At 59.3% G+C, this 113,292-nt stretch carries 109 protein-coding genes and 1 pseudogene (2 of these 110 running past the window's edge); 68 read left to right on the top strand and 42 right to left on the bottom strand.

Going from position 1 to position 113,292, the window contains the following annotated elements; translation table 11 throughout:
- The 3 genes from coaBC to GZH91_RS17445 form a co-directional block, all read left to right on the top strand.
- Positions 1-1,099, top strand: partial view of a bifunctional phosphopantothenoylcysteine decarboxylase/phosphopantothenate--cysteine ligase CoaBC gene (coaBC, locus tag GZH91_RS17455; RefSeq protein WP_147074773.1) — the 3' portion only. The gene continues 119 nt to the left of window position 1, outside the view; only the last 1,099 of its 1,218 coding nucleotides appear in the window; its start codon lies off the left edge, out of view; its stop codon occupies positions 1,097-1,099.
- The gene (dut, locus tag GZH91_RS17450) at positions 1,083-1,535 is read left to right on the top strand and encodes a dUTP diphosphatase (RefSeq protein ID WP_147074774.1); all 453 of its coding nucleotides are present in this window, start codon (positions 1,083-1,085) and stop codon (positions 1,533-1,535) included. The genes coaBC and dut overlap by 17 nt, the downstream gene beginning before the upstream one ends.
- 170 nt (positions 1,536-1,705) lie before the next feature.
- On the top strand, positions 1,706-3,145 hold the full coding sequence (locus GZH91_RS17445) for a GGDEF domain-containing protein (protein ID WP_232522196.1): 1,440 nt from the start codon (positions 1,706-1,708) through the stop codon (positions 3,143-3,145).
- Positions 3,146-3,147: 2 nt separating this feature from the next.
- On the opposite strand, the gene lnt is transcribed toward GZH91_RS17445, so the two are convergent.
- From lnt to GZH91_RS17430, 3 genes are read right to left on the bottom strand one after another with little or no spacing between them, the layout of a single operon-like run.
- Entirely contained in the window at positions 3,148-4,617 is a 1,470-nt protein-coding gene (gene lnt, locus GZH91_RS17440; RefSeq protein WP_147074790.1) for an apolipoprotein N-acyltransferase, read from the bottom strand.
- 19 nt (positions 4,618-4,636) lie between these two features.
- Positions 4,637-5,710, bottom strand: a complete 1,074-nt coding sequence (nadA, locus tag GZH91_RS17435) for a quinolinate synthase NadA (protein ID WP_147074776.1) — start codon at positions 5,708-5,710, stop codon at positions 4,637-4,639.
- An 8-nt stretch (positions 5,711-5,718) separates the two neighbouring features.
- Positions 5,719-6,390, bottom strand: a complete 672-nt coding sequence (locus tag GZH91_RS17430) for an NUDIX hydrolase (protein ID WP_147074777.1) — start codon at positions 6,388-6,390, stop codon at positions 5,719-5,721.
- A gap of 117 nt (positions 6,391-6,507) precedes the next feature.
- Between GZH91_RS17430 and hda the strand changes: the two genes are divergently transcribed.
- Complete coding sequence (gene hda / locus GZH91_RS17425) at positions 6,508-7,176, top strand: DnaA regulatory inactivator Hda (protein WP_147074778.1); 669 nt, start codon at positions 6,508-6,510, stop codon at positions 7,174-7,176.
- 33 nt (positions 7,177-7,209) lie between these two features.
- On the opposite strand, the gene GZH91_RS17420 is transcribed toward hda, so the two are convergent.
- On the bottom strand, positions 7,210-7,641 hold the full coding sequence (locus GZH91_RS17420) for an Hsp20/alpha crystallin family protein (protein ID WP_147074779.1): 432 nt from the start codon (positions 7,639-7,641) through the stop codon (positions 7,210-7,212).
- Positions 7,642-7,760: 119 nt separating this feature from the next.
- On the bottom strand, positions 7,761-8,651 hold the full coding sequence (ylqF, locus tag GZH91_RS17415; protein ID WP_147074780.1) for a ribosome biogenesis GTPase YlqF: 891 nt from the start codon (positions 8,649-8,651) through the stop codon (positions 7,761-7,763).
- 109 nt (positions 8,652-8,760) lie between these two features.
- On the opposite strand from ylqF, the gene GZH91_RS17410 reads away from it, so the two are divergent.
- Both GZH91_RS17410 and GZH91_RS17405 read left to right on the top strand, forming a co-directional pair.
- Positions 8,761-10,362, top strand: coding sequence for an NAD(P)/FAD-dependent oxidoreductase (locus GZH91_RS17410; protein WP_147074781.1), 1,602 nt, complete (start codon positions 8,761-8,763; stop codon positions 10,360-10,362).
- A 64-nt stretch (positions 10,363-10,426) separates the two neighbouring features.
- A complete protein-coding gene (locus GZH91_RS17405) occupies positions 10,427-11,269 on the top strand; it encodes a ferritin-like domain-containing protein (RefSeq protein ID WP_147074782.1) in 843 nt (280 codons plus the stop codon).
- Positions 11,270-11,310: 41 nt separating this feature from the next.
- On the opposite strand, the gene GZH91_RS17400 is transcribed toward GZH91_RS17405, so the two are convergent.
- The 16 genes from GZH91_RS17400 to GZH91_RS17325 all read right to left on the bottom strand — a co-directional run bounded on the left by GZH91_RS17400 (position 11,311) and on the right by GZH91_RS17325 (position 30,831).
- The gene (locus GZH91_RS17400) at positions 11,311-12,102 is read right to left on the bottom strand and encodes an ABC transporter ATP-binding protein (RefSeq protein ID WP_147074783.1); all 792 of its coding nucleotides are present in this window, start codon (positions 12,100-12,102) and stop codon (positions 11,311-11,313) included.
- 75 nt (positions 12,103-12,177) lie between these two features.
- Entirely contained in the window at positions 12,178-13,440 is a 1,263-nt protein-coding gene (locus GZH91_RS17395; RefSeq protein WP_147074784.1) for an alginate export family protein, read from the bottom strand.
- Positions 13,441-13,578: 138 nt separating this feature from the next.
- On the bottom strand, positions 13,579-14,478 hold the full coding sequence (gene ntrB / locus GZH91_RS17390) for a nitrate ABC transporter permease (protein WP_170227461.1): 900 nt from the start codon (positions 14,476-14,478) through the stop codon (positions 13,579-13,581).
- Positions 14,479-14,553: 75 nt separating this feature from the next.
- Entirely contained in the window at positions 14,554-14,967 is a 414-nt protein-coding gene (locus GZH91_RS17385; protein WP_147074785.1) for a globin family protein, read from the bottom strand.
- Positions 14,968-14,995: 28 nt separating this feature from the next.
- Entirely contained in the window at positions 14,996-16,285 is a 1,290-nt protein-coding gene (locus GZH91_RS17380; RefSeq protein ID WP_147074786.1) for a CmpA/NrtA family ABC transporter substrate-binding protein, read from the bottom strand.
- Positions 16,286-16,545: 260 nt separating this feature from the next.
- Positions 16,546-17,121, bottom strand: a complete 576-nt coding sequence (locus GZH91_RS17375) for an ANTAR domain-containing response regulator (RefSeq protein ID WP_147074787.1) — start codon at positions 17,119-17,121, stop codon at positions 16,546-16,548.
- A 45-nt stretch (positions 17,122-17,166) separates the two neighbouring features.
- Positions 17,167-18,855: a bifunctional protein-serine/threonine kinase/phosphatase gene (locus tag GZH91_RS17370; RefSeq protein ID WP_147074788.1), complete on the bottom strand. Its 1,689-nt coding sequence runs from the start codon at positions 18,853-18,855 to the stop codon at positions 17,167-17,169.
- Positions 18,856-19,120: 265 nt separating this feature from the next.
- Complete coding sequence (locus GZH91_RS17365) at positions 19,121-20,080, bottom strand: IS5 family transposase (protein WP_161984272.1); 960 nt, start codon at positions 20,078-20,080, stop codon at positions 19,121-19,123.
- A gap of 90 nt (positions 20,081-20,170) precedes the next feature.
- Positions 20,171-21,382 carry a nitrate/nitrite transporter gene (locus GZH91_RS17360; RefSeq protein ID WP_147073908.1) on the bottom strand — a complete coding sequence of 404 codons (1,212 nt, stop codon included), beginning with the start codon at positions 21,380-21,382 and terminating at the stop codon, positions 20,171-20,173.
- 516 nt (positions 21,383-21,898) lie between these two features.
- Positions 21,899-22,267 (bottom strand): sirohydrochlorin chelatase, encoded by a 369-nt coding sequence (locus GZH91_RS17355; RefSeq protein ID WP_147073906.1) that lies wholly within the window; start codon positions 22,265-22,267, stop codon positions 21,899-21,901.
- Positions 22,264-23,214 carry a PDC sensor domain-containing protein gene (locus GZH91_RS17350; RefSeq protein WP_147073904.1) on the bottom strand — a complete coding sequence of 317 codons (951 nt, stop codon included), beginning with the start codon at positions 23,212-23,214 and terminating at the stop codon, positions 22,264-22,266. Before GZH91_RS17350 ends, GZH91_RS17355 begins: the two co-directional genes overlap by 4 nt.
- A gap of 10 nt (positions 23,215-23,224) precedes the next feature.
- Positions 23,225-23,563 carry a nitrite reductase small subunit NirD gene (gene nirD / locus GZH91_RS17345; RefSeq protein WP_147073903.1) on the bottom strand — a complete coding sequence of 113 codons (339 nt, stop codon included), beginning with the start codon at positions 23,561-23,563 and terminating at the stop codon, positions 23,225-23,227.
- 96 nt (positions 23,564-23,659) lie between these two features.
- The gene (gene nirB, locus GZH91_RS17340) at positions 23,660-26,089 is read right to left on the bottom strand and encodes a nitrite reductase large subunit NirB (RefSeq protein ID WP_147073901.1); all 2,430 of its coding nucleotides are present in this window, start codon (positions 26,087-26,089) and stop codon (positions 23,660-23,662) included.
- A gap of 28 nt (positions 26,090-26,117) precedes the next feature.
- Positions 26,118-26,873, bottom strand: a complete 756-nt coding sequence (cobA, locus tag GZH91_RS17335) for a uroporphyrinogen-III C-methyltransferase (protein WP_147073899.1) — start codon at positions 26,871-26,873, stop codon at positions 26,118-26,120.
- Positions 26,874-27,127: 254 nt separating this feature from the next.
- A complete protein-coding gene (gene ybiB, locus GZH91_RS17330; protein ID WP_147073897.1) occupies positions 27,128-28,111 on the bottom strand; it encodes a DNA-binding protein YbiB in 984 nt (327 codons plus the stop codon).
- A complete protein-coding gene (locus GZH91_RS17325; RefSeq protein ID WP_147073895.1) occupies positions 28,108-30,831 on the bottom strand; it encodes a nitrate reductase in 2,724 nt (907 codons plus the stop codon). The genes ybiB and GZH91_RS17325 overlap by 4 nt, the downstream gene beginning before the upstream one ends.
- 330 nt (positions 30,832-31,161) lie before the next feature.
- Between GZH91_RS17325 and GZH91_RS17320 the strand changes: the two genes are divergently transcribed.
- Positions 31,162-31,713: a glycine zipper 2TM domain-containing protein gene (locus GZH91_RS17320; protein WP_147073892.1), complete on the top strand. Its 552-nt coding sequence runs from the start codon at positions 31,162-31,164 to the stop codon at positions 31,711-31,713.
- Here the strand turns inward: GZH91_RS17320 and GZH91_RS17315 are convergent.
- Entirely contained in the window at positions 31,694-33,406 is a 1,713-nt protein-coding gene (locus tag GZH91_RS17315; protein WP_147073890.1) for a SagB/ThcOx family dehydrogenase, read from the bottom strand. The two genes, GZH91_RS17320 and GZH91_RS17315, sit on opposite strands and share 20 nt — an antisense overlap.
- A gap of 159 nt (positions 33,407-33,565) precedes the next feature.
- On the opposite strand from GZH91_RS17315, the gene GZH91_RS17310 reads away from it, so the two are divergent.
- Positions 33,566-34,093, top strand: coding sequence for a DUF3617 domain-containing protein (locus tag GZH91_RS17310; protein WP_147073888.1), 528 nt, complete (start codon positions 33,566-33,568; stop codon positions 34,091-34,093).
- Positions 34,094-34,098: 5 nt separating this feature from the next.
- On the opposite strand, the gene GZH91_RS17305 is transcribed toward GZH91_RS17310, so the two are convergent.
- The gene (locus GZH91_RS17305; protein WP_147073886.1) at positions 34,099-34,311 is read right to left on the bottom strand and encodes a DUF3820 family protein; all 213 of its coding nucleotides are present in this window, start codon (positions 34,309-34,311) and stop codon (positions 34,099-34,101) included.
- 255 nt (positions 34,312-34,566) lie between these two features.
- A pseudogene (locus GZH91_RS18490) lies at positions 34,567-34,719 on the bottom strand (PEP-CTERM sorting domain-containing protein); the annotation flags it as partial.
- A gap of 165 nt (positions 34,720-34,884) precedes the next feature.
- On the opposite strand from GZH91_RS18490, the gene GZH91_RS17295 reads away from it, so the two are divergent.
- The 4 genes from GZH91_RS17295 to ftsH are packed head-to-tail and all read left to right on the top strand — an operon-like array spanning position 34,885 to position 38,099.
- Entirely contained in the window at positions 34,885-35,271 is a 387-nt protein-coding gene (locus GZH91_RS17295) for a hypothetical protein (RefSeq protein WP_223264582.1), read from the top strand.
- A complete protein-coding gene (locus GZH91_RS18530) occupies positions 35,268-35,795 on the top strand; it encodes a M48 family metalloprotease (protein ID WP_443098194.1) in 528 nt (175 codons plus the stop codon). The genes GZH91_RS17295 and GZH91_RS18530 overlap by 4 nt, the downstream gene beginning before the upstream one ends.
- On the top strand, positions 35,795-36,211 hold the full coding sequence (locus tag GZH91_RS18525) for a M48 family metalloprotease (protein WP_443098193.1): 417 nt from the start codon (positions 35,795-35,797) through the stop codon (positions 36,209-36,211). Before GZH91_RS18530 ends, GZH91_RS18525 begins: the two co-directional genes overlap by 1 nt.
- A gap of 43 nt (positions 36,212-36,254) precedes the next feature.
- A complete protein-coding gene (gene ftsH / locus GZH91_RS17285) occupies positions 36,255-38,099 on the top strand; it encodes an ATP-dependent zinc metalloprotease FtsH (protein ID WP_147073884.1) in 1,845 nt (614 codons plus the stop codon).
- A gap of 133 nt (positions 38,100-38,232) precedes the next feature.
- Here the strand turns inward: ftsH and GZH91_RS17280 are convergent, their stop codons facing one another.
- Genes GZH91_RS17280 through fdxA form a run of 4 tightly spaced genes read right to left on the bottom strand, consistent with a single transcriptional unit; the run spans position 38,233 to position 44,881 of the window.
- Positions 38,233-38,487 (bottom strand): hypothetical protein, encoded by a 255-nt coding sequence (locus GZH91_RS17280; protein ID WP_147073882.1) that lies wholly within the window; start codon positions 38,485-38,487, stop codon positions 38,233-38,235.
- Between the two features lie 60 nt (positions 38,488-38,547).
- Entirely contained in the window at positions 38,548-41,832 is a 3,285-nt protein-coding gene (locus tag GZH91_RS17275) for a UvrD-helicase domain-containing protein (RefSeq protein WP_161984319.1), read from the bottom strand.
- Entirely contained in the window at positions 41,829-44,528 is a 2,700-nt protein-coding gene (locus GZH91_RS17270) for a PD-(D/E)XK nuclease family protein (RefSeq protein WP_147073878.1), read from the bottom strand. The genes GZH91_RS17275 and GZH91_RS17270 overlap by 4 nt, the downstream gene beginning before the upstream one ends.
- Before the next feature lie 29 nt (positions 44,529-44,557).
- Complete coding sequence (fdxA, locus tag GZH91_RS17265) at positions 44,558-44,881, bottom strand: ferredoxin FdxA (protein ID WP_147073876.1); 324 nt, start codon at positions 44,879-44,881, stop codon at positions 44,558-44,560.
- 176 nt (positions 44,882-45,057) lie between these two features.
- On the opposite strand from fdxA, the gene trxA (GZH91_RS17260) reads away from it, so the two are divergent.
- From trxA (GZH91_RS17260) to mobA, 5 genes are all read left to right on the top strand, one after another.
- Positions 45,058-45,384 carry a thioredoxin TrxA gene (gene trxA, locus GZH91_RS17260; RefSeq protein ID WP_147073874.1) on the top strand — a complete coding sequence of 109 codons (327 nt, stop codon included), beginning with the start codon at positions 45,058-45,060 and terminating at the stop codon, positions 45,382-45,384.
- A gap of 119 nt (positions 45,385-45,503) precedes the next feature.
- Complete coding sequence (gene rho / locus GZH91_RS17255) at positions 45,504-46,766, top strand: transcription termination factor Rho (protein WP_147073872.1); 1,263 nt, start codon at positions 45,504-45,506, stop codon at positions 46,764-46,766.
- A gap of 75 nt (positions 46,767-46,841) precedes the next feature.
- Positions 46,842-47,045 (top strand): 50S ribosomal protein L31, encoded by a 204-nt coding sequence (gene rpmE, locus GZH91_RS17250; protein WP_147073871.1) that lies wholly within the window; start codon positions 46,842-46,844, stop codon positions 47,043-47,045.
- 130 nt (positions 47,046-47,175) lie between these two features.
- A complete protein-coding gene (locus GZH91_RS17245; RefSeq protein ID WP_147073869.1) occupies positions 47,176-48,810 on the top strand; it encodes an ArnT family glycosyltransferase in 1,635 nt (544 codons plus the stop codon).
- Positions 48,811-49,389, top strand: a complete 579-nt coding sequence (mobA, locus tag GZH91_RS17240) for a molybdenum cofactor guanylyltransferase MobA (protein ID WP_147073867.1) — start codon at positions 48,811-48,813, stop codon at positions 49,387-49,389. It abuts the gene before it with no gap.
- 48 nt (positions 49,390-49,437) lie between these two features.
- On the opposite strand, the gene GZH91_RS17235 is transcribed toward mobA, so the two are convergent.
- On the bottom strand, positions 49,438-49,851 hold the full coding sequence (locus GZH91_RS17235) for a hypothetical protein (RefSeq protein WP_147073865.1): 414 nt from the start codon (positions 49,849-49,851) through the stop codon (positions 49,438-49,440).
- A gap of 225 nt (positions 49,852-50,076) precedes the next feature.
- Here GZH91_RS17235 and GZH91_RS17230 point away from each other — a divergent pair, with 225 nt between their 5' ends.
- From GZH91_RS17230 to GZH91_RS17160, 15 genes are all read left to right on the top strand, one after another.
- Positions 50,077-50,316: a hypothetical protein gene (locus GZH91_RS17230; protein ID WP_147073863.1), complete on the top strand. Its 240-nt coding sequence runs from the start codon at positions 50,077-50,079 to the stop codon at positions 50,314-50,316.
- A 61-nt stretch (positions 50,317-50,377) separates the two neighbouring features.
- Positions 50,378-51,604 (top strand): bifunctional glutamate N-acetyltransferase/amino-acid acetyltransferase ArgJ, encoded by a 1,227-nt coding sequence (gene argJ, locus GZH91_RS17225; protein WP_147073861.1) that lies wholly within the window; start codon positions 50,378-50,380, stop codon positions 51,602-51,604.
- Positions 51,585-52,472, top strand: coding sequence for an ATP-binding protein (locus tag GZH91_RS17220; protein WP_147073859.1), 888 nt, complete (start codon positions 51,585-51,587; stop codon positions 52,470-52,472). The genes argJ and GZH91_RS17220 overlap by 20 nt, the downstream gene beginning before the upstream one ends.
- A 176-nt stretch (positions 52,473-52,648) precedes the next feature.
- Complete coding sequence (locus GZH91_RS17215) at positions 52,649-53,413, top strand: COG4705 family protein (protein ID WP_147073857.1); 765 nt, start codon at positions 52,649-52,651, stop codon at positions 53,411-53,413.
- 60 nt (positions 53,414-53,473) lie between these two features.
- On the top strand, positions 53,474-54,064 hold the full coding sequence (locus GZH91_RS17210) for an undecaprenyl-diphosphatase (protein WP_147073855.1): 591 nt from the start codon (positions 53,474-53,476) through the stop codon (positions 54,062-54,064).
- Positions 54,065-54,081: 17 nt separating this feature from the next.
- Positions 54,082-55,446, top strand: coding sequence for a TolC family protein (locus GZH91_RS17205; protein WP_147073852.1), 1,365 nt, complete (start codon positions 54,082-54,084; stop codon positions 55,444-55,446).
- Positions 55,446-56,462: an efflux RND transporter periplasmic adaptor subunit gene (locus GZH91_RS17200; protein WP_147073851.1), complete on the top strand. Its 1,017-nt coding sequence runs from the start codon at positions 55,446-55,448 to the stop codon at positions 56,460-56,462. Before GZH91_RS17205 ends, GZH91_RS17200 begins: the two co-directional genes overlap by 1 nt.
- On the top strand, positions 56,459-59,512 hold the full coding sequence (locus tag GZH91_RS17195) for an efflux RND transporter permease subunit (RefSeq protein ID WP_147073849.1): 3,054 nt from the start codon (positions 56,459-56,461) through the stop codon (positions 59,510-59,512). Before GZH91_RS17200 ends, GZH91_RS17195 begins: the two co-directional genes overlap by 4 nt.
- A 110-nt stretch (positions 59,513-59,622) precedes the next feature.
- Positions 59,623-60,225 (top strand): glycine zipper 2TM domain-containing protein, encoded by a 603-nt coding sequence (locus GZH91_RS17190; protein ID WP_147073847.1) that lies wholly within the window; start codon positions 59,623-59,625, stop codon positions 60,223-60,225.
- A 115-nt stretch (positions 60,226-60,340) separates the two neighbouring features.
- Complete coding sequence (locus GZH91_RS17185) at positions 60,341-60,673, top strand: PepSY domain-containing protein (RefSeq protein WP_198415345.1); 333 nt, start codon at positions 60,341-60,343, stop codon at positions 60,671-60,673.
- Positions 60,674-60,749: 76 nt separating this feature from the next.
- Positions 60,750-61,667, top strand: coding sequence for an ABC transporter ATP-binding protein (locus tag GZH91_RS17180; RefSeq protein WP_147073845.1), 918 nt, complete (start codon positions 60,750-60,752; stop codon positions 61,665-61,667).
- Complete coding sequence (locus tag GZH91_RS17175) at positions 61,664-62,416, top strand: ABC transporter permease subunit (RefSeq protein ID WP_147073844.1); 753 nt, start codon at positions 61,664-61,666, stop codon at positions 62,414-62,416. The genes GZH91_RS17180 and GZH91_RS17175 overlap by 4 nt, the downstream gene beginning before the upstream one ends.
- Before the next feature lie 9 nt (positions 62,417-62,425).
- Positions 62,426-62,944 carry a hypothetical protein gene (locus GZH91_RS17170; protein ID WP_147073842.1) on the top strand — a complete coding sequence of 173 codons (519 nt, stop codon included), beginning with the start codon at positions 62,426-62,428 and terminating at the stop codon, positions 62,942-62,944.
- A gap of 47 nt (positions 62,945-62,991) precedes the next feature.
- The gene (locus tag GZH91_RS17165; RefSeq protein ID WP_147073841.1) at positions 62,992-63,654 is read left to right on the top strand and encodes a response regulator; all 663 of its coding nucleotides are present in this window, start codon (positions 62,992-62,994) and stop codon (positions 63,652-63,654) included.
- Positions 63,651-64,958, top strand: a complete 1,308-nt coding sequence (locus GZH91_RS17160) for an ATP-binding protein (RefSeq protein WP_147073839.1) — start codon at positions 63,651-63,653, stop codon at positions 64,956-64,958. Before GZH91_RS17165 ends, GZH91_RS17160 begins: the two co-directional genes overlap by 4 nt.
- Before the next feature lie 54 nt (positions 64,959-65,012).
- Here GZH91_RS17160 and GZH91_RS17155 read toward each other — a convergent pair whose 3' ends face one another.
- Positions 65,013-66,479, bottom strand: coding sequence for a catalase (locus GZH91_RS17155; RefSeq protein WP_147073837.1), 1,467 nt, complete (start codon positions 66,477-66,479; stop codon positions 65,013-65,015).
- A 45-nt stretch (positions 66,480-66,524) separates the two neighbouring features.
- Here GZH91_RS17155 and GZH91_RS17150 point away from each other — a divergent pair, with 45 nt between their 5' ends.
- On the top strand, positions 66,525-66,821 hold the full coding sequence (locus GZH91_RS17150) for a hypothetical protein (protein ID WP_147073835.1): 297 nt from the start codon (positions 66,525-66,527) through the stop codon (positions 66,819-66,821).
- A gap of 168 nt (positions 66,822-66,989) precedes the next feature.
- On the opposite strand, the gene GZH91_RS17145 is transcribed toward GZH91_RS17150, so the two are convergent.
- Positions 66,990-67,673 carry an OmpA family protein gene (locus GZH91_RS17145; RefSeq protein WP_147073833.1) on the bottom strand — a complete coding sequence of 228 codons (684 nt, stop codon included), beginning with the start codon at positions 67,671-67,673 and terminating at the stop codon, positions 66,990-66,992.
- A gap of 684 nt (positions 67,674-68,357) precedes the next feature.
- Between GZH91_RS17145 and GZH91_RS17140 the strand changes: the two genes are divergently transcribed.
- From GZH91_RS17140 to GZH91_RS17110, 7 genes are all read left to right on the top strand, one after another.
- The gene (locus GZH91_RS17140; RefSeq protein ID WP_161984318.1) at positions 68,358-69,371 is read left to right on the top strand and encodes an IS30 family transposase; all 1,014 of its coding nucleotides are present in this window, start codon (positions 68,358-68,360) and stop codon (positions 69,369-69,371) included.
- 187 nt (positions 69,372-69,558) lie between these two features.
- A complete protein-coding gene (locus GZH91_RS17135; protein ID WP_147073829.1) occupies positions 69,559-70,503 on the top strand; it encodes a hydrogen peroxide-inducible genes activator in 945 nt (314 codons plus the stop codon).
- A 134-nt stretch (positions 70,504-70,637) separates the two neighbouring features.
- The gene (locus GZH91_RS17130; RefSeq protein ID WP_147073827.1) at positions 70,638-71,111 is read left to right on the top strand and encodes a rubrerythrin family protein; all 474 of its coding nucleotides are present in this window, start codon (positions 70,638-70,640) and stop codon (positions 71,109-71,111) included.
- 40 nt (positions 71,112-71,151) lie between these two features.
- Complete coding sequence (locus tag GZH91_RS17125; protein ID WP_147073825.1) at positions 71,152-71,316, top strand: rubredoxin; 165 nt, start codon at positions 71,152-71,154, stop codon at positions 71,314-71,316.
- A 179-nt stretch (positions 71,317-71,495) separates the two neighbouring features.
- Positions 71,496-72,641: an FAD-dependent oxidoreductase gene (locus tag GZH91_RS17120; RefSeq protein ID WP_147073823.1), complete on the top strand. Its 1,146-nt coding sequence runs from the start codon at positions 71,496-71,498 to the stop codon at positions 72,639-72,641.
- Between the two features lie 107 nt (positions 72,642-72,748).
- Positions 72,749-73,150, top strand: coding sequence for an HPF/RaiA family ribosome-associated protein (locus tag GZH91_RS17115; protein WP_147073821.1), 402 nt, complete (start codon positions 72,749-72,751; stop codon positions 73,148-73,150).
- 313 nt (positions 73,151-73,463) lie between these two features.
- Positions 73,464-75,125, top strand: coding sequence for a bifunctional aminoglycoside phosphotransferase/ATP-binding protein (locus tag GZH91_RS17110; protein ID WP_232522195.1), 1,662 nt, complete (start codon positions 73,464-73,466; stop codon positions 75,123-75,125).
- Between the two features lie 130 nt (positions 75,126-75,255).
- On the opposite strand, the gene trxA (GZH91_RS17105) is transcribed toward GZH91_RS17110, so the two are convergent.
- Both trxA (GZH91_RS17105) and GZH91_RS17100 read right to left on the bottom strand, forming a co-directional pair.
- Positions 75,256-75,627 carry a thioredoxin gene (trxA, locus tag GZH91_RS17105; protein ID WP_147073817.1) on the bottom strand — a complete coding sequence of 124 codons (372 nt, stop codon included), beginning with the start codon at positions 75,625-75,627 and terminating at the stop codon, positions 75,256-75,258.
- Between the two features lie 110 nt (positions 75,628-75,737).
- Positions 75,738-76,001 (bottom strand): hypothetical protein, encoded by a 264-nt coding sequence (locus GZH91_RS17100; protein WP_147073815.1) that lies wholly within the window; start codon positions 75,999-76,001, stop codon positions 75,738-75,740.
- Positions 76,002-76,377: 376 nt separating this feature from the next.
- Between GZH91_RS17100 and GZH91_RS17090 the strand changes: the two genes are divergently transcribed.
- The 4 genes from GZH91_RS17090 to GZH91_RS17075 all read left to right on the top strand — a co-directional run bounded on the left by GZH91_RS17090 (position 76,378) and on the right by GZH91_RS17075 (position 79,413).
- The gene (locus GZH91_RS17090; protein ID WP_198415344.1) at positions 76,378-76,764 is read left to right on the top strand and encodes an EAL domain-containing protein; all 387 of its coding nucleotides are present in this window, start codon (positions 76,378-76,380) and stop codon (positions 76,762-76,764) included.
- A gap of 161 nt (positions 76,765-76,925) precedes the next feature.
- A complete protein-coding gene (msrP, locus tag GZH91_RS17085) occupies positions 76,926-77,858 on the top strand; it encodes a protein-methionine-sulfoxide reductase catalytic subunit MsrP (RefSeq protein WP_147073813.1) in 933 nt (310 codons plus the stop codon).
- Positions 77,859-77,871: 13 nt separating this feature from the next.
- Positions 77,872-78,522 carry a protein-methionine-sulfoxide reductase heme-binding subunit MsrQ gene (locus GZH91_RS17080; protein ID WP_147073811.1) on the top strand — a complete coding sequence of 217 codons (651 nt, stop codon included), beginning with the start codon at positions 77,872-77,874 and terminating at the stop codon, positions 78,520-78,522.
- Positions 78,523-78,600: 78 nt separating this feature from the next.
- The gene (locus GZH91_RS17075; protein ID WP_161984316.1) at positions 78,601-79,413 is read left to right on the top strand and encodes a hypothetical protein; all 813 of its coding nucleotides are present in this window, start codon (positions 78,601-78,603) and stop codon (positions 79,411-79,413) included.
- On the opposite strand, the gene lysA is transcribed toward GZH91_RS17075, so the two are convergent.
- The gene (gene lysA / locus GZH91_RS17070) at positions 79,328-80,578 is read right to left on the bottom strand and encodes a diaminopimelate decarboxylase (protein WP_147073809.1); all 1,251 of its coding nucleotides are present in this window, start codon (positions 80,576-80,578) and stop codon (positions 79,328-79,330) included. The two genes, GZH91_RS17075 and lysA, sit on opposite strands and share 86 nt — an antisense overlap.
- Positions 80,575-80,700: an LPS translocon maturation chaperone LptM gene (gene lptM, locus GZH91_RS18485; RefSeq protein WP_147073807.1), complete on the bottom strand. Its 126-nt coding sequence runs from the start codon at positions 80,698-80,700 to the stop codon at positions 80,575-80,577. Before lptM ends, lysA begins: the two co-directional genes overlap by 4 nt.
- Before the next feature lie 58 nt (positions 80,701-80,758).
- Here lptM and cyaY point away from each other — a divergent pair, with 58 nt between their 5' ends.
- Both cyaY and GZH91_RS17055 read left to right on the top strand, forming a co-directional pair.
- The gene (gene cyaY / locus GZH91_RS17060; protein ID WP_147073805.1) at positions 80,759-81,076 is read left to right on the top strand and encodes an iron donor protein CyaY; all 318 of its coding nucleotides are present in this window, start codon (positions 80,759-80,761) and stop codon (positions 81,074-81,076) included.
- 36 nt (positions 81,077-81,112) lie between these two features.
- The gene (locus GZH91_RS17055) at positions 81,113-81,697 is read left to right on the top strand and encodes a MarR family winged helix-turn-helix transcriptional regulator (RefSeq protein WP_147073803.1); all 585 of its coding nucleotides are present in this window, start codon (positions 81,113-81,115) and stop codon (positions 81,695-81,697) included.
- 213 nt (positions 81,698-81,910) lie between these two features.
- Here the strand turns inward: GZH91_RS17055 and GZH91_RS17050 are convergent, their stop codons facing one another.
- Together GZH91_RS17050 and GZH91_RS17045 are read right to left on the bottom strand one after the other, a co-directional pair.
- Positions 81,911-82,198, bottom strand: coding sequence for a cytochrome c (locus tag GZH91_RS17050; RefSeq protein ID WP_147073801.1), 288 nt, complete (start codon positions 82,196-82,198; stop codon positions 81,911-81,913).
- Between the two features lie 10 nt (positions 82,199-82,208).
- A complete protein-coding gene (locus tag GZH91_RS17045) occupies positions 82,209-83,453 on the bottom strand; it encodes a molybdopterin-dependent oxidoreductase (protein WP_147073799.1) in 1,245 nt (414 codons plus the stop codon).
- 585 nt (positions 83,454-84,038) lie between these two features.
- On the opposite strand from GZH91_RS17045, the gene GZH91_RS17040 reads away from it, so the two are divergent.
- Both GZH91_RS17040 and GZH91_RS17035 read left to right on the top strand, forming a co-directional pair.
- On the top strand, positions 84,039-85,442 hold the full coding sequence (locus tag GZH91_RS17040; RefSeq protein ID WP_147073797.1) for a diguanylate cyclase domain-containing protein: 1,404 nt from the start codon (positions 84,039-84,041) through the stop codon (positions 85,440-85,442).
- A 173-nt stretch (positions 85,443-85,615) separates the two neighbouring features.
- Positions 85,616-86,368: a Crp/Fnr family transcriptional regulator gene (locus GZH91_RS17035; protein ID WP_223264581.1), complete on the top strand. Its 753-nt coding sequence runs from the start codon at positions 85,616-85,618 to the stop codon at positions 86,366-86,368.
- 212 nt (positions 86,369-86,580) lie between these two features.
- On the opposite strand, the gene argH is transcribed toward GZH91_RS17035, so the two are convergent.
- Positions 86,581-87,981 carry an argininosuccinate lyase gene (gene argH, locus GZH91_RS17030; RefSeq protein WP_147073795.1) on the bottom strand — a complete coding sequence of 467 codons (1,401 nt, stop codon included), beginning with the start codon at positions 87,979-87,981 and terminating at the stop codon, positions 86,581-86,583.
- Positions 87,982-88,078: 97 nt separating this feature from the next.
- Between argH and GZH91_RS17025 the strand changes: the two genes are divergently transcribed.
- Positions 88,079-89,098, top strand: a complete 1,020-nt coding sequence (locus tag GZH91_RS17025; RefSeq protein WP_147073793.1) for a sensor histidine kinase — start codon at positions 88,079-88,081, stop codon at positions 89,096-89,098.
- A gap of 8 nt (positions 89,099-89,106) precedes the next feature.
- Positions 89,107-89,859, top strand: coding sequence for a LytR/AlgR family response regulator transcription factor (locus tag GZH91_RS17020; protein WP_307723882.1), 753 nt, complete (start codon positions 89,107-89,109; stop codon positions 89,857-89,859).
- On the opposite strand, the gene GZH91_RS17015 is transcribed toward GZH91_RS17020, so the two are convergent.
- Positions 89,844-90,344 carry a thioredoxin family protein gene (locus tag GZH91_RS17015; protein ID WP_147073789.1) on the bottom strand — a complete coding sequence of 167 codons (501 nt, stop codon included), beginning with the start codon at positions 90,342-90,344 and terminating at the stop codon, positions 89,844-89,846. The genes GZH91_RS17020 and GZH91_RS17015 overlap by 16 nt on opposite strands.
- Positions 90,345-90,407: 63 nt before the next feature.
- Between GZH91_RS17015 and hemC the strand changes: the two genes are divergently transcribed.
- The 4 genes from hemC to GZH91_RS16995 are packed head-to-tail and all read left to right on the top strand — an operon-like array spanning position 90,408 to position 94,400.
- Positions 90,408-91,361: a hydroxymethylbilane synthase gene (hemC, locus tag GZH91_RS17010; RefSeq protein WP_223264580.1), complete on the top strand. Its 954-nt coding sequence runs from the start codon at positions 90,408-90,410 to the stop codon at positions 91,359-91,361.
- Complete coding sequence (locus tag GZH91_RS17005) at positions 91,358-92,131, top strand: uroporphyrinogen-III synthase (protein ID WP_147073787.1); 774 nt, start codon at positions 91,358-91,360, stop codon at positions 92,129-92,131. Before hemC ends, GZH91_RS17005 begins: the two co-directional genes overlap by 4 nt.
- Positions 92,128-93,153 (top strand): uroporphyrinogen-III C-methyltransferase, encoded by a 1,026-nt coding sequence (locus GZH91_RS17000; RefSeq protein ID WP_161984315.1) that lies wholly within the window; start codon positions 92,128-92,130, stop codon positions 93,151-93,153. Before GZH91_RS17005 ends, GZH91_RS17000 begins: the two co-directional genes overlap by 4 nt.
- Positions 93,153-94,400 carry a heme biosynthesis HemY N-terminal domain-containing protein gene (locus tag GZH91_RS16995; RefSeq protein WP_147073783.1) on the top strand — a complete coding sequence of 416 codons (1,248 nt, stop codon included), beginning with the start codon at positions 93,153-93,155 and terminating at the stop codon, positions 94,398-94,400. The genes GZH91_RS17000 and GZH91_RS16995 overlap by 1 nt, the downstream gene beginning before the upstream one ends.
- Here GZH91_RS16995 and GZH91_RS16990 read toward each other — a convergent pair.
- Positions 94,354-95,259 carry a LysR family transcriptional regulator gene (locus GZH91_RS16990; RefSeq protein ID WP_147073782.1) on the bottom strand — a complete coding sequence of 302 codons (906 nt, stop codon included), beginning with the start codon at positions 95,257-95,259 and terminating at the stop codon, positions 94,354-94,356. The genes GZH91_RS16995 and GZH91_RS16990 overlap by 47 nt on opposite strands.
- A gap of 159 nt (positions 95,260-95,418) precedes the next feature.
- Here GZH91_RS16990 and GZH91_RS16985 point away from each other — a divergent pair, with 159 nt between their 5' ends.
- From GZH91_RS16985 to GZH91_RS16970, 4 genes are all read left to right on the top strand, one after another.
- Positions 95,419-96,840 (top strand): form I ribulose bisphosphate carboxylase large subunit, encoded by a 1,422-nt coding sequence (locus GZH91_RS16985; protein ID WP_161984314.1) that lies wholly within the window; start codon positions 95,419-95,421, stop codon positions 96,838-96,840.
- Positions 96,841-96,925: 85 nt separating this feature from the next.
- On the top strand, positions 96,926-97,282 hold the full coding sequence (locus GZH91_RS16980; RefSeq protein ID WP_147075190.1) for a ribulose bisphosphate carboxylase small subunit: 357 nt from the start codon (positions 96,926-96,928) through the stop codon (positions 97,280-97,282).
- A gap of 164 nt (positions 97,283-97,446) precedes the next feature.
- Positions 97,447-98,250 carry a CbbQ/NirQ/NorQ/GpvN family protein gene (locus GZH91_RS16975; RefSeq protein ID WP_147075189.1) on the top strand — a complete coding sequence of 268 codons (804 nt, stop codon included), beginning with the start codon at positions 97,447-97,449 and terminating at the stop codon, positions 98,248-98,250.
- 149 nt (positions 98,251-98,399) lie between these two features.
- The gene (locus GZH91_RS16970; protein ID WP_147075027.1) at positions 98,400-100,757 is read left to right on the top strand and encodes a nitric oxide reductase activation protein NorD; all 2,358 of its coding nucleotides are present in this window, start codon (positions 98,400-98,402) and stop codon (positions 100,755-100,757) included.
- 36 nt (positions 100,758-100,793) lie between these two features.
- Here GZH91_RS16970 and nhaR read toward each other — a convergent pair whose 3' ends face one another.
- The gene (gene nhaR, locus GZH91_RS16965; protein ID WP_147075028.1) at positions 100,794-101,732 is read right to left on the bottom strand and encodes a transcriptional activator NhaR; all 939 of its coding nucleotides are present in this window, start codon (positions 101,730-101,732) and stop codon (positions 100,794-100,796) included.
- 270 nt (positions 101,733-102,002) lie between these two features.
- On the opposite strand from nhaR, the gene GZH91_RS16960 reads away from it, so the two are divergent.
- From GZH91_RS16960 to GZH91_RS16915, 10 genes are all read left to right on the top strand, one after another.
- Positions 102,003-102,692 carry a Bax inhibitor-1/YccA family protein gene (locus GZH91_RS16960; protein ID WP_147075029.1) on the top strand — a complete coding sequence of 230 codons (690 nt, stop codon included), beginning with the start codon at positions 102,003-102,005 and terminating at the stop codon, positions 102,690-102,692.
- A gap of 86 nt (positions 102,693-102,778) precedes the next feature.
- Positions 102,779-103,294, top strand: a complete 516-nt coding sequence (locus GZH91_RS16955; protein WP_147075030.1) for a TIGR00645 family protein — start codon at positions 102,779-102,781, stop codon at positions 103,292-103,294.
- A gap of 40 nt (positions 103,295-103,334) precedes the next feature.
- Positions 103,335-104,213: a protease HtpX gene (htpX, locus tag GZH91_RS16950; RefSeq protein WP_147075031.1), complete on the top strand. Its 879-nt coding sequence runs from the start codon at positions 103,335-103,337 to the stop codon at positions 104,211-104,213.
- A gap of 17 nt (positions 104,214-104,230) precedes the next feature.
- The gene (locus GZH91_RS16945; RefSeq protein ID WP_147075032.1) at positions 104,231-105,196 is read left to right on the top strand and encodes a TerC family protein; all 966 of its coding nucleotides are present in this window, start codon (positions 104,231-104,233) and stop codon (positions 105,194-105,196) included.
- The gene (locus GZH91_RS16940; protein WP_147075033.1) at positions 105,196-105,492 is read left to right on the top strand and encodes a hypothetical protein; all 297 of its coding nucleotides are present in this window, start codon (positions 105,196-105,198) and stop codon (positions 105,490-105,492) included. Before GZH91_RS16945 ends, GZH91_RS16940 begins: the two co-directional genes overlap by 1 nt.
- Entirely contained in the window at positions 105,485-106,555 is a 1,071-nt protein-coding gene (locus GZH91_RS16935) for an AI-2E family transporter (protein WP_147075034.1), read from the top strand. Before GZH91_RS16940 ends, GZH91_RS16935 begins: the two co-directional genes overlap by 8 nt.
- 371 nt (positions 106,556-106,926) lie before the next feature.
- Positions 106,927-108,609: an NADH-quinone oxidoreductase subunit 5 family protein gene (locus tag GZH91_RS16930; protein WP_223264651.1), complete on the top strand. Its 1,683-nt coding sequence runs from the start codon at positions 106,927-106,929 to the stop codon at positions 108,607-108,609.
- A gap of 1 nt (position 108,610) precedes the next feature.
- Positions 108,611-109,375, top strand: coding sequence for a hypothetical protein (locus tag GZH91_RS16925; protein WP_147075035.1), 765 nt, complete (start codon positions 108,611-108,613; stop codon positions 109,373-109,375).
- The gene (locus GZH91_RS16920) at positions 109,376-112,492 is read left to right on the top strand and encodes a DUF2309 domain-containing protein (RefSeq protein ID WP_147075036.1); all 3,117 of its coding nucleotides are present in this window, start codon (positions 109,376-109,378) and stop codon (positions 112,490-112,492) included.
- 3 nt (positions 112,493-112,495) lie between these two features.
- On the top strand, positions 112,496-112,822 hold the full coding sequence (locus GZH91_RS16915) for a P-II family nitrogen regulator (protein ID WP_147075037.1): 327 nt from the start codon (positions 112,496-112,498) through the stop codon (positions 112,820-112,822).
- A 29-nt stretch (positions 112,823-112,851) separates the two neighbouring features.
- Here GZH91_RS16915 and GZH91_RS16910 read toward each other — a convergent pair whose 3' ends face one another.
- On the bottom strand, positions 112,852-113,292 hold the final stretch of the coding sequence (locus GZH91_RS16910) for a LysR family transcriptional regulator (RefSeq protein WP_147075038.1). The gene runs 483 nt beyond the window's last position; 441 of the gene's 924 nt are visible here — the last part of the coding sequence; its start codon lies beyond the right edge, outside the window; its stop codon occupies positions 112,852-112,854.

The raw sequence follows: 113,292 nt of genomic DNA, 5'->3' as shown, positions 1-113,292 counted from the left end.
GAGTGCGGCAGCCACGCAGTTTGTTACCCCGCTAACCTTCCAGGCGCTGTCCGGCAAGCCGGTGCTCACCCAGTTGTGGGATACCGATGTGGATAACGGCATGGCGCACATCGAATTCACGCGTGGTGCAGACGCGGTGCTGATTGCCCCGGCCAGTGCCGATTTTATTGCCAGGCTGGTGCATGGCCTGGCAGATGACCTGCTGTCCACCCTGTGCCTGGCACGCGCTTGCCCGCTGCTGGTAGCGCCCGCGATGAACCGGCAGATGTGGGAAAACCCGGCAACTCAGCGGAATATTCATCAATTGCGTGTCGACGGAGTAGCGCTGCTGGGGCCCTCCGCTGGAGAACAGGCATGTGGAGAAACCGGTCTGGGGCGGATGCTGGAGCCGGCTCAATTGCTGGCAGGGCTCAGCGCGCATTTTCAGCCCAAACTGCTGGCTGGGCTGCGTGTGCTGGTGAGTGCAGGACCCACGCTGGAAATGATAGATCCAGTGCGCGCGCTCACTAATATCAGCTCCGGCAAAATGGGCTACGCGGTCGCACGCGCAGCCCATGAGGCGGGCGCAGCGGTGACGCTGGTAAGCGGCGCTACTTGCCTGGATGCGCCGCTGGGCGTCACCCGGCTGTCGGTAACCAGCGCTGAAGACATGGCGCAGGCGGTGGAGAGCGTGGTGGGTGATGTGGATATTTTCATCAGTGTGGCGGCGGTGGCGGATTATCGCCCGGCCACCCGCGCGACCCAAAAAATCAAAAAAAGCGAACACACACTTACGCTTGATCTAATTCCCAATAAAGATATTCTCCAGAAAATCGCGGACCGTGCAGACGCGCCATTCTGTGTCGGCTTTGCAGCGGAAACCGATAATCTGCTCGAGCATGGCGAGGCCAAACGTCAACGCAAACACCTGCCCCTGCTGGTTGTCAACCGCGCCCAGGACGCACTCGGCAGCGACGACAACGAATTGTTGCTACTCGATGACGCGGGCAACCACTGGTTGCCGCGTGCCGGCAAACTGGTGCTGGCGCGCCAACTCATCGCCCATATTGCACGCCTGTATTTACAAAAAACCAGGGGAAACCATGCTGCGCCAAATTGATGTCAAAATTCTCGACGCCAGACTAAACAACGACTTGCCCAGCTATGCGACTCCGGGTGCCGCAGGCATAGACCTGCGTGCCTGTATCGATGCGCCACTGGGACTTGCTCCCGGCCAGACCGAGCTGGTTCCGACTGGTATGGCGATTCACATTGCTCAGTCCGATCTGGCCGCGTTGATCCTGCCGCGCTCCGGGCTTGGCCACAAACACGGGATCGTGCTGGGCAACCTGGTAGGACTGATTGATTCGGATTACCAGGGGCAACTGTTTGTTTCGATGTGGAATCGCGGCAACCAGACATTTGTTGTCAAACCGCTGGAGCGTATCGCTCAACTGGTCATGGTGCCTGTGGTGCAAGTGGCGTTTAATGTGGTGGAAGAATTTGCTGCATCCGAACGCGGCGCGGGCGGCTTTGGCAGTACCGGCCGGCACTGAGCAATGGTCGAACTTCATCGCTGAGAGGTGCGCGCGAAGGGCAGTCACCCGCAACCAAAATCCAGGCATGGTAATTGCTGCTGTTTTGCTAGACAAAACTTACCGCTGACAGATATTTCAGGCCAATATCGAGTCAGCAATAACCCTGGATGGATGGTAGGCTCACAATCATGAAACCCTCTTTGGCGCGATTTAGCATGGCGCTTTTTGCTGCGCTGGAGATAACCCTGGTGCTGACGATGTTGGCTGTGTACTGGGTTTCCAGTCCGGCACGCCACGCTGCATCTGCGCCGGGAGAAGGCTTGGTGATTGCCCAGCAGATCGAGGGCCTGGCACACGACGTACACCAGACAGCGAAACTGATTGCCAGGCATCCGCAGACCATAGCCTGTTTAAAAAGCGGCGCTGAAGACCTGTGTCGCAATCAGGCTGCCAATATTTATGCCCTCAATGAAGGTGTGCAAATTTTTTTGGTACCGGAGCAACGAGTGAACAGCCAGGCGGGCGATGCGTCCGTGCTGCCGGAGGCCTATACGCGTTTTGTGGTGGGCCCGGATGCGCATCCCACTGCCGCCGCCAGCATGAGCTTGACCGTTTCTGAACCTGTGGTAGAGGGCACGACCCAGTTGGGTCACGTCATTCTTACCCAGGCCGTGCCGCATCTGCAGGATCTGTTTGATACCCTGCCGTTGCCCGGCGGCTATCTGGAGCTGCGTCAGTACACCGGTCCAGGCACATACACCGTTGTGCGCCGGCGCGGTGACGAGAGTCTCAAGACCGGTTCTGCGGCGCAAGAGATTGCGCTGGCCGGAACGCCCTGGAAGCTGGCGCTATGGAAAGACAGCCCCCGGCCCGCGATCGCACTACTGACTTATTTCACGGTATGGCTGGTATTGTCGGTGCTGCTGACAGCGATGGTGTGGCTGCTTTACCTGCGGTTACGCACCTGGATCAATGAAGATCTCAACGCTATTGTCAATCTGGTGACGGATATCCGCAGACAACGGGTGCGTTCTTCATACCACGTCAATCTGGCGGAATTCGAGAAACCGCTGGCTATGCTGGTAAAACTGGCACAGCTCACCGTGGGTAAACAAAAGGAAGTCGAGTCGCAAGCCAGTCTCGATCATCTGTCGCAGGTATACAACCGGCGCAGTTTTGATGTCCGTCAGGGCGAGCTGTTCAAAACACTACAGCAAGGTCAGGTGCACAGCCTGTTGATTATTGACATCGACAATTTCAAATATGTAAACGACACTTACGGCCACGATGCGGGCGATCAGCTCATTGCCCAGTTCGGTCAGGCGCTCAAGGTGCACCTGCGCGCCAGTGATTTCGTGGCGCGCCTGGGCGGTGATGAGTTCTGCGTGATTTTTCCGAATACGCCGCTGCCCCGGGCAGTAGAGCTGGCTGAGCGCCTGCGCGCCAATCTGCCCGCCGTGCTGGAACTGACCCCCGGTGTGTTGCACCGTCTCAACTGGAGTGGCGGTCTGAGCGAATACAGTCCAAAAGACTCTGCAGAAAACATGGCGCTTATCCGCGCGGACGGGGCACTCCTGGAAGCCAAGCGTGGAGGACGCAATATGACGCGGATCAAGGCCGCCGCGTAGCATCATCTTTGCGCGTCCTTGCACCGTACCACAGCCCAGGCGGCTACCAGCATCAAACCACACAGCAGCAGTACGGCATGATTGCCCCAGTTCACAAACGGCGTCGCGCCCTGATAGCCTTGTGCTGTGCCATTGAGCGTGGCGCGGGTGAACAGGGGCAGCTGTTGCAGCACTCGCCCCTGTGTATCAATGATGGCCGTGGCACCGGTATTGGTGGCACGCAGCATGTAGCGCCCGGCTTCCAGCGCACGCATCTGGGAAATCTGCAAATGCTGCCAGGGCGCTACCGAATCGCCAAACCACGCATCATTGCTCACGTTTACCAGTAGCGTGGCGCGCGGCAATTGATGGATGATTTCTTCGCCAAACACGTCTTCATAGCAGATATTCATTGCGACATGCTGGCCCGCCACCGGCATCGGCAGCTGATAGGCATCGCCGCGTGCGAAATCAGAGAGCGGGATGTGCAGCACATTGATAATCCATCCGAACAACCATTTCGCCGGGATGTATTCGCCGAATGGCACCAGGTGAAATTTACGGTAGGTTTGCGTGGGTGCGGTACCAAAGCTCAACACGCTGTTGAAATAGCGCCCATCCGGGAATTGTTCCGGCATCCCTACCAGCACGTCGCCACCATGGGCGCGCGCAGTCTGCGCCAAATCATTCAGGTAGCTGGCCGGTACCTGGTCGTAAAATACCGGAATGGCGGTTTCCGGCAGGATGATAAGCCGGCCCGGACTGGCAGCCACCATGGCGCGGTAATCGCGCAGGGTACTGACCAGCTTTTCCGGTTGCCATTTCATGTCCTGCGCAATGTTGCCCTGCAACAGGCTGACCGCGACGGGCGCACCAATGGGTTGAGTCCAATGAATCTGGCTCAAACCCCAACCCATCAGCCATAGCACTGCGGCCATCAGCACATACCGCAATCGTCCCAGCGCCAATACCGCCGCGCTTAGCGCCAGCATCAGCGATACCCCATACACACCGAATAGCGGCGCAAAACCCGCCAGGGGGCTGTCTGGTACTTGCGCATAGCCGATTGCCAGCCAGGGAAAGCCGGTAAAAATCCAGCCGCGCACCCATTCCCCCAGCACCCACAGCGCGGGTATTGCCAGTAGCCAACGCCATACCCCGGCGTTGCGCAAGCCGTGCTGGCAGCCCCCCACTGCGGCCGGAAACAAGGCGAGGAACGCACAGAACAGGCCCGTCGCCAGCAGCGCCAGCGGCAACGGCATGGCGCCGTAGGTATGCAGGCTGATGTATACCCAGGACACGCCGCTGCCGAAATAGCCCAGGCCGAATAAAAATCCGCTGAGCATTGCCTGGCGTGCGCTATGTTGATGACGCCACAGCCAGATCAATCCGGCAAGGCTGAACAGGGGAATGACAAACGCGTAAAACGGCGCAAAACCAAATACGCTGACAGCGCCCAGCAACAACGCGGCAATGGGATGCCAGCGCGGCACCCGGATGGGATGTGCCAAATTAGGCCGCTCCGCGCATCTGTGATGCAATCTGCTGCTGCGCGGCAAAGTCCAGCATACGCTGGATAGAACGCACGGCACGGCAGCGAATCGGCTCGGCAATATGGATTTCGTTATCTCCGGTTTCCAGTACCTGCGCCAGTTTTTGCAGTCCATTCATCGCCATCCACGGGCAATGCGCGCAACTGGTACACGTCGCACCCACCCCGGCAGTAGGGGCCTCGAGGAAAATCTTGCCGGGTGCGACCGCTTGCATTTTATGGAAAATGCCATTATCGGTTGCAACGATAAAGGTCTGGTTGGGCAGGTTCTGCGCGGCGCGGATCAGCTGCGTGGTGGAGCCCACCACATCGGCCAGTGCAATCACTCCAGCGGGCGACTCGGGATGCACCAGCACCGCAGCGTCCGGGTGTGCAGCCTTCATTTTTTGTAGCGCTTCCGCCTTGAATGCCTCGTGCACCACACATGAACCCTGCCATAGCAGCATGTCGGCACCGGTAATTCTTTGCACATAATCACCGAGATATTTGTCCGGCGCCCACAGAATTTTTTTGCCCTGCTGGTGCAGGTGCTCGACGATTTTTACCGCGGTGCCCGAGGTCACCACCCAGTCTGCGCGTGCTTTCACCGCTGCCGAAGTATTGGCGTAGACCACCACTACGCGTTCCGGATGCTGGTCGCAAAATGCGGAAAACGTATCTGCCGGACAGGCCAGATCGAGCGAGCAGTTGGCTTGCAGGTCCGGCATCAACACACGCTTTTCCGGGTTAAGGATTTTCGCGGTTTCGCCCATGAATTTGACTCCGGCCACAATCAGTGTACGTGCCTCATGGGCATGACCAAAACGCGCCATTTCCAGCGAATCGGAGACGCAGCCGCCGGTGTCTTCGGCCAGGTCCTGTATATCTGCAGAAGTATAGTAGTGCGCCACCAGCACCGCGTTGTGTTGCAGCATCAGCATCCTGATGCGGGCAATGAGTGTTGCGCGCGCGCTATCGGTGAGTTGCGCTTCCACCAGCGGCGGCGCAATGATGTGAGGCACTTTGGGCATCTGGATCAGGGGCAGGGCGTTCATGGTCGGCCTCACTTGAGGTAGAGCACCGCGCCGGGGTGTTGCACGCGGTAGAGTTTTGCCGGGCGGTGGCTACCCACACGGCGGCTGGTGCCGGTTTCGCTGATGAGATCAAGCGCCAGGATGTGCTTGCGGAAATTGCGCTTGTCCAGCGCCTCGCCGCGTATGGTTTCGTAGACTTTCTGCAATTCGCCCAGGGTGAATTCCTTTTGCATGAATCCGAATGCCACGGTGGAATAATCCAGCTTGGCGCGCAGCCTTTGCTGGGCCAGCGCAATAACCTCGCGATGGTCGAAAGCCAGCTCCGGCAACGCATCCATTGGGAACCATGCGACTTCCGCCGCATCCGACCCCGCCACCGGCGAGAGGATTTCGCTTGGCGCCAGCGCGTAATAGGTCACGCTGATGATGCGTTCGCGCGGGTCGCGATCGGGCTTGCCGAAGGTATAGAGCTGCTCCAGGTACACGCCCGTCACCCCGGTTTCCTCGGCCAGCTCACGCAGCGCGCAGTCTTCCAGGCATTCGTCCGTGTCGACGAAGCCGCCCGGCAGCGCCCAGCAGCCCTGAAACGGTGCGCTGCGGCGCCGGATCAGCAACACCGCCAAGCGCTCTTCACGAATAGTGAACAGCGCGATGTCGGTTGTGACCGCCGGGTGTGGATGGTTGTAGCAAAACGATTTCATTGAGGATTTGCCATGGTGTAAAAAATACACCACAAAGATAGTGTTGTTAAGACACTATGTCAAGCAGATTGTGAGACGTTTGCCGGCGCATCTTGCGATGCCTGTTAAAATGGCCACATGAAACAACTTGTGCTTGATATCGTTGCCCCCCCCGCCCCCCGCCTCGCCAATTTTGTCATCGGCCGCAATGCGGAATTGCTGCACGTCTTGCGTGAGTTGGCTGAGGGTAAGGGTAACGAGCGTCAGCTGTATGTATGGGGAGCGCCCGGCAGCGGCAAGACGCATTTGTTGCAGGCTGCGGTGGCCACGGCGGTTGAACGTGGATGGGCAGCACGCTGCGTCGACGCTGCAGAATTTATGGATGCTATGGACCGGGCGGTAGATTTCCTGGCAATAGATGCCGCACACAGGCTCGACGCCGCCGCCCAGATTGCCCTGTTCAACCGCATCAACGCGCTGCGTGAAGGCCATGGGCGGCTCTTGGTCGCGGGCAATGCCGCGCCAGCGCAGCTTGAGCTGCGCGTTGACCTCACCACACGTCTGGGTTGGGGTTTGGTGTATCAGGTACAGGCGCTCACCGACGCGGAAAAAAACCAGGTACTGACCACCTACGCTGCGGGTCGTGGCTTTAGCCTGCAACCGGGCGTGGCCGAGTATCTTTTGCGACATTGGCGCCGCGATCTGCCGTCATTGCTCGCGGCGCTGGATACCCTCGACCATTACTCGCTGGAAACCCAGCGACCCGTCACCGTGCCGCTGTTGCGTGAAGTTTTGCACGCTGAATGAATAAAAAGGCGGCTTGCGCCGCCTTGTGAACATTTAATGGATTTCCAGCCGCCTGGCTGAAGTAGCGGCTTTTTTGGGTAAGCGCAACTCCAGTACACCATCGTTGTACTTGGCCTCTGCGGCGGCATCGTCAATGTCGCTGCCCAAGGTAAAGCTGCGATATGCCTTGCCGTAGTAGCGCTCCGAGCGCAGCAGTTTTTCACCGTCCTTGTCCTCGGTTTGGCGTTTGGCTTCAGCGGTGAGCGAGACCTGGTTCCCGTCTATGGTGACGTGGATATCTTCTTTTTTCACACCGGGTACTTCGGCTTGCACGGTGTAGGCCTGGTCATCCTCTTTCACATCCATCTTGATTTGTACGGCAGCCTCACTATTAGCGGCGCGCACCGGACGGAAAAAGCCGCGGAACAGATCATCAAACGGTTCGACGGTAAAATCAAAAGGGTCGTAACGGGAAATATTTGCCATTTCAAAACTCCTTTTTCTCAGGTTGATAATCAGGCACCCACGCTGTATGGATACCTGCCTGAATCAAATATATTTCCTGTCAAGGGAATTTCAAGGGCCATTGCATTTTACTTGCACTGTTAACCCGGATACTCACTATCCTGGGCGATAGAACAGGCGCTTAACATGATGCGGCGCTGCTCAGGAGTTTCCAGGCTGACGCGCCCCAAGGTGCCGTCACGGTAATCCTGCAGGAGGGTCAACGCCGCTTTTTCCAGGTCGGCTTCACCCCCCTTCAGGCGATAACCACGACGTTTGGCGATGGCTTCGATGACACCGACCCCGTCCAGCCCATCCAGTGCAAAACCATAACGCGCCTGCAACAGGGCGGGGTAATTTGCCACCACGCTATTTGCAAGGAAAGTGGCCACTTCTTCGTCAATCACCGCGTTGCGCCCTACCGCGTGGCTGGCTGCCAGCATCAGGCCATCGCTTTCATGCTGAATTTTCGGCCATAACATGCCCGGGGTGTCCACCAGCGTCATGCTGTCATTGAGTTCCAGCCGCTGTTGGCTTTTGGTCACCGCGGGTTCGTCACCCACCTTGGCCACACGGCGTTTGAGCAGTGCGTTCATCAGGGTGGATTTGCCGACGTTGGGAATGCCCATGATCATCATGCGCAGCGGCTTGATCGGTGTGCCGCGATGTGGCGCGAGTGCCAGGCAAAGTGCGGGAATCCTGGCGACATCGCCGGTTTTTTTGCACGATAGCGCCACCGCCTTGACGTCCTTTTGCGCGTTATAGAATTTGAGCCAGGCTTGTGTTGCGGCCGGGTCGGCCAGATCGGCCTTGTTGAGGATTTTCAGGCACGGGCGCTGGCGTGCGAGGCGCAGCTCGGCAATCATCGGGTTGCTGCTGGCCTCGGGCAGGCGCGCGTCGACCACCTCGATCACCATGTCGGTCTGTGCCATGGTTTCGGCGGCCTTTTTGCGCGCCGCGGTCATGTGTCCGGGGTACCATTGAATTGCCATGCGTAATCTACAATCTAATCAAAAGCTTATTTTACCCTTAGGCAAGGCATGCGTGTTGTCTGCCGTAGCACGGTAAAATGTTCCATTGGCACCGGATTGAAGGCAATACATGCTGCGCATTACCGAACTCAAACTCCCGCTCGACCATCCCGAAGCCGCGCTCAGGGCGGAAATCCTGCGCCGTCTGGGTATCGCCGGCGATGAACTTCTGGGCTACACGATTTTTCGGCGCGCGCATGATGCGCGCAAGCGCCCGCTGATTACCTTTACCTACACCCTTGATGTCGACGTCCAGGATGAGGAGGCGGTGCTGCGCCGGCTGAAAAATGATCGTCATGTCGCGCCTGCGCCAGACACCGGCTACCATTTTGTCGCCCACGCCTCGACCAGCTTGACCGAGCGACCGGTGGTCATCGGCACCGGGCCATGCGGTATGTTTGCCGGGCTGATCCTGGCTCAGATGGGGTTTCGCCCTGTCATCCTGGAGCGTGGCAAGGCGGTGCGCGAGCGCACCAAAGACACCTGGGGCTTGTGGCGCAATGGGATACTGAATCCGGAGTCCAATGTACAGTTCGGTGAGGGTGGCGCAGGCACGTTTTCTGACGGCAAGCTTTACAGCCAGATCAAGGATCCCAGGCACTTGGGGCGCAAGGTGATTGCCGAGTTCATCCAGGCTGGCGCACCGCCGGAGATCGCCTTTGTCAGCAAGCCGCACATTGGCACCTTCCGGCTGGTCGGCATGGTGGAAAAAATTCGCGCCACGATTGAATCCCTGGGGGGCGAAATACGCTTTCAGAGCCGGGTAGATAATCTGGATATCGAAGACGGCCAGGTGCGCGGCGTGACGCTGGCCAGCGGCGAGCACATCGTTGCACGCCATGTGGTCCTGGCGGTGGGGCACAGCGCACGCGATACCTTTGAAATGCTCTACCAGCGCGGCGTGCATCTCGAGGCCAAGCCGTTTTCGGTGGGGTTTCGCATCGAGCATCCGCAGTCGCTGATTGACCACTGCCGCTTGGGTGAGCGCGCCGGCCATCCTGAGTTAGGGGCAGCAGACTACAAGCTGGTTCATCACGCGCAAAATGGTCGTGCGGTGTACAGCTTTTGCATGTGTCCGGGCGGCACGGTGGTGGCGGCGGCGTCCGAGCCGGGACGCGTAGTTACTAACGGCATGAGCCAGTATTCGCGTAACGAGCGCAACGCCAATGCGGGTATCGTGGTGGGCATCACCCCTGACGACTACCCCGGTCATCCGTTGGCGGGGATCGCTTTTCAGCGCCACTGGGAAGCGCGCGCGTTTGAGCTGGGTGGGCGCGATTACCGTGCACCGGGGCAATTGGTGGGCGACTTTATTGCCGGGCGCGCGTCTACCGGATTCAGCACGGTATTGCCGTCTTACACGCCGGGGGTGAAGCTGGGCGCGCTCGATAGCAGCTTGCCCGATTATGTCATCGCCGCAATGCGCGAGGCACTGCCGGCGTTTGACAAACAAATCCGCGGTTTTGCCATGCATGATGCCGTGCTCACCGGCGTGGAAACGCGCACCTCGTCACCCATCCGTATCACCCGTAACGCAGCGTATCAGAGCCTCAATACCCGCGGCCTGTATCCGGCGGGAGAGGGTGCGGGCTATGCGGGCGGGATTTTGTCCGCCGCAGTGGATGGCATCAAGGTGGCCGAGGCGGTGGCGCTGGCGCTGTTGCACGCATAGGCGCTAAATAGAACCGCAGGCACTCGTTTTAGTCTGACCAAGAACACAAGCAGGTGACCTTAATATGCCAGACCCAGATACACACCTACCCATTGTCGCGCCGCATCCATGGTTGATTGACCAGATTGCGTTTGACTGCATAGCGCATGAGCGCATTGTCAGCGAAGATACCTGGTTTTATGTGCTAGCTGCCGCATCGTTTGTGGAGAGTTTGTCTGATTTGTACACACACAATCTGCTGGGCCACATGGAGGACGATCCCGAAGCCAGCCAATGGCTGCGCGAGCGCTGGGAACCGGAGGAACTGCAGCACGGACGCGCGCTGCGTCGCTATGTGGAGACGGTGTGGCCCGCATTTGATTGGCAGACGGCGTTTGACGGATTCTGCGCAGACTATCGCCCGTATTGCAAACCCGAACTGCTGGAGCCTACGCGCGCGCTGGAGATGGTTGCACGCTGTGTCGTGGAAACCGGTACCTCGGGCCTGTACGGTCTGCTGCAGCAGATCAGTCCGGAGCCGGTGCTCACCACGCTGGTGGGGCATATCCGCAGCGACGAAGTGGGACACTACAAATACTTCTATCATTTTTTCCTGCGTTATCGCGAGATAGAGCGTCCGTCACGCTGGCAAGTGGCGCACGTGCTGCGGCAGCGACTAGGGGTGATCGGTCAGGAGGATGCCTATCTGGCAGTAAAAAATGCATTTGAGGTGCGCAACCCGGGACGGAAATTCAGCCCCGAGGATTTTCAGCGTTTTCAACATACTGCAGGGCACTGGGCCCGTACCGATTACCCCTATGAAATGACCGTGAAAATGCTGCTCAGGCCGTTGCGGTTGCCGGGCTTCATCAACCGCATGGCCTTGCCGCTGCTGATGCGCCAGGCACGACGCGTAGTCGCGCCATAGCGTGCACAGGCTCGGCGTTTTGATACGACCATTCGGCTAGTTCAGGCAGCAGGCCGCATCTGGCGTTGATACAAAAACTCCAGCACACGTGCGCGCAAGTGATGGTAACGCGCGTCGTTAGCCAGCGCCAGGCGGTCGCGCGGACGCGCCAGGTCCACCGTAAGAATTTCGCCGATGGTGGCGGCCGGGCCGTTGGTCATCATCACGATGTGGTCGGACAACAGCACCGCCTCATCCACATCATGGGTCACCATAATGACCGTGCTTTTGGTCTCGGCGACAATTTTCATTAGCTCGTCCTGCAGGTGCGCACGGGTCAGTGCATCAAGTGCGCCGAACGGCTCGTCCAACAGCAACACCTTGGGTTCCATCGCTAACGCGCGGGCAATGCCGACGCGCTGCTTCATGCCACCGGAGATTTCATGCGGGCGTTTGTGTTCTGCGTGAGCCAGCCCGACCAGTGCCAGTGCATCGATGGTACGTTGCTTGAGCTTGGCTTTGTTCTCCTGCCGACCAAACACGCGCTCCACCGCGAGGTAGATATTTTCGTGACAGGTGAGCCAGGGTAACAAGGAATGGTTCTGGAACACTACGCCACGTTCCGGTCCTGGCCCCTTGATCTCGCGCCCGGCACATAGCGCCATGCCACTGCTGGCGTCCTGCAGGCCGGCCACGACGTTGAGCAGGGTTGATTTGCCACAGCCGGAGTGTCCGATCAGGGTGAAGAATTGCCCTTGGTCGATGTTCAGATTGATATTGTGCAGCGCGTGAAATGTCCCTTTTTTGGTGGGGAACGTTACATCCACTTTTTCCAGGTATACGAATTTTTCCATTTTGATCTCCTTCCGAGAGCCAGTAACACTAGCGGGTAGCGACTAGCCGGTTAAGCGGCTGGCTATCGCGCACAGTCAGAATTGCACTTCGGCCTGTAACCAGAACTTGTCTATGTCCTGGGCGAGAACAGGATTCCGCGTCCGGTTCAAGGCATTGGTATCACCGCGATAAGTCGCGTATTTAGCCAATAAGGTAAGGTATTTGCCTAATTTTTTCGAAGCTTGTGCATCCCACTCCTTGCCGTATTGATAGCCAAGGTGATCGGATGAAAAATCATGGTAGGCGGCAAGCAGGCTGACGCCTCCCAATGCACCTCCTGCGCTGATGAAGGCGTCTTTGATACCATCTTTCGGGGTAGTGAGAAATTTATCGGCCCAGCCGTTAAATGCATGCAGTGTGGCAAGCGGCGTAGCGAAGCCGTATATCCCGTCTCCGCCCAACAGTTCATAGTTGAACTTGATCTGCATCCCTTGCAAACCGAGGCCCAGCATGGCGTAGCCATAGTCGGCGTCAATCGTCGATGCACCGTTGCTGTAATTGCTTTGCTTGGCGTATTCGGCGGTATAAAGCAGTTTCGTTTTGTCGATTGCATAAGCGCCATCGAAACGCAGGCCCAGTGTTTTGTTGGAAGCAGTGACCGGAATAGATTGTCCAGGTTTATAGTCCAGAAAGTAGCCGTAGCCGACAAGCGTCCCTGCTTTGAGGCCTTTATAGCCAATATTGAGAAGGTCGCCATCCATCCGAAGGTTGCCCAAAGTGGGATTTTTGTCGCTAAAAATCCGGTTGACGTTGGTAATGTGTGCGTAGGAGGCGGCGGTTGCAGGCAGCGTGGTATTGACCAGCGTTAAGGCGTCGAAGGTTTGCTCATTCTGGCGCCATCCAACATTGCCGATAAAGCGTTGATTGTCATAAACGATCACTTGGCGGCCATACTTGAGCGCGGTCTTGGGGATGCCCTTGAAGCCTAGATAGGCCTGATTGATTTCGGTATCTGCTGGATCCGCCACCACCGGATATTGGCTGAGGTGGTTGACCGTACTGTTATAGCGTTCGCTACCGATCGCACGCACATCCTCAAACTGCACGAAGGCGTCGAAGTTCTTGTAATCGCCTGTGGCATATCCAAGTTGTGTGCGCAACGTGGAGGCCTGGGCTTTTTTGGCGATGCCTTCCTGGTCGACCCATTCGTAACGATAACGCAGGTCGCCAGAAATTTTACCTCCGGTCAGTGCTTCCACGAGCGTCTCGGCGCTTTGCGCCATAGGGGCAAAAGCGACAAGGCAAACGCCCATACACGCAGAATAGGTGAGGCTGTGACGTACCTTTTTCTTGTTCATTAAATACTCCGCAAGCGTTCATGGCTGGTTATAAAAAGGAATTTTTTCATCCACATCGATTAGCCCTATCAGCCTGTTGGCCGCCCTGTCAACCTGGGCGCAGGAGCGCAGATCAGGCGAACAAGCTTTATTGCTGCCTCACTCATAATCAAACCGTTTCGCTATCAGTACCAGCAGCTGTTCCAGCAACAGGCCAACGATGCCCACCACAAAGATGGCAATGATGATGTGTGCGACGTTGAGGTTGTTCCACTCGTCCCAGATCCAGAAGCCAATTCCCACGCCGCCGGTGAGCATTTCGGCGGCGACGATTACCAGCCAGGCCACGCCGATGGACAGGCGTATCCCGGTGAGTACGTGTGGCACGACGGCAGGGAACAAGATACGGCTGAATACTTTCCATTCGGACAGATTGAGCACGCGGGCGACATTGAGATAATCCTGTGGCACCTGGCGCACGCCAACGGCGGTGTTGAGTACCATCGGCCAGATGCTGGAGATGAAAATCACCCAGATCGAGGCGGGCTCGGCGCGGTGGAACACCAGCAGGCCAATCGGCAGCCAGGCCAGTGGCGACACGGGCCGCAGCAGGCTGATGATGGGCGCGGTCATCTCCGCGAGGAACCTGAAGCGGCCTATCATGAAGCCCAGAGGAATGCCGACCAGGGCGGCCATGCCAAAGCCGAGACCCACTCGATACAGCGAATACAGGATGTTCCAGCCTATGCCCTGGTCGTTGGGGCCATTGTTGTAAAACGGATCGGCGAATAACGCCTGCGCTGAAACCCAGGTTTTGTAAGGGCCGGGCAGGTTGCTCGTTTCCTGGGCGATCAATGCCCAGATACCGATAAAGGCGGCTATGCCCAACAGGGGTGGAGTCAGGACGCGCAACACGGTGCCGAGCTTTTCTTTAAGGTTGAGTCTGAGCCGGGGTTCGGCTGGTTTGACTACCGGCTCGGCGACTTCCACCATGGTATTTGTCGTGCTGGCGTCATTTGCGGGCGGAATGGGTTGCAGGGTTCGGTAAACGGCACTCATGGTGAATCTCCTTGATTTCTGTTTGCCTGCGCATGTGACGGCCGTCAACGTGATCAGCCGGCAATAGCTGTGGTGTCATGCCGTGGCGCACGCAGCCGGCTTCATGGCGGTGGCCAGTGTGGTGTAGGCGCTGATCCAGGCCAGCTTTACGGCCGGCGTGAAGCCCTCGCCCAAGCCTTGGCCGAGCGTCCAGATCAGTGCCTCTCCCACGGTGTCGTAGTGGCGGTCTTTCACCCCGTACCCGGCATGGCGCCGCCCCAGGTCTTCAACGGCACCCAGAATCGGCCCCAGCTGGTCGAGGCTGTTGACTACCGTGTTGATCATGGCCATCAGCTTGCGCCCCTGCCCGGCCATGTCGCCTTTGAACATGCCGCGCAGGGAGGGATCCAGTTCAAACAGCCTGGTGTAAAACAGGCCTGCGGCAGTGTCCTTGATGGGCAGAACCTGTTGCCAGCTGGACTTGACCAGGGTGATTTGCTCGGGCGTCATGATCGTTTCCTTGTGAGTTTCAGATGGGCTAGGCTTTGATCTTGAAGCCGTTGGCGTATTTCTTCGGATCCTTGCCGTCCCACACCACCCCGTCGATCAGCCTGGCAGAGCGCATCGGGCTCTTCGGTACGGCGATCTTGAGCTGGGTGGCGGCCTCGGTGTAGAGCTTGATCTGGTTGACCTTTTGCGCCTCGGCCAGATAGTCGGGATCAGATTTGAGCAGACCCCAGCGTTTGTGCTGGGTAAGGAACCACATGCCGTCGGAAAGATAGGGGAAGTTCACCTTGCCGTCGTTGAAGAATTTCATGTAGTTCGGATCCTGCCATTTCTTGCCCAGGCCGTTGTTGTACTGGCCATGCATGCGGCCTTCAATGGAGTCGACGTCGGTGTTCACGTAGGACTTCTCGGCGATGATCTTGGCGACTTGGGTACGGTTGCTCATGGTGTCGATGTAACGCGAGGCATCCAGCACCGCCATGATCAGCGCACGCGCGGTATTGGGGTGTTTGGCGACCCAGTCGGCGCTGGTGCCGAGGATTTTCTCCGGGTGGTCTTTCCAGATTTCCTGGGTGGTGACGGCGGTGAAACCGACATTGTCGCGGATGGCGCGCGCATTCCACGGTTCGCCCACGCAAAAGCCGTCCATGTTGTCGACGCGCATGTTGGCAATCATTTGCGGCGGCGGCACGGTAATCACCTTGGCCTCGGTGAACGGGTTGACGCCGTAGGTCGCCAGCCAGTAATACAACCACATGGCATGGGTGCCGGTGGGAAAGGTCTGGGCAAAGGTGTATTCGCGCGGCTCGGCCTTGATGAGCCTGGCCAGGCTTACGCCATCCACCGCGCCTTTGGCCTTGAGCTGATCGGATAGCGTAATCGCCTGGCCGTTGTTGTTGATGGTCATCAGATTGGCCATGTCTTTCTTCGGCCCGCCGATACCCATTTGCACGCCGTAAATCAGGCCATACAGCACGTGCGCCCCATCCAGCTCGCCGTTCACCAGCTTGTCGCGCACGGCGGCCCAAGAGGCTTCCTTGCTCGGCATGATTTTAATGCCGTATTTTTTGTCGAAGCCCAGCACGCTGGCGATGACCACCGAGGCGCAATCGGTGAGTGGAATGAAGCCGATTTTGATCTCGGTTTTTTCTGGTGCATCAGAGCCTGCTGCCCAGGCACCACTGCGCACGCCGGGGGCAACCATGCTCATTAAGGCGGCGCCGCCCAGAATGCCGGTGGATTTTTTGAGGAAATCACGACGCGTGTTTTCCGGGGTGGAGGAAGTGACGTCAATGTGGCTGTCGTTTGGCTGGTTGCTCATTGTGGCTGCTCCGTATGGGCGTGCAGATTGCCGTCGCCGGGTTTCTGCAGAATCAAGATAAATGCGCTTGCGGAGTGCCGCCCGCCGTTGGACAGGACTCGGAGCCTATATAGCAAGGCTCGTGCCTGTTTGAAATAAATTAATCAAGCAGATGATTTATATGGATTAAATTTCCTGTTCAGAGAAACCGGGACGAGACGGGCAATGCTGAATGCGCACGACGACAGTGCGCGCAATACGCGCTTTGGCACAACGATGGTTCAGCCGTGTTGGTCAAGCTGTTGCAGAATGGACTCGGCGATTTCCACCAGGCGGCGGTTTTCGGACATGGCGGCGCGGCGCATGGCGTGGTAAGCAGCGTCTTCAGGCAAGCCCCGATGTGCCATGAGTTTGCGTTTCGCGGCGTCAATCACATTGCGCTCGTGCGTCTTGCGCGCCGCCTCAGCGGCGGTCCGCAACAGTATCTGGTGTTCTTCAAAACGTACCCGCGCCACTTCCAGGATCGGACGGATGCGCTCGGCGTCCAGCCCATCCACCACATAGGCGGATACCCCGGCCTTGAGCGCCGCACGGATGGATTCGCTGGCGTCATCCTGGGTGAACATGACCACCGGACGCGGGCAGTCGCGGGTGGCGATGCAGAGGTGTTCAAGGGTATCGCGGTCAGGTGAATCGGTACCCATGATAATGATGTCGGGCGCATGTGCCGCCACTGCGGCGGCCAGTTCAAAAGCCGAGTTCACCACGTCGGCTACCGCATAGCCCTGGTCGCGAAACGCCTGTTCCAGCCGGGTGGCGCGGGTGGCGTCATGATCGGCAATCAGTACGGTCAACATGGGTGCTTCCTTCAAATACACGCTACAGACCAAGCAAGCATCATGCTAAGCCACGATCAGCAGGTAAACCAGCAACAAGTTGAGCACAATGGAAAATACCGCCAGTGCCTGCCAAACCCGTGCCGGGTCGCGCGTCAGCAGTGGCGTGCGGCGCGGTGCACCGAGCGGGTGGCGCTCGCCTTGCTCCAGCGCCAGCAACATTTCTTCGGCGGTCTCAAAACGGTTTTTGGGCTCAAACGCGACCGCCTTCAACAGCAGGTTTTCCAGCCATTGCGGGATTTCCGGGCGGTAGCGTGTGGGGGGGGGCGGATCGCCAAATCTGGGGTGCTGAAACGGCTCGATTTCACCATAAGGATATTTGCGCGTGAGCAGGTAATACAGCGTGACCCCGGCGGCATACAGCTCGCTCTGCACCGTGGCGGCGGCGCCTGCGATCAGCTCGGGTGCCATGAAACTGGGCGTGCCCGCACCGCCGCCGGTGTCGTGCAGGCCACTGCTGGCCGCGACGCCAAAATCCAGGATGCGCAGCTTGCCGTCCTCGCCCAGGTGCAGGTTGGCTGGCTTGATGTCGCGGTGCAGGATGTTGAGCCGGTGCAGCGCTGCCAGCCCCTTGATCAGGCGAATGCCGGTTTGCGTGGCTTCAGCGATGGAAAAATGCCGGCCGGCGTCGAGGTGCTGTTGCAGCGTGGCGCCCGCGTGCCAGCTCATCACGTAGTACAGTGCCGAGCGCTCGTCCGCTGCCAGCGGCAATACCTGCGGGAAGTAATGGGCGATGACCTTTTTCGCCAGCCACTCCTCCTGGATCAGCGCAGCGGCAAATTCGGGCTGATTGGCCGCCCGCGGCGGCAGGGTTTTCAATACCCACAGGCGCCCGTCGCTGCGCTTGCGTACCTTGTAGAGCAGGGACATGCGCGATTCGTGCAGCACCTCGACCACTTCGAAATCATCCAGCCGGGTACCAGGTTTGAGGCGGGGGGGTACGGGCAGGCGACGTTCGGCGGCGAGGTGGTCGCGCAGGTTGTCCTCTGCCACTGCGTCCACGCGCACCACCACGGCGCTGGCGTTGTCCTGGCCACCCTGTTTGTGCGCCAGCCTGACCAGTTCGCCGGCGGCCAGCGCCGGGTTGCGGTGCAGGTTGAGCGCGCTGTGCATGCCCAGCTCGCCAAGCGGTTCCCATACCCCGTCCGATACCAGCACAAACACGTCTCCCGCCTGCAACTCGCCTTCGGCAAAATCCGCCATCAGGTGGCTGTCCAGCCCTACCGCGCGTTTGAGCACATGGCGCATGTCGGGACGATCCCATACGTGATCGGTGGTAAGTTGGGTGAAGACATCGCCGCGCAACCGGTAGATGCGTGAATCGCCCACGTGCGCCAGATGGTAGCGCTGACCACGCAGCACCAGCGCGGACAGCGTGCATGACATGCCTGCCAGGTCACGGCGGGTGGTGGCCTGGGAAATCAGCCAGCGGTTGATGGCGCCGAGCACCTTGTCCAGCGCGTGCTGCACCTCCCAAGTGTCGGGCGTGGCGTAGTAGTCAGCGAGCAGCCCACGCACGGTGTATTCCGCTGCCTCGCGTCCGCCCGTACCGCCAGAAACGCCATCCGCCAGCGCCGCCAGCGCACCCTTGTTGGCGAGCTGCGCGCCTTCCGGGGTGACGAAACCGCAGAAATCCTCGTTGCGCTCACGCGGTCCGGTGGTGGAAGTATGAGCTATGGTGAGTTGCAGGGGCATGGGGAAATCAGCGACTGGATTAACAGGATTATTTGCTGGATTTACAAGATAGATAAAAGATAACGCTCATTGCTCAGGGGTATCGCGTTCATCCTGAGAAATCCTGTTAAGGATGCTCTGAACAACCCCATCCACCGCGCAGCGGCAGGCGGCGCTGCTTTAAATTTCAAATCAGCCACGCGAAATGCTTAATAAGCGCCTATTCCCGCGCTGTTTTTAGAGTTTTTAGCCCCGTTCAGGCCGCTTTCCTGATTTCCAGGCGCACTCATCCCGGTAGTGCCATCAGTTTGTGCCGCGCCATCCACAGATTGGATAGCGCAAACAGGGTGATGAGCTGGGCCGTATTCTTCTTCAATCCTTTGTAGCGCACCTTGGCGAATCCGAACTGGCGCTTGATCACCCGGAACGGGTGCTCTACCTTGGCGCGGATACCCGCCTTGAGTTTCTCCAACTGGTCGATCAATGCATCAATGGGTTTGTCCTTGTCCAGCGCCCGGCGCTTGCCCGGGCGCATGGCGATGTGCCAGTTGATACTCGCTTTGGCGTCCGGGCGTTTGGCGGCACCCTGGTAACCGGCATCGCCATACACTTCTGTTTCCTCGCCATGCAACAGCCCATTGGCTTCGATCACGTCATGCACATGGCCAGCCGTGCCGCGCACGGTATGCACCAGTCCGGAATCGGCATCCGCACCAATGTGGGCTTTCATGCCGAAGTACCATTGATTGCCTTTTTTGCTGGAATGCATTTCGGGGTCGCGGGTCTTGTCTTTGTTCTTGGTCGAGGTGGGCGCCGGGATCAGGGTGGCGTCCACCACGCTGCCGACTTTGAGCAGCAGGCCTTGCTGGATCAGCAGCTGATTGACGGTGGCGAGAATCTGTTCGGCCAGCTGGTGGTGCTCGAGCCGGTGGCGAAAGCGCAGGATGGTGCTCTCGTCAGGCAGGCGGGCATAGTCTTCGAGTTGGGCAAATTCGCGGTACAGCGGGATGTCGAAGAAGGCTTCTTCCATGCCCGGATCGGACAGGCTGAACCATTGCTGCATGAAGTGGATGCGCAGCATGGTTTCGAGCGGGAACGGCGGACGCCCGTTGTTGCCTTGGGGGTAGTGCGGGGCAATCAGCTTGACCAGCGCTGCCCACGGTACGACGTGTTCCATCTGCTCGAGAAATTCACGCTTGCGCGTGCGCTTGAGACTGAGGTCTAGATTCAGGGTGGTTTGTTTCATGGGCTTAATATTGCCACAATGGACTCGGGTGCGGGGCGCAGAAGTGGGGGTTTTGCAGAGTTTCCTTAATCCTGCGCCTGATTTTAATGCTTAAATACGCGCCCCTGCCACGCCTGGCGCCCCCCAGGTGGTGCGCCAGCGGGTTTTGACCTTGACGAGCCCGACCAGGGCCACCAGTGCCAGACACGCAAAAATGATGAAGCCAGTCTGATAGCTGCCGGTGAGCTGGCGTGAATAGCCCAGACTGGAAGCAAGATAGAACCCACCCACGCCGCCTGCCATGCCGACCAGGCCGGTCATTACGCCGATTTCGCGGCGGAAGCGTTGCGGTACCAGCTGGAACACTGCGCCGTTGCCCATGCCCAGTGCCAGCATTGCCGGCACGATTACCGCCAGCGCCAGAATCGGCGTGGGCATGCCCACACTTACCGCCAGCAGGAACAGCGCCGCCAGGGTATACATGATGAGCAGACTGCGGATGCCGCCGATGCGATCCGCCAATATGCCGCCGATGGGGCGTACCAGTGAGCCGGCGAACACGCAGGCAGCGGTGAAATAGCCCGCCGTGACCGGTGACAGACCGTACTGCGTGTTGAAATAGATGGTGAGGCTGGACGCCAGCCCGACAAAACCGCCGAAGGTGACGCTATAGAAGAACATGAACCACCATGCGTCTTTGTCACGCAACACGTGCAGATATTCCGCCATGGATTTGGCGGGGGGGCATTCCGGACTGTCCTTGGCAAACAGCAGATACACTGCCAGCGCCACGCCCAGCGGAATCAGCGCCAGGCCGAACACGCTGTTCCAGCCGAACGCCACCGCCAGGCCCGGTGCGAACAGAGCCGCCAGTACGGTGCCGGAGTTGCCCGCCCCGGCAATGCCCAGCGCGGTACCCTGATGCTGCGGCGGATACCAGCGCGAAGCCAGTGGCAATGCCACCGCAAACGACGCCCCGGCAAAGCCCAGCAACATACCCAGAATCAACACCTGCTGGAAGCTATGGATACCGCCCAGCCATGCCCAGCCCAATGCGCCAACCACGATAAGCTGACCGATCAAGCCGGCCTTTTTGGGCTTGAGGTGATCCACCAGCACTCCCATGACAATGCGCAACAGCGCGCCGGCCAGGATCGGCGTGGCCACCATGATGCCTTTTTGCGCGGCGTCCAGCCCCATGTCATTAGCGATCTGCACGCCAAGCGGGCCCAGCATCACCCACACCATGAATGACAGGTCAAAATACAAAAATGCGGCAAGCAGCGTGGGCGGATGCCCGGCTTTCCAGAATGATTTATCCATTTTCAGCTTCCTGCGGTAACGGTCATTTTAAATCCGGCGTCCCACGGGCCGCCGGTCAGCAGACATCTGATGCAATGCGCGTGCCAGGTATTTAAAAGATATGCATGACACTGTTTATAAAAGGATATTTATGGGTCTTTGAGAGTCCGTCCAGGCAAAACGGGCAATCGCGCCTCTGCTTGGTGCGTAAGCGAGTAGCGGTGCACCGAACCGGTGAGGCGCCACACAATTTGAAATGACGTTATTTCTGGTAGGGTTTGGAATTCATCGTTGCACCGGTTTTTCCTGGCAGAGACGGGGTTTTGTGATCCGGCAGGTATCCGGGAATCCCATCAGCCGTACGCATGCGCGGGGTAAACCGGGTCAAAACACCTTGTTCGTCAACTCTTTGCCCCAGAAGGAAAAATTGACGAAGCGCATTGCAGGGATGGACGACGCTTCGCCCAACTCGTCAAAACAACGTATGGATAGCTTTTCCAGATCACCCGAGGAGAAAAACAATATTTCTCAACCGCGTCAACCCGGCAGCGACGCCACCAGCCAGGCAGCAATGGCGGCCAGCAGCGTTTCGCTCTCTCCAAGTGCCGGCAGGGTGTCAAAGCCAACACTGGGATAACGTGCGCGCAGTTTGTCCATCAGGACTGGGAAATCGCGGCACAGGTGGCCGCCGGGACCAAGAAACAGCGGCGCTACGGTGACATGGCTGGCACCCGCTTCGACTTGCGCAGCAACGGCCTCTGCCAGGCTGGGGGTCATCAGTTCCAGGTAGGCCACGCTTACCTGCCAGCCCGGACGCTGGATGGTGGCCAGTTCGGCAAGGCGCTGGAACGGTGCCGCCCATTGCGGATCGCGCGCGCCATGCGCGAACAGCACCAGACCGTTCATCGTTTGGGCACCTGCGTGAGCAAGGCTTCGGCGTGTGCCCCCAGGTAGACATACAGGCCCAGTCCTACCAGCAGGCCGACGGCGGCAAACATCATCCACACTGCTTCGCCCATTTCATGCGTTACGCCAAGGGCGGATTTGAACATCAGCAGCAGCGCTTCGATGGACACGGCAATCAATATCGCGGCGATGAAGCGGGTGATGGTGCGACGCGTGGAACTGTGGCGGAAAATATCCTTGTGCATCAGGACTTCCTCTTCGAGGATGGTTTTGCCCAGGTCGAAAATGGCCAGCGCCAGGGTCAGGAAAATAATCACGCTGAACGGTTTCAGATGCAGCGCGGCGGGGTCGTTACTCATCGCGGGCAAGGCCAGCAATTCCGCAAAGGCAGCGTAGAGCAATACCCCGGCTACGGCAACCAGGCCCAGCACAATGACGCTGTATATGGTTTTGAAGGCGGGCTGGAAACGGCGCCGGGCGTGGTCACCCATCATGAATTCAATCGCGCTGCTCAGATCGATATCCAGCACCACAATCATGCGCGCGCCGCTGGTCGGGTCGGTAAGCGGCAGTGCGGCCGACACGCACAGCAAATTACTGGCGCTGGACAGATACGGTGGTGTAATCACTACGCCGCTGCTGGTCCGGGCGAGCTGATAATAGGGACGCATACTGCGGTCGCGTCCCATGCCGCTGCTGTCGCTGCCTGCCGCATTGCCCGCCGCAATATTGGTGGTGGCCTGGCGGCCGGCACTGTCCAGCAAATAGAGCAGTTCGACAAACGGATAATGCCTGACCACGCAATTCAGTGCCTTGACGCGCGCTGCGTCGTCCACCAGCAACTGCACATCTCCCATGCCGGTGAGGATGGAGGAGAGCAATTCACTCAACGCATCGCGATACTGATGGTAACGCTCGATGACGGCGAGATAGCTCATGCCGCTCATGGAGTGCTACTCATGCAATACACGGGGTGGCGACGGGCTTCAGGTCCAGCCACACCTCACCCCTCTCGTCCACCTTCACATGCAGACAAGGCGCATGCCCTTCGTCTGGCGCCTCGGCCGCGCCGCTGTCCAGGCCGATTTTCCAGCCGTGCAGCGGGCAGGTCACGGTTTTTCCGGCGACGATGCCTTGTGACAGCGGGCCGCCCTTGTGCGGGCAGTGATCATGCAGGGCGAACACTTCATCACGGGCGGTACGGAAGATGGCGATGTCGCCCTGCGCCGATTTCACCACACGTGCGCCGAGGCTGGGAATTTCGCCCAGCGTGCAGATTTTTTTCCATTCGCTCATGTTGTTTCCTTCACTTCATGTATTGCCACAGAGCACACAGAGGCCACAGAGAGGACGCTCACCCGGTTTCCTCTGTGCTTCTCTGTGGCTAAAGGTTTAAACCGTCAGCATTTCGAATTCGTGTTTCAGAACGCCTTCCCTGGCGCGTTCTACCCACGGGTCTTTTTCCACCTGCAGCGCAAATATCATACGTGCATGCAGCGCTTTACGCCCGGCGCTGTCTTCGAGCACACGCTGCCTGATGTAATCCATGCCGACGCGATTGAAGTAATGCACGGTGCGTTCCAGGTAGAAGCCCTCCTCGCGGTAGAGCTGGAGGAAGGCGGTGGTATATTCCATCACCTCTTCGGGGGTCTTCACCTTGACGAAGAAATGCGCGACTTCGGTCTTGATGCCGCCGTTGCCGGCGATGTAGATTTCCCAGCCGGAATCCACACCGATAATGCCGACGTCCTTGATGCCTGATTCGGCACAGTTGCGCGGGCAGCCGGATACCGCCAGCTTGACCTTGTGCGGCGCCCACATTTTCCACAGCGCTTTTTCCAGATCCACGCCGAGCTGGGTGGAATCCTGCACGCCGAAGCGGCACCATTCGCTGCCGACACAGGTCTTCACTGTGCGCAGCGCCTTGCCATAGGCATGCCCGCAGGGCATGTCCAGGTCGGCCCACACGCCCGGCAGGTCTTCCTTTTTCACCCCAAGCAGGTCAATGCGCTGGCCGCCGGTGACTTTCATCGTGGGGATGGCGTACTTGTCGGCGACGTCAGCAATGCGGCGCAACTCGCTGGAATTGGTCTGGCCGCCCCACATGCGCGGGATCACCGAGTAAGTGCCGTCCTTCTGGATGTTGGCGTGGGCGCGTTCATTGATGAAGCGCGACTGCGGGTCGTCCGCTGCCTCGCCGGGCCAGGTGGAGATCAGGTAGTAGTTCAATGCCGGACGGCAGGTGGAGCAGCCGTTGGGCGTGCGCCAGTCCATAAAATCCATGACTTCCGGAATGGACAGCAATTTGTTGTCGCGGATGACTGCGCGCGCCTCGGCATGGGTGTGGTCGGTGCAGCCGCAGATGGATTTGGTTTTGGGTGCTTCCGAATAGTCGCCGCCCAGCACCGAGGCCAGCAATTGCTCCACCAGCCCGGTGCAGGAGCCGCACGAAGAAGAGGCCTTGGTGTGCTTGCGTACGTCCTCCAGCGTGAACAGGCCTTTTTCCTTGATCGCCTTGACGATGCTGCCCTTGCACACGCCATTGCAGCCGCAGATTTCCATTTCGTCGGTCATCGCGGCGGCGCGGTTGTGGCCGGTGTGGCCGAGGTCGCCGACGTGGCTCTGGCCGAACATGAGATGGTCGCGGATGTCGGAAATGTTGCGGCCTTCGCGCAGCAACTGGAAATACCAGGCGCCGTCCACGGTGTCGCCGTACATCACCGCACCGGCCAGCTTGTTGTCCCGGATCACCAGCTTTTTGTATACGCCGCCTACCGGGTCGGATAGCAGGATTTCCTCGCAATCCTCACCGCCGGTGAAATTGCCGGCAGAAAACAGATCAATACCGGTGACCTTGAGCTTGGTCGAGGTCACCGAACCGGTGTAGCGTCCGATGCCGAACTCGGCCAGGTGATTGGCGGCAACTTTGGCCATCTCAAACAATGGCGCTACCAGCCCGTAGGCGGTGCCGCGGTGGTTGACGCACTCGCCGACGGCATAGATGCGCGGATCGTAGGTTTGCATGGTGTCGTTCACCACGATGCCGCGATTGCAGTAAATGCCTGCGGATTCCGCAAGCGCGGTGTTGGGGCGGATGCCCACCGCCATCACGACCAGGTCGGCGGGCACGGTTTCGCCATCCTTGAATTTTACTGCTGCCACGCGCCCGGATTCGCCGCGCACCAGCTCTGCGGTGTGTTTTTGCAGCAGAAACTTCAGTCCCCTGTCTTCCAGGTTTTTTTGCAGCAGTTTGGCTGAGGCCTTGTCCAGCTGGCGTTCCATCAGCCATTCATTGATATGCACGACCGACACGTCCATGCCGCGCAGCTTCAGACCGTTGGCCGCCTCCAGGCCGAGCAGGCCGCCACCGATCACGACCGCGTGCTTATGCATCTGGGCGGCTGCGATCATGGCATCGGTGTCGGCAATGTCGCGGTAGCCGATCACCCCCGGTAAATCATTGCCAGGTATGGGCAGGATGAAAGGATTGGAGCCGGTGGCGAGGATAAGCCGGTCATATTCCGCTGTGGTGCCGTCGTCCGCCATGATCACGCGCTTTTTGCGATCAATGTGGGTAATCCTCTTGTTGAGATGAAGGGTGATGCCATTGTCGCGGTACCAGTCCACATCGTTCAGCATGATGTCCTGAATGGTCTGCTCGCCTGCCAGCACCGGCGACAGCAGAATGCGATTATAGTTGGCATGCGGCTCGGCGCCGAACACAGTGATGTCGTACAGATCCGGCGCCAGTTTCAGCAATTCTTCCAGGGTACGCACACCCGCCATGCCGTTGCCTACCATGACCAGTTTCATTTTCTGCATTGCAATACACTCCAAGGGTTAAGCTGAATCACGCTGCCTTGACGGCAGTCTCTGCACAGGTTTCAAGGTGAGCCAGGCTGGCGACTTCACCAATCACCATGATGGCCGGGCTGCCGATGCCAGCCTGCTGCGTTGCGGCTGGCAAATTGCTTAAATTGCTCTTGATTTGGCGCTGCCGGGCAAGTGTGCCATTTTGTATGACAGCTGCGGGCGTGGTGGAGGGCAGTCCCGCTGCCAGCAGTTGCGCCACGATATCCGGCAGGTTTTTGATGCCCATGTAAATCACCAGTGTGGTGCGTGCTGCTGCCAGCGCTGCCCAGTTCACACTGTTGCCGTCGCGCGTGTGGCCGGTGACAAAGGTCACGCCGGGCGCCCAGTCACGATGGGTGACCGGGATGCCCAGCGCGGCCGGGGCGGCGATGCCCGAGGTCACGCCGCTGATCACTTCTATAGGGATACCCGCTGCGCGCAAGGCTTCAATTTCCTCGCCGCCGCGACCAAACATGAATGGGTCGCCGCCCTTGAGCCGCGCGACCACCTTGCCGGCGCGTGCCTCGCTAATCATCTGGCGATGGATAAAGGCCTGCGGCGTGGACTGGCAGCCGCCACGCTTGCCGACTTCGATGATGCGCGCGCCACCGTGTGCGTGGTCGAGCACCGCGCGGTTCACCAGATCGTCCACCAGCACCACGTCTGCTGTGCTCAGCAAGCGTACCGCTTTTAACGTCAGCAACTCCGGGTCGCCAGGGCCTGCGCCGATTAAATAAACTTTGCCTGTTTGCATGGGGTTGCCTTGTTTCAAATGGGTCAGACATAACAAAGCAATACTTGTGCCTAATCATATATTATGAAATAAATAACTGTATTTAATAAACAATTCTGATATTATCAGGGCGCGCACAAAGCGATGTCTGCACCCAGGCAGTGCAAGATAAAACTGCATGCACCATGATGGGTTTGGATTCAAAAACCGATATCCGTTGGAGTAGAGTTAGCCACCGCCGGCTGGGTGGAACAAATGCGGTACAAAGACTAAAATCAGGCAGCAGCAAGGCTGGCGGTCTCCATGGCAACAATGGCCTTGGCCTGGTTCATGTCGCTGGTGTAGCCCGCGCCATACAGGCAGCAGGCGAGCTGGTTGACCATGGGCAGCGGTACGGGATGCTGACCTGACATCGCTTCGCGTATCCAGGTGGCGGTAGCGGGTGCGTCGATGGTGTCGGGCAGGCTGGGCAGGGTTTTGAGCGGGCCGATTTCGGCCTCAAACAATATTTGCTGCGCACCGTCTTCAAAATATTCCAGGTCGGGACGGCGTTTCGGATTGGCGAAGGCTTCGCCTTCGGTGCCCCGCAGCAGTAGCGCACGTCCGCCGGTGGCCTGAAAAAAACCGCGCATTTTCTCCAGGTAATCGGGGTGCGATACACTTACCAGACGCAAGCTGTCGCCGCCGAACGGGTCAATCATCTTGGCCAGTGAATGGCCGGAATTACGCACGCCGAGGCGGTTGCGCAATGCCAGCAGATTGGCCAGTCCAGGCGACAGCGCGGCAGTGGGGACGAAGGCGATGCGCTCACGCGCCAACGCCTCGTTGGCCTGGCGCACATTGGCGCAGGGCAGGATGCCCAGTTCGCGCAGGATGTACGCGGTGGCGACCCGACCACCTCCTTCCAGCGTGCCGTGCAGCAGCACTGGCACACCGAACTTGACCAGCAGCAACGCCAGTAACGGCGTCAGATTGGCCTGGTGGCGCGCGCCGTTGTAAGTGGGCAGCACCACCGGGCGTACCCCGCCGCCCGGCGCATCCAGCTGATACACACGGCGCTCCAGCGCCTGATAAAAGCCGAGCAGCTCGTTCGCCGACTCGCCTTTCATGCGCATGGCAATGAGGATCGCGCCCAGTTCCAGTTCCGGTACGCCACCGTCGAGCATGGCGCCGTACAATTGTTCGGCCTCCTCCTGCGCCAGTTCGCGTGCACCGTGTACACCCCGGGCGATTTCCTTGAGTATGGCGGAATAACTCACGCAGCCTCCTGTTTATGCGCCAACACCATGCGCCTGAGTTCGGGCACGCAGGAGCCGCATTCCGTGCCGCATTTGAGGCGGGCTTGCAGCACAGGTAAGTCAGCGCCTTGTGCCACGGCTTCCAGTATCTGGGTTGCCGGGATATTGAGACAATTGCAGACAATGTACCCACGGCTGCTGCTGCCGACTGGCGGCGTTGCCAGCGGTGCCAGTACCCAGGCGCGCAGCGGGGCGATTTCTGCCCCTTCGGCCATCATTTCTTTCAGCCAGTCGCGCGCCGCGGTCTCCCCGGTCAGGCGCACGCCGACCACACGCCCGTCTTCCACCATGACGCGCTTGGAAATGCCGCGCCGGGGATCGTCGTAGCGCATGATGCTGGCCTCGTCCTGCATGTCGAGGAGCGTGTCGATTTCCGCCAGCATCTCGGCCGAGAGCGGCGTGCCGTGCGCCACGCGCAGCACCAGCAGCGGGTTGTTGTCGCGGCCATACAGGCCGCAGCTGGCGTAATCGAAGCGCGCCAACAGCGGCTGGATACGCAACATGCGCGCCACCGCGTGATCGCGCCGCATCACTGCCATGTGCCAGGGTAACGGCGCTTTTTCCACCTGCACGACGGCGTGCTTGAGTTCCGGTTGGCGCGACACCGGGTCGCGCTGGTCGGCGGTGACGGTGTTGACGCCGAAGCCGCTCATATAGCGCCCACCCCAGTGCATGGGCATGAATACCTGTCCCACGCGCATGTCTTCGCTGGCTTCCACCGGCACCAGCAGTTCGCCGCGCCGGTTTTTCACGCGCACCAGGTCGCCGTTCTTGAGGCTGCGGCGCGCCATGTCGTCAGCGTGCATGGATAAGACCGGTGTTTCCACATGACTGAACAGCCGTGCCACCATGCCGGTGCGACTCATGCCGTGCCACTGGTCGCGCAGGCGGCCGGTGTTGAAGTGCAGCGGATAGCGCGCGTCAATCACTTCGGCGGTGGGCAGGTAGCGGGGGCTGGCAAAGCGCGCGCGGCCATCGGCGGTGGGGTACACGCCGTCGGCGTAAAGCCGCACCTTGCCGGTAGTCGCGCCTTCCGGGAACGGCCATTGCTGCGGGCCCTGTTCATCCAGCAGGGCGTAGGACAGGCCGGTGATATCAAGATCGCGACCGCGTGTGGATGCACGGTGCTCGTTGAACACGGCTTCCGCGTTGACATAGGGAAACAGGGTTGTACCTGGTTTGCCCAACTGCGCGCCCAGCCGACGCGCGAAGTCTGCGGCGATTTCCCAATCCGGGCGCGCTTCACCCGGGGCAGCAATGGCGGCCTTCAAATGGGTGATGCGGCGCTCGGAGTTGGTGACTGTGCCTTCCTTCTCGCCCCAGGCGGCGGCGGGCAGCAGCAGGTCGGCGTAGTCGGCGGTTTCGGTAAAGGCATTCACCTCCTGCACTACCACGAATTCGGCCGCTTCCAGCGCGGCGCGCACCAGTGCCTGATTGGGCAGCGACTGCGCCGGGTTGGTGCAGGCGATCCACAGCGCCTTGATCTCGCCGCGCGCGACTGCTTCAAACATTTCCAGCGCGGTCTTGCCGGGGATTTCCGGTACTGAGTCCACGCCCCACAAGGCCGCCACTTCGGCGCGGTGCGCCGGGTTGGCCAGATCGCGATGCGCGGACAGCAAATTCGCCATGCCGCCCACTTCGCGCCCGCCCATGGCATTGGGCTGGCCGGTGAGGGAAAACGGCCCGGTACCGGGGCGGCCGATCTGGCCGGTGGCGAGGTGCAGGTTGATCAGCGCAGCGTTCTTGTCGGTGCCGTGGCTGGACTGGTTCAAGCCCTGGCAATACAGTGACAGCGTGGCGGGGGACTGCCCGAACCAGCGCGCGGCAGTGATGATGTCCGTCGCCGGCACGCCACACAGGCCGGCCACTGATTCCGGCGTGTACTCGCGCACCGTGGCGCGTAGCGCATCGAAGCCGCTGGTATGCGCGGCGATATAGGCCGCGTCGGTCATGTTTTCCCACAGCATCACGTGGAGCATGGCGTTGAACAGCGCCACGTCGGTGCCGGGCAGGATGGGCAGGTGCAGGTCGGCCTCGCGCGCCGTATCGGTGCGGCGCGGATCCACCACGATGACCTTCAGATCAGGGTTGGACTTGCGTGCATCCTCGATGCGGCGATACACGATGGGGTGGGCGTAGGCCGTATTCGACCCGGCAATGAACAGGCAATCCGTCGCGGCGATATCCTCATAACAGGCAGGCGGCGCATCCGCGCCCAGCGTGGCCTTGTAGCCGCTCACCGCGCTGGACATGCACAGACGCGAATTGGTATCCACGTTGTTGGTGCCGACCAGCCCCTTGGCCAGCTTGTTGAAGACGTAGTAATCCTCGGTCAGCAGCTGGCCGGAGATGTAAAAGCCCACTGCGTCCGCGCCGTGGTTGCGGATGATCTCGGCAAAGCGGCCGGCGGCATGGTCAAGCGCGCTGTCCCAGGACACCCGCTCACGCGGTGTGCCGCGTTCGCTACGCAACGCAGGATAGAGCGCACGTGCGTCGAGCTGCGCGGCAGCCAGATGCAGGCTTGCGCCCTTGGTGCACAGGCGGCCGAAATTGGCAGGATGGTCAGGATCGCCGCGCACGCCGGTGATGCGCGCGCCGTCGGTTTCGATCAGCACGCCGCAACCGACACCGCAATAAGCACAAGCAGATTGAATGGGAGGGGGTGAATGCAGGGAAGTCATGCACTGCAATTTAGCAATCGCCGTGCCAGATGTTTTTTACTTACAGATCAATGGGTTTTTTTCATCACCCATCTCCATGTCAGGCAATGCGCCAAATTTAGGTGCGCTTTCAGTTCGCCCCGCACCACTTGGGTGCGCTGCAATTTGTGCGTGGAAATTGCATGTTTTACTGGAAAACCAGGCGGAATTTTTTAGGTCAAATAAGTATGTTCAAAGCACTGTCACAATCTGATTGTAAATGTTTTATTTTGAAACGATTTGAAACAGGCCTGCATGGTTATGCTGATACTATAAGTATTCATTTCAGTGTGTTATGAGGAGGGCGATATAATGGATAAGTCAATGTTGATTGGTGTGGTAGCCGGAGCAGTGGCGGTTACCGCTATTGGTGGTGTTGCCGGGTATAAGGTGCTGCATCCCGAACCCACCTATGCCGACGTCGTCAATGTGCAACCGGTGACCAAGGACATTCGCACAGCGCACAAGGTTTGCAAGGAAGTGCCCGTCACCCGCCAGGCGCCGGTACGGGATCAGGACCGCATTGCCGGAACTGCCATCGGCGCGGTGCTGGGCGGGGTTCTGGGCAACCAGATCGGCGGTGGCAACGGCAAGACCGTGGCAACCGTAGCCGGTGCAGCCGCCGGGGGCTATGCGGGTAACCGCGTGCAGAAAAGCATGCAGGAATCCGACCGGCAGACGGTCATGGATACACGCTGCAGAACCGAGTACAGCAACCAAAAGAAAATACTGGGCTACAACGTGACCTACCATCTGGGCGAGAAACAGGGCGTGGTGCGCATGGACTACGATCCGGGTCAGCACATACCTGTCAGGGACGGCCAACTGGTTCTCACCCCGCCGGTTAACGAGAATCCGTCCTGATAATGAACGGCGTGATGCTGCGGATCGTTCCGTCAGCGTCGCGCTCACTTAGCCGCATATCCCGCTCCAGATGCGCATAAGCAGGCAGCGTCTGCAGGCGGGTATCCTCAAGCGCAGCCCCGGCGGTAAAGTGGTACATGCTCTGGATGAAAGTATCCTTGATGCCCAGCAAGTCATGTACCGCATCGTCAAAGTAACAGCCGATTCCGGTGCCGCGCACACCCGCCGCTTCGGCCTCGAGGTAGAGCACCTGTCCCAGCATGCCGGCTTCCCAGAATAGCTGGCGGTAGGCCCATGGCCCCAGTGCCAGGCTGGTGTCATATTCGGCCAGCATGGCGAGGCTGAATGCGCCGTCGGCGGCGATATCCTGATGGCAGGACAAGGTGCGTGCCGCATTCCTGGCATCAGCCGCAACCAGCCGGAACAGTGAAAAATGCGCCGGGCAGCCTTGTGTTCGCACCCACTCGAAATCGGGGTTCAATCCCGCGCGCAATTTCGCTTCAATACCCGCGTTGCGCAGAAAAAGATAAAGCCCGGACGCGACATCGTCGACGCGATGGACGAACAGCAGCAAATGCACGCGCGGCGCCCACGCGATTGCGTCCCAGGGCGGCACGGCGCGGCGCGGCAAGCTCATGTCCAGCATGCGGTAGAAGGTATCGGCAGGCAGCGGCGGGGCGATAGCGTCGAAGGCTTGTGCGCTGCGTCGCTGGCGGATGATTTCGACGGCCGTGTGAGCACCCGCGTTGCCGGCCGGCTCGGGCAGCGCGGGTGGCCGCCAGCTGGTCTCCTGCGTCGCGGATTTCGCGCAGGCATGCGCCACTTCATCAATCACCGGCCATCGGTGCGAATGATGTGCAGCCAGTACATTCGCGTGCCCCAGCCATTGGCCGCGTCGTGCAGCGTTCATCAGCGCGGCGCGGCTGGGTGCGTCGGCGGCGCAACCCGGCGCTGACGCTGTCACCAGCAAAATCGTATCCGACCATTCACGTTCGGCCGCGCCAAAATCCGGGTCGCGGTCAACGCCAAGGATCGCGCCGATCTCCGCGTCGCCCCATGTACTCAGCACACCTGCCTGCCAACCCAGCGTGGCGGCTGCATAGCGCACGGCGGCAATCGCATGGCCAACGTCATGCTGGCAATACCGAAATGCGCGTTCGCCGTATTTCCAGGCTTCGCGCCAATGGATCGAAGTTAGTCCCACCAGAAATGAACCGGGCGGCAGGATGCGCTCGCTCCCATCGGTTGCCGTGTCGAAGCGGCAGCGCTGCTCGAGCAGGTGATCGCGGCTCACATAGTGGTGCACGCCATCCTCGAGACCATTGCAGCCTGCGCTCACCAGGTAAGCTTCGGTCGGGTGAAGATTGCCGCTGGACGGGTTGCAGCGCAGCGCCCAGCGTGCGCTATCGTATTGTTTCCATGCAGAGAGACCGAAGGAGAGCTCGAGCAGGGCAGCGATGCTGTTCAGCGTCAGCGCCTGCGGCGCGATCTTCCCCGGCGTGTATAGGTCGGCATAGGGCGGGTGCGGCGCAGCGGCCAGCAAAGGCAGTTCCAGCTGCGGGCTGCCAACAAAACTGCGGAAAGGATCGGGCTGATTTTTCCAGTCCAGCTCGCCCGGCCCGGCAGCATAGCCTTGCAAATGATGCTTGGTGCGCTGGTGGTACGCCAGCACGGTATCGAGCGCATTTTTCATGGTTTTTTAACTTGGAGAAATAATTTAAGCCACACAGAAAAGAGAACATGGAGTTGGCGCGGTAATAACAAACTTTATGTTGAATCGGCAATATTCTGAACTTGCCAGGTGATACGCTCTCTGCAAGTTGTGTAACATCAATTGCCTTCAGGAGATTCAATGCGCAAAACCCTTCTTGCCCTTGTTTTCGTATCCTCATTGCCGGTATCTACTGCCTGCTCGGCAGAAAACGACATGCGTCCCGGATTATGGGAAATCACCACGACGTCAGACCTGTTGCGCCTAGTGTCACAGATTCCACCAGATCAAATGCAAAGTTTAATGAACCTGGCCAAGCAGCACGGAGTGGATATGCCCCAAATTCAAAATGGCGCAGCAATGTCCAGTGTTTGCGTAACCCAGAAAATGGCCGACCAAAAAATCCCGCCCGGTTTTTATCAAAATAAATCCGGATGTATTGCCCAAAACGCCACTCATGCCGGCAACACATACACCTGGGACTTCGTTTGTGCCAACCCCAAGCTGAAGGGGAATGGAACGGCGCAAGCGGTGTTTGCCAACCCGGAGAACTTCACCGGACGAACTGAATTCGACGGCGTTGCACAAGGCGCCCCCGTCAAGGAGCACGCTGATATCAGCGGTCGATGGATGAGTGCAAGTTGCGGAGCGGTGAAGCCGCCGCAGTGATCTCCTTATCGCTTTCGTAAAGGATCAAGCAGCGAGGAAAGACCGTTGTGATCCAGCTCCTGCATCAACGCCAATAGACGACCGATTTCGCCGGGTGGAAAGCCTGTGCGAGCAAACCAGTTAAGATACTGTCCGGGCAGATCGGCAATCAGGCGGCCTTTGTACTTGCCGTAAGGCATGACGCGGGTAACCAGGCGTTGTAAATCTTCGGGATTCATCGCTATCGGGATTACTGGTACGATTTAACGCGATCGAAGTGTGCTGGAATGGGTGCGGCCCATATTGTGCATCGATCTGTGATGCGCTACAAATGGACACTACTGACCCGTAACTGGCATTGAGCGATGACCACCAAAGGAGTGCTGTCGACAAGCTCCGGTAGTTCGACATACCCGGGAAACAAGATTTGCAGTTTTTTATTGTATCTTGGGGGACAGGTGCAATATGCGCTTGCTGACAGGTTGTAATCGACCTTATGATCGTCCGGGAGGTGGCAGGTAAGCAAACCGTTGCTGAAACGGGGCCACATGCCTGTTGCCGCTATGAATCCACACTTGTTTACGCTTGCGTGTTACGGCAACACCAAACCGGCCAAGGCCAAAAAGGGCGAGGCTGGCCGGTTCTGGCGCAGCGCTGGGATGTAACCTGAAGCTTCATGCGACCATTTTTTGCCTTTCGCACAACGCGTTGGGCTGGCGTTAGAGCAGGATGTGCCCAGTGTGCTGCCATGGGATGACGGGTATTTGGCAACCGGCGAACAGGCTTGATTTGATACGGGATACAGATGGCGTATGGTGGTCCACGCCAGCACCAATCTGGTCCTGCGGGATTTGCAGCTGCGTTTCTTCGGCGGGATGAATCGGCGTGGCGCGGGAACCCGCTTTCGATCCGCGGGCGAGAAACTGAAGATGCAAGACAAGGACATCCTGATTGGACCGCTGATGGAAGAAACATGGCTCACCCTGAAGCAGGTGGCTGCCGCCTGCTATATGGAACCGCAGAGGTTGCTTGCCCACATCAAGCAGGGCCTGTTCTCCCACGCGGAAGGGGTGGCCGGGGTGTGGCGCTTCTCCGCCGTCGTCTCCCTGCTGCGCGCCCGGCGCATGCGTGGGATCGAGCAGGGCTGTGATGCCGTGCTGGTGGAAATGGACGCTCTGCGCCTTGCCGGCGGGGAATGAGCGTGCGTGCCTGGCATCGCCACGTTGTCGCCAACCGGCTGCAGAGCCTGCTGCTGGTGGCAGTCCTGCTGGGCATCAGTACTTTGGTGGGCAGCCTTCTGTCCGGTGCGACCGGGTTGTGGCTCGCCCTGGGTGCCAGCCTCGTCGTCCTTCTGATCGAGCCGGTTGCAGTCTCCCGGTTGACGCTCGCTCTGTATCGCGCCCGACCCCTCACCCGGCAGGAGGCGCCCGAGGTCTGGCGCATGATCGAGACCCTGGCCGAACGCGCCGGCCTGCCCGCCGTGCCCGTGCCGCACTACGTGCCCAGCCCAATGGTCAACGCGTTCGCGCTTGGCAGCCGCCACGATTCGGCCATCGCCCTCACGGACGGCCTGCTGCGCAACCTGACGGCGCGCGAACTGGCGGGCGTGCTGGCCCATGAGATGGCCCACATCGTCCACGACGACCTGCGGGTGATGGGGCTGGCCGACTATGTGAGCCGGATGACCTCGCTGTTTGCCCTGACCGGGCAGATTTCCTCCTGATGGCCTTGCCCTGGTGGCTGGCAGAGGCGGTGCAAATCAACTGGCCGGGCCTGCTGCTGCTTGTCTTCTCGCCGCAGCTGGCGCTGCTGGCCCAGTTGGGATTGTCGCGGCTGCGCGAGTTGGACGCCGACCTCGCCGCCGCCCGCCTGACAGGCGACCCCGAAGGTCTGGCCCACGCGCTCGCGAAGATCGAACAGGTCTCGCGCGCCTGGCGCGCCTGGCTGCTGCCCGGCTGGGGCAACCCGGAACCCTCATGGCTGCGCACCCATCCGTCCACCGAAGAGCGCATCCAGCGCTTGCGCGCCCTGTCCGGCTCGATCCCGAAACAAATCTGGCAGGAGGCGGCCGTGTCCGGCGCCGGTCCTTCCCCCATCCGCCGCCCGCCCCGCTGGTATCCCGGTGGGGTCTGGCGCTGACTGAGCGGCCGTGGCCGTCCCTTGACGTTGAAGAGGAGCAAGCATGGAACAAAAAACCCAATGGAACCTCATGTACTGGGTCGTCGCCGCGCTGCTGCTGCTCATGCTGCAGGACTGGTGGCAGGCCGCGCGCACGGTGGAACCGGTGCCCTACAGCGAGTTCGAGCAGGCTCTGGCGCAAGGCCGGGTGGCGGAGGTGCTGATCACTGACAAGACCATCACCGGCAAGCTGAAGGTTCCGGATGCCAAGGGCAAAACCGTGATCGTCGCCACCCGCGTGGAGCCCGATCTGGCCGCGCGACTGTCCCAGTACCACGTGTCGTATGCCCGGGTGGTGGAAAGCACCTTCCTGCGCGATATCCTGTCCTGGATTCTGCCAACGGTGGCATTCTTCGCCGTATGGTTTTTCCTGTTCCGCCGCTTCGCCGAGAAGCAGGGCATGGGCGGCTTCATGACCATCGGCAAGAGCCGCGCCAAGGTCTATGTGGAACAGGACACGGGCGTCACCTTCGACGATGTGGCGGGGGTGGACGAGGCCAAGGCGGACCTGCAGGAAGTGGTGGATTTCCTGAAAACCCCCCAGGAATATGGCCGGCTCGGCGCACGCATTCCCAAGGGGGTGCTGCTGGTGGGGCCGCCCGGCACCGGCAAGACCCTGCTGGCCAAGGCGGTGGCGGGCCAGGCGCGGGTGCCGTTCTTTTCCATCTCCGGCTCCGAGTTCGTGGAAATGTTCGTGGGCGTGGGCGCGGCGCGGGTGCGCGACCTGTTCGAGCAGGCGCGGGAGAAAGCGCCGGCCATCATTTTCATCGACGAGCTGGACGCCCTGGGCCGCGCCCGCGGCGCCGGTCCCATCGGCGGCCACGACGAGCGGGAGCAGACGCTCAACCAGCTGCTGGTGGAGATGGATGGCTTCGACGCCTCCGTGGGCCTTATCATCCTTGCCGCCACCAACCGGCCGGAAATCCTCGATCCGGCGTTGCTGCGCGCCGGGCGCTTCGACCGCCAGGTGCTGGTGGACCGGCCGGACAAGAAGGGCCGCGTGGACATCCTCAAGGTGCACGTGAAGAAAATCAAACTCGCGCCGGACGTGGATCTGGAACAGGTGGCCGCGCTCACCACCGGCTTTTCCGGGGCGGATCTGGCCAATCTGGTGAACGAGGCGGCGCTGATGGCCACCCGCCGCCGCGCTGAGGGCGTAACCCTGGACGACTTCACCCGCGCGGTAGAACGCATTATCGCTGGCCTGGAGAAGAAGAACCGGGTGCTGAACGACAAGGAACGGCGCACGGTTGCTTACCACGAGATGGGCCATGCCCTGGTGGCGCTGGCCCTGCCGGGCACCGACCCGGTGCACAAGGTGTCCATCATCCCGCGCGGCATCGGTGCCCTGGGCTATACCATCCAGCGCCCCACCGAGGACCGCTATCTCATGACCCGCGAGGAACTGGAAAACAAAATCGCTGTGCTGCTGGGTGGACGCGCTGCCGAGAAGCTGGTGTTCGGCAGGCTTTCCACCGGTGCCGCCGACGACTTGGCCAAGGCCACCGACATTGCCCGCGACATGGTCGGCCGCTACGGTATGGACGAGGATCTGGGCTACATCGCATACGAAGCCCAGCGGCCACGCTTCCTGGACGTGCCGGAGATGACGAGCGGCGGCTGCCGCGTGGCCGAATCCACCCAGACACGCATCGACGAGGCCATCCGCGCCATCATCAAAACCGTGTTCGCTCGCGCCTTTGGCATCCTGGAGGCGAACCAGCCGGTGCTGGAACGCTGTGCGGCGGAGCTGCTGGCGAAGGAGACCCTGGACGAGACGGCCATCCGCGAGCTGACCAAGAATCTGGTGGCCCCACCCCTTGGCGGAACCGGAAATTCCCCCAATTAGTCATGCAGTGCCTCTTTTGGAAAAGCTCGAATGGCCAATTCCTTGCACAACTGGCGCGACGTCCAAGGCAAGAGTCGCGCCAGCGGCTTGCCATGCCCAACAAATACCGCCAGCATGATGGCCCTGGCCGCGCTCATTCGGCGTGTTTGTTCACCGCCGCCGGGTTGCCCCAGCATGCAATATCATCCACTTCCACGCCCACCCACCATAATTTGCCGACGCTGTCGGCATCCATTCCGCCGACGATACGCTGGCCGTCCCCCAGTCTGATGCTCTCTGCGTATTCCTCAGCTTCGCTGATGGTGCGGAACACATGCCAGGATACAACCCTGTTGCTGGCGTCACTGACGGGCAGGCTGCGATATTCGTTGAGAAAGCTGGTTAACATGGCAGTTCCTTGTAAAGGTGGTTTGCGTATATGCATCATCAGTATAGAGAACAGCAGTCCCTATTCAATCTCGATCATCCGTCCATCTGCGGCAATCACCGCGCAGCGCACGGGCTGGCCGGGGTGAAGATGGCGGATCGCGGTACGGTAATCCTCCAGCTGGGCACGGTGACGGGTGGCGAGTTGTGCAGCGCTGGCGTCGCTGCCGGATTTGTAATCGAGCACCCAGACTGCGTCTGCCAAGCCCACCACACGGTCGATACGCCGCGACTCGCCATGGGCGTCGAGATACGTCAGTTCATTATGTGCAAAGCAGTATTGGCCGGGGTCGAAAAAGCGCGCCAGCAGCGGCGTGCCAAGCAGCCGCTGGGCGTGTTGCCAGGCACTGTCGAATTCTGCCGGGTTGCCCAGTTCGGTTTTCAGGGCCATAGCAGCGGGTGCGCGGGCGGGAGGGGTGATGCGTTCCAGAATGGCGTGCAGCACGATGCCGTAGCTGATCTCACTGCTGCCCACCGGCGCGATGCGGCGCCCGGTGGGCTGTGGCTGATTGAGGCCGGCGGACAAGGCGGCAAGCGTGGCGGGCGCCGGCACGACTGGCGTTGACGCAGGCATCGGAGCGTCGAGATCGGCGCCGAACGTGACGCTTGCGGCGTCGGCATCGGTGCGCAGCGCAGCCAGAATCTGGCCATGCCAGTTGTCGTTTTGTGACTTGCTGGACGCGCCGCTGACGATGAGCGCCTGGCGCGCGCGGGTCATCGCGACATACAGCAGATTGAAATTTTCGCGCTGGGCGTGGCGCGCTTCGGCGTCGAAAAAATCGGCCTGGAACGAGGCGCGCAGGGTTTTATCACCATACACCGAAAAATGTGCAGGCCGCGCCGCGCCCGGTGGCCAGTCGGTGAGCACGGTATAGGCATCGGTTCTGGCTTTGCGCGCACCGGCGTCGAGCAGCCAGACGATTGGCGCTTCCAGCCCTTTGGCGCCGTGGATGGTGTGCAGGGTGACGGCATTGTCCAGCTGCGCGGTTTTGCCTTCGTCCGGACTGGCATCGTTGCCGGTTTGCTGCAGCAGATCAATCTCGTGCAAAAAGCGCGGCAGGCTTGGGTAACGCCCCCCTTCGATAGTCAGCGCCAGTTCCATCAGCGCGTCCAGATTGGCATGGATGCCGGGGATCAGCGCGGTTGGCGCGGCGGCGGCATAGCGTGCCTGCACCTCGCCGGTAAAGTAAATATTGTCGAGCAAATCGTGCACCGGCAGGCGCCCGGCCCGGGTGTGCCAATCGGTCAACAGTGTGGCGGCACGCTGCAATGCCGGGCTGGCGTGCCCGTTGTGTACCAGGGTGCGCAGGCGCTGCCGCCAGGTGTCGCCCTCAGCGCCTGCCAGCATCAGCAAGTCGGTATCAGCGCAATCGAACAGCGGTGCGCGCAGCACGCGCGCCAGGTGCAGGTCGGCGTCAGGGGTGGTCAAGAACGCCAGCAGGCTCAATAAATCGCCCACTTCCAGCGCATCCAGCAGCCCGCCGCGGCGCGTGGTGGCGAACGGAATGCGTGCCGCCTTGAGCGCGCGCTCATACACCGGCAGATGGGTGCGGCTGCGCACCAGGATCATGACATCGCGGTATTCGGCACGGCGCGCGCCGGTTGTTTCGTCGTCAATCAGCCAATGGCCGATGATCTGGTTCAGGCGTCGCGCCAGTTGCTGCGCTTCCAGTTCACGCACCCCGGTGTCGGCATCGCTGTATGGCGTGGTGAGCGGATTGCGGTAGCCATGCTCGATAACGGCCTGCTCCGGCGCCTGCGCCAGCGCCAACACTTCGACCCGGCCGGCGCGCTGCGCATCGTGCGCAGCGTGAGGTCTGAACAGGGCGTATTCATTTTTCACCGCGGCAAAAGTCTGGTTCACCGCCTGCACTACTGGCGGCGCACTGCGGCGCGTGGTGTGCTGGGTGAGGTAGGCCGCGCCGCGCCCGGTCAAGTAATTGCCGGCCAGGTCAAACAGCTGCGCCTCGGCGCCGCGAAAACGGTAAATCGACTGCTTGGGGTCGCCCACCAGGAATACGGTGGGCATCCGCCCGGCCTGTTCTGCGGTATCAAACCAGCTCTGCAGCACGCGCCATTGCAGCGGATTGGTGTCCTGGAACTCGTCCAGCAAAATGTGCCGGTAACGCGCGTCGAGCTTGTATTGCAGGTATTCGGCCTGGTCCGAATCGCTCAATAGTCGGGCGACTTGCCATTCCACATCGGCAAAATCCAGTACCCGGCGCGCGTGCTTCAGTGCCTGGTAATGTTCCAGCAGCGCGTCACCGAGGCGCAATGCCTGGCGGTTGAACTGGTACACGCGTTGCGTCTGACGCGCGGCCTGGGCAGCCATCAGGCGTGCGCCGACGGTTTGGTGCAGTTCCAGCAGCCGTAATAATGCGCACTCACCCATTTTTTTAGCGTGCGTGACGCTATAGCTGAGCGTTTTTCTAATCTCGCCATGTTGCGTCAGTATCGCTGCACACAATGTATCAAAACAGTCGTCGGCGCTGGCGTTGGCTGACAAAGCGAGCTCGCAGGTTTGCGCCATTTTGATGCTGGTTGGGGTGTGTTGGCCGAGTAATTTGAGATATTCCCACATCAACGCTACCCAAGCCGCGTCACCCAGCAGCGCGCCCGCCACATCGGCGTCGGGCGCCACCGGCAGGGCCGCCTCCAGCTGCGCGACGGCGTAGGCCGCGCGGTCTGGCTGCCCTTCCGTAAACGCCCACCACTCGCCGCGCCGGGCCAGGAACGCCGACAATAGTGCGCGGGTGTTGTACAGGCCGATATCGGCCAGCAGGCCTTGCATGGCCAGCGCCAGCGGTGCGGTCGGCGCGCGCGCCAGATCATCGGCCAGCGCATCCCAGGCCGCGGCTTCCAGCGCATGCGTCTGCTCGGCCAGGGAGAAGCCTGCCAGCCCGGCCTCCAGCGGGGCACGCTCGATCACCGTCAGGAACCAGGCGTGGAAAGTGCTGATGGTGATGCCCGGCTGTGCGTTGAGGACTGCTTCGAACAGGCCGCGCGCACGTGGCAGCAAGGCTTCAATTGTCTCCGGCGGCAGCGCACGCTCGGCCAGAAAAGCGCGCACCGCGTCGTCTTCAGCCGTCGCCATGAAACGCAGCCAGTCATCCAGGCGCGCACGCATCTCGCGTGCCGCCTTGCGTGTAAAGGTAATCGCCAGAATTTCCGACGGCGCTACCTCGTCCAGCAACAGCCGCACCATGCGCGACACCAGCAGCCAGGTCTTGCCACTGCCGGCGCACGCTTCGACGACGACGGCCTGTCTCGGGTTGAGCGCAGTCCGATTGAATTCGCCAGGCGTCACGCGTCCACCTCCGGCCAATAATCCTTGCGGCACAGGCCGCGCATTTCGCACCACTGGCACGCGCTGTCGGCACCCTGGGCGGGTAACGCTGCGCTGGCGTGTAACTGCTCGAACATGCGCACCAGGCGTTCGCGCGTGGCAATGGCTGCTGCATCCGGTTCGGCATCCAGCGGCAGCGTTTCGATTTTTTGTTTGCCGTCGAGTGCCACAAACGCCGCCTGGCCGACGTCGTTGCCCAAGAGCAGCGCATAGGCGGGAAGCTGGGTGTCTTCGCCCGGGGTTTTGGCCTTTTCCTTGAGTCCGGCTGTATTCCCCGTCTTGTAGTCGAGTACGGCACGGCTCGCCTGCAGGCTGTCCACGCGGTCCAGCCGTCCGTACAGGGTGATTTGCTGGCCGTTGTCGAGATCGAAGGTTGTTGTTGCATCGATCTCGCCCGCTTGCCAGCGCCAGCCCTCCTGCTCGCGCGCCAGTTGCCACGCCACGTAATGCGGAATCTGTGCCGTCCATCGGTACTGCCAGGCGTGGGCGAAGTAGTCGTCCGCCAGCACCGGGGCGAAAGCATCCCCGGTGAGCTGGAGCAGGTCGGCTGCAAGCACCTCGGGCGGGATGCCGGTGGTTACGGGGTGCGTCTGGTGGAAGCGATGCAGGATGGCATGAACCAGCTGGCCGTAGTCGGCTTTTGCCAGGTCGCTGCGGATTTCGTCGAGCGCATTCAGGCGCAATACCTGGCGCGCGAAATACTGATACGGGCAAGCCAGCAGGCTGTTGTAGGCACTGACGCTGATTCTGGCTGGCACCTGCGCGCTGTTGAGGACCGGGCGCGGCACCCGGGTGAGTGCTGGCAGCGGCGCGGGTGCGGGCGCGGTGACCTGGGCATGAGGCAGCAGCGCGGCGAGGCGGGTGTCGGCCAGATCGTCATTCCAGGCTAATTGGTGCAAAGTTTGCAGCCGCTCGAACCACGGGCTCACCGGGTTGTGCTCGCCATCCTGCCAGGCGCGCCAGAGCACGCGGATGTGCGCCACATTGGCGATGAGCTGGACCAGATCGTACTGGGCCTGCTTCAGGCTGTCCTCCTGGGTGGGCAGGCCCAGCTCACGGCGCACGCGCTGGTTGAAAAACACCGAGACGCCGGCATTGCCGGGCAGGTGGGCGGCGTCGGCGCCGAGGATCAGCGCGGCGTCGAAATCGCGCAGGCGCGTGGCCGCCAGATGGGTGAACACCACCGGACTGTCGATGCCGGTGTCGACAAATACCGCGCGTTCCAGTTCGCCGCCCAGCCAGCGCCGGAATTCGGCGAGTTGAAAGCGCCCGCTATCGGGCAGCAACTCGTGTTCGCGGCGGGCCAGCAGCGCTAGCACCTGCTGGCCCGCCGCATCGTGCACCAGGCGCTCGTGCGCGCCCAGCGCGTTCAGGCTGTTGGCGAGCCGTGCCAGCCAGTCGGCCAGTGTGAGCTCGGTGCGCGCCGGCAATACCGCGGCTGCCTGCTGCAGGCGTTCCAGCGCGCCGAGCGCGGCGCCGTGTTCAGCGAGATTGCCGAGGCGCGTTTTGAGCCCGTTCAAGCCGGCTGCCGGGCCGTGGCGGCGCAGCGCGGATTCCAGTTGCCAGGCGGCCTGGCTGCGCGTGGCGGCATCCCGGTCGGCCAGCAGGTAAGGCGATTTCAGCAGGTCGAGCACGTCCTCGAAGCGAAAGCCGCCGGTGAGCGCTTCCAGCCAGCGCATCAGCACCGTGCTGGCGGCGGTGGTGGCGAGGGTCCAGCCGGTTTCGTCGGCCACCAGAATTTGCGCACGTTCCAGCAGGGCGCGGGCACGGCGCGCGCTGAGCCGGTCCTGCACGATGACCGCAATGCGCTGTTTGCCCTCGGCCAGCCACAGCTGCACCTGGGTAGCGCAGGCTTGCGCTTCCTGTTCCAGACTGGCGGCGCCGAAGCAGGCGAGGCGCCCGGCCAGCGGGCTGGCAGACTGGGCGTTGCGCATGGCGTGCGCGCGCTGTTTGATGGGTGGGGCGTGAGCGTCGGCGGGCCACGCGGCGGCCAGCACGTCGAGGACAGCGCTGGCGGTGTCGGGGGCAATGACGACGAGCGGCTGGCGCTCGGCATAACGGGTGAGGCAGGCCTGTTCCAGCGGCGAACAGCCCGGCAGCCCCACGACGAACAACGGCGCCGCCGCGGTTTCGGCCAGGGCCGCCAGCTGCAAGGTGTAACGCGCCGTGGCGTCCTGCGCGCCGTGGGCATCGGCGGCCAGTGCGTACCACAGTTCGTGGATCAGGCGCGCTTCAAAATCCAGTCCGCGTCCGCTCTTGGCCTGGTAGGCGGCGCGCAACTGTTCGGTAAATGCGGCCAGGCTGTGGGGCAGATGCACTGCATGCAGGGTGAGTTCGTCGAACAGGCGCAACAGTTCGTCGCACACGCCCCATAAATCAGCGGCGTCGAACCGGGCGCCTGCCCTGAGTGCCTGATACAGCAGCGCGGCGCGGCGACTGTCCGGCAGGAGCGGGGCGCTGCTCGGCACAGTCGCGGCCCAGGCCGGGAAGGTGGTGATGCGTGGCGGGATGAGAAACGGCAGGCCGCAATGCGCGGCGAGAGCCTGCTCGAGCCGCCGCGCGGCATGAAAATTGGGGACGAGGACGCAGGCGCGCGACAGATCAGGCAAATCATCTGCCAGCTGCGCCAGGATGCGCTGGGCGGCGCATTTAATCATTTAATCAGGTCGGGCACCCGCGTGTGGATCTAGCGTTCCAGCAGTGGCAGCTTGCCGGGTTTGCCGTTCCACTCGTCCGCATCGGCGGGCGGGTCTTTGCGTTCAATGATAGGCTTCCAGAGCGCGGCCAGCTCGGCGTTGAGCGCGGTGCAGTGCTGCTGGTCTGCGGGTACGTCATCCTCGGCGAAGATGGCTTCCGCCGGGCACTCAGCCACACACAGGGTGCAGTCAATGCACTCGTCGGGATCGATCACCAGAAAATTGGGGCCTTCGCGGAAACAATCCACTGGGCAGACATCCACACAGTCGGTATATTTACATTTGATGCAGTTTTCAGTGACGACGTAAGTCATAGCGGCGTTCCTAGCAAGATCAAATACAGGGTGCGGACATTTTACCAGCAAGCGCGAATTGACGTCGGCTTCACATCCCGCGCTTTTTTCGCTAGCATGTGGAAATCAACCCATAAACAACCCATAAAATTGCGCTGACCTGCAATTCATCCCTTACATCAAGAAGCGAGGATTCCATGATCGAGCATATTCACTACGTCACCGACGACTCCTTTGAGGAAGAGGTATTGCAATCCACCTTGCCAGTGCTGGTGGACTACTGGGCAGACTGGTGCGGGCCGTGCAAAATGATTGCGCCGATTCTCGACGAAGTGGCTAAAGAATACTCAGGCCGTCTTAAAATCGCCAAACTCAACATTGACGAAAACCAGGCCACCCCACCCAAATTCGGCATTCGCGGTATCCCCACCCTGATGATTTTCAAGAACGGCAACGTCGAAGCCACCAAAGTCGGCGCACTGTCAAAATCACAATTGACGGCTTTTGTTGACAGCAATATCTAGTTCCGTTATGGTGCGCCTGAGCCTGTCCATTTATTAAAACTTCACCCCGGACATCAGGCGCACTTTCCCCTTCATCGTTGTTCCCCGCCTTCCCTGCAAGGCACACGAGTCTTCACTACATGCACTTATCTGACCTGAAACAGTTACACGTCACCCAACTGCTGGAAATGGCCGTCGAGAATTCTATCGAGGGCGCCAACCGCTTGCGCAAACAAGAGCTGATCTTCGCCCTGCTCAAAAATCAGGCCAAAAAAGGCGTGAGCATTTTCGGCGAAGGCACCCTGGAAGTGCTGCCGGACGGCTTCGGCTTCCTGCGTTCGCCGGATACCTCATATCTTGCCAGCCCGGACGATATCTACATCTCGCCGTCGCAGATCCGCCGTTTTAACCTGCACACCGGCGACAGCATCGAGGGCGAGATCCGTATCCCCAAGGATGGCGAACGCTACTTTGCCCTGGTCAAGGTGGACAAGGTCAATGGCGAGTCGCCGGAAAACTCCAAGAACAAAATCCTGTTCGAAAACCTCACCCCGCTGTTCCCGACCCAGCCGTTGCTGCTGGAGCGCGACATCAAGGCCGAGGAAAATATCACCGGTCGCATAGTCGACATGATTGCGCCCATCGGCAAGGGCCAGCGCGGCCTGCTGGTGGCCAGCCCGAAATCCGGCAAGACGGTGATGCTGCAGCATATTGCCCACTCCATCGCCGCCAATCACCCGGATGTGGTGATGATCGTGCTGCTGATTGACGAGCGCCCGGAGGAAGTGACCGAAATGACGCGCTCGGTGCGTGGTGAGGTGGTTGCCTCGACCTTTGACGAGCCCGCCACGCGCCATGTGCAGGTGGCGGAAATGGTTATCGAAAAAGCCAAGCGTCTGGTCGAACACAAAAAAGACGTGGTGATCCTGCTCGACTCCATCACGCGTCTGGCACGCGCCTACAATACCGTCATCCCATCCTCCGGCAAGGTGCTCACCGGCGGTGTGGATGCCAATGCCCTGCAGCGCCCCAAGCGCTTTTTCGGTGCGGCACGCAATATCGAAGAAGGCGGCTCGCTCACCATCATTGCCACTGCCCTGATTGACACCGGCAGCCGCATGGATGACGTGATCTACGAGGAGTTCAAGGGCACCGGCAACATGGAAATCCACCTCGACCGGCGCATGGCAGAAAAACGCCTGTACCCGGCGATCAATGTCAACCGTTCCGGCACGCGCCGTGAGGAGTTGCTGATCAAGGCAGACGTGCTGCAAAAAATCTGGGTGCTGCGGAAATTGCTCTACCCGATGGACGATCTGGAAGCGATGGAATTCCTGCTCGACAAGGTCAAGGCCACCAAAAACAACGCTGATTTCTTTGATTCAATGCGCAGCGGACGCTAAGCCCTTGCGACAGCAAGGATTTTGCTGGATAATGCCGCCTTTCCGCGTACCCGCCGCGGCAACTGAGGACAGACCATGAAAGCCGATATTCACCCCAACTACCCAGAAATCACTGTCGTATGCAGCTGCGGCAACAAGTTCACCACGCGTTCCACCATGTCTAAAGACCTGCATGTTGAAGTGTGCTCGGAATGTCATCCGTTCTACACCGGCAAGCAGAAGATCGTCGACACCGCGGGCCGCGTCGAGAAATTCCGCCAGAAATACGGTATTAAATAATCGCGCCGGGTATCGTCTGCATAAGCGCAATTCAAACAAGGCAGCCTCGGCTGCCTTGTTTGTTTTTTGCGGTAGAATCTGCGCATGAAATTCGTCATCTGCCCAGGCCGCGCCCGCGGCTCACACCACATTGCAGAACAAACGCTGGCATAGCGCCATTCCTTCGTTACTCACCCTGCTGCTGGTACTGGCCTGGCTGCTGCCGGGGCTGGTCGGACATGACCCATGGAAGGGTAATGAGTCGCGCAGCATCGGCTTCGTACATAGCCTGCTGTCTGGCGCACCGGCCGCGATTCCTACCCTGGCGGGTGAACCCTTGCCAGTGCATCCGCCGCTGTTTACCTGGGTCGCGGCCAACGCTGCCCAGAGCTTGTCCGACTGGTTACCGGTACACGATGCGACGCGCCTTACCGGCGGCATGTTTGTATTGCTGGCGCTGATTTTCAGCGGATTCACCGGGCGCCTGCTGTACGGCAGTGAACACGGGCGTTTGGCAGTGCTGGTATTGATCGGCAGTGTGGGGCTGCTGGTGCGCGCGCATGAAGCAATTCCGCAAAGCGCACTGCTGGCGGCCTACGCGCTGGCGGGTTTCGGGTTTGCCCTGAGCCTGCGGCGCCCGCTGATCGGCGGCGCACTGGCGGGCACCGGCATTGGCATGGCGTTTATGAGCATTGGTGCGGTGGAGGCGCTGGCACTGTTGCTGGCTGCAATGCTATTGCCTGTCATGGCGCCAGCCTGGCGCACCCGTGCCAGCCTGGCGGCAGCACTCGCCATGGTGGTGAGCGCTTTGCCCTGGCTGTTGATCTGGCCGTTGATGCTGTATCAGCAGGCACCCGGCGTGCTTGCCGAATGGTGGCACGTTGACACCCTGGGGCGGTTCGCACTGCTGCCTGCGCACGGTGGTATGGGTACGCTGTATTACCTGACTTTTCTGCCCTGGTTTGCGTGGCCAGCGTGGCCGCTGGCGCTATGGGCGCTATGGAAGGCGCGCCGTCATGGCCTGACCGCGCCGGGTATCGCACTGCCGCTGCTGATGTTTTTGAGTCTGCTCGGAGTACTCTCCCTCACCAATGATCCACGTGAGATCCACGGCCTGCCTTTGCTGCTGCCGCTGGCATGGCTGGCTGCGGGTAGCACTTACACCCTGCGCAGGGGCGCGGCCAATGCCTTGTACTGGTTTGCGATGATGACTTTCCTGGTGGTGATTGCCGCTGCCTGGGTGTACTGGAGCGCTTTTGATCTGGGCGTGCCCGCGCGTCTGTCTGCGCATGTGCATAAAATCCAGCCGGGTTATACGGGTGAATTCAGGCCGCTCATGGTGGCGCTGGCGCTGGGTTACTGTTTTGCCTGGCTGGTGCTGCTGGTGCTGCTCAAGCGCACGCCACAGCGCCCGCTCATTGCCTGGGCAGCGGGGATTACGCTGGCCTGGGGGCTGGCGGCGAGTCTGTTCATGTATCCGGTCAATGCACGGATGAGTTATCGCAGCATGATCAGCAGCATGGAACCGGCTTTACCCAGCCATGGTTGTGTCGCCAGCCAGGATTTGAACGAGGCGATGCGCGCCATGCTCGACTACTGGATCGACTTGCGCACGCTGCCGGTGAAATCGCTCGCACAGAGTCATTGCCCGGCATTGCTGGTGCAATATGACGAAAATTTCCCGCCCGAGCTGACTGCAGACTGGCGCGAAGTGTGGCAGGGTAACCGGCCTGGCAACCGCTCCGAGCGTTTTGCGCTGTATCGGCGCGTGCAGGCACGGCACTGAATGGCGCAGTCGCCGATCAGTGCGATTATTCTCGCTGGCGGCGCCGGGCGACGCATGGGCGGGCAGGATAAAGGTCTGGTTAAATTGCACGACCTGCCGCTGGTGGTGCATGTGCTCGCGCGCATCCTGCCGCAAGTGGATGAAATCCTGATTAGTGCCAACCGCAATCTGGACGATTACCGGGCGCTGGGCTACCCGGTGGTGATGGATGTCACGGATGGATTTCAGGGACCGCTGGCAGGAGTGCTGGCGGGTTTGCATGCGGCCCGCCATGAGTGGGTGCTCACGGTGCCCTGCGACACCCCGCTGCTGCCTGCCGATCTGGTGCAGCAGCTTGTCGCGCCGCTGCTGGCCGGGCACGCAGAGATCGCCGTTGCCAGCGCGGGCGGACGCGCCCATCCGGCCATCATGGTCTGCGCGCGACGTCTTGTCGATGATCTCGACCAGTATCTCGCCGGGGGCGGCCGTGCCGTGCATGGCTGGCAGGCGCGGCACCGTACTTCCGGCGTTGAATTCGCCGACGCGGCGGCGTTTGTCAATGTGAACCAGCCAGAGGATTTGTTGCGCCGCGTGGATTAAGCTAAAAACGGCACTCACCGTGGCTGCTTTTCCAGAATTAAACGCGGTTCAATGCAGCCTTGGCAAGCTCACAATGTAGGCCGTAGGCACATGCCAGGCACGCGCGATTTCCTGCGCGCGCGCCTGATCCTCGGGATGGACGAATACCATCACCTGCGCATCATGCTGCTGTGCCCAGGCTTCCAGCGCCTGCCAGCGCCGCCCACAGGATTCCTCACCGAGATCGCTGCTGACTTCCACCAGTGCCAGCGTCTCGCCGCCGGTACCCGGCTGTTTGGCCCGGATGTCCGGTTGCATGTGGATGTTGAGTATGGGAATGGCAAGCTCATCGGGCTCGCGAAACCCGGCCAGATCATGCACCGCAAATTCCGCATTGCCCATGGTTTTGAGGGTTTCGACGCCGGATTGCAGCATGTTCTCGCGCTCCCGCTGAATCGCGTCCGGTAACATGGATAGAGACATGGCGTGCTCCTGTGACTGTAGATAGTACACCTGAATATAGACCAAATCGCCGATCTGTCAGCCGCCAAAAAATGTCGGACATTTTTACATGCGCCGCGCAATATGAAGGGTGGGCTGCCGTAACAGATTGATTTCATTTGGTGTGAGTTTCATGGCATGGAGTTTGCTCGAGCGCTCTTGGCAAACGGGCTTCATCATTGCGATTCGATTACGGGGCGGCGCACCATGTACCTTGTTCTGAGCATTATTTTCAGTTGCCTGGCGGTGTTTTTTTATGTGCCAAATTTTCTGGATATCCCGTTCGGCGTGATGACTGCGCGTGTGCTGTTTGAGCAACTGGTCTTTGTCTTTGCGGTGCTGGTCGTGCTGGCTACCTTCGCCCGGTCGGTCGAAAAAGAGGGTGTGTGGCCGTGGAACAGGCGCCGCATGCCGATGCGCGGACCGCGTCCGGCGGATCGCGACTGACGCACGTCCATCGACTTCCGGGGTAAAATGGCCGCTTTGTAACCCCGCTTCCTCCGCTGCCATGCCCGTCAACCTGTCTCCTCCCCAGTCTGAACAACTTTTGCCGGTTGCCGGCGTCACCATCGGCGTTGCCAGTGCAGGCATCAAGCAACCGGGCCGGCGTGATGTGACCGTCATGCAACTCGCCCCCGGCAGCCGTGTGGCCGGCGTGTTCACGCAAAACCGCTTCTGCGCCGCGCCGGTGGCGGTTGCAAGACGCCACCTGCAAAAAGCCGCGCCGCGCATGCTGGTCATCAACACCGGCAACGCCAACGCAGGTACCGGTGAGGCCGGAATGCAAGCGGCCAAAATGGTATGCGAGGCGCTGGCCGGTCTGGCAGGCTGTGCCGAGCGCGAAGTGCTGCCGTTCTCCACCGGAGTGATCATGGAGCCGTTGCGCGCCGACAAGATCATCGCTGCACTCCCTGCCGCACTGGCCGACTGTCGCGCCGATAACTGGTTCGCCGCCGCCCACGCCATCATGACCACCGATATCGTCGCCAAGGCGCTGTCCAGGCAAGTGCAGATCGGCGGCAAGACGGTGACCATCACCGGCATCGCCAAGGGCTCCGGCATGATCCACCCCAACATGGCGACCATGCTCGGCTACGTGGCGACCGACGCCGCCGTGAGCCAGGCCGCGCTGGAGGCAATGGTCAAACACGTCGCCGACCATTCCTTCAACTGCATCACCGTAGACGGCGACACGTCCACCAACGACTCGTTCATGCTGATTGCCAGCGGTCAGGCAGCCAACGCCGAGATTGTCAACACGGCCAGCGCCGATTACGCTGCGCTGGCCGCTGCGGTGACGGAAGTGGCAACACGGCTCGCCCAGGCCATTGTGCGCGATGGCGAAGGCGCGACCAAATTTATGACCATCCGCGTTGAAGGCGGCAGCAGCCGTGAAGAATGCCGCCAGATTGGCTACGCCATTGCCCATTCGCCGCTGGTGAAAACCGCCTTTTTCGCCTCCGACCCCAACCTCGGGCGCATCCTGGCCGCCATCGGCTACGCGGGCGTGGATGACCTCGATGTGAACACGCTGCGGCTCTACCTCGACGACGTACTGGTGGCGGAAAACGGTGGCCGCGCAGCAAGCTACCGGGAAGCCGACGGCCAGCGTATCATGAAGCAGGCGGAAATCAGCGTGCGCGTGGTGCTCAACCGGGGTGAAGCTGCCGCCACGCTGTGGACCTGCGATTTCTCCTACGACTACGTGAAAATCAATGCCGAATACCGCAGCTGACCTGGCGCAGCTACTGGCGCGCGCCGAGCGCGTGCTGGCGCGGCTGGAAGCCTGGCTGCCGGCGGTGCCGCCGGTGACCGACTGGGACGCGGCGCTTGCTTTCAGATGGCGCAAGCGCGGCGACACCGGCTGGATCGAAGCCGTGCCGCACCCGCACAAAATCGAGCTGGCACTCCTCACCGGCATCGACGAACAAAAACAGCGCATCGAGCAGAACACGCGCCAGTTCCTGGCAGGCCGCCCGGCCAACAACGTGCTGCTGACCGGCGCGCGCGGCACCGGCAAATCCTCGCTGGTGAAAGCGCTGCTGAGCCGGTTTGCACACCAGGGCCTGCGCCTGGTCGAAGTGGACAAGGCCCACCTGGTGGATCTGGCGGATATCGCAGAACAGCTGGTCGGACGGCGCGAGCGCTTTATCGTGTTTTGCGATGACCTCTCGTTCGAGACCGGTGAGCCGGGCTACAAGGCGCTCAAGGCCGTGCTCGACGGCGCCATCGCCGCGCCGCCGGACAATGTGCTGGTCTACGCCACTTCCAACCGCCGCCACCTGATGCCCGAATACATGGCAGAAAACGAGCTCACCCGCCACGTCGGCAACGAGGTGCATCCATTCGAGGCAGTGGAAGAAAAAATCTCGCTGTCGGAGCGCTTCGGTCTGTGGCTGTCGTTTTACCCGTTCGACCAGGATGTGTATCTGGCCATCGTGCAAACCTGGCTGCAGGCCCTGGGCGTGGTGATCAAAGACCCCGACGCCATGCGCCGCGCTGCGCTGCAATGGTCGCTCACCCGCGGCGCGCGTTCCGGGCGCGTAGCATGGCAGTTTGCGCGCGATTATGCGGGGCGGCAGCGAGGCGGCAAGCGCAAATAACGACGACCTGCGACAAGGCCGATCACGACCAAGCCTATACCCATAGCCCGGATGACCAAATCATCCGGGCTTTTTTGCCTGCGGTGTGCGCTTTAAGTTTGTGTTAATAATTCCCCGCGTATTCTCCCCGTCATGCTTACGTAAACCGTGTGGGCAGAGCATAGAAGGGGAAAATCATGAATAAGCTATTGAACAGAGTGCCGGAAGTGACGTTATTTTTCTGGCTGATCAAGATCATGGCCACCACGGTGGGTGAAACGGCGGCTGATTTTCTGTCGGCCACACTGAATCTCGGTTTGGGCATGACCTCCTACATTATGGGTGGCCTGTTAGTTGTCGCCCTGTTGATCCAGTTCAAGCTGAAACGTTATGTCCCCTCCAGTTACTGGCTGGTGGTTGTTCTGGTCAGTATCGTCGGCACGCTGATTACCGATAGGCTGGTCGATGAAGCAGGTGTGAGCCTGGTGACCACCAGTATTATTTTCGGCGCCGCATTAATAGCGACATTTGCGCTCTGGTACGCCAGCGAAAAAACCCTGTCCATACACTCTATTTACACTGCTAAAAGAGAGCTGTTCTATTGGGCCGCTATCCTGTTTACCTTTGCCCTGGGCACCGCGGCGGGCGACCTGTTTGCCGAAGGTATGCATCTGGGTTACGCGCCTTCCGCATTAATCTTTGGCGGGGCCATCGCGGCGATTACCTTCGCGCGCTATGTCTTCAAGTTGAACGCGGTGCTGGCATTCTGGCTGGCTTACATCCTCACGCGGCCGCTGGGTGCATCCATGGGTGATTTGCTGTCCCAGCCGGTGACCAATAGTGGCATCGGTCTGGGCACAGTCGGTACCAGCGCGATTTTTATGGCGGTGATCATGAGTCTGGTGAGTTACATCAGTTTGCAGCGGAAGCGGCAGCTGCTTCCCGCATCCACTACGAAATAAGCGTTTGCCCAAGTCCTATCATCATCGGCCAGGGCGGCGACAAGTCGCCCTGCATTGACTATGCTGGAACACTTCAATACGCAACTGTTTTTACTGCTCAACGCGTCCGCAGGCTTGCACGGCATTTCATTATGGACGGTCACTGCCATTGCCGAGTGGTTGATCTGGCTGGTACCGGCTGGTTTAACCGTATTGTGGCTGTTCGGCAAGGTTGAGAATCAGCGTGCCGCCGTCAAAGCGCTCGTTGCCGGGCTGATCGCGCTGGGCGTGAATCAGCTGATTGCCATGCTGTGGTTCCATCCGCGGCCATTCATCGCAGGTATCGGTCATACCTATCTGCCTCATGTTGCGGATAGCTCATTTCCCAGCGATCACGTGACGTTGTTGCTCTCAGTAGGCTTGGCGTTATGGACAACCGACTCGATCCTGGCGCGCCGTCTCGCAGGTGTGTTACTAGCTATTAGTCCGCTAGTGGCATGGGCGCGGATTTATCTTGGGGTTCATTTTCCGCTCGATATGGTTGGAGCGTTTGGAGTTGCGACCGGCGTGCTACTGTTGGTCAACACCATAAAAGGACAAAACGCTTGTTATAAACTGGCTGAAATGATTGAAGGCATGTTTGCCATGGCGTTTGGTCGAAAACGTTCTTGATACAAAAAAGGAAATCCATGCAGTTTAAAATTTCCGCGCTGGTTTTGCTGCTGGGCGCGTTGTCGGGCTGCGCCACTTATGCGCCCAAGCCGCTGCCCAAGCGGGCGAATTTGCCGCAGTCGGCGGCTTTGATCACGCTCGACCCGGCACGCCTGCCGTTCCGCAATCTGTCCAGTCACATTTTCAACCCCGCCGACGGGCTGGACATGGATGAAGTGGCGATGCTGGCCGTTGCCAACAACCCGCAGCTCAGGCAGGCAAGAGATGCGCTCGGCATCGCCCGCGCCCAGTCCTTCGCCGCCGGGCTGTTGCCTGATCCCCAGCTGGGTTTCACTTCCGACCACCCCACCAATGGCGCGCTGGGCAATACCAATTCCTTCAATTTCAATCTGAACTACGACGTCAACGCGCTGTTGCTGCGTTCCTCGCGCAAGGGTGCGGCGCAGGCTCAGGCGCAGCGGGTGAACCTGGATCTGCTGTGGCAGGAATGGCAGGTAGTGAGCCAGGCGCGTCTGCTGTTCACCCGCCTCACCGCCCAGCAGGCGTTGATGGCGCAGTTGCAGACTGCACGCAGTTTGCTGGCGGATCGCTACCAGCGCAGCCAGCAGGCACTGGCGGCGGGCAATATCACCCTCGATCTTGCCAGCGCCGATCTGGTTGCCTTGCAAAATATAGAGCGCCGGATCAACGAGCTGGAACGCAGCCGTTTGCAGAATCGCGCCAGTTTGAATGGCTTGTTGGGGCTGTTGTCCACCACGCCCTTGGCGCTGGTGGGCCAACCCCGCGCGGCGTTGATGGACGCCGCAGCGGTGCAAAGCGGGCTGGTCGAGCGGCTCAATCAGCGCCCGGATTTGCAGGCGCTGCAGGCGGGCTATCGCTCCCAGGAAGAAAAGTTTCGCGGTGCGGTACTGGCGCAGTTTCCGGCGCTCACCGTCGGGCTGACCCGGGCGCGCGACACCAGCGGCTTGTATACCATGGGCTTTGGCTTGACCATGAGCCTGCCGATTTTCAACCGCAACCGCGGCAATATCGCGATTGAAAATGCCACCCGCACAAAATTGTTCGATGCATACCAGGGGCGCCTCAACAGTGCCTACAGCGAAGTCGCCACCGCGCTGGAAAATCAGCCCCTGCTGCAAACCCAGCTGCAGCGCACACGCCAGGGTGTGAAACAACTGCAAACCGTTGCCCGGCGCGCCGAGGCGGCGTTCCACGCGGGCAATCTGGCGGCTGCGGATTATGTGCGGCTGCAAATCGCGTTGCTGGATAAACAAACCGAAGTCATCAATTTGCAGGAAGCGTTGATGGAACAACAGATCGCGCTGGAAACCCTGCTGGGCCCAGATCTTCCCGAACAAGCCAGCAACAGGAGAGCCCGATAATGCGCCGTGGAATTTTTTTGTTGGGCTGGCTGCTTGCAGCCAGCCCGGCGTGGGCAGCCGATGCCGCCAGCGTGGCGGTGCAAACCGTGGCGCTGAAACAGCAGATGATGACCGAGACGATATCCGGCTACGGAGTGGTGTCGCCGGATACGCGCAGCCTGCAAAACATCAATCTGCCGCGCGCCGGACAGGTGGTCAGCCTGCTGGTGAATGCCGGGCAAGTGGTGAAAAAAGGCACACCGCTGCTGGAATTTGGTACCGGCCCGGATGCTGCGTTGAGCTACCGGCAGGCCAGTGTGGCGGTGCGCTTTGCCGCGAGCGAAGTGACGCGTATCGAGCAACTGGTGGGCCAGCAATTGGCCACGCAATCGCAACTTGCAGCGGCGCAAAAGACCTGGGCAAATGCCCAGGCTGCGTTGCAGGCACAGCAAAAAATGGGCAACGGGCGCAGTCAGGAACGCGTAGCTGCGCCGTTTGACGGCGTGGTGGTGAGCATTTCGGCCGCGCAGGGCGACCGCCTGGCTGCCGGCGCGCCGGTGCTGCAGCTGGCGCGTGCCGGCGGTCAGCGCGTGGTGCTGGGGGTGGAGCCGGAAGACGTGATGCGGGTGCGTCCGGGCATGGCAGTGAGTGTGGCGTCGGTGTTTAATGAGGCGCGCAGGGTAATGGGACGGGTGGCACAGGTGTTTGGCATGATCAATCCGCAAACCCAGTTCGTGGACGTGCTGGTGGAAGTGCCCAATGGCGGGTTGATTGCCGGCACGCGCGTGCGCGCCAAAATCCAGCTCGGCCAGCAGCCTGCCTGGGTGGTGCCGCGCTCCGCGGTGCTGCGCGATGCGCAGGGGGCTTATCTGTTTCAGGTGCAAGCAGGCAAGGCACACCGCGTTAAGGTGCACACCGGGCTGGAGCAGGGCGGAATGGTGGCAGTGAGCGGCGCTTTTAATCCCGGCCAGCCGGTGGTCAGTCTGGGCAATTATGAATTGCAGGACGGCATGGCGGTACGCGGGAGCGGGCGATGAACTTCACCCAGTGGATGCAAGGACATCGGCGTTCGATTCTTTTTCTGCTGGTGTTGCTGGCAGTCGCGGGCGTGCTGGCCGCGTTCAAACTGCCGGTGACCCTGTTCCCCAACGTGGATTTTCCGCGCGTGCTGGTATCGCTGGACGCGGGTGACCGCCCGGCGGATCTGATGATGCTGGTAGTGACCCAGCCGGTGGAGGAGGCGGTGCGACGCGTGCCCGGCGTGCGCGGTGTGCGTTCCACCACCAGCCGGGGTACGGCGGAGGTGTCGGTGAGCTTCGACTGGGGCATCGACATGGGGCTGGCGACCTCGCAGGTCAATCAGGCGATTACCCGAATCCTGCCGAATCTGCCGCCGGGTACCCAGCTGGCGACCAAGCGCATGGACCCGACGATATTTCCGATTCTGGCGTACAGCCTGACCTCGACCACGCAATCGCAAACCGCGCTCTACGATCTGGCGCGTTATCAGCTGCGCCCGCTGCTGTCCAGCGTCAACGGCGTGGCGCGCATCCAGGTGATGGGCGGTGCGCAGGAGGAGTACCAGGTCACCGTGGACCCGGCACAGCTGCTGGCGTACGGGCTGACACTGACGGACGTGGCGCAGGCTTTGAGCGCGGCCAATGTGGTCACCGCGGTGGGGCGGCTGGAAGACCACTACAAGCTGTATCTGGCGATTGCCGACGCGCGCCTGAAAAATGTGCGCCAGATCGGCAACACGGTCATCCGCAGCGGAACCAGCGGCATTGTGCGCCTGGACGATGTGGCGCAGGTGAGCGATGGCGTCGTGCCGCAGTGGATCAAGGTGAATGCCGATGGCCGCCCGGCGGTGCTGTTCAACATCTACCAGCAGCCCGGCAGTAACAGCGTGCAGATTGCCCGCGATGTGCATGCCAAGCTCGCCGCGTATCAGTCGCAACTGCCGCCGGGGGTGAAGCTCGCCAACTGGTACGACCAGAGCGTGCTGGTACTGGACTCTGCCGCCAGCGTGCGCGATGCGATCATGATCGGTACCGGGCTGGCGGTGCTGGTGCTGTTCGCCTTTCTGCGCAACATCAAAATCACCCTGATCGCCGCGATTGTCGTGCCCACCGTGCTGGCGGCGACGGTGGTGTTGCTGTATGCCCTGGGCATGAGCTTCAACATCATGACCCTGGGCGGCATGGCGGCGGCAGTGGGGCTGATTATCGACGATGCGATTGTGATGATCGAGCACATCGTGCGGCGGCTGCGCGGTGCCACCGGAGAACGTCATCATGGCCGGGTGATGGCGGCGGCGATGGAATTCATGCGCCCGCTGGCGGGCTCGTCGGCTTCCACCATCATCATCTTTTTGCCGCTGGCGTTTTTGACCGGCGTGACCGGCGCGTTTTTCAAGGCGCTGTCGCTGACCATGGCGTCGGGACTCATTATTTCCTTCTTCGTCACCTGGCTGGCGGTGCCGCTGCTGGCGGATCATTTTCTCACCGAAAAAGACGCCAACCAGAAAGAAGGCGGGCGCCTGACTGAATGGATGCATCGCCGCTACGCCGCGTTGATGCAACGCGTGCTGGCGCGGCCGGTGTTGATTCTGCTGCTGGTCGTGCCTTTGCTCGGCGTGGGTTTTGTTGCGTTCAACAAGGTCGGCTCCGGTTTCATGCCGGCGATGGATGAGGGCGGCTTCATTCTCGACTACCGCGCCGCACCCGGTACCTCGCTCACCGAGACCGACCGCCTGTTGCAGCAGGTAGAGGCCATCATCAAGGCCAACCCCTATGTGGATACCTATTCACGCCGTACCGGCACGCAACTCGGCGGAGGCATCACCGAGGCCAATCAGGGCGATTTCTTTGTGCGCCTGAAAGCGGGCAAGCGCCCGCCGATCGATACGGTGATGGGCGACATCCGCAGCCAGGTCGAGCACAACGTGCCGGGGCTCAAAATCGAAATGGCACAATTGATGGAAGACGTCATCGGCGACCTCACCTCGGTGCCGCAGCCGATCGAGATCAAGCTGTTTTCGGATAATCCGGATGAGTTGCAAAGCGCTGCAACAAAAGTGGTGGCGGCGATCAACCAGGTACCTGGCGTGGTGGATACGCGCGACGGCATCAACCCCGCCGGCGACGCGCTGGAGATCCGCGTGGATCGCGTCAAGGCAGCGCTGGAAGGGATGAACCCGGACAGCATCACACAGACGCTGAGCGGCTATCTGTCCGGCGTGGTCACCACGCAAATGCAGAAAGGACCGAAACTGGTCGGCGTGCGCGTATGGATTCCGCAGGATCAGCGTGCCATCACACCGGACGTGGGCAAGCTGTTGATTCGCGCGCCCGATGGACATGTGTTCCCGCTCAGGCGTGTGGCGCAGATTGTGCCGATCAGCGGTCAGCCGCAAATCCGGCGCGAGAACCTCAAGCGCATGGTGGCCGTTACCGGGCGCATCAGCGGGCGCTCGATGGGATCGGTCATTGCCGACATCCAGAAAGCGATGGCCACACCCAAGCTGTTGCCGAAGGGGATGTACTTCGAATTGGGCGGCCTCTATAAACAGCAGCAAATCGCCTTTAAGGGCTTGATGGCGGTATTCGTCGCTGCGATCGGGCTGGTGTTTCTACTGCTGTTGTTTCTGTATGAAAGCTTCCGCATGGCGCTGGCGATTCTGGCGATTCCGCTGCTGGCGGTATCGGCGGTCTTTATCGGGCTGTGGGTGGCAGGCATTGAACTCAACATCTCCGCCATGATGGGCATGACCATGATTATCGGCATCGTTACCGAAGTCGCGATTTTCTACTTTTCCGAGTACCGTGATCTGATCCGTGAAATGCCGTTCCCGCAAGCGCTGATCGAGGCCGGCAAAAACCGCATGCGTCCCATTGCCATGACCACCTTCGCCGCCATCCTCACCCTGCTGCCACTGGCCTTCGCCATCGGCCAGGGCTCCGCCATGCAGCAGCCCCTGGCCGTGGCCATTATCGCCGGACTGGCGGTGCAGCTGCCGCTGGTGTTGCTGGTGATGCCGGTGCTGTATTGGCTGCTGGCAGGCAAAGCAGACGTCTCAGCGGGGTAACACACTGTTACAGTTACGATGCAGTCGGAAATGGCGCAGAAACGCTTGTCGGCCATGATGCAAGCGTGGATTCGAAAACGGATTGCCACATCACGACAAGGAGATCAATCATGCGTACAACCCAACTGACCGCCGGCGCAATTGCCATGATGGCGCTTAGCACTGCTGCACTTGCTGACCGCCCCGAGTATTTCAGCGACCGTGCGCAGGTGCTGTCTTCCACGCCGATTTACCAGCAGGTGAACGAGCCGCGCCGCGAGTGCTGGACCGAAACGGTGGGCAGCGAATATCGTAATGAGCCACGCTCCTACGGCGGCGCCCTCATCGGCGGCGTGGTCGGCGGCCTGCTCGGCAATACCGTGGGGCAGGGTAATGGCCGTACTGCCGCCGCCGCGGTGGGTGCGGTGACCGGTGCGCTGGTGGGCGATAACATCAGCAACAACGGCCGCAGCTATGGTTACTCGCAGCCGCGCCAGGTGGAACGTTGTCAGACCCGCGACAACTATCGCCAGGTAGTCAGCGGCTACCATGTGGTCTACCGTTATCAGGGGCGCAACATGAGTACCACGCTGCCCTACAACCCCGGTCGCTTCATTGACGTAAATGTGGCGGTGGCGAATAACAATGGCGACTATGGCCGTGACAACTGGCGCGGTCAGCGCGGCTACAAACCGGTGCACCACCGTGACTGGAATGACGATAATGACGACTGATGTTTTTGTGCGCTGTGATGCAGGCGTTTAAGTTTGCCTTAAGTTGCCCGGTCTAGGATGAAATCCCGGTAAGGTAATTTTGCCTGTCCGCATTGATTTAATCAGGAGCAACATTATGAGTAACCGTGCATTAAAAACTGTTCGTAACCCACGCTTTATTACCTTGGTAATGGCCGCCGCGCTGTTCGGTGGCGCAGTAGCCGCCCATGCCTACACCGGCGAGAAATTTGCCCGCGATGCCAAAGTAGGCATGACGGAAGCGCGCACCATTGCACTCAAGGCGCACCCCGGCAAGATTACTGACGAGGAGCTGGAAAAGGAAAATGGCGGCAGCGGTTTGCGTTATTCGTTCGATATTCGTCAGGGTAAGGTCACCCACGAGGTCGGCGTGGACGCGCAAACCGGCAAGGTGCTGGAAAACAAGGCGGAAGGGCCTAACCCCGACTAAATAAACGTGACCTGCCCTGCCCCGCCCCTTGGCGGGGTTTTTACATCGGCCTGTTTTCAAGTTTCAGGAGGGGAAAATGCTGATCGAAGTCGCGGATTTGAAATTATCGATACACGCCAATCCAGTTCTTAGCGACGTACGTTTAACCATGCAGGAGGGTGAAATTTACGGTCTGCTTGGCCCTAACGGGGCAGGCAAGAGCACGACGCTTTCAGTATTGACCGGTCTGCGTGCGGCGGATTCTGGCAAGGTCAATGTGATGGGCCTGGCCCCGCTGCGGCAAAAGCGGGAATTGCACGGAAAGATCGGTGTGCTGGCTGAGGATTCCGGGTTCTATGGCTGGATGAGCGCACACGGCTACCTGCACTGGATGGCCCGGCTATATGGCCGCGAATTGAGCGCGGATGAAATGGTGCGGCGCATGGAGCAGGTCGGTCTGAGCGCGGCAAACCGGCAGGCGATAAAAACTTATTCGTGTGGCATGAAACAGCGCCTGGGGTTGGCGCGGGCGCTGCTCAATGATCCACCATTATTGATTCTGGACGAGCCCACCAACGGACTCGATCCGCGCGGCCGGCGCGAGATCCACGACGTGTTGCTGGCATTGAGCCGCGAGCACGGCGTGGGCATTCTGCTGTGCACGCATCTTCTGGACGACGTGGACCGCCTGTGCAGCCGCATTGGCATTATCCACCAGGGCAAAACCCTGCTCGAAGGGGTGCTGACCGAGTTGCTGGCGGAAAAGACCGGCGCCAGCCGTTACCGGCTGCGGGTGGCTTCGCCCGGCACCGCATCAGGCGCGCTACCGCAGGGGGTGAATCTGCTGGCGCAGGAGGGCGGATGGCTGCACCTGGATATCGCGCCGGGCATTCATCCCGACGCAGCGTGGCGGGCGCTGTTCGCGCTGGGCTGGCGCATTATCGAGATCCGCAGCGAGGACGGCGGGCTGGAAGCGCTTTATCTGGGCATTACGGAAACGGAGGTGGCGGCATGAATCCGATTATCTTGATCGCCAGCAAGGAAAGCGGTGAACTGCTGGGCAGCGGGCGCGGATTGGGTTGGCTGCTGGCACTCTCCGTCATTCTCTCGGTGCTCGCATTATTGCTGGTGAGCAACACCGAATTGAGCCTGCTGGATAATGCGCAAGTGGTGTACATGGTGATGGGCACGATCACCGCGCTGGGCGGATTGCTGGCGCTGGTGCTCGGCAGCGACGCCATTGCCGGCGAAAAGGAGCGCGGCACGCTGATTCCGCTGCTGCTTACCCCGCTCACCACGACGCAAATGGTGCTGGGCAAAATGGGCGGACAGGTGGCCGCGTGGGTATTGATGTACGCGCTGAGCCTGCCTTACCTGTGGGCGGTGGGCAGCAGCGGCCAGAACCTGGTGCAGGCGATCGCTTATCTGGCGTTGTTCGGTACCCCGGTGGCACTGGGGTTCGGCTTTTACGCGATTGGCCTGTCGGCGCGTTTCGGCAATGTGCGTACGGCGCTTCTGGCCGCACTCATCACGCTGATGTTGCTGGCAAGCCCGCTGCTGATCGGGCCAAGCTTGCGGCAAAGCACGCTGGGCAAGCTGTTCGACATGGTTAATCCGTTCTCCGCCGCGCTCAATACCTTCGACAGTGTGGTGATCGACTCGCAGCCGTTCAGCATGCAACTGGGCCGCTTGTCGGTAACGCTCATCTGGCTTGCGCTGGCATGGTGGTTCGCCCGGCGCAGCGCCCGGACCATGGAAATCTAGGAGACTGCCATGAAACGCATGATGTCATTATTTGCGCTGCTGGGGGTGTTGTTGGGAGCCGGTTCGGCCTGGGCCGATGCGCCGGTGCAAATCACCCTGGTGCCCGATCCCCAGAACCCGGCGCAGCCGAAAATGGGTGACTGGTTGAAGTTCCACAGCGTGATCAAGAACACCGGCCGCCAGCCTGTTTCAGGGCTGGTGGCATGGATCAGCCTGGTGCAGGTTGATCCGGGCAAGGAGCAGCCGGTGGATCTGGAAGACTGGAGCGCGCACAAAGCCGTGCTGCGGCCCAGCCTCGCACCGGGACAAAGCTTCAGCGTCGACTGGCCGATACGCTTGATCCAGGCGGGTAATTACCGCGTGGTGATCAGCGCTGCGGAACGCACCGCCAGCACACTGTTGGCCAGCCCATTCGCCGACTTTCATGTCGAGCGCAAACCCACTATCGAATCCGGGCGTATCCTGCCGGTGGCGCTGGGCATGCCGTTGCTGATCGCAGCCTTCGCCGGTTGGCGTTTGCGGCGATAATCTCCCAGGTAGGATGTGATGGTTCTGGCATTGGGAAAGGAAAATCAATGAGAATACTGCTGGTAGAAGACGATGCGATGATCGGTGAGAGCGTCGAAGAAGGGCTGCACGGCGAAAACTACGCCGTGGACTGGGTGCGCGACGGACGCGGCGCAGAGCTGGCGCTGGGCAATCAGGTGTACGATCTGGTGCTGCTGGACTTGGGTTTGCCGAAAAAACAGGGTCTGGAGGTGCTGGCGGATTACCGCAAGCGCGGCGGCGCAGCGCCGGTGCTGATTCTCACCGCGCGCGATGCGACGCCGGATCGGGTGAAAGGGCTGGACGCGGGGGCGGACGATTACCTGGTCAAGCCGTTTGATCTGGACGAGTTGTTCGCGCGCGTGCGTGCCTTGTTGCGCCGCCATGCCGGGCGTGCCCAGCCGGGTATCAGCCATGCCGGACTCACGCTCGACCCGGCCAGCCACGAGGCCAGCTTTCAGGGTCAGCGGCTGACCCTGTCGGCGCGCGAATTTGCCCTGTTGCAGGCGTTGCTCGACCCGCCTGGTCGGGTGTTGTCGCTGGCGCAGCTGGAAGAAAAACTCTATGGATGGAATGAGGAAATCGAGAGCAACGCGGTCGAGGTGTATATCCATCGGCTGCGTAAAAAACTCGGCGCGGACTTCATCCGCAATGTGCGCGGCGTCGGCTACAAGGTGGCCAGCGCAACATGAGGCCATTGCGTCAGCAGTTGCTGATCTGGTTGCTGGGCGGGATGCTGGTGAGCACGCTGCTGGCCGGGGTGGTGCTGTATATGCAGGTGCAGGAGGAAGCCAACGAGCTGTTTGATTACCAGCTCAAGCAGATAGCCGTTTCACTGCCCGCACAACTGGCGTTGTCCACGCCGCCGTTATGGGCCCCCGACCCGGAGGAGGATCAGGACATCGTGGTGCAGGTGTGGAGCCGTAGTGGCGCGGCGCTGTATGCGTCCAATCCTGGCCACGCGCTGCCGCGCTACCAGGCCAGCGGGTTTCATGCCGTGACGGTGCGTCACGAGCGCTGGCGCGTGTATGGCATGGCACGGCACGACCGTTTCATCCAGGTCGCCCAGCCCACCTCGGTGCGGCAGGAACTGGCGGCGGGGCTGGCACTGCGTTCGCTGCTGCCGTTCCTGGTGTTGATCCCGGCGCTGGCGCTACTCATCTGGGTGGCGGTGGGACGGAGTCTGGCACCCTTGCAGCGCGTCGCCGACGCGCTGCGGCGGCGTTCTCCCGATGCCATGCAGGCGTTGCCCAACGAAAATCTCCCACCGGAAATACGCCCCCTGGTGGATGCCTTGAATAACCTGCTGGACCGCCTCGATCAGGCACTCGCCACGCAGCGCGCCTTCGTCGCCGACGCCGCGCACGAGCTGCGTACGCCACTGACTGCGCTCAAGCTGCAATTGCAGCTGGCCGAACGCGCCGGCACCACTGCACAGCGCAGCGCCGCCTTCACCAAGCTGGACGAACGCCTGGATCGCGCCACCCATCTGGTGCAACAGCTACTCACCCTGGCGCGCCACGAGCCGCGTCTGCAAGCGCGCAAGTTCGACGCGGTAAACTTGCATAAACTCGCCCAGCAAGTGGTGGCCGAGCAAAATCCGCTGGCCGAGAGTCGTCATATTGATCTGGGTGTGGCCGCGGATGCCGGGGATGTGGTGGTGCAAGGCCACGCCGATAGCCTGCGCATCCTGCTCGGCAATCTGGTCGACAATGCCATCCGTTACACCCCGCCGGGCGGGCGTGTAGACGTCAACGTGCAGAGTGTGAACGGCCAGCCCATACTCAGTGTGCAGGATAGCGGCACCGGCATTCCGGTTGCCGAACGCGAGCGCGTATTTGACCGCTTCTATCGGCGCGAAGGCAGCGGCGTCACAGGTAGCGGGCTGGGGCTGGCAATCGTCCGCAACATCGCCGAGCATCATGCCGCCACGGTGCGTCTGGCAGATAACCCGGCGGGAGCCGGGCTGCTGGTCAGCGTAGCGTTCCGGAAGTAGTCGGGCAACACCGCGCCCTGGCTTGCAACGCGACGCTAGCCCATCTGGCGTCAATTACGCCACCTTGCCGATGATCTCGTCGATCTTGATGCCCAGGCCATCTGCCACGCGGCTGCCATATTCCGGATCAGCCTTGTAGAAATGCCCGATCTGGCGTGCCTGGATAAAGCGCGGCACCGGTTTTAACGCGCCCACCAGGTTGCCGATGAGCTGGGTTTTCTGGCCGGCGTTCATCAGCCGGTACAGGTCGCCCGCCTGGCTGTAGTCCTCGTTGCCGTCACGGTGGTTGTAGCGGTCGGCGTCACCGCTGATCTTCAATGGCGGTTCTTTCATACGCGGATATTCCACCGGCCCGTCGAAGCTGTTGGGCTGGTAATTGACCGCGCCACCGTTGTTGCCGTCAAAGCGCGTCTGCCCGTCGCGGTGGTAAGTCTGCACCGGACATTGCGGCTTGTTCACATCCAGCGCGGCATAATTGATGCCGATACGGTAGCGGTGCGCGTCCGGGTAGGACAACAGCCGTGCCTGCAGCACTTTGTCCGGCGAAGCACCTATGCCGGGGGGCATATTGCCGGGCTCGAACGCAGCCTGTTCCACTTCCGCAAAGTAGTTCTGCGGGTTGCGGTTCAGCTCCATGATGCCGACATCAATCGGCGGGTAATCCTTGTGCGGCCAGACTTTGGTGAGGTCGAACGGGTGGATGGGGTAAGTCTCGGCCTCTTTCTCAGGCATGATCTGCACCTGTACTTTCCATTTCGGAAATTCGCCGCGTTCAATCGCGGCGTGCAAGTCGCGCCGATGGTAGTCCAGATCGCTGCCCGCAATTTCGCTGGCTTGTTCATTGGTCAAGGTCTTGATGCCCTGCAGGGTTTTGAAGTGCCATTTCACCCAGTAGCGTTCGCCCTGGTCGTTCCACAGACTATAGGTATGGCTGGAGTAGCCGTTCATGTTGCGATAGGTAGCGGGAATGCCGCGGTCGGAAAACAGCGTGGTGACTTGATGCAGCGATTCCGGCGACAGGCTCCAGAAATCCCACTGCATGGTGTTGTCACGCAGGCCGGTAGCGGGGTCACGTTTTTGCGAATGAATGAAATCGGAAAACTTCAGTGGATCACGTATGAAGAACACCGGCGTATTGTTGCCCACCATGTCCCAGTTGCCTTCCTCGGTGTAAAACTTGAGGGCAAAGCCACGCGGGTCGCGCGCCGTATCGGCCGAGCCCAGTTCCCCCGCCACAGTGGAGAAACGCGCGAACATCTCGCAACTGTTGCCTACCCTGGAAAACAGCTTGGCGCGGGTGTATTTTGAAATGTCACCGGTGACGGTGAATTTGCCGTAAGCACCTGCGCCCTTGGCGTGCACCACCCGTTCCGGCACGCGCTCGCGGTTGAAGTGCGCCATTTTTTCCATCAATTGGTAGTCTTGCATCAGCACCGGACCGCGCGGACCGGCGGTCTCGGAGTTCTGGTTGTCCGCTACTGGCGTACCGGCGGCAGTGGTCATATAAGGGCATTCGCTCATCTTCATCTCCTTTGATGTACAAGATGTACAAAATGAATACATTCCATGCAAACACTAAGGGCGTTTGCACAGCTTCCATTTAAGCTCACGCTACATCATTTAACCAATTGTTTATTTCAAATGCTGCAATCGAAATTAACTATTGCTGCGCACGAGCGCATCACCTTGCCCGCTACTGGCGGAAAGATGGCGGCGTGTTTGCTTTTACAGGAAATTTCGGGTGAAAATGAAGGTGGCCGGCGGGTGAGGGGGAAGCAATCCTGGACAACGACTCCAGCCTTGTGCGTAGAAAACGAAAACCGCGCAACCTTTGCCGGAACAGCGGTGTTCCTTGTGATTTAAAGCAAGTCTGGAATAGGCCACGCAGTTGTCTTAAGGCGCTTTGTCTTTATCGCCGTGATAAAACGGCAAATAGAAAATTTTGAATTGTCTGTTGGCTAAACAATTCAAATGCAAACCGCGGATGACCTGCTGCAAAAGGCGCGCCAAGCAGCAGGTATCCTTATACTATTAATTTGCTGGTGCCGGCTCTTTGGTAGCAGTCACTTCCACTTCCACGCGGCGGTCCGGCTGCAGGCAGGCGATGACTTTCGGGCTCTTCCGTCCGGCGCATTCCCCTGGCTTGGTAACTGGATTGGCCTTGCCTACGCCCTTCGCATTAATAAGGTTGGCCGGTATACCCTTGCTTACCAGATAGTCCTTCACTGAATCCGCGCGGCGTTCCGAAAGTTTCAGGTTGTATGCGTCACTGCCGATGCGGTCGGTATGGCCGGTAACCTGAATTTCATCGTACTTCGCGGCATTGAGATCACGCACCAAATCGTCCAGCGTTGTCTTGCCCGCTGGTTTCAGCGTCGACTTGTCAAAGTCGAACAGCGCATCAGCAGACAAAGTGACCTTCTGCGGCATAACTGCTGCCGGTGCAGGTTGAGGTTGTGGTGCAGGCTGCGCTGCCGGGGCTGCCATCACAGGTTCAGGCGTTTCCTCTTTCTTGACCAGTTTAGGGTCGCATTCAGACGTCGCCATCGCAGGCGTCCAGTAGCCGGTATGCCAGCACTCGCCGTAGTTGTTTTTGACGACCTTCCCATTCGAATCGACCAGATAGCCGTAGTTAGTGGAATTTTCCGCCATCGCCATGCTCGGCAATAATGCAGCAGCTATGCTGGCGATAATCAGTTTTTTTGTTGCAGTCATGATTGTTTCTCCCGCGTATTTTGAATGATATGGGCATAAGCCATTTTAGAAAATCTGCGCCGCCCGCCGTTGCCTACGATCATGCATCGTGAATTCAATCAATATTAAACCAAACTCCTTCGAAATCGTGACCGTTGCATCATTATCCTCTTTCTTCTCCAAAATGCTCTGTGCGTTATCGTACATATAGAAATACCGCAGTAGACCCCAGGCATTGTGTGACCTCACCCGGGTTCCATCTTGGCATTCGGTCAGCTGTGCTCTGTCCAGCCGTGGATTCAATCTCGAAGTGTTACATGCGTTACAGAAATGCCGATGATTCACCTGTGCTTTGACAATTTCGCAGCAGCGTTGAACGTTAATTGACCAGCAAGTATTCACAGCGACCTGAGTCATGAGTAAAGCCCTCATCACCTCACAATAGCTGAGCTTTTACCAAGCGTCGAGTATTGCGTCAAGAAGAAAACGCGCCCTTGAGTCGGCGCGGCGCTGTCATCGAGCCCCCTATCCAAAGGGCGGCAAACGCGAACCTTCCCCGATCGGCGTTGAACGCATGCACCACGACTAAATTATACGTGTACCTACACGGACTGAATATCCCTCGTCTCAGATACGGAAGCCCTAAATCATATCCTGCGCTATCACGGTTTCCGCTTCCGTTGCAGCATGTGCGATGAGTACGGTATGCCCGCTATTCACCGCATCCTTTACAATATCTGCAAACCGCCCTTCTTTAACACCAGCTCCAGCAGATGCTCCGCGAGTTCAAATCCGACCGGACATGACCGAAGCGACATTGCCCAAGTAATGAACCGTCACAAATCAACCATAGGCCGGGAGATGTTGCGTAATCGTGGAGAGCGTGGCTACAGGCCCAAGCAGGCACATGCGCTCTATCAGGCCCGGCTGCTGGCGTGTGAGAACGGCCCTCGCATTTGCGCCGATACATGGTCCTTGGTCGAGACCAGGCTTACCGAGACCTGGAGTCCAGAGCAGATCTCTGGCTACTTCAAGGCCAACGGGCAACCCACCGTCAGCCACGAAGCCATCTACCAACGTATCTACGCGGACAAACGCGCCGGTGGTACCCTGCACCGTGCCCTGCGCTGCCAGAAGCTCCGCAAGAAGCGCTATGGAGGTCGTGATCGACGTGGCACGATTCCCCACCAGGTCTCGATCGACAAACGTCCTGCTATCGTCGCCAGCCGCAAGCGTTTCGGTGACTGGGAGGCGGACTTGGTCATTGGCGCCGGACAGAAGCAGGCCCTCGTCACAATGAACGAGCGTACGTCTCGCTACGCTTTGTTCGCCCACGTCCCGTTCAAGACCGCGCAGGCCGTCTCGGACACCCTGATTTCCCTGCTGACGCCTTTTGCGGCCTGCGTCCATACGCTGACGACAGACAACTGCAGAGAGTTCGCCCAGCACGAGCGAATCGCCAAGGAACTTGATGCTGACTTGTTCTTCGCTCACCCCTATTCCTCCTGGGAACGGGGCGCCAACGAGAACATGAACGGCCTCATCCGCGAATTCTTCCCAAAGAAAATGCGCTTCGATTCCATTACCAAAAAGGACATCTCTATCGCCATGCATTACCTCAACCATCGACCCAGAAAGTGCCTCGGCTTCAAAACACCTCACGAGGTTTTTTGGAAGAAGCTACACTCGCGTCATAACGCGATTGCACTTCAGGCTTGAATCCGCCCATGAATAGATACGATATGCCGAGTGCCTGCCAAGCTCTGTACGAGATCGCACATAGTGAGACAAACCGATTTGGGTTTGCCGCCAGTTCGGGTGGCCTGACGAGAACCGGATCGTGTGGGAAGGGTGGGGCTGGCGATGCCACTTCGATGCCGGATCGGCTTGGGTTACACTCCTCCGCATGACTCTCACTGAATTGCGTTACATCGTCGCAGTCGACCGCGCGCGCCATTTTGGCCGCGCGGCGGAGGCTTGTTTTGTGTCCCAGCCCACGCTTAGCGTCGGCATCAAGAAGCTGGAAGACGAGCTGGGTGTGGCACTGTTCGAACGCGGCAACAGCGAGGTGACGGTGACGCCGGTTGGTGCACGGATTGTCGAACAGGCGGCGCATATTCTGGAACTGGCCGGTGATCTCAAGGCGCTGGCGCAGCAGAGCAAGGACCCGCTGGTGGGGCCGTTGCGGCTGGGCGCGATTTATACCATTGCGCCGTACCTGTTGCCGCAGTTGATCCCGCAGCTGCACGCGCTGGCACCGCACATGCCGCTACTGCTGGAAGAGAACTTTACCGCCAGGCTGGCGGAGAAGCTCAGGCGGGGCGAGCTGGATGCGATCATTATTTCGCTGCCGTTCGACGAGCCGGGTATTGATACCCTGATGCTCTACACGGAACCGTTTCAGGTGGCGCTGCCGGCGGGGCATGCATGGTGCGCGAAGTCCACCATAAATGCTAACGAGCTGATCCAGGAGAGCCTGCTGCTGCTGGGCTCGGGGCACTGCTTCCGCGATCAGGTGCTGAAGGTATGCCCGGCACTCAATCGCACTGCGGCTACACCGGGCAGCATGCAGAAGACTCTGGAATCGAGCAGTCTGGAAACCATACGCCATATGGTGGCTTCCGGGGCGGGGATTACCGTGATGCCGTGCACGGCGGTACCGACTGGGGCAACTGAGCAGGGGCTGCTGGTGTTCCGGCCGTTTTCCGACCCCGCGCCGGACCGGCCGGTAGCACTGGCCTGGCGCAAAAGCTTTACCCGCCCGGAGGCGCTGGAGGTGGTGCGCCAGGCGGTGCTGTTAAGCGATTTGCCCTGCATAAAGGAATATAAGTCTTCGACCATCATCCGATAGAATTTTAATATCTATTAAATTACAATAATCAATTAGATAAATCTATCGTATCTCCGTAACATGCGATGCGTGGGGGGAGTGCCCGCCCAGCCCCGATGAAACATCTGGGCTGGCAACCAAAAAGGAGATGCAAAATGGAATACCCTGAGTCTGTCACAGTCAAAAACATCGAGTCTGCCTTTGCAGGCGAATCGATGGCTTATATCAAGTACATGTACTTCGCTAAAATATGCCGCGCTGCGGGAGACGAGGCCTCTGCCCGGGTGTTCGAGGAAACCGCCATGCAGGAAGTGCAGCATGCCTTCGGCCACCTCGATCTGCTCTATCCCAAGACCGAGATGACCGCGGCGCGCTGCCTGGAAATGGCGATCGAGGGCGAGACCTACGAATACACTGAGATGTATCCCGGCTTCCGCCATGCGGCAGTCGAAGAAGGCAACCACGCTGCGATAGTGGAAATCGACGAGCAGATCGCGGAATCAAGGGAACACGCAGCGCGCTTCCAGGCGATTCTGGAAAAAGCGGCAAAACGTTTCGCGGCGCTCGCCAAAGTGGAAGAAAAGCATGCGAATCACTACCGTGCCACGCTCGCGCAAGTGACGGCGTAAGGTGCTCAGCCAGGCAATTTTTGAATTCAGGAGCAAGATAATGAAAGTATGGACATGTGTAGTGTGCGGTTTTATCTATGACGAAGCGGCTGGCTTGCCGGAAGAAGGGATCGCTCCCGGCACGCGCTGGCAGGACATACCCGAGGGCTGGGCTTGCCCCGACTGCGGCGTAGCCAAGGCCGATTTTGAAATGGTGGCAGTGTAGGGCGCCACCCGGTCACGATTAACCTGGAAACAGCGCTTAGCCACAGGGAGCACGGGAGAAAGCCAAGGATTCGGGAACGCGGATTTTGCGCGGTGGGTGATAGGGGCAGACTGTGCAACGCATTGATCCCAATTATGTTTCCATGGTTAAAAGCCGTTTTTGAGATACAAGGAAAACAAATGGAACACATCGTCATCATTGGCAGCGGCCTCGCGGGGTACACGCTGGCACGCGAGTTGCGCAAACTGGACAAGGCCGTGCCGCTTATCATCATCACCGCGGATGATGGCCGCTATTACAGCAAACCGCTGCTGTCCAATGCATTGGCGCAAGGTAAAACCGCCGACCAGCTGGCAGGCGCCTTTGCCCCGGTCATGGCAGAGCAGCTCAACGCCGAAGTGCTGGCCTTTAGCCGGGTTGAGGAAATTGATCCGGTGGCTCGTAGCGTGCGCGTCGCCCAACGCGTCATCGCATACAGCAAGCTGGTGCTGGCGCTGGGCGCCGATCCGGTGCGACCGCAACTGGCGGGGAATGCAGCGGACAGCGTGTTGTCAGTCAATGATTTGATGGACTATGCGCGTTTTCGTGAGCGTATGGCTGGCGCCAGACGCGTGACGATTCTGGGCGGCGGACTGATCGGCTGTGAATTTGCCAATGACTTGTCGCACGCAGGCCACCAGGTGGATATCGTGCACCCGGCCCTGCACCCGCTGGATCGGCTGCTCCCCGAGGCCGCCGCGCAGGATTTGCAGCGTGGGTTGGCCGGGGTGGGGGTGACCTGGCATCTTGGGCATACCGCCACGGCAGTCAATCATGCGGCGGCGGGTTATGCGGTAACCCTGGATGATGGTGTGATAATCGCCGCCGACGCTGTGCTTGCCGCAATCGGCCTGCGCCCACGCGTGACGCTGGCGCAAGCGGCCGGCATCCGCGCGGCACGCGGAATTCAGGTCAACCGCTTACTCGAGACCAGCGCCGCTGGTGTGTATGCACTGGGTGATTGTGCCGAGGTGGCGGGCCACGTGTTACCTTATGTCATGCCGCTCATGGCGCAGGCGCGAGCGTTGGCTGCCACGCTCGCAGGCACGCCGACAGAGGTGGTGTATCCCGCCATGCCGGTGATGGTGAAAACGCCGGCATGCCCGGTGGCGGTTGCCACTGTTGCGGAAGGCCTGGCAGGAAGCTGGCAGGTGGCTTGTGGGGAAGAAGGAGTGTGCGCCCTGTATCAGGATGATCAACAAGGCTTGCTTGGCTTCGCATTGACCGGAAAACAGGCCGGCCAGCGTCAGGCGTTGGCCAAACGGCTGCCAGCACTGATGCCCTGAGCGGGTTGCCGCCAGACTGATTTTTATGACTGTCAGGGTGGCTACTCCACGTCTATGATGAATAGCGTGACGCGCACGCACGTTCAGCCAGCCAACAAGGACCAGTCATGCAAATACCCCTGCAAATTACTGTACGCGACATGCCGGCTTCCGAGGCTTTGGACAGCCACATCCGTGAAAAGGCCGCCAAACTCGAACGGTTTTACCCGCCCCTGATGGGCTGCCGCGTGGTGGTGGAGATGCCCCACAAACATAAGCACAAGGGCAAGCAATTCAACGTGCGCATTGATCTCACAGTGCCAGGTAGCGAGATCGTTATTAACCATGATCAAAGCGAAGATGTTTACGTTGCCCTGCGCGATGCCTTTGAGGCGGCCAAACGCAAGCTGGAGGATTATGGCCGACGCCAGCGCGGCGATGTGAAGACCCACGAAAAGCGGCCCGGCGAAACCGAGCCGCCCAGTGCAGAGGACGCCCCGCAAGGTACCGAGATCCCGGCTGCCCGATAGCGCGTGCACGATACGAATTGCTGCTAATTCCGTCTCCCGGGAGGATGCTGGGCCGCTCGCCACGAACCCATGTATTGAACCTAAAAACCGTAGTTGATCGCTCATTTCCCTCATGAGAGCCGCATGAATACTGAGTGTTCTGCCTTCGTTCGCATTCACCTTCTGGGTGACATTGCTACGCACCCGCCGGTACGTCCGGTCGCGCGCCTGCCTTTGTCGCGCCTCGTTGCAGGCCGCGGCCTGCTGCCTCGTTGCTTCGCGGCAGCCACACGCCCAGACGCACCATCAGGCGCGTCCAGCTACGGTTTCTAGGTTGAATCCATCGCCGATGCCCGCACCAGCCGCGCCCCATCTTCCCGAACTGACGCCCGCAGCGCAGACGCGATTGGTGGCGTCATTGCGAGAACCCGCGTGTTATTCGCATTCCGCTGTCAATATGCAGGCGCTGGAAACCCACATCTCTCACGTGCTGCTGGTAGGCGACTATGCCTACAAAATCAAGAAACCCCTGGATCTGGGCTTTCTCGATTTCTCCACCCTGAACCGGCGTCGTTTCTGCTGCGCCGAAGAGTTGCGCCTCAACCGCCGGTTGGCGCCGGACATCTATCTCGACGTGGTCCCCATCGGCGGCAGCGTTGACGCCCCGCATATGGGCATTGAGCCGGCTATCGAATACGCGGTGAGAATGCGCCGCTTTGGCCAGGAGGGGCTGTTCGACGGGATGTTGGCGCGCGGTGAACTGACCGCGGCGCATATGGATGGCCTGGCGGCGCTGATTGCGGATTTCCACACCCGCCTGCCGGCGGCGAGCCAGGGCAGCCAGTATGGATCGCCGGAAAATATCATGACCCCGGTACGCCAGAACTTTGACCAGCTGCGCCCGCTACTCATGCGCCCCGATCTGCAGGCGCAGCTGGAGGCGGTTCGGGCTGCTGCCGAATCCGCCTATGCACAGCTCCAGCAAACCTTTGCCGTGCGTCGGCGGACGGGATGGGTGCGCGAGTGCCACGGTGACCTGCATCTGGGAAACATTGCGCTGGTGGATGGGCGCATCATTGTGTTCGACTGCATCGAGTTCAACCCCAACCTGCGCTGGATTGACGTGATGAGCGAGCTTGCGTTTCTGGTCATGGACCTTGTCGTCCGCAACCACACGCCGTTGGCATTCCGCTTTCTCAATGCGTATCTCGCCCGCAGCGGTGACTACGCCGGGCTGGCGGTACTGCGGTTTTATCTCGCTTACCGTGCTATGGTGCGCGCCAAGGTGAACGGCATGCGTGCGCGCCAGCCGGACGTGGGCAAAGCCGAAAAAGCCCGTGCGCTACGCGACTGCCTGCGTCATTTGAAGCTGGCACTGGCGTTTTTCAAACCGGATCAGCCAGCGCTCATCATCAATCATGGCCTGTCCGGCAGCGGCAAGACCGTGTTCTCCCAGTCCATGCTGGAAACCCTGGGCGCCGTGTGTATTCGCTCCGACGTGGAGCGCAAGCGCCTGCACTACCTGCGTGCCGATGCGCGCACCGGTTCCGGGGTGGAGGGCGGCCTGTATTCCCGCGCCAGCACGCGCGCCACTTACCAGCGCCTGGCAGAACTGGCATGGCCTGTTATAGCGGCAGGATTCCCGGTAATCGCGGATGCCACCTTCATTGCCCGCTGGCAGCGCGATCAATTCCACGCGTTGGCGCAGGCACTTGGCGTGCCCTTCGTCATCGTTGACTACCGCGCCAGCGTATCCACCCTGCGCCTGCGGGTACAGGCGCGGGAACGCCTCGGTACGGACGCTTCCGAGGCGGGCCTCGCTGTACTCGAACGCCAGCTCGAAACCCGCCAGCCGCTGGGCGCAGACGAGCGGCGCTGGGCAATGCGCCTCAATACCGAGCGTGCGCTAGACCCTCAGCGCTTGCGCCGCATCTGGCAGCGCCTGGCGCGCAGAATCGCCATGCTGCGAGAGGCTGCGTTCAAAGGTGATCTGTAGTCTGGTTACAGCGCAGAGAAAATCTGTTCAGCTGCGATGCAGCAGGAAAGACAGGGTGCTGCAGGACTCAGGGAGACCCACTGAAAAAGCCTGTTCAGTGACCCCGTGACCCATTTCAAATTATGACGGCTCAGGCATGGCCGGCTTGTTCCTCGGCGATTTCCTTGTGTACCTGCGCCATGTCCAGTTCACGTACTTTGACTATCAGGTCTTCCAGCGCAGAAGCGGGCAGGGAGCCGGGTTGCGAGTAGATGATGACTTTTTCGCGGAACACCATCAAGGTTGGAATGGAGCGAATCTGGAAACTGCCTGCGATTGCCTGCTCGGCTTCGGTATTCACTTTGGCGAAGATGATATCGAGGTGATTTTCCGAAACCTGATCGTAGATCGGCGCGAAGGCACGGCAGGGGCCGCACCAGGGCGCCCAGAAATCAACAATGACGAAATCGTTTTCCAGGACGGTGGATTCGAAGTTTTCCTGGGTAAGGTCGAGGGTGGCCATGCGAGCTCCAAACGGCGGTGAAAGATAAAGCGCAATTGCTACGGCAAGCCCATGCAACACGTTCCGTCAAATCTTAGCATGTTCGTGCTGTTCTCGTCACAGTGTGCCGGCTATTTGACCAGCAGGGTATTGCCCGGATTTTTGGTGGGATGGTTCTGGGTGCGATGCATTGCCTGTCTGGGCTGGGCGAGACTGGTTTTGACTTCCACTCGCTGCACGGCCTGAATGATCTGCGTGGACAGCGCGCGCGCCTGTTGCGCCGTGAGTGCCAAAACGCAGTTGTCCGGAGTCAGGGTGATGACCACGCGATCTTCGCCGGTCGGCTGCTCGGATACGCTGACGATAACCGCTTGCCTGCTGTCCAGTGCTATCACGATGCTGTCTCCTGCTCAATAAGTTTACCCCTCTGTCGCATGATGCGTGCCATGCATGGGCCGGGGACAACAACCATTAAAACAGGGGTACCTGACGCGGTGATGACAGCAGATGGGGGAGGAATTTACACGGAAAATCGACAACGCCGTTGAGAAGCTGACGTTTAATTCAGGTTCTCACAGGCGCAAGTGCCATGCTGCTACGCACTGACGCAATGGAGGGCATTGCGTAGCGCCGGTGCAGGACTGGGACAATCGTGTCGCAGCTGCGCTGGTGTTGCTGCAGGGTGAGACAACGGAATACCCTGCATCTGGATCAGTTCAAGGTGATAAACGATACCTGCTGTCACGCTGCGGGGGATGAATTGCTGCGCAGGTGACTGAGCTGCTCAAATCGCTGCTGCACTCAGATGAAACGTTGGCGCGGCTGGGCGGGGACGATTTTGGCATGGGCATGAGCTCGTTTTTCTATCCCAGGAACTTGCCGGTGGACTGTGTGAAAATCGACGGCGAGTTTGTGAAAAATATCCTCAACGACAAAGTCAGCCTGGCGATGACCGAGGCAATCACACGAGTGGTCAGCATGATGGGAATCCAGACCGTGGCGGAATACGCCGAAAGTACCGCGATCTTGGAGAAACTGCGTGAAATTGGCGTGGGCTACGCACAGGGGTATGGCGTCAGCGAACCGATTCCGCTGGAAGAAACCAGCAATGTTTCAACGCCGGCAGAATTGCGTATACGCAAACAGCAGCTCGCATAGAATGCTAAATAAACTGGAGCACACTGTAAGGTTTTGCCGGGAACTGCGACCAAGCAGGGTAATGGTTGGCTACGTTGACGGTTAATGCAGTGAACTCACAACGCGGCAAACTATCTTATTGAAGTGACGAGCCATGCCATCCCCAGTGCGAGGAATATCCTATGTTGATCAAGAAGCCCGGCGAATTGCAAACCGCAGACGTTACGCCGCAAGAAATTTATCTGCAACGCCGTGATTTCATGCGCGCCGGATCGGCCCTGGCGGCCGGACTATTGCTGCCCGGCATGGCACAAGCCACCACCCGACTGACTGGCATGGTGAAAAGCCGCTACAGCACCAGCGAGGAAGAAACGCCGTACAAGGATGTCACCACTTACAACAACTATTACGAATTCGGCACGGATAAATCCGACCCTGCTGAAAATGCCCATACCCTGCGCACGCGGCCGTGGACAGTTTCGGTGGAAGGTGCGGTCAAGCGCCCCAGGGTATGGGACATCGATGCCCTGCTAAAGGCATTTCCGGTTGAGGAGCGTATCTACCGCCTGCGCTGTGTAGAGGGGTGGTCCATGGTGATCCCCTGGGAAGGCTTCCCGCTGGCCAGCCTGATTCGTCAGGTGGAACCTACCGGCAACGCCAGATATGTCGAGTTCACCACCCTGCACGACCCGGCGCAGATGCCCGGCCAGCGTTCCGGTGTGCTGGACTGGCCGTACACCGAAGGCTTGCGTCTGGATGAAGCCATGCACCCGCTGACCATTCTTGCTGTGGGCCTGTATGGGCAAACCCTGCCCAGTCAGAATGGCGCGCCGATACGCGTGGTCGTGCCGTGGAAATATGGTTTCAAAAGCGCCAAGTCCATTGTACGCATCCGCTTCGTCGAACAGCAGCCGAAAACTGCCTGGGGACGTGCGGCACCCAGTGAATACGGGTTCTATTCCAACGTCAATCCGCAGGTGGATCATCCGCGCTGGAGTCAGGCCAGGGAGCGCCGCATCGGCGAATTTTTCAAGCGCAAGACCGAAATGTTCAATGGCTACGGTGACCAGGTTGCCCAGCTGTATCAGGGCATGGATTTACGCAAGAATTTTTAGGAAGTGCGGCTGTATGTGGAACGCATTGCACAGCCTTTCGCTGCGGCAGACTGGTATCGCCAAGGCGGCGTTGTTTGTTGCTGCGCTTGTCCCGCTGGCGCGGCTGGTATGGCTGGGGATCAATGATGGGCTGGGTGCCAATCCGATAGAATTCATCACCTACGCTACCGGAACCTGGACGCTAATCGGTCTGCTGGTCACGCTTGCCATCACGCCGCTACGTAAATTTTCCGGCTGGAACTGGCTAATCCGGCTGCGCCGGATGCTGGGCCTGTTTGCCTTTTTTTACGCCTGTCTGCATTTCACTACTTACATCTGGCTGGATCAGTTTTTCGACATGCAGGCGGTTGTGAAGGATGTAATCAAGCGGCCGTTCATCACGGTGGGATTCCTCGCCTTTGTGTTGTTGATTCCGCTCGCAGCAACGTCTACCACTGCCATGATGAAACGGCTGGGCGGGAGAAACTGGCAAAGACTGCATCGTCTGGTATACACGATAGCAGTGCTTGGGGTTGTGCATTACTGGTGGCTGGTGAAAAAAGACATTACCCAGCCGCTGATATATGCACTGGTACTGGCGGCATTGTTGGGAATCCGGCTGATATTTAAAGCACGGGTCGGCATACCGGTGGTCATGCCAGGACATAAGGCGGAGCTAGAATAAAGAAAGGCGGGGAAAAAATCCCCGCCCGTTTTTTGCTGCTGGGCTCAGGAACCCGTGGGGCCGAGCGGTTTCGGTGCCATGGGTGCCATCGCCGTGGCGGCTTTGACCACAGGCTTCTTGGCGACGACTTTTTTCGCGGCAGGTTTTGCCGCAGCCTTTGCAGCGGGCTTCGCTGCGGCCTTTGCCAGCGGTTTTTTCGCCGCAGGTTTGGCTGCAGTTTTGCTCGCGGCCGCTTTCGTAACGGGTTTTGCCGCGGCTTTTTTCACTGCCGGCTTGGCAGCTGGTTTCTTTGCCACTGGTTTGACGGGGGCCTTTGCTTTTGCTGCCGGCTTTGCTGCTGCCTTTTTCACAACCGGCTTTGCCACTGCTTTGCTAGCCGCAGGTTTGGCCGCAATTTTTTTTACCGCCGGTTTTGTCGCTGCCTTGACGGCTGCTTTCGCAGCTGGTTTGGCGGCTGCCTTTTTCGCCACTGGCTTTGCTGCCGCTTTGGCGGGTGCTGCCTTCTTGGCTGCGGGTTTGGTACTGCTCTTTGCAGTTGTTGCCATCACTATATCTCCTCTAAAAGTTAAACAACTGAGTTGCCACTTCGTGCAGAGTTTTGCAAATGCACTTCCAAGACGTTGGGCATCTACGATTTATCCGGCTCTCAACTCCCGAAAAAAACACTGCAAAGGGTTGATGATCGCGCTTCTCCGCTTGGTGCCGCTAATTCTAGAACAGATTTTTTTTAAATGCGCAATATGGGGAGCAGATTTTGAAAATATTTTTTGTGAATATTGTATCGAATCAAAACAATATCGGTTCGCTACAATCTGGGTAAGGTGTGTTCCAGCGCAAACAAATGTTCGATTGGTTCGCGTTCGCGGATCAGAAAGCTGTCTTGTCCCCTGACCATAACCTCGGCGGCCCGCGCTCGTGTATTGTAGTTGGAGCTCATCGACATGCCATAAGCTCCGGCGGAAAGGATGGCGAGCAGGTCGCCCTGGCGCAGATCGAGACGGCGCTCATGGCCGAGGAAATCGCCGCTCTCGCACACCGGGCCGACAATCTCGTACACCTCGCCGTTACCTGCACGCGGCACGACTGGCACGATGTCATGGTGCGCGTCATATAGGGCAGGGCGCATCAGGTCGTTCATTGCCGCATCGACAATGGCGAAGTTTTTTTCTGTGCCGCGCTTGATGTATTCCACGCGCGTCAACAGCAAACCGCCATTGCCGACCAATGCGCGCCCCGGTTCCAGCAGAATGGTGTGTGCACGGCCTTGCAGCTTGACGAGCAGAGCACTGATATATTCGGCTACTGGCGGCGGCGTTTCATCCTGATAGCGGATGCCGAGACCGCCGCCGAGGTCGAGGTGATGCAGCACAATACCTTCCGCTTCCAGTGCATCCACCAGCGTCAGCACACGATCCAGGGCATCTGCAAACGGGCGCGTTTCGGTGAGCTGGGAGCCAATATGGCAATCAATGCCTTCGATTTTCAAGTGCGGCAATGATGCTGCCAATCGATACAGACGCAGCGCATCTTCGTGCGCCACGCCAAACTTGCTGCCTTTGAGACCGGTGGAAATATACGGGTGGGTATTGGCATCCACGTCCGGATTGACGCGCAAACTTACAGGTGCAATCTTGCCCATCTGGCCGGCTGTCTCATTGAGGCGGTGCAACTCGGCTTCGGATTCCACGTTGAAACACAGAATCCCGCAGTCCAGCGCCAGACGCATTTCAGCCGTCGTCTTGCCCACGCCGGAAAATACCACCTTGCCAGGATCGCCTCCCGCTGCCAGGACGCGCTGCAGTTCTCCTCCCGAGACAATATCAAATCCGGCCCCCAGACTGGCAAACAGGCGCAGAATGGCGAGATTGGAATTGGCCTTCATCGCATAGCAGATCAGATGGTTGCGGCCATGCAGCGCCTGGTCGAAAGCCTGGAATGCCTGTGTCAGCGCCGTGTGTGAATACACATAACAGGGTGTGGCGTAGGTATCGGCAATGGCTACCAGGTCAGCGGACTCAATATGGAGATGATTGTGTTGCAGCGAGAGAGGGTTCATTTAGCGGCGGGTTGCGCAGGCGCAGGTTTTTCGGGAAGATATAAAGCGCCTTTAGTGCCGCACGCTGACAGCATCAGCAGCAACAAACAGGCCGCGCAATAGGATAAGGTGCGGTGAGGCATGGGAGCCTTTCAAGGTGGGCGGGAACGCCTGTTCATAATTTACGTAGCGCATTTTACCATGACCGAAACTGAATACCGTCAGCTGGCCGACGCCGCCTTTGCCCATATCGAATCAGTACTGGAGCATGCGGGTAACGACCTGGATTACGAACTGGCCGCCGGTGGTGTGCTGGAAATCGAATTCGACAACGGCAGCAAAATCATTATCAACCGCCAGGGAGCAAACCAGGAAATCTGGGTTGCCGCCAAATCGGGCGGCTTTCACTACCGCTGGCAGGACAATGCCTGGCGCAATACCCGTGACGGTAGCGAGTTGATGCAGACGCTCACCAGCCTGATCGCCCAGCAAGGCGGTGGTGATATCCGCTTTGATTAATTTGTAAAAGAAGTATGGCGGCGATACTATTCTGCCATGGACAAAAGCGCCGCACAATTTTTCGAGCTGATCGACCGCCTGGGCAACCTGGTACGCGTCAATCTACGCGGCGCAGGCAGCCAGCATAGCCTGCAGCCCGTGCACCTGCAGGCGCTGATCTACCTCTCCATTGCTAACCGATACAGCAACACCCCGCAAGCCCTAACCGAATATCTCGGCCTTACCAAAGGCACGGTGTCGCAAAGCCTGATGTTACTACACCGGCGCGGGTTGATAGAGCGCCAGGGCGATGCCAGCGACAAACGCCTGGTGCGCCTCGCGCTCACCGAATCCGGCGCGCAACTGTTAAAAGCAATTCAGCTACTGCCGGAGTGGACACAGGCTGTCACCTGCATCGCCCCGCAGCGCAGCAAAATCGCTCTTGCCGTACTCAAGGAATTGCTGCTCGCCCTGCAGCTCGGCGCAGGCAACCGCAGCTTTGGCGTGTGCAACACCTGTCAGCTCAACCTGCATGAAGGCCCACGCAGCTACCGCTGTGGGTTGACTGGGGAAAAACTGAGTTTGCCTGATACGCGGATGATTTGCCGCGAGCATCAGCCCAGGCAGAAGCCGCGGCGTTGAACGGCGGCAGCTAAAAACCGCGCGAGCCACGGACGATCCTCCCTTTATCGCGATTCCAAAGATTTATTTTCGCGTCGGTACCGATCTCAATAGCTGTTGCTTTCTTTGGTGGCCCGGGGTTCTCCCTGGACAAGCGCTTTACCCGTTTGGGCAGGTTTCGCCTGCCTTCGTTTGCGGCGCGTGGGCGCGTCAACTGCAGCCAAGGGACGATGTCTAGTTGCCAGTCCCGTAGTACTTGACCAGGTAGTCCACGATTTTTGGAATGTCGTCCCTGTTGATTGGGGCGTGCATAACGTTGACCATTTTGTTGACCTCGCCCTCCCAGCCCTTGCGGTCGAGGAATACCGAGTTCATCTGAATATAGTCGGTGCTGTGACACACCGCGCAATTATTGGCGACCAGTCCCATGTTGGCGCCTGGCTTGAGCTGGATCTGGCTTTCGTCCGCCCAAGTGCTAGCGGTCGTCAGTGCCAGGCTGAGAAATAGAATCAGGTTTCGCATTTCCGTCTCCTTAGACCACGTCCACGGACACTTTTTGCACTACGTTGTGGTGATAACCTGCCGGATTCCAAATGAGTTCAAAGTTTTGGGTGCTGCCGGCCCGGTTGGTGGCTCGGGCGAGAATGTCGTAGCGGCCTTTTTTGGTGGGACGAAAACCGTAGCTGAACTGGCGCCAGGAATAGTTACCATAATCCTTGCCCAAGGTCGCCTCGCGCCAGGTGTAGCCGCCGTCGGTAGACACCTCCACCAGCCGGATGCCACGTCCGGCATCCCAGGCGATGCCCTTAACCTCTACCGGTTGTCCCAAATGAAAGCGCTGGCCATTCCGGATATTGGTCATCAGTGAATTCACCACCATTTCGGTAATGGGCGTCATGGTGTCGGTGGGGCGTTCCTGTGACACGAAGCGATCGATCCCCGCAAATTTTCCGATGGGTATCCGGTACGCTATGCGCATCCAGAAGCCGTCCCAAGGCTTGTTGATGACATTGATCTCGGTAATCATTTTTGTCCAGTAAGTACCCGTCCATCCAGGTACTACCAGCCGCACCGGAAAGCCGTTCAGATGGGGAAGCGGCTCGCCGTTCATCTCCCAGGCCAGGATGGTATTTTCATCCAGCGCTTTCCACAGGGGCAGGCTCTTGATGAAGTCCGGGGTCTGGGGAATCACTGGGCCCTCGGCACCATTGAGGGTTACTTCGAGCGCATCTTTCTTGATTCCGGCCTTGTTCAGCACGTCCTTCAGCCGCACGCCGGTCCAGCGGGCGTTGCCCATGGCACCGTAGCCCCATTCCACACCTGCCACATGGGGCTGAAAGAAGCCTCGCCGGTTACCGGAACACTGGTTGAGAGCGACGATTTCCACATGCTCGTAGTTGTTTTGGAGGTTATCCAGCGTCAGTTCGATGGGTGTATTGACCGAGTCTCCGCCAATTTTTAGGCGCCAGTCGGTGGCACTCAGTTTGTCCGGAATGCCGGACAGGTGCCAGCGCACATAGAAGCTATCGTTGGGGGTGAACATCTGGTTGAAGTATTCCACCGGGGTTTCGTAGTTGGGCGCCCGGTAGGTACGTTTGATGAGGGGGTTTTTGCCGGGCAGGCTGGCCAGGATGGATTCCGCCATATCGCCATCAGGGAGCGTGGGTGGGGAAATGGAGAATGCATCTGCCCACGCATGGCGCGGCAGCAGCACGCCGCTGCCCATAACCATCAAGCCGCTACTGAGATTTTTCAGAAACGTGCGCCTGTTGGGCATAACCACCTCCTTGCCATTGTTTTTGATCCCGCCGTTACCGGGTGCCTAGCTATGCCAATTGGCATCCGCGCATTTCGCTGCGTGACCGCTATTCGGGCGCAGCGCGTATATTTGAGTGAAGCCTGCGGTTCAATCTAGTAAACAGGCTCGGCCTTGTCAAGGTGAGAATTATGGAAAAAATGCAGGCTGCCGGGGTATGCGGCAGTTGTATTGTTTTTTCGCGTTGCCATTTGGTGACACATTAAATTCCAAATATCTTGTTGTTTAATTTGATAATAATTTAAGGCCATAGGTATTCGTTGTCTCAAACAAGAGACAAATGTGGCATGCAGATCCTTCTGATTTATCCCGTTCCCCGCGCAACCTTATTGTTTATTAAGCGTTTTTTAAATTGGTGCATATCTTGCTCATCCAGCCAGCGAGGTGCCCACTTGAGAGAGGGCGGATTTATCTTCCACAGGCAAATGGGAATTTACCCACTGACAAAATCACGAGCCGCCATGAGGGACTGAGGATGCCATGAGGGACTGAGGATGCCATGAGGGACTGAGGATGCCATGAGGGACTGAGGATTGAGGAGGGAAAATGAGCAATAAAAAAATGCAAAGCATGTCCAGCGGTTTAAGCCAGAAGCATATCCAGGGAGCGTTTAAAACGCCCCCTTCAATCAAAGTGCTGCCAATGGAATATGGCCAGCAAAGCAGGCTGGCAAAAATATTTTCCGAAGCGCATCCGGGACGCGCGCTGTTACTGCTGGACGAGAACGGCACCATTAAATATTGCAGTCCTGCGGTAAGCGGCTTTGGCGCGGGCATGCAGGCATTGATCGACCAGCCAGTGACAAATTTATTGCCGGAGCTTCCAATCAGGCAGTCCACTCCGGGCGATAACCTGGCATATGCCTCATCCCAGTTCCGCGGCAGCCAGTGGCTTGCTTTCAGCGGACAAGATAGTCAAGGCAGAAAGCGGTATTTAGAAGCCACACTCATGGCACTGGAACTGGATGGCCGCTTACTGTTTTTACTCGAATTGCGTACGCCACAAACCCATGCAGACGAGGACGAAAAACTGCGGCACTTTCAGGAAGCATCGGAATCGAGCGGGGATGCAGTGGCAATCACCGATACGGAAGGCTTGATCGTATACGTGAATCCGGCATTCGAGACACTTACAGGTTATAGCAAAGACGAGCTCCTGGGGCACACACATGCCCTTGTGAAGGCGGATGTGCACGAGGCGAAATTCTACGCGAAGATGTGGGAAGTTTTGCAGGCCAACGGGACTTTCCGTGGCCAATTCGTGAACCGTCGTAAAAATGGCACGCTATTCTATGAGGACAAGATCATTCGCCCCTTCCGCAATGCTTGCGGAAAAACCACTCATTTTATAGCCAGCGGCCGCGATGTCAGCGAGCGGGTACAGATCATGCGGCGACTGGAATACTTTGCCAACTACGACGGCCTGACCGGTCTGCCGAACCGTAACTTGTTTCTGGACAGATTGCAGCAGGCGCAAGCGCACGCATTACGCTGCGGCGAGGGTTTTGCCCTTATGTTGCTGGATATCGATCAATTCAAGACTATCAACGACAGGTTCGGCCATGCCGTGGGAGATGCGGTGTTGCAGACTGCTGCGTCTCGGCTCAAGCAATGCCTGCGCGAGGAGGATACCGTAGCCCGTCTAGGTGGAGACGAGTTCTCCCTGCTATTGGAAAAAGCTGCATTGCGTCAGGATGTGAAAAAGGTACTTGAAAAAATTACTACCCTGTTACGGGAACCGCTCACCGTCGACGGTCAAAATATCTCCATCCAGGCCAGCATTGGCGTCGCGTTCTATCCTGAGCATGGCGAAGACGGCCACACCTTGCTCAAATATGCCGATAGCGCCATGTATCGAGTCAAGGCGGCGGGAGGCAACAACCATCTGTTTTTTGATAAAAAGGAGGTCTTGCACCATACCCGCTGTGGAGGTTTATTTGCAGGTGGGTAACACGGATTTACTCATGTGCGAGCTTTTGGCTGGTTTACCTTAAATGAAGGCAGAGAACCAACCAGGTCCGGCCCCCCACCGCTCCTACAAAATTGCACTTCCAGAGGTTAAATCACAATTCAATTTTGACCGGAAATGCAATTGAGTCAAAGATAAATATCGGGAGAGATCCAGTGTCCGAGCTTTCTGACCCACGACAGAATTATCTTCTCGCTGCGATGCACGCAGAGGCGTTCGAGCGAATTGCTCCGCATCTTGAACTGGTGTCAATGCCCTATACAGAAGTTCTGTACGCATGTAATGAGGAATTGCAATATGCCTATTTTCCCACCAGTGCCACCGCCTCGCTGCTATGCGGTCTGGAAGACGGCGTATCTGTGGAGGTTGCTGTGGTTGGTAATGAGGGAATTTTGGATGTTTCGATTTTCATGGGATATAACGCGGCACTCACCATGGCTACCATCCAGACTGCTGGCTATGGTTATCGCTTGCCGGCGCAACTGCTAAAGCGGGAGTTCGACCAGGGTGGATCATTGCAACATCTTTTGATGCGTTACACCCGCACGCTCATCATCCAGATGGCCCAGACTACCGCCTGCAATCGCCGTCATTCCGTGGAGCAGCAATTGTGTCGCTGGCTGCTTCTAAATTTTGATCGCGTACATTCCGGCAGCCTGGCCATGACCCAGGAAGTGATTTCCAATATGCTTGGGGTGCGCCGCGAAAGCATCACTGAAGCGGCGCGGAAGTTGCAGATGGACGGGCTGATTAGTTACTGTCGTGGACACATTAAAGTGCTGGATAGACCAGGGCTGGAAACTCATGTTTGTGAGTGCTACGACGTGGTGAAAAAGGAGTCCGAGCGGTTTTTCTCCGACTTGAAGGTATCGGGCGCTGCCGGAGAAGAAGCTCGCTGCGTTCAGTAACTGCGCGTTGTGGTGGGGTGCAATTTGCCGGTGCCGGTTCAGGTGATGCGTGTCGTATATCCGATAGCCGCAAGGAGCGCGCCTGCGTCAGCGTTACGATGGATTGCGGGCAAGGTCAGCCGTGGTTGCTTTACCGGTAAAGCAAGGCCGAGCAGGATTGAAGCATAACTGTTTATTCACGCCATGTGATGGATTGATCCTGTGCCAGGATATCAGGCACCCGTTAGCGCACCTCGTCCCCGTGCAATCGCCGCTCTTACCTGCGCGGGCGCAGTCCCGCCGATGTGGTTGCGGCTGTTCATCGAGCCTTCCAGCGATAGCACGGCGTAAATATCTGCTTCTACCAAGGGTGAGAACTGCCGCAATTCCGCCAGCGATAGCTCTGCCAGATCGCGGCCTTTCGCTTCCGCATGGCGCACTGCCAGTGCTACGGCCTCGTGCGCGTCGCGAAACGGCAGGCCTTTTTTCACCAGGTAGTCGGCCAGATCGGTGGCGGTGGCGAAACCTTGTAAAGCTGCAGCGCGCATGGCTTCGGGTTTGACGCGGATGCCGGGGAGCATTTCGGCGACGATGGCAAGGGTGTCGATGAGCGTGTCCACGGTGTCGAACAGCGGTTCCTTGTCTTCCTGGTTGTCCTTGTTGTAGGCCAGCGGCTGGCCTTTCATCAGGGTGAGCAGCGCCACCAGGTGGCCGTTGACGCGGCCGGTCTTGCCGCGGATGAGTTCGGGCACGTCAGGGTTTTTTTTCTGCGGCATGATGGAGGAGCCGGTACAGAAGCGGTCGGCCAGGTCAATGAAGCCGAAGCGCGGGTTCATCCACAGGATCAGTTCTTCGGACAGGCGCGACAGGTGGGTCATGATGAGGCTGGCGCAGGCGCTAAATTCAATGGCGAAGTCGCGGTCGGAAACGGCGTCGAGCGAGTTCTCGCAGACGCCGTCGAAACCCAGCTCGCGCGCAACCATTGCGCGGTCTATCGGGTAACTGGTGCCGGCCAGCGCGGCGGCGCCCAGCGGCAGGCGGTTGACGCGTTTGCGACAATCGGCGAGGCGTTCGGCGTCGCGCTTGAACATTTCAAAATAGGCCATGAGATGGTGGCCGAACGACACCGGCTGCGCTACCTGCAAATGGGTGAATCCGGGCATCACCACGTCGGCGTTGGTTTCCGCTACGTCGAGAAGCGCGCTTTGCGCCTGGCGGATGAGACCAAGCAGGCCGTCAATGTTGTGGCGCAGATAAAGGCGGATGTCGGTGGCGACCTGGTCGTTGCGCGAGCGGCCGGTGTGCAGGCGCTTGCCGGCGTCACCGATTTTGGCGGTGAGTGCCTTCTCAATGTTGAGGTGGACGTCTTCCAGATCCAGCGACCACTGGAACTGCCCGGCGTGAATTTCCGCGAGGATCTCGGTCATGCCGCGCTGGATGGCGGCGAGGTCGCCAGCGCCGATGATGCGCTGGTGGGCGAGCATGGCTGCGTGCGCCAGTGAGCCCTGGATATCGAACTCGGCGAGGCGGTAGTCGAAACCGATGGAGGCAGTGTAACGCTTGACGCGCTCGGATACCGGTTCGGTGAAACGGCCTGACCAGAGCTGCGGGGTATCTTGCGGGGTATGGGACATGTTAGGGAACCTGATCAATAAATGGATGCGGCCAGCAAACTAAAGGGCGGTGGTGTTTTGGCCGAATTACAGCACAATGCTGCACAATACCCGGATTATGCCAAAGCCCACCACCTCCGACTATCCTGCCCAGTTACCGGATTTCTGCAATCTGGGCGTCACCCTGCGCATTTTGGCCGGGGTAGAGGGGCTGACGCTGGCAGCGGCCTGGCTGCGCGCCGATGCGCTGGAGGACGTGTGGCACCTGTTTGTCGAGCAGTCGGTGGTGGTGCAGCCCGCGCTGCTGGTGATGCTGGCACTGTTGTGTCTGGGCAAGCCCTGGCTGTTGCGGCTGTCCTACAAAAAGGGCGTGGTTGCGGTGCTGCTGCTGGCTCTTGCCAGCCATGCCGGGGTAACAGGCATGATGGGCCGGCTGTTTGCCGACACCATGCTGAGCAGCTTTGGCGTGCGCGATACGGTCAATGTGATATTGGTAACGGGGCTGTTACTGGGCTATTTTTACCTGCGCGGGCGGGCGCTGTCTCCGGCCTTGTCCGAAGCGCGCTTGCAGGCTTTGCAGGCGCGCATTCGCCCGCATTTTTTATTCAACAGCCTCAACGCGGTACTCAGTCTGGTACGCAGCGAACCGCGCCGCGCCGAGCGTGCGCTGGAAAACCTGGCGGATCTGTTTCGCGTATTGATGGCGGATAACCGCCAGCTGGTGCCGCTGGCCAGCGAAGTGGCGCTGTGCAAACAATATCTGGAACTGGAGGCGTTGCGCCTGGGCGAGCGTCTGCAAGTGGTCTGGCATATCGACAAAATGCCCGGTGAAGCGCTGATCCCGCCACTGGTATTGCAGCCGCTGGTGGAAAACGCGGTGTATCACGGCATCGAACCCGCCAGCCAGCCGGGAGAGATCAGCATCAATCTGTATTGCAACGATGGCCAGGTGCACCTGGTGATCAGCAACCCGTATCAGCGCGAAGGACGCCACCACGGCGGCAACAAGATGGCGATGGGCAATATCAAAAGCCGCCTGATGCTGCATTTCGATGTCGAGGCCAGCCTCAAAACCCAGGTACGTGACGCGGCCTATCAGGTGCACATCACGCTGCCTTATCGGGCCGCCGCGAAATGAGCGCGCCATTGCGAATCCTCATCGTGGACGATGAAGCCCCGGCGCGTAATCGTTTGCGTGACCTGCTGGCGGATTGTGCGGCGGAGTTGCCGACCACGGTGGTGGGCGAGGCCGCCAATGGCGTACAGGCGTTGCAACTGCTGGGCCATACTGCGGCAGATGTGGTGCTGCTGGATATTCGTATGCCGGTGATGGATGGCCTCGAGCTCGCCCAGCATCTTGAGCGGCTGGATGCGCCGCCCGCGGTGGTGTTCGCCACTGCTTACGATAGCTACGCCATCCAGGCATTTGAATTGAGCGCGGCTGACTACCTGCTCAAACCGGTACGCAGCGAGCGGCTGGTCGCGGCGCTGCGCAAGGCGCGCGCGCTAAATCCCGCTACTACCGCGCTACTGCGCCAGCACCATAGCGCGGCGCGGCGTTTTCTCAGTGCGTGCGAGCGCGGGCGGATTTTGCTGGTGCCGGTGGAAGAGGTGATTTATCTGCGTGCCGAACAAAAATACGTGGCTGCCCGTACCCTGACCCATACCTATCTTCTGGATGAGTCGCTGATTAATCTGGAGCAGGAATTCGGCGCGGCATTCGTGCGCGTGCACCGTAACAGCCTGGTGGCGCGTAGCGCCATAGAGGGGTTTGTGATTCGCCCGGGTGAAAGTGAGGGCGCTGAGTCGGCTGGCTGGGTGGTGCTGCTGAAAGGGCTGGATGAAACCCTGCCGGTGAGTCGCCGGCAGTATGCGGTAATCCGTCAGTTCAAACGCTGAGCCAATTTGCTGCTGGCTACCTTGCTCAGCCCAGCATCAATCGCGGCATCCAGGTAGCCGCCGTAGTAATCCACCGGCCCCAAACCCACGAGCGGGTCTGCGACTGTGTTGCCGCGGTAGTCGAATACGACGATGGTAGGCGAGAGCCCTATCCGGTGCAGCCTGGCAAAGTCACCCTGGGTGGTACGTTTGCCGTCGAAATCAATCAGGCTTTGCGTGCTGCCTACCTCCACACGGCGCATCAGTACCTTTTTGGCATATTCCGGATTGCGCCGCATGGGCAGCAGAAATTCGTTGAGCAGGCGTTCGCAATAGGGACAATGCGGCGCCCCAAACATTATCATGATGGGCACGCCCCGACTTTTTGCCAGCTCGGCATCGGCCTTCAGGTTGGTGCTGTAAGGCACGTTCGGGGTCGCCGCACGCGCCGGGGATAGGCCGGTCCATGCTAGAATTCCCATCAGAAATAACGCTGTGAGTTTCATGATTTTTGTTGTTCCATGCGCAAATGCGCTAATTGATGCCCCATTTTACGTGCAGGTTGCCCTTTGTTATATAGTCCAAATTACCCGCAAACCACCCCGGATGAATTAATCATCGCTTCGCGCGAGAGCGCGCTTGCCATGTGGCAAGCCGAACACATTGCTGACCGCTTGCGTGCGCTTTATCCGCGAATGCGGGTGAGCATCCTGGGCATGACTACGCAGGGCGACCAGATCCTCGATTCCCCCTTGAGCAGGATTGGCGGCAAAGGTTTATTCGTCAAGGAACTGGAAACCGCGATCGCCGAAGGGCGCGCGCACATTGCCGTGCACTCGATGAAAGACGTGCCGATGAATTTGCCGGAAGGCTTCCGGCTCGCTGCGATTGGCGAACGCGAAGACCCGCGCGATGCGTTTGTCTCCAGCACCTATGCCAGCCTCGATGCGTTACCCGCAGGCGCGCGCGTCGGCACTTCCAGCCTGCGCCGAGAATGCCAGTTGCGCGCACGCAACCCGCAATTGATTATCGAGCCGCTGCGCGGCAACGTGCAAACCCGCCTGCGCAAACTCGACGAAGGTCAGTATGACGCCATCATCCTCGCCGCCGCCGGACTCAAACGACTGGGGTTGGGCGCGCGCATCCGCAATGAAATCCCCCCCGAACAAAGCCTGCCCGCGGTCGGCCAGGGCGCGTTGGGTATTGAGTGTCTGGCCGGACGCGATGACCTGGTGGCCTTGCTGGCACCCCTCAATCATATTGATACCGCCGACTGCGTGCGTGCCGAACGCGCCATGAGCCGCGCCCTGGGGGGAAGCTGCCAGGTACCGCTGGGCGGTTACGCACAGGTTGCGGGTGATATCCTCAGCCTGCGTGGGTTTGTGGCGGAAATTGACGGTAGCCGCATCATCAGCGGCAGTGTGTCCGGGGCGCGTCAGGACGCTGAAATCCTGGGCTGCCAATTGGCAAATCAGCTCCTGGCACAGGGCGCGGGCGCAATCCTCGCGACGTTGTCGGCATGAGCGCCACACTCAATGGGCGCGGCGTACTGGTGACACGACCCGCACATCAGGCGGCGCATCTGGCTGAGCTGATTGTTGCCGCAGCGGGCAAGCCGGTGCTATTCCCGGTGCTGGAAATCCTCGATGCCGCCGACCTGCAGCCCTTGTATGCGCTGATTGACCGGCTGGACAGTTTTGATATCGCCATTTTCATCAGTCCGAATGCGGTGAACAAGGCGATGAACCTGATCAAGTCGCGCCGTGAATTGCCCGCCACGCTAAAAATTGCCGCCATCGGGCGCGGCAGCAGCAAGGAATTGAAACACTTTGGCGTAACCGACATCATTGCTCCCAGCACCCGCTTTGATAGCGAAAACTTGCTGGAACTGCCGCAGTTACAGGCGGTGGCTGGCCAGCGCATCGCCATCTTCCGCGGCGACGGCGGACGCGAGGTGCTAGGGGACACGCTTACCGCACGTGGTGCCAGTATCGAATATGCCGAATGCTACCGGCGCAGCCGCCCGGATGCCTCGGCAGGCGGGTTGCTGCGTCAGTGGTCACGTAATGAGATTAACGCTGTGACGGTCACCAGTTCGGAAGGGCTGCGTAACCTCTATGACATGTTGGGCAAGCTGGGACGGCAGTGGCTGAAAACCACGCCGGTATTTGTGCCACACGCGCGCATCCTGGAAGTGGCGCGCGAACTCGGGCTGGAGCAGGGTGTGGTCACCCCGGCCGGAGACGAGGGGCTGGTGCAGGGCATGATTGAATGGTTCAGGACGCATCCATGAGCGAACAGCCACAAACCGACGACAAACCGGATTTGCTCGACTACCTCGGGCGTTTGCAACCCGCGCTGATACTGGCGCTGCTGGCGCTGGGGATTGCAGGTTGGCAGTGGTGGGACAGCAATAATCGCATCCATCAGCTGCAGGCCGAGTTAGGCCAGCGTCTGGCGGCGTCGAGCAGTGTGGAGCAGGAAAGCCGGGTATTGAGCAAACAGGCGATGGATGCCACGCGCGATCTGTCAGTCAAGCTGGGAGAGATCCAGGGCAAGCTGGCCGATTCGCAAAACCAGCAGCTGGCGCTGGAAGCCTTGTATCAGGACCTGGCGCGCAGTCGCGACGAATGGACGCTGGCCGACATCGAGCAGATCGTGCTGTCCGCCAGTCAGCAATTACAGCTGGCAGGTAACGCCAGGGCCGCGCTGATCGCATTACAGAGTGCCGATACGCGTCTGCAGCGTTTAAACAAGCCCCAATTTACAGCGCTGCGGCGTGCGATCAATGATGACATCCAGCGTCTGCAGGCAGTACCGCAGATTGATACTGTGGGGATTACGCTGCGCCTGGATGCGTTGATAGTCGACGTGGACGATCTGCCCATTGCCAGCGATCATGAAATTCCTGCCGCGCAGACGCGCACACGGCATCCGCAGCCAGCCGGGATGGCAAACCGTTTTGGGCGTGAAGTCTGGCAGGAACTCAAAGGCCTGGTACAGGTGCGGCGCATGGATGCCCCCGACAGCGCGCTGCTGGCACCGGAACAGGTGTATTTTCTGCGGCAAAATCTCAAGTTGCGCCTGCTCACCGCGCGCATCGCCCTGCTGGCCCACGATGAAACCAGTTACAAGGCTGATCTGCAGGCCGCCCAGCACTGGGTGAAACGTTATTTCAACAGCAGCGACGCACGTGTGACGAATGCCCTGGTCAGCCTTGGCAAGCTGGCCAATAGCCCGGTCAGCATCCAGCTGCCGACCCTGTCGGAAAGCCTCGCGGCACTGCAATCGAGCCGTATTGGGCGTAACCGTTAATGCGCGCGCTAATCTGGATTGTTCTGCTGTTTGCCCTGGCGGTGGGCTTTACCCTGGCCGGCAAGTACGACCCGGGCTATGCGGTTTTGGTGTATCCGCCGTATCGGGTCGAGCTCTCGCTCACGCTGATGGTGGTCGTGTTCCTGGGGTTGCTGGTGCTCGGGCACCTGTTCTTTCGCCTTGCCTCGGCAACCTTGCGCCTGCCGGAACAGGTGCGCGCTTTCCGCGCCCGGAAACGTGAACAAAAATCGCGTGAAGCCCTCAGTGAGGCGCTCACTGCCTTGCTGGAAATGCGCTACAGCCGGGCTGAAAAACGTGCGGTCGAAGCACTCACGCTGGATTCTGTGCCGTGGCAGGCAGCGCTGATTGCTGCACGTGCCGCGCATGAAATCAAGGCCTACTCGCGACGCGATGGATACCTGGCGCAGGCTGAACAGCTGGCGCCCGACCAGGCTATGGCGCGGCTGGTGACCGAGGTCGGCTGTCTGTTGGACGAACACCGTGCCGAGGCGGCTTTGACCCGTCTCAAGCAGGCCGTTGCACTTGACCCCGGGCATGCCGGCCTGCAAAAGCTGGAATTGCGCGCGCAGCAAATGTTGAAAAACTGGGACCGGGTGCTGGAACTTGCTGCCGCGCTGGAGAAGCGTCAGGCGCTGGAACCGGTAGTGGCAGAACAGTTGCGTCTTAATGCGCACCTGGAAAACCTCAAGCTGAACTGTAATAACGCAGCCGCGCTGGCCGCCACCTGGCAAAAAATTCCCGGCGTCGAGAAAATCCAGCCACGCCTAGCCCAGGCGGCGGCCAGCGTATTTGCCGCGCTGGGTGAAACCAGAACAGCCATCGAAGTCATCGAGCAAAGTTTGGCGCAGCAATGGGATGAAACCCTGGCGCGCGTCTACGGCGAGATTGATGGGGCAGATACGCTGCACCAGATCGAGCGCGCGGAAAAATGGCTGTCCGAACACCCGCGTGATGCGGCGTTGTTGCTGAGTCTGGGCAGATTGTGTGCGCGTCAGTTGCTATGGGGCAAGGCGCAAAGTTTTTTTGAAGCCAGCCTGGCAATTGCGCCCGCTTCCGAAACCTGCTTTGCTCTCGCGCAACTCCTCGAGCAAATGGGCCAGCCCGAGGCCGCCTGCCAGCATTACCGGCAAGGCATGGCGCTGATAGCCGATACTGGACAGCCTGGTAGATATTGTGGTTTCACCCCGTCACCGCTGCCTTCCCCTCATCCAGCAAGAATTGCTTGAACGCCTGTGCTGTTGCAGACAGGCGTTTATTTTTGCGGTGCACCACGAACCAGTAACGCTGAATCGGAAAGAATTCCACGTCGAGTAGCGCCAATCGTTTGGTTTCCAGTTCCAGCGATACGGTATGCAGCGACACCACCGCCAGACCCATGCCGGCTTGCACGGCCTGTTTGATGGCCTCGTTGGTGTTCATCACCAGACCCGTGCGCGGGGCAATTTGATGGGTCTGGAAAAAGCGCTCCGAGGCACTGCGGGTGCCTGAACCTGCTTCGCGCACAATCAGCGTCTCGTCGGCCAGACGGCTGACCGGGATGTGTTTTTGCCCAGCCAGCGGGTTATCCGGCGCTGCAATCACCACCAGCGGGTTTTCCATGAAGGATTCGGCGATCAGGTCATGTCCGTCGGGTGGCTGCCCCATCACCGCGAGATCAATCTGATTATGCTCGAGCTGACCCAGCAAGGCCTCGCGGTTGGTGACGTCCAGATTGACCGTGACGCGCGGATGCGTCTGGCGGAAACTGGCCAGCAGCTGCGTGGCAAAGTAATTCGCGGTGGAGGCTACGGAGATTTTCAGGTTGCCGCGCTCCATACCCTTGAGTTCGGCAAACACAGATTCTGCCTCGGCCAGTTGTTCGGCGATGGTTTTGCTATAGCGGTACATCTCCCGCCCGGCTTCAGTCAAGAATATCTTTTTGCCCAGCTGTTCAAACAGCGGCAGACCCAGATTTTCTTCCAGCAGCTTGATCTGCATGGAAACTGCCGGCTGGGTGAGGTGCAATTCCCGGGCTGCGCGGGAATAGCTCAAATGCCGCGCAACGGCTTCAAAAACTTTTAATTGGCGCAAAGTAAGATGCAGCATGCAGGATTTATACCATAAGTTAATACTTATGGTAACAATCAAAATGATTGAATATCTCTTATGAGTTTATCCCGCTACACTGTGAACCACTGTCGAAGTCAGCCTAGGACAATGTTGTGCGGGTCTCGATGGATCATTGTTTAACTATTGGAGGTTGTAATGGCCGTTAAAACTTACAACGCCGGTGTGAAAGAATACCGGCAGACTTACTGGATGCCGGAATACACTCCGCTGGATACCGATCTGCTGGCCTGCTTCAAGATCACCCCCCAGCCTGGCGTGGACCGTGAAGAAGTTGCCGCCGCCGTGGCCGCTGAATCCTCCACCGGCACCTGGACCACTGTGTGGACCGATCTGCTGACCGATCTGGACTACTACAAAGGCCGCGCCTATCGCATCGAAGATGTGCCTGGTGATGACACCTGCTTCTACGCCTTCGTGGCTTACCCGATTGACCTGTTCGAAGAAGGCTCGGTGGTCAACGTGCTGACCTCTTTGGTGGGCAACGTGTTCGGCTTCAAGGCGCTGCGCGCCCTGCGTCTGGAAGACATTCGCTTCCCGATCGCCTACGTGAAGACCTGCGGCGGCCCGCCCCAGGGTATTCAGGTCGAACGCGACAAGATGAACAAATATGGCCGTCCGCTGCTGGGTTGCACCATCAAGCCCAAGCTCGGCCTGTCCGCCAAGAACTACGGCCGCGCGGTGTACGAGTGCCTGCGCGGCGGCCTGGACTTCACCAAGGACGACGAAAACGTCAACAGCCAGCCGTTCATGCGCTGGCGCGATCGATTCGAATTCGTACACGAAGCTACTATTAAAGCTGAGCGGGAAACCGGCGAGCGTAAAGGTCACTACCTGAACGTGACTGCGCCGACTCCGGAAGAAATGTACAAACGTGCCGAGTTTGCCAAGGAAATCGGCGCGCCGATCATCATGCACGACTACCTGACCGGCGGTTTGACGGCCAACACCGGCCTGGCCAACTGGTGCCGTAACAACGGCATGCTGCTGCATATCCACCGCGCCATGCACGCCGTGCTCGACCGCAACCCGCACCACGGTATCCACTTCCGCGTGCTGACCAAAGTACTGCGTTTGTCCGGGGGTGATCATCTGCACTCCGGCACCGTGGTCGGCAAGCTGGAAGGCGACCGCGACGCCACGCTGGGCTGGATCGACACCATGCGTGACGAGTTCATCAAGGAAGATCGCAGCCGCGGCCTGTTCTTCGACCAGGACTGGGGTTCGATGCCTGGCGTGCTGCCGGTAGCATCCGGCGGCATCCACGTGTGGCACATGCCTGCGCTGGTCAACATCTTCGGTGATGACTCGGTGCTGCAATTCGGTGGCGGCACGCTCGGCCACCCCTGGGGCAACGCCGCCGGCGCCGCCGCCAACCGCGTGGCGCTGGAAGCCTGTGTGGAAGCGCGCAACCAGGGCGTTGCCATCGAGAAGGAAGGCAAGGATATTCTGACCAAGGCCGCTGCACACAGCCCGGAACTCAAGATCGCCATGGAAACCTGGAAAGAGATCAAGTTCGAGTTCGATACCGTGGACAAACTGGACGTGGCCCACAAGTAAGCAGTGTAGGGTGGGTTAGGGCGCAAGCTGCAACCCGCACCCACCCAGCGACTAACGACTAACGATTAACGCTAAAGGAACTTTCATGAGCGAAGTAATGGACTACAACTCCCGCCTGAGCGACCCCGCCAGCCGGAAATTTGAAACCTTCTCCTATCTGCCTGCGATGGATGCCGCCAATATTCGCAAGCAGGTGGCTTACCTGGTGTCCAAAGGCTGGAACCCGGCTATCGAGCACATCGAGCCACAGTACTTGATGGATTCCTACTGGTACATGTGGAAGCTGCCAATGTTCGGTGAAACCGACGTGGAAAAAGTGCTGGCCGAGGCCGAAGCTTGTCATAAAGCCAACCCGGACAACCACGTGCGTCTGATTGGTTATAACAACTTCAACCAGTCGCAAGGCGCGGCCATGGTGATTTATCGCGGCAAGACTGTTTAAGTCGCGGCGCGGGCAACCGTAGCGAAGCCCCCGCTGCCGTGAGGCTGCGGGGGCTTTTTTGTGCGCATAAAACCAAATGGATTAGACAGGATTCACAGGATGCGGCGTTAGTTAAATCCTGTGAATCCTGCCCAATGAATTACTTTCCAAATCCGGAGTTCGACATGAGTGACCTGATCGCGCAGTACCGCATTGAAAAAGAACCCTATTACCGCGGCGTGTCCGACGAAGTTGCGCTGTATGAAGCGGCCTACTCGGTGCGCATGCCGATGATGCTGAAAGGCCCCACCGGCTGCGGCAAGACCCGCTTCGTCGAATACATGGCGTGGAAACTCAACAAGCCGCTGATCACCGTGGCGTGCAACGAAGACATGACCGCCTCCGACCTGGTCGGCCGCTTCCTGCTCGACGCCAGCGGCACCCGCTGGCAGGACGGCCCCCTGGCCATCGCTGCGCGTCACGGCGCGATCTGCTACCTCGACGAAGTCGTCGAAGCGCGCCAGGACACCACCGTGGTGATCCATCCGCTGACCGACAACCGGCGCGTGCTGCCGCTGGAGAAAAAAGGCGAACTGATCCATGCGCACCCCGACTTCCAGCTGGTGATCTCCTACAACCCCGGCTACCAGAGCCTGATGAAGGATCTGAAGCAGTCCACCAAGCAGCGTTTCGGCGCACTCGACTTCAACTACCCGGCGCATGACATCGAAACCGAAATCGTCGCCCACGAAACCGGCGTCAGTGCCGACGTGGCAGGCAAACTGGTATCGATCGCCGAGCGCGCGCGCAACCTGAAAGGCCATGGTCTCGACGAAGGCATCTCCACGCGCATGCTGATCTACGCCGGCAGCCTGATCGCCAGGGGCGTGGAGCCGACCGCCGCGTGCCGCATGGCGCTGGTGCGGCCGATCACCGATGATCCGGACATGCGCGATGCACTCGATGCAGCGGTGAGCACGTTCTTCTGAAGGCGCGCGTCTGAAAGCAGTTTAGCCACAGAGATCGCGGAGGACACAGGGAATAGCCAAAACAATTCGGCGACTGGCGACGATTCGCACAGCCGGACTGTGTGCATTCTCTGTGTGACCTCTGCGGCAATCGAATTAGGGTATAAGCCATGTCCATCAATCTGGAAGACTACAAAGACATACTCGGTGAACTCTCGGAAAGCTCGCGTCTGATTTTGCAATCAGCATGGCATGATGCAGCCCGTGTGTTCAGCCCGGCGGGTCTTGAGCGCTACCTGCAGGGCGCCAAATCGTTGCGCGGCCTCGGGCGCGGCTGCGATCTGGTGGCCACCTATATCCAGAATGCCCCGGCCATCGCGCGCGTGGTAGGCGAGGACGTGGTTCCCGAACTGGTGCACAGTGCCATGATGATGGCGTCCAAAACCAGTGGTACGGTGATTGAGCTGATGCTGGCAACGGCACCCACCGCTGCCGAGCGTCTGGGCGACGCGGAGTTGTTCAGCAAGTATTTGCGGCTGCTTAACGTGCTGCTGGCGAGCGCACCGCGCGGGGTAAAACCCATGCTGGAAAATCTCGATACCCTGTTCGGCCAGCTCACCCTGGGAGGTTTGCGGCGCTGGGCGACCTGGGGCGCACAGGCGCACCGCACCAATTACGAAGAGCAGATCAAATATTTCGGTCTGCAAACCCTGGAATCCAAGGCCATCCTGCAACAGGAACGCAAAGGCACGTTGTTCGTAGACGTGCAGCGCCGCATCAACATGTATTTGCGCGCGCTGTGGGGACGTGACTTTTTCATGCGCCCCACCTCAGGTGACTTCGAAAAGCGCGAGGGCTACCGGCCCTATATCGAGGATTACCTGATGCATCTGCCCGATGCGTTCGACGACTTTGTGCTGCGGGCCGGTGATGGCAGCGAGGGGGGACGGATTTCGGGACTGGAACTGTACCGCGCCACCGCTGCGCACTGTGCGGCGCACATTGTTTACACGACCACACCGATCTCGGCAGAGAGCCTGAACCCGATGCAGATGGCGGTCATTTCTGTCATCGAAGACGCGCGCGTGGAGCGCCTCGCCATCAATGCTTTCCCCGGTATGGGCCAGCTATGGGCGCAGCTACACACGGCAACTCCGGCGCAATCCAAAACCTTTGGCGACTACCTCAACCGCATCGCCCGGGCCTTGCTGGATGCCACTTATCAGGATGACCATCCCGTCATCAGCCGTGCGCGGGAGTTATTCGCCGCTGAACAGGGCAGGCTCGCCGATAACCAGTTATCGTGGGATATAGGTGTGACGCTGGCACACGAACTGAGCCTGTTGCGCATCCCCTACCAGGCGCGCACCGATCTGCTCACTGCGCCCTACCGCGACGACAACCGCTACTTCTGGGAATTCGAGGAATTCGATTTCGACAAGGCGGCAGGAGCCGGCTACGACACGATCCAGCAAGTGCGCAAGAACGTCAGTCTGATGGAGTTCGTCAACGAGATTGACTGCGAGCTGGCTGGCGACGATGCGCAGGAAATCTGGGTGCTGGGCAGCGAGCTGTTTCCCTATGAGGACAATGGCGTGTCCTACAACGATATGGAAGGCAAAGAGCCGGTCTCCGCGCCTTACCATTATTCAGAATGGGACTACCAGATTCAGCTGGAACGGCCGAGCTGGGCAACAGTGATGGAAAAGCGTGCCAAAGCCGGCGACATGCAGATCATCGACGCCATCGCCGCGCAGTACAAACGCGAAATCCAGCGCATGAAATTCCTGCTCGACGCAATGCAGCCGCAAGGCGTGCAGCGCATCCGCAAGCTGGAAGACGGCGACGAGCTCGACATCAATGCGGCGATCGCGGCGATGATCGACATCCGCATCGGCAATCAGCCCGACCCGCGCATCATGATGCGCTCGGTGCGTAAAGTGCGCGACATCTCGGTAATGGTACTGCTCGATCTGTCCGAATCCACCAACGATAAAGTGGCGGGCCAGGATTTCTCGGTGCTGGATTTGACCCGTCAGGCCACGGTTTTGCTGGCGGATGCCATCAACAAGATCGGTGACCCCTTCGCCATTCATGGTTTCTGCTCGGATGGCCGTCACGACGTGGAATACTACCGCTACAAGGATTTCGACCAGCCCTATAATGAAGTGCCCAAGGGCAAGCTGGCAGGCATGACCGGCCAGCTGTCCACGCGCATGGGGGCAGCCATTCGCCATGCCGGACATTACCTGAAACAGCAGCGCTCATCCAAGAAGCTGTTGCTGGTGATTACCGATGGCGAACCCGCCGACGTGGACGTGCGTGACCCGCAATATCTGCGCTTCGATGCCAAGAAGGCGGTGGAGGAAGTCGCCAAGTACGGCGTGACGACGTATTGCATGAGCCTGGATCCGCGTGCCGACCAGTATGTCTCGCGTATTTTCGGTGCGCGCAACTACATGGTGGTGGATCACGTCGAGCGCCTGCCGGAGAAGCTGCCGATACTCTATGCTGGCCTGACCCGCTGAATGCACGCAACATTGCGCCTCCCGCAGGCGGCGCAGTCATGTTTGCGGGCGTTCCGGCAGAATGTCAGTTGCACTCAAGCCGAACATCTCCTGACGCGCAGCATTGCTGATCGCCAGTACCGCAGGGTGCGTCAGGCGACGTTCAGTGGAAATTGCGTAAAACTGCTCGATTACCGCATTGGTGTGCCCCAAAATCATCCCGCCGGATTGTTGTTGCACCAAATGGGTAATTGCGCTGGGCACGGCGTAAATTCCCACGCCTTCCTTACCGAAGGCGTTGAGCAGGGCACTGTCATCGAATTCGCCGACGATACGCGGACGAATGCGCTGCTCGTCCAGCCAGCGCACTAGCTTGGGGCGCACCGCAGCGTCCTCTCCAGGCAGTAGCAGCGGCGCACTGTCGAGCAATTGCGGAAACCTGCCGTCATATGCTGCAGCCAACGCTGGCGCTGCCAGAAATGTAAGCCCGCACTCGCCCAGCAAGTGGCTGAACCCGCGCACATTGAACTTGGACGGCATGGGACGATCGGCGATAACCAGATCCAGCAGATGTACTGCAAGTTCGCCCAGCAGGCTGTCCAGCCGACCCTCGCGACACAACAGGCGCGGTTTTTCCTCGATACGCATGGCGGGTTCCAGCAGGCGGTAGGCAACGGATTTGGGTACCACATCGGCGATTCCGACCCGAAACTGCATGGAGCGACTGGCGGGGTGGTGGCGCAGCGCTTCTTGCAATTCTTCACCCAGTACAAAAATTTCCTCGGCGTAGCCCAACACCAGCCGTCCTGCTTCGGTCAGCTCCAGCGTGCGCCCGCTGCGACGGAATAACTGGGTGGCGAGCGCTTCTTCCAGTACACCCAGTTGGCCGCTGATGGATTGCGGTGTCAGATGCAGGCGCTCAGCGGCTTTGCCCACTCCACCGGCTTTGGCAACCACCCAGAAATAGTGCAGATGCTTGTAATTAAGTGCGCTCATAAATGTTCCATTTTTTCGATTATTTATTAAGTAATATTCGAATATTAATTATATTCACTGTGCCATAAACTGCAACAGTTGTTAAATCCGCAAGTAGAAAGAAGGGGCAAACCGGCATACAGATACGCGACTTTCGCGGACTGTATTTCTGCAAGGACTCTATGCCGTCAGCAATCCCTGCGGACGCTGCAGCCAGTCCGGGGATTTGGCGCTTGCGCGCGAATCGGCCGAGTAAACCCTATGTCGTCGTATTTTTGGAAAGGACGCATCATGCACCCAATGCACCCCGTTAACGCTGCTCAAGCAGGCGCTGCCAGCCAGTCGGCCGCTGCTACATTCGCCGCCAACAAGGTGATCCGCAACACCTACATGCTGCTATCGGCTACGCTGTTGTTCAGTGCGCTGGTGGCGATGGCGTCGGCGGTGCTCAAGTTGCCGCACCCCGGTCTGATTATTACGCTGGTGGGCTATTTCGGTCTGCTGTTTCTTACCAGCAAATTCCGCGACAACGGATTGGGGCTGGGCTTCGTATTCGCGTTGACCGGCTTTATGGGCTACACCCTGGGTCCCATTATCAGCCACTACCTTGGCCTGGCTAATGGCGGCCAGACCGTGGCCATGGCGATGGGCTTGACCGGCGCAATCTTTCTCGGCTTGTCCGGCTATGCGTTGACCACGCGCAAGAATTTCAGCTTCATGGGCGGATTCCTGATGGTGGGCATCATCATGGGTTTTGTGGCCAGCCTGGCAGCGGTGTTTTTCGAGCTGCCCGGGCTGTCGCTGGCGGTGTCGGCGATGTTCGTGCTGCTCATGTCCGGCCTCATCCTGTATGAGACCAGCAATATCATTCACGGCGGGGAGACCAATTACATCATGGCTACCGTCACGCTGTTCGTCAGCATTTTCAATCTGTTCACCAGTTTGCTGCAGTTGCTCGGCTTCATAAACAGCGACGAGTAAACAGGATATATCCCGTGGACACTGTTTGAAACAGGCAGGCTAGGCAGGATTGCAGGGCACGGATTAATTTCAACAACGGGTACCCAATGAAAGCCATAGAAAATTTCCTCGAACGCCTGATGTTTGCCAGTCGCTGGCTGTTGGCGCCGTTTTACCTTGGGCTGGTGGGGGCCATTGGGGTATTGCTGTGGTATTTCGGCGTGGAATTCCTGCACCTGATTCCCATGGCAATGCAAGGTGAAGGTAGCGTCGTGGTGGGCGTGCTGTCGCTGGTGGATCTGGTGCTGGTGGCGAACCTGCTCATCATTATCATTTTTGCCGGCTACGAAAACTTTGTTTCCAAGATTGACGTTGGTGACCATGAAGACCGCCCGGACTGGATGGGACATGTCGATTTCGCTGATCTAAAAATGAAACTGATAGGCTCCATCATAGCCATTTCCGGGATCGAGCTACTCAAGGCGTTTGTGAGTGTGAGCACGCACACCAACGAGCAGATGGCCTGGAAGGTGGGTATCCACCTCACCTTTGTGGTGACCGGCGTGATGTTCGCCGTCATGGATCGCTTGGGTGGGCCTAAAAAACAGGGTGCGGGCGGCTGAACGAATCACGCATATTTCATCCATTGCAAAAGGAGTTGCCATGAAACGCATTTTTCTGTTCCTTGCCACCAACCTTGCCATTGTGCTTGTGCTGTCCATCACCCTGCGCGTGCTGGGTATAGAGCCCTATCTCACAGCGCAAGGGCTGAATCCGGGTTCGTTGCTGGTATTTGCCGCCGTTATGGGCATGGGTGGATCGTTCATTTCGCTGGCGATTTCCAAGTGGACGGCCAAGCGCTCGGTGGGTGCGGTAGTCATTGAGAATCCGCGCACGCCTGCCGAAATCTGGCTGGTGGATACGGTGCGTCGTCAAGCCCGGCAGGCCGGCATCGGCATGCCCGAAGTGGCGATTTACGATGCGCCCGAAGTGAACGCATTTGCCACCGGCATGAATAAAAACAACGCGCTGGTGGCGGTCTCCACTGGCCTGCTGCAATCCATGACCAAGGAAGAAGCCGAGGCGGTGCTGGGGCATGAGATATCCCACGTTGCCAACGGCGACATGGTGACGCTGGCGCTGATACAGGGGGTGGTGAATACCTTCGTCATGTTCCTGTCGCGCGTCATCGGTTATCTGGTGGATAAAGTCGTGTTCAAGACCGAGCGCGGCACCGGCCCGGCGTTTTTCGTCACCATGATCATTGCCGAAATAGTGCTGGGCGTGCTGGCATCGATCATCGTCATGTGGTTCTCGCGTCAGCGCGAATTCCGCGCCGATCGCGGTGGCGCGACGCTGGCCGGGCGGCAGAACATGATCGCCGCGTTGCAGCGCCTGCAGCGGGTACACACCGCGCCGTTGCCGGAAAAGCTGGCGGCATTTGGCATTGCAGGCGGCGGCGCGATGGATGGCATCAAGCGCCTGTTCATGACGCATCCACCGCTGGAAGAGCGGATTGCTGCCCTGCAGGCGGCGCGCTGAGACTGGGTTGAGTGAACATGAACCCGGCTGTGTCGATCGCTGAACCCTGGATGTGGGCTGCCTTCATCGGTTTTGTGCTGGTGATGCTGGCGCTGGATCTGTTCGTCCTCGGCGGCAGAAAAGCCCACACGGTCAGCGTCAAGGAGGCCGCGCTGTGGTCGTTGGCGTGGTTCTGCATGGCGCTGATCTTCAATGCGGGCATGTGGTGGCACCTCAACGGCACGCTGGGCGCAGAGGTCGCCGACAAGAAGGCGCTCGAGTTCCTCACCGGCTATCTCATCGAAAAATCCCTGTCGGTCGACAACGTATTCGTTTTTCTGCTGATTTTTGCAGCGTTTCAGGTCAAACCGGCGTACCAGCGCCGGGTGTTGGTCTACGGCGTACTGGGCGCCATTGTGCTGCGTGCGGTGATGATTCTGGCGGGTGCCTGGGTGGTGCGCGAGTTCAGCTGGGTGCTGTACCTGTTTGGTGCGTTCCTGCTGGTGACGGGTATCCGCATGCTGGTGATGGCGGAAAAAACAGCCGATCTGGAACAGAACCCGGTGCTGAAATTTGCCCGCCGCCACCTGCGCATCAGTGTGGGCGAGCACGGCGAAAAATTCAGTGTGGTTCAGGGTGGCACGCGCTATTTCACGCCGCTGTTTCTGGTGCTGATTTTGATCGAAACCACCGATGTGGTGTTTGCGGTGGATTCGATCCCGGCGATTTTCGCCATTACCACCGATCCATTCATCGTGTTCACCTCGAACATTTTCGCCGTCATGGGGCTGCGCGCGCTGTACTTTCTGCTGGCCGACGTGGCGCACCGCTTTCATCTGCTCAAATACGGCCTGGCGCTGGTGTTGAGCTTCATCGGCGGAAAAATGCTGATTGCACCCTGGTACCACGTGCCGGTGCAGGCGTCGTTGTTCGTTGTCGTGGTGTTGATTGGCGCGAGTGTGCTCGCCAGTCTGGTTGCCACACGCCATAAGGGTGTCGAGTGATGCGATTTTTGTGGGCAGGTTTACTGCTTTTGCAGGTACTGGGCGGCTGCGCCAAGGCGCTGCTGGCGCAAGGCGTGCCGGTTTACGACGTGCGCCGTCCCGACGAATGGCGGCCCGGTGTGGTGCCGGGCAGCCCCACGCTGGCGCGCGAGCTGATGGAAAAACACAGCTACGGCAAAGTGTATAACGTGACGCATGGCATGCAAGACTGGCTGAAGCCATCCTGTCGTCCGCGGTTAGTTCATGCCGCTGGCATGGTGTTGATGCAATTGATATGGACCGGCTCCCATGCATGAATTGAGTAACAATCCATTCGCGCGCCGCATCATGCTCGGCCTGTTTCTGGCCGGGCTGGGGGCGGGCGTGTATAGCGTGCTCAATCCGTTCCTCGCCGCCATGGCGTGGGCGAGCATTCTTGCGTACACCACCTGGCCACTGTTCGCCCGGCTGCGCCGCAGCCTGGGCGGGCGCGCCAATCTCGCCGCGTTGCTGATGACGCTGCTGGTTGCGCTGCTGTTGATCGTGCCCCTGCTCGGTTTCGCTGCGCTGTTGCAGGGTGAATTCATGCAAGGCGTGCATCAGGTCACCGACCGGTTGTTGCGCGGCGACCTGCGCCTGCCGGGTTGGACGGCGCAACTGCCCTGGGTGGGCGGCGAGTTGCAGGACTGGCTGGCACGTGCGAACGCCGATCCAACCGCCATCAAACAGCAATTGCAGCAATTTCTGGCGGGTTTCCGCGGCGAGATGGTGGGTGTGCTTGGTGGAGTGGGACGGAATCTGGTCAAATTCGGCTTCGCCCTGCTGACGCTGTTTTTTCTGTACCGCGACGGAGAACGCGCGCTGGGACAGCTGCGGAAGGTACTCAATGACATGATCGGCGCGCGTATCGACGGCTATTTCGATGCCATCGGCATCACTACCCGTGCCGTGCTCTATGGCATCGTGCTTACTGCGCTGGCGCAGGGTGCGCTGGCCGGACTGGGCTATTGGGTGGCTGGAGTAGCTTCGCCACTGTCCATGGCGGTATTGACCGCAAGTATCGCTCTGATTCCCTTCGGTACACCGTTTGTGTGGGGTAGCCTGTCGATCTGGCTTTATATGAATGGTCAGCACGCCCAGGCCATCGGTCTGTTTTTATGGGGCGCACTGGTCGTCAGCTGGGTCGATAACCTGATCCGCCCGCTGGTCATCAGCGGCGCGACGCGCATCCCCTTTGTGCTGGTGATGTTCGGTGTGCTTGGCGGGGTGATCACGTTTGGCCTGATCGGCCTGTTTATTGGCCCACTGATTCTGGCGGTCGCGCTGGCCGTGTGGCGCGAATGGCTGGAAGATAGCTGCGTGGAAACAAAAACAACGTAGAAGCAAATCAGCGCGTTGTTCGCTTATCCCGGTGATGTATCTACTTTTATGAATGCATTTTGTAAAAAAGATTAATTTTTGTTCTGTAATATTCGAGCATACACTAGCTTGCAGAAATTTCCGCAGGGGCGGGTATGTTCGGGAATACGCCTAATCTGATTGAGTCGAAGCGACCACTCTTACATTGAGCTGCGTTGCATCACCCTGGCTCATACCTTTCCCCTGCCCGGATTAAATAAACGCTGGTATTTGCCAACGGCAAATACCACGCGTCGTTTGCTTTAATCATCAAGCTGCAAAAAATACGGCCTGCCATAGGACAGGCTACTGGGCACTTTGCCTGCCGCACATACGCAAGGGGATGACGCTGAATGATGGATAAATTTATCGTACTGCTGGTTGCGCTGCCATTGCTGACCGCTTTTGTGGCGCAGCTGCTGTCAGACAAGCTTGGGCGCCGTGTCGTGACCTTGAGTGTGGTGGCCGGGACCCTGACTTTTGCTCTCGCTGTATTATTGCTGGCGTTCAAGCTGAGCGGTCATGGCGCCAGCCGTATCGTGCTCGCGCCGGTGTGGGGCAGTCTTCTGTTCGATTCCTTGACCTTATTGATGGCGGTGGTGATATCCGGCATCAGCTTGATAGTGCATGTATATTCCGTGCGCTACATGGCCGAGGACCCCGGATACAGGCGGTTTTTCGTGCTGCTCGACGTCATGACCGGGGTATTGCTGCTCACCATCGCGGCGGGCGATCTGATTACCTTGCTAGTAGGCTGGCACCTGATAGGCGTGGTGCTGTTTTTTCTGCTCAATCACAATAGCCGCAGCCTGCAAGCCTATCGTTATGGTTTTTGGTCGTTCATCACCTATCGCTTTGGTGATGTGCCGATGGTGTTGGCCGCCATCCTGCTCTACCGCATGTTCGGCACCTGGTCGTTACCGGGCATTTTTCAGCAGATTACCGTCCACCCGGATGCGCTCACCGTCTTTGGTTTGCCGTTGAGCGAAACGGTCGCAGGGTTGATTGCGCTGTCGGCGTTTGCGCGTTCCGCGCAGTTTTTGCTGCATACCTGGCTGCCCTATACGATGGATGGTCCGACGCCGGTGTCGGCGCTGATGCATGCCGGTATCGTCAACGCCGGTGCCTTTATCATCAACCGGTTTGCGCCGGTGTTCGTCGAAGCCAACGGCGTGTTGCACTGGGTATTTCTGGTCGGCCTGGTGACGGCGGTCATCGGCTCGGTGTTGATGCTGTCGCAAAACGACATCAAAAAAGCGCTAGGTTATTCGACCATGGGGCAGATGGGCTTCATGATTATGGAATGCGGCGTGGGCGCGTTTTCGCTCGCTGTTTTCCACTTGATTGCGCACGGCTTGTTCAAAGGCACGCTGTTTCTTGCTTCTGGCGGTGTCATCGGCAAGGCGCGCCACGACGACGGCGTGCCCAAGGATGATCTCTACACGTTTGTGATTGAGCGACGTCCCACCGCTTATCGTCAACCGTGGATATTGATGGCGGCGATTACCTTGGCGGTGCCGGCGTTGGTGTTCGGCCTGGCACATTGGCTGGTGACAGACAGCCTTGTGATTGAGCAGGGTGCGATTATCCTGCTGTTTTTCGGCTGGGTCACAGGTGCCCAATTGCTGTTTTCCATCCACCGCATGGACAGCGAAACACCTTGGCGTCTGGTGACGCTGGCGGTTTTCTCGCTGACCCTGGTGGTACTCGGCTATACCTTCATCAGCCATGCATTCGATCTGTTTTTGTACCCTGATGCACAGTTTCGCGCACGCATCTACGCAGCGGCAGGCATTACCCAGTCCGAGTTTTACATACTGGTTGGCGTGCTCACGGCAGTCATCGTGTTTGGCTGGATGCTGGCCTACCGTGCGGCCAGTTATCACAACGAAGGACGCAAACAACCGAAACGCAGCTGGCTCGATTTTTACGCGCTGATTTCACGTGAGCTCTACATTGCGGATGTGTATGCGCTGTTGGGGCGCGGGCTGATTGGACTGTCGGCACGCTTGAATCTGTATCTGAGGTGGATTTGATATGGCAATTCTGATTCTGCTTGCAATAGGGATATTTTTGCCGCTGTTTCCGCTCAGCATGGTATTGACAGCCTTTTTTAAATACGTGCCGTGGGCGTGGCTGCGCGCCCTGATAGTGCTTGCCTGGCCTCAAATCGGTTTGACCATCGCATTTTCTACGCATGCGCAGCTGCCTCAGTGGGTGGTGGGATGGGGGCTGTTGACGGCGGCGTTGTATGCGCTGCGCATGCTCAGCCTGCGGGATGTCAGTACATGGATTGCATTCATCGCGGCGTCTGCCTTTGCCTTGCTCTGGATTGGGTTGGTCAACGCCAACAGCGAGGCGATGTTGCGTTTGCAGGGTCTGGGTTTTTCCGCCTCCTTCATCATCGCGGCCGCCGTGGTTCCCATGCTCAAAAATCGCTTGGGGGCGGCCTATAGTGGCTTGCATTGCGGTATGGCACAGCGTTTGCCACGGTTGGCGGGCGTGTTGGTACTGGCCGTGCTGGCGGCGATTGCGACACCGCTGTTTCCCTCGTTTTTTGCACTGATGGCGGTGTTGTCAGAGGCGTCGTTTATGGCTGCGGTGGGTGTGTCGATGGTCTGGCTGTTGTGGAGTTGGGCCGGAGTGCGGTTGCTGCAAGGGTTTTTGCCCGGCGTGTGGTCACGCGCGCAAACACCCCCCGATTTGAGTCTGCGTACCGCGTGGCTGTCTGGTTTGGGATTGGTAACGCTTGTGGGTGCCGCTACGGTACTGAGCAGTATGGGACTTACGGGAGGGTGGTAAATGAGCCTGGCGCTTGATCGCAAGTTAAAAATTCGTGCCATGGTATACGTGGCAGGCGAGCCGATTCCGTATTTTTGGCCGATGCGTCACTTCATTCACCATAATCCTTTGCACGGTCTGGAAAAACTGCCTTTTGCGCAGGCGGTAGAAAAGGGCCAGGCGCTTTTTCATGGCAAGGGTTTTCTGCCGCGCAAGACGTACCAGCGCTTTTTGCAGGAAGGCAAAATTGACCGCGCCAGTCTGCTGACGGGGGTGCAAGACTTCGTCGCCACGCGGAGCAGCGTGCCGGGTGTGGATTTGTCGCATTGGCTGATGACGCTGCTCACTCAGGTTGCTGAGCCGCTGAGTAAGGCATGCGTCGTGGCCGGTACGCGTGACGTGCACCACGCGCTCAATGGCAAGGTGTCCGAGTGTGTGGCGCCCGTCGACATGGCCGCATTGGCCGCCTGGTTGCACGAAAAGGCAGGCGGCGCGCGGCCGATATACGAGGCGGTTGATACCTTATTTGGCACGCATATTGGCACGACACTGGATGACTTGTTGATTAAAAGCTGTCTGGATTTTTTTGACGAAGGTCAGTCAGCTTGGACTATGCCCGGGCGCGAATCGGGGCTATTCAACGCCTGGCGTGAATTGTCCAGGCGCAACGTCAGACTTTTTTTGCGAGGCGTGAATATTAGCCAAATCCTGGCGCAATCGAGTACTCCGGAAGGCGTGATTGCCTACGCCATGGATACGCTTGCCGTGCCGGAAACGCGCTGGGCGGACTATTTTTCGCGCGAGCTGGTGCACTTGCATGGTTGGGCCGGTTTTATCCGCTGGCGTTCAAACGCCCAACATTACTACTGGGGGCAGCATTATCCGGCCGACATGGTTGATTTTCTGGCAGTACGGCTGGCGCTTGGATTGGCCTTGCTTAAAGAGGAAACCGATTCGAATGTGCCCGGCAGTGCGCCTGAATTGGCGAAGTTCATAGACACACACACTGCGGAAGCTTTCCTGCGGTATGAGTTCTACAGCGGTGATGTGGTGCCGCAACTGGCAGCCAAGGTGGAAGACGCCATACTGCGTGGCAAGCAGTCAATTATCAGCCGCGTGTTTACCACTTATGTCGAGCGTAAACGTGCTGACGAGGCGATGTTGTTGGCGCAACGTCTGCACGATTGGGGCACGCAGGCGTCGGCCACTTTTTGCTTGACGTCGTTATCAGTCGAGGCGCTGGACAGTTTGCTTGCCACGGTCGAGGCATTCGAGCAGGCCGAGGGCATGCTGTGGTTGCGCGCCATGGAGGCACGAGCGATGCAGGTGTTGCTGCGCGACATTGATGTCACGCCGCCAACACCGCGTGACAAACGTCCGTTTGCGCAGGCGCTGTTTTGCATCGATACCCGTTCCGAACGCATCCGGCGTCAGCTGGAGCACATAGGCGATTATCAGACCTATGGCATTGCCGGTTTCTTTGGCGTGCCCATAGGCATACTCGAGCTTGGCAAGGGCAGCGAAACCCATTTGTGTCCGGCTGTGGTCACGCCCAAAAACCTGGTGCTGGAAATGAACGCCAGCGGTCCTGTTGACGAATCCGTGGTGGGTGTATTTGAACACGCCCTGCATGAGCTAAAAAACTCGGTGCTGGCACCGTTTGCGGCGGTGGAGGCCATCGGGCTGCTGTTCGGTTTCGACATGATAGGCAAGACTATTGCGCCATTGGCATATAGCCGTTGGCGTCGCAAACTGTTTCCCGCCAAGCCGATGACGCGTCTGCTGCTGGACAAGCTAGGCCGTGAGCAGGCGGATTCCATCCTGCGCGCGGTACAGCGTGCCGTCATTGTCAAAGCGGTAGAACACGAATTGGGTTTGCCGCCCGAACGCATTACCGACGACTTGGTGCGTCAGTTGCGTGAAACGGCGCTCACAAAACAGTTGCCGAGCGATGAATTGGCGCATCAGTTGGGTCTGGAACTGGCTGCGTGCAACGCCTTTGTTACGCGACTGCGCGACGCCTATCGCATCAATCGGCAGTTTTCGCGTCTGCAATTCGAACGCCTGGGGCGGATTGGCTTTACCAGTAACGAACAGGCGCACTTGCTCGGGCAGGCGCTGCGCTCCATCGGATTGATTGAGCATTTTTCACGTTTTGTGTTGTTGGTCGGGCACGGCAGTGAGTCAGAGAATAATCCGTATGAATCCGCGCTTGATTGCGGCGCCTGTGGTGGCAATTCAGGCATTTTTAACGCACGTGCAATGGCGCAAATGGCCAATAAGTCGGAAGTGCGGCGGCGCTTGCGCGAGCAGGGGCTGGATATCCCTGCCGACGTGTGTTTTGTGGCCGCGTTGCACAATACGACGACTGACGAAATCACCATTCTGGACCGCGAGCTGATTCCGCCCGCGCACCTGATTTACCTCGACCGTTTGCACAAAGGGCTGAAGGCGGCGTCCCGCTTGTGCGCACAGGAGCGCATGGCGACACTGGTTCCGAGCGACATCGGCGTACCTCCGGACGCCAATGCATCGAGCCGCCTGGCGCGGCGCAATGCCAGCGACTGGTCACAGGCACGACCCGAATGGGGCTTGTCGCGTAATGCCTATTTCGTCATAGGTCGGCGGCAGCTCACCCAGCGTGCCGGGCTGGCAGGCCGTGCCTTTCTGAATTCCTATGACTGGCGCGTCGATCCCAAGCGGCGTTTGCTGGAGTCCGTCCTGACCGGCCCACTAGTGGTCGGACAATGGATCAACATGGAGCATTATTTTTCTACGGTCGACAATGAGCGTTATGGCAGCGGCAACAAAGCGTATCACAATGTCGCCGGCCGCTTTGGCGTGATGAGCGGCAATCTGAGCGATTTGCGTACCGGCTTGCCGGCGCAAACCGTGCTCAAGGAGGGCCATCCTTATCATGAGCCGCTGCGACTGATTACGCTCATTGAGGCACCATTTGAACACGCCCGCAGCGCGATAGAAGGCGTCGTTACCATCAAACGCCTGGTGCAGAATGGCTGGATACGCATGCTGGTGCTCGATCCTGAAACCCTCGCAGTACATCTTTATGACCACGGCGCATGGCAACAAGTGGACTTGCCTGACGCGTTTGTTCTCGAACCCACCGGGAGTGATTGAAGCATGAATAACCTGAATCTGAGTACGCTAAAAAAACTCGAAATTATTCTGGAGGGTGAACATCAGGCGTTTGCCACCGACTTGCTGGAACGTGCTGGCGTGACCGGCTATACCATCGTCAATCATCTGTCAGGAAAAGGTAGCCACGGTTTTCATGAGGGGCACGTGATGTTCAATGAAGACTCAGTGTTGATCATGATCATCACCGCCGTATCGGAAGAGCTGGTGCAGCCCATATTGGAAGGCTTCGCGCCGTTTTTTAACGAACATACCGGCGTGATTTTCGTATCCGATATTCAGGTTAACCGTCTGGTCAAGTTCCAGGGCTAAATGCAGCGTGCCAGCAGTGCGATGTGCGTTTACGCGTCGACTTCGGCTTGCGGGATTTTTATGAAGCGACTGCTTTCCTGCAGCACAAAATCCTTGAAAGCTGCCGCCGCTCCTGAAAAGCGCTTGCCGCGCCGATGCACCAGATACCAGTCCTTGACGATGGGAAAGCCTTCCACATCCAGTATTGTCAATCGACCCAACGCCAGCTCCAGCTCCAGTGTGTGGATCGATACCATGCCCAGGCCCAGCCCCGCCATAACGGCATGCTTGATGGCCTCGTTACGGCTCATTTCCATGGTGGTCTTCATGCTCAGGCCGCGTTGTTGCATGAAGCGCTCAATGGCATTGCGTGTGCCGGAGCCTTGTTCGCGCACGATAAAGTGCTCCTGCAACAGCCTGTGCAGCGAGATGCGGCCGGCTTGAACCAGCGGATGGCTGGGCGGTGCGATGACCACCAGCGGGTTGCTCAT

This window comes from Sulfuriferula plumbiphila (assembly GCF_009938015.1).
Classification (GTDB): Bacteria; Pseudomonadota; Gammaproteobacteria; order Burkholderiales; family Sulfuriferulaceae; genus Sulfuriferula; species Sulfuriferula plumbiphila.
This window is presented reverse-complemented; position numbering and strand designations above follow the sequence as displayed.

What these genes read in the sequence shown, in the direction of transcription:
- dut (WP_147074774.1), top strand. Translation starts at nt 1,083, where the DNA reads ATGCTGCGCCAAATTGATGTCAAAATTCTCGACGCCAGACTAAACAAC.
- GZH91_RS17445 (WP_232522196.1), top strand. Translation starts at nt 1,706, where the DNA reads ATGAAACCCTCTTTGGCGCGATTTAGCATGGCGCTTTTTGCTGCGCTG.
- nadA (WP_147074776.1), bottom strand. Translation starts at nt 5,710, where the DNA reads ATGAACGCCCTGCCCCTGATCCAGATGCCCAAAGTGCCTCACATCATT.
- GZH91_RS17430 (WP_147074777.1), bottom strand. Translation starts at nt 6,390, where the DNA reads ATGAAATCGTTTTGCTACAACCATCCACACCCGGCGGTCACAACCGAC.
- hda (WP_147074778.1), top strand. Translation starts at nt 6,508, where the DNA reads ATGAAACAACTTGTGCTTGATATCGTTGCCCCCCCCGCCCCCCGCCTC.
- GZH91_RS17420 (WP_147074779.1), bottom strand. Translation starts at nt 7,641, where the DNA reads ATGGCAAATATTTCCCGTTACGACCCTTTTGATTTTACCGTCGAACCG.
- ylqF (WP_147074780.1), bottom strand. Translation starts at nt 8,651, where the DNA reads ATGGCAATTCAATGGTACCCCGGACACATGACCGCGGCGCGCAAAAAG.
- GZH91_RS17410 (WP_147074781.1), top strand. Translation starts at nt 8,761, where the DNA reads ATGCTGCGCATTACCGAACTCAAACTCCCGCTCGACCATCCCGAAGCC.
- GZH91_RS17405 (WP_147074782.1), top strand. Translation starts at nt 10,427, where the DNA reads ATGCCAGACCCAGATACACACCTACCCATTGTCGCGCCGCATCCATGG.
- GZH91_RS17400 (WP_147074783.1), bottom strand. Translation starts at nt 12,102, where the DNA reads ATGGAAAAATTCGTATACCTGGAAAAAGTGGATGTAACGTTCCCCACC.
- GZH91_RS17395 (WP_147074784.1), bottom strand. Translation starts at nt 13,440, where the DNA reads ATGAACAAGAAAAAGGTACGTCACAGCCTCACCTATTCTGCGTGTATG.
- ntrB (WP_170227461.1), bottom strand. Translation starts at nt 14,478, where the DNA reads ATGAGTGCCGTTTACCGAACCCTGCAACCCATTCCGCCCGCAAATGAC.
- GZH91_RS17385 (WP_147074785.1), bottom strand. Translation starts at nt 14,967, where the DNA reads ATGACGCCCGAGCAAATCACCCTGGTCAAGTCCAGCTGGCAACAGGTT.
- GZH91_RS17380 (WP_147074786.1), bottom strand. Translation starts at nt 16,285, where the DNA reads ATGAGCAACCAGCCAAACGACAGCCACATTGACGTCACTTCCTCCACC.
- GZH91_RS17375 (WP_147074787.1), bottom strand. Translation starts at nt 17,121, where the DNA reads ATGTTGACCGTACTGATTGCCGATCATGACGCCACCCGCGCCACCCGG.
- GZH91_RS17370 (WP_147074788.1), bottom strand. Translation starts at nt 18,855, where the DNA reads ATGCCCCTGCAACTCACCATAGCTCATACTTCCACCACCGGACCGCGT.
- GZH91_RS17365 (WP_161984272.1), bottom strand. Translation starts at nt 20,080, where the DNA reads ATGAAACAAACCACCCTGAATCTAGACCTCAGTCTCAAGCGCACGCGC.
- GZH91_RS17360 (WP_147073908.1), bottom strand. Translation starts at nt 21,382, where the DNA reads ATGGATAAATCATTCTGGAAAGCCGGGCATCCGCCCACGCTGCTTGCC.
- GZH91_RS17355 (WP_147073906.1), bottom strand. Translation starts at nt 22,267, where the DNA reads ATGAACGGTCTGGTGCTGTTCGCGCATGGCGCGCGCGATCCGCAATGG.
- GZH91_RS17350 (WP_147073904.1), bottom strand. Translation starts at nt 23,214, where the DNA reads ATGAGCGGCATGAGCTATCTCGCCGTCATCGAGCGTTACCATCAGTAT.
- nirD (WP_147073903.1), bottom strand. Translation starts at nt 23,563, where the DNA reads ATGAGCGAATGGAAAAAAATCTGCACGCTGGGCGAAATTCCCAGCCTC.
- nirB (WP_147073901.1), bottom strand. Translation starts at nt 26,089, where the DNA reads ATGCAGAAAATGAAACTGGTCATGGTAGGCAACGGCATGGCGGGTGTG.
- cobA (WP_147073899.1), bottom strand. Translation starts at nt 26,873, where the DNA reads ATGCAAACAGGCAAAGTTTATTTAATCGGCGCAGGCCCTGGCGACCCG.
- GZH91_RS17325 (WP_147073895.1), bottom strand. Translation starts at nt 30,831, where the DNA reads ATGACTTCCCTGCATTCACCCCCTCCCATTCAATCTGCTTGTGCTTAT.
- GZH91_RS17320 (WP_147073892.1), top strand. Translation starts at nt 31,162, where the DNA reads ATGGATAAGTCAATGTTGATTGGTGTGGTAGCCGGAGCAGTGGCGGTT.
- GZH91_RS17315 (WP_147073890.1), bottom strand. Translation starts at nt 33,406, where the DNA reads ATGAAAAATGCGCTCGATACCGTGCTGGCGTACCACCAGCGCACCAAG.
- GZH91_RS17310 (WP_147073888.1), top strand. Translation starts at nt 33,566, where the DNA reads ATGCGCAAAACCCTTCTTGCCCTTGTTTTCGTATCCTCATTGCCGGTA.
- GZH91_RS17305 (WP_147073886.1), bottom strand. Translation starts at nt 34,311, where the DNA reads ATGAATCCCGAAGATTTACAACGCCTGGTTACCCGCGTCATGCCTTAC.
- GZH91_RS17295 (WP_223264582.1), top strand. Translation starts at nt 34,885, where the DNA reads ATGGTGGTCCACGCCAGCACCAATCTGGTCCTGCGGGATTTGCAGCTG.
- GZH91_RS18530 (WP_443098194.1), top strand. Translation starts at nt 35,268, where the DNA reads ATGAGCGTGCGTGCCTGGCATCGCCACGTTGTCGCCAACCGGCTGCAG.
- GZH91_RS18525 (WP_443098193.1), top strand. Translation starts at nt 35,795, where the DNA reads ATGGCCTTGCCCTGGTGGCTGGCAGAGGCGGTGCAAATCAACTGGCCG.
- ftsH (WP_147073884.1), top strand. Translation starts at nt 36,255, where the DNA reads ATGGAACAAAAAACCCAATGGAACCTCATGTACTGGGTCGTCGCCGCG.
- GZH91_RS17280 (WP_147073882.1), bottom strand. Translation starts at nt 38,487, where the DNA reads ATGTTAACCAGCTTTCTCAACGAATATCGCAGCCTGCCCGTCAGTGAC.
- GZH91_RS17270 (WP_147073878.1), bottom strand. Translation starts at nt 44,528, where the DNA reads ATGATTAAATGCGCCGCCCAGCGCATCCTGGCGCAGCTGGCAGATGAT.
- fdxA (WP_147073876.1), bottom strand. Translation starts at nt 44,881, where the DNA reads ATGACTTACGTCGTCACTGAAAACTGCATCAAATGTAAATATACCGAC.
- trxA (WP_147073874.1), top strand. Translation starts at nt 45,058, where the DNA reads ATGATCGAGCATATTCACTACGTCACCGACGACTCCTTTGAGGAAGAG.
- rho (WP_147073872.1), top strand. Translation starts at nt 45,504, where the DNA reads ATGCACTTATCTGACCTGAAACAGTTACACGTCACCCAACTGCTGGAA.
- rpmE (WP_147073871.1), top strand. Translation starts at nt 46,842, where the DNA reads ATGAAAGCCGATATTCACCCCAACTACCCAGAAATCACTGTCGTATGC.
- mobA (WP_147073867.1), top strand. Translation starts at nt 48,811, where the DNA reads ATGGCGCAGTCGCCGATCAGTGCGATTATTCTCGCTGGCGGCGCCGGG.
- GZH91_RS17235 (WP_147073865.1), bottom strand. Translation starts at nt 49,851, where the DNA reads ATGTCTCTATCCATGTTACCGGACGCGATTCAGCGGGAGCGCGAGAAC.
- GZH91_RS17230 (WP_147073863.1), top strand. Translation starts at nt 50,077, where the DNA reads ATGTACCTTGTTCTGAGCATTATTTTCAGTTGCCTGGCGGTGTTTTTT.
- argJ (WP_147073861.1), top strand. Translation starts at nt 50,378, where the DNA reads ATGCCCGTCAACCTGTCTCCTCCCCAGTCTGAACAACTTTTGCCGGTT.
- GZH91_RS17220 (WP_147073859.1), top strand. Translation starts at nt 51,585, where the DNA reads ATGCCGAATACCGCAGCTGACCTGGCGCAGCTACTGGCGCGCGCCGAG.
- GZH91_RS17215 (WP_147073857.1), top strand. Translation starts at nt 52,649, where the DNA reads ATGAATAAGCTATTGAACAGAGTGCCGGAAGTGACGTTATTTTTCTGG.
- GZH91_RS17210 (WP_147073855.1), top strand. Translation starts at nt 53,474, where the DNA reads ATGCTGGAACACTTCAATACGCAACTGTTTTTACTGCTCAACGCGTCC.
- GZH91_RS17205 (WP_147073852.1), top strand. Translation starts at nt 54,082, where the DNA reads ATGCAGTTTAAAATTTCCGCGCTGGTTTTGCTGCTGGGCGCGTTGTCG.
- GZH91_RS17200 (WP_147073851.1), top strand. Translation starts at nt 55,446, where the DNA reads ATGCGCCGTGGAATTTTTTTGTTGGGCTGGCTGCTTGCAGCCAGCCCG.
- GZH91_RS17195 (WP_147073849.1), top strand. Translation starts at nt 56,459, where the DNA reads ATGAACTTCACCCAGTGGATGCAAGGACATCGGCGTTCGATTCTTTTT.
- GZH91_RS17190 (WP_147073847.1), top strand. Translation starts at nt 59,623, where the DNA reads ATGCGTACAACCCAACTGACCGCCGGCGCAATTGCCATGATGGCGCTT.
- GZH91_RS17185 (WP_198415345.1), top strand. Translation starts at nt 60,341, where the DNA reads ATGAGTAACCGTGCATTAAAAACTGTTCGTAACCCACGCTTTATTACC.
- GZH91_RS17180 (WP_147073845.1), top strand. Translation starts at nt 60,750, where the DNA reads ATGCTGATCGAAGTCGCGGATTTGAAATTATCGATACACGCCAATCCA.
- GZH91_RS17175 (WP_147073844.1), top strand. Translation starts at nt 61,664, where the DNA reads ATGAATCCGATTATCTTGATCGCCAGCAAGGAAAGCGGTGAACTGCTG.
- GZH91_RS17170 (WP_147073842.1), top strand. Translation starts at nt 62,426, where the DNA reads ATGAAACGCATGATGTCATTATTTGCGCTGCTGGGGGTGTTGTTGGGA.
- GZH91_RS17165 (WP_147073841.1), top strand. Translation starts at nt 62,992, where the DNA reads ATGAGAATACTGCTGGTAGAAGACGATGCGATGATCGGTGAGAGCGTC.
- GZH91_RS17160 (WP_147073839.1), top strand. Translation starts at nt 63,651, where the DNA reads ATGAGGCCATTGCGTCAGCAGTTGCTGATCTGGTTGCTGGGCGGGATG.
- GZH91_RS17155 (WP_147073837.1), bottom strand. Translation starts at nt 66,479, where the DNA reads ATGAGCGAATGCCCTTATATGACCACTGCCGCCGGTACGCCAGTAGCG.
- GZH91_RS17150 (WP_147073835.1), top strand. Translation starts at nt 66,525, where the DNA reads ATGCAAACACTAAGGGCGTTTGCACAGCTTCCATTTAAGCTCACGCTA.
- GZH91_RS17145 (WP_147073833.1), bottom strand. Translation starts at nt 67,673, where the DNA reads ATGACTGCAACAAAAAAACTGATTATCGCCAGCATAGCTGCTGCATTA.
- GZH91_RS17140 (WP_161984318.1), top strand. Translation starts at nt 68,358, where the DNA reads ATGCCCGCTATTCACCGCATCCTTTACAATATCTGCAAACCGCCCTTC.
- GZH91_RS17135 (WP_147073829.1), top strand. Translation starts at nt 69,559, where the DNA reads ATGACTCTCACTGAATTGCGTTACATCGTCGCAGTCGACCGCGCGCGC.
- GZH91_RS17130 (WP_147073827.1), top strand. Translation starts at nt 70,638, where the DNA reads ATGGAATACCCTGAGTCTGTCACAGTCAAAAACATCGAGTCTGCCTTT.
- GZH91_RS17125 (WP_147073825.1), top strand. Translation starts at nt 71,152, where the DNA reads ATGAAAGTATGGACATGTGTAGTGTGCGGTTTTATCTATGACGAAGCG.
- GZH91_RS17120 (WP_147073823.1), top strand. Translation starts at nt 71,496, where the DNA reads ATGGAACACATCGTCATCATTGGCAGCGGCCTCGCGGGGTACACGCTG.
- GZH91_RS17115 (WP_147073821.1), top strand. Translation starts at nt 72,749, where the DNA reads ATGCAAATACCCCTGCAAATTACTGTACGCGACATGCCGGCTTCCGAG.
- trxA (WP_147073817.1), bottom strand. Translation starts at nt 75,627, where the DNA reads ATGGCCACCCTCGACCTTACCCAGGAAAACTTCGAATCCACCGTCCTG.
- msrP (WP_147073813.1), top strand. Translation starts at nt 76,926, where the DNA reads ATGTTGATCAAGAAGCCCGGCGAATTGCAAACCGCAGACGTTACGCCG.
- GZH91_RS17080 (WP_147073811.1), top strand. Translation starts at nt 77,872, where the DNA reads ATGTGGAACGCATTGCACAGCCTTTCGCTGCGGCAGACTGGTATCGCC.
- GZH91_RS17075 (WP_161984316.1), top strand. Translation starts at nt 78,601, where the DNA reads ATGGGTGCCATCGCCGTGGCGGCTTTGACCACAGGCTTCTTGGCGACG.
- lysA (WP_147073809.1), bottom strand. Translation starts at nt 80,578, where the DNA reads ATGAACCCTCTCTCGCTGCAACACAATCATCTCCATATTGAGTCCGCT.
- lptM (WP_147073807.1), bottom strand. Translation starts at nt 80,700, where the DNA reads ATGCCTCACCGCACCTTATCCTATTGCGCGGCCTGTTTGTTGCTGCTG.
- cyaY (WP_147073805.1), top strand. Translation starts at nt 80,759, where the DNA reads ATGACCGAAACTGAATACCGTCAGCTGGCCGACGCCGCCTTTGCCCAT.
- GZH91_RS17055 (WP_147073803.1), top strand. Translation starts at nt 81,113, where the DNA reads ATGGACAAAAGCGCCGCACAATTTTTCGAGCTGATCGACCGCCTGGGC.
- GZH91_RS17050 (WP_147073801.1), bottom strand. Translation starts at nt 82,198, where the DNA reads ATGCGAAACCTGATTCTATTTCTCAGCCTGGCACTGACGACCGCTAGC.
- GZH91_RS17045 (WP_147073799.1), bottom strand. Translation starts at nt 83,453, where the DNA reads ATGCCCAACAGGCGCACGTTTCTGAAAAATCTCAGTAGCGGCTTGATG.
- GZH91_RS17040 (WP_147073797.1), top strand. Translation starts at nt 84,039, where the DNA reads ATGAGCAATAAAAAAATGCAAAGCATGTCCAGCGGTTTAAGCCAGAAG.
- argH (WP_147073795.1), bottom strand. Translation starts at nt 87,981, where the DNA reads ATGTCCCATACCCCGCAAGATACCCCGCAGCTCTGGTCAGGCCGTTTC.
- GZH91_RS17025 (WP_147073793.1), top strand. Translation starts at nt 88,079, where the DNA reads ATGCCAAAGCCCACCACCTCCGACTATCCTGCCCAGTTACCGGATTTC.
- GZH91_RS17015 (WP_147073789.1), bottom strand. Translation starts at nt 90,344, where the DNA reads ATGAAACTCACAGCGTTATTTCTGATGGGAATTCTAGCATGGACCGGC.
- GZH91_RS17005 (WP_147073787.1), top strand. Translation starts at nt 91,358, where the DNA reads ATGAGCGCCACACTCAATGGGCGCGGCGTACTGGTGACACGACCCGCA.
- GZH91_RS17000 (WP_161984315.1), top strand. Translation starts at nt 92,128, where the DNA reads ATGAGCGAACAGCCACAAACCGACGACAAACCGGATTTGCTCGACTAC.
- GZH91_RS16995 (WP_147073783.1), top strand. Translation starts at nt 93,153, where the DNA reads ATGCGCGCGCTAATCTGGATTGTTCTGCTGTTTGCCCTGGCGGTGGGC.
- GZH91_RS16990 (WP_147073782.1), bottom strand. Translation starts at nt 95,259, where the DNA reads ATGCTGCATCTTACTTTGCGCCAATTAAAAGTTTTTGAAGCCGTTGCG.
- GZH91_RS16985 (WP_161984314.1), top strand. Translation starts at nt 95,419, where the DNA reads ATGGCCGTTAAAACTTACAACGCCGGTGTGAAAGAATACCGGCAGACT.
- GZH91_RS16980 (WP_147075190.1), top strand. Translation starts at nt 96,926, where the DNA reads ATGAGCGAAGTAATGGACTACAACTCCCGCCTGAGCGACCCCGCCAGC.
- GZH91_RS16975 (WP_147075189.1), top strand. Translation starts at nt 97,447, where the DNA reads ATGAGTGACCTGATCGCGCAGTACCGCATTGAAAAAGAACCCTATTAC.
- GZH91_RS16970 (WP_147075027.1), top strand. Translation starts at nt 98,400, where the DNA reads ATGTCCATCAATCTGGAAGACTACAAAGACATACTCGGTGAACTCTCG.
- nhaR (WP_147075028.1), bottom strand. Translation starts at nt 101,732, where the DNA reads ATGAGCGCACTTAATTACAAGCATCTGCACTATTTCTGGGTGGTTGCC.
- GZH91_RS16960 (WP_147075029.1), top strand. Translation starts at nt 102,003, where the DNA reads ATGCACCCAATGCACCCCGTTAACGCTGCTCAAGCAGGCGCTGCCAGC.
- GZH91_RS16955 (WP_147075030.1), top strand. Translation starts at nt 102,779, where the DNA reads ATGAAAGCCATAGAAAATTTCCTCGAACGCCTGATGTTTGCCAGTCGC.
- htpX (WP_147075031.1), top strand. Translation starts at nt 103,335, where the DNA reads ATGAAACGCATTTTTCTGTTCCTTGCCACCAACCTTGCCATTGTGCTT.
- GZH91_RS16945 (WP_147075032.1), top strand. Translation starts at nt 104,231, where the DNA reads ATGAACCCGGCTGTGTCGATCGCTGAACCCTGGATGTGGGCTGCCTTC.
- GZH91_RS16940 (WP_147075033.1), top strand. Translation starts at nt 105,196, where the DNA reads ATGCGATTTTTGTGGGCAGGTTTACTGCTTTTGCAGGTACTGGGCGGC.
- GZH91_RS16935 (WP_147075034.1), top strand. Translation starts at nt 105,485, where the DNA reads ATGCATGAATTGAGTAACAATCCATTCGCGCGCCGCATCATGCTCGGC.
- GZH91_RS16930 (WP_223264651.1), top strand. Translation starts at nt 106,927, where the DNA reads ATGATGGATAAATTTATCGTACTGCTGGTTGCGCTGCCATTGCTGACC.
- GZH91_RS16925 (WP_147075035.1), top strand. Translation starts at nt 108,611, where the DNA reads ATGGCAATTCTGATTCTGCTTGCAATAGGGATATTTTTGCCGCTGTTT.
- GZH91_RS16920 (WP_147075036.1), top strand. Translation starts at nt 109,376, where the DNA reads ATGAGCCTGGCGCTTGATCGCAAGTTAAAAATTCGTGCCATGGTATAC.
- GZH91_RS16915 (WP_147075037.1), top strand. Translation starts at nt 112,496, where the DNA reads ATGAATAACCTGAATCTGAGTACGCTAAAAAAACTCGAAATTATTCTG.